The organism is Paenibacillus sp. AGC31, from assembly GCF_057334655.1.
Genome location: NZ_JBHFJH010000029.1, coordinates 1 through 115,343 on the forward strand (window position 1 = coordinate 1; position 115,343 = coordinate 115,343).

A 115,343-nucleotide genomic window follows, 5' to 3' on the forward strand; every position below is an offset into this window, starting at 1 on the left:
AAACGGCGACATGAGTTTGACAATCGTCTCTGATTTTGTAGCATGAACAAGTTTATGGATATCTTTGTGTAGAATACGTAGATTGCTAAAATCGTCTGTCCCACCTAAATGGATTGGCAAAAGATGATGGCAATGCACGTAATCAGCAGTTAGTAAAATGCCAGATATCTCGCATTTGCCACCCTGCATACTATATCTACTCAGTCTGTTATCCAGGTATTCAATGCTACGGTTTGGTATGTTTGACTGCATTAGTTTAATTAGTTCATATCTAATATCCGTCTTTAAATCCCTATGAAGTCTCTTTCTTCCTTCTGATGTATACGGATTTAACGTCTGCTGAAAGCATAGGTTGTTAACCGTTTTTACATCTCTGAACGGAAAGAGATATACACCTGCGACCTTAAAGGTTCTATATCTGTTCCTGTAGAACTTCTTGAAGGTTGGCGGGGCATTATCAGGATATTGGTATTTACCAATAACTTTGAGACGATTGTATGTGAATGCTTTCAGATCAAAGGCAAGTCGTGAGAACTCTACACTAACATGTGTTGCACGTGAAAAGTAATTGTGTAAACCAAGTACAAAGCTATTGAAGAGAAGAGCGTTTTGAGTAATTGGTGCTTTGTGCAGATTCTTAATGCGCTCTCTTGCTTGCTTCTTGATTTCTGCTCTCTTCTTTTCATTTATACCCGTATAGGCGACTCTTCTTTTTCCTTTTTTCTCAGCCCATATTGTGAATCCCAGGAAATCAGATTTACGTTTCCTGAGGTTTACAATCTGTGATTTTTCGGGTGAGATGTCTAGTTTAAGGCGGTCTCTAAGATAGAGTCTTACAGCGTGATACCACTTCTGAGCTGATTTCCAATCCCGACAAAGAATTTTAAAATCATCGGCGTATCGCACAATATATCCTTCTTTAAGATTGGTTTTCTTGAGTGCTCTGATCCTGTGATAGTCTCCTGCATAGGCGTATTGAGTTTCGAAGTTTGTCCATTGTCCTGCAACCCACTGATCCAAGTCATTTAATACTACATTTGACAGGAGAGGAGATAAGATTCCACCTTGTGGTGTGCCTTTCAACGGTATCCCTTCATCTTCAATTTCAGCTTTAAGCATTTTGCTGATGATTCGAAGTACTCTTTTATCCCTAATACCCATATTCCATAGTTGTTTCAAAAGCAATGTGTGGTTCACATTATCGAAGAATCCTTGAATATCAACATCAACGACATAATGGAGATTGGTTGTGTTTATAAGATGTTGTACTCTCGCTAGAGCGTTGTGTGTTGATCTTACCGGTCTAAACCCGTAACTATGTTTATAGAAGTAAGCTTCCGCAATTGGTTCAATAATTTGTTTAAAACATTGCTGAATGATTCTGTCAACTATGCATGGAATGCCTAACGGTCTTTTCTTTCCATTAGGTTTTGGTATAAGGACTCGCCTAACCTTTTTGGGTTGATAATTCAAAAGCTTGTTTCTTACGTGGCTCACAATCTCTTCTTCTGTTAGTGTCTTTATATTCTCTATGGTTTTGCCATCTGTTCCTGGTGTAAGTGAGCCTTTGTTTGATTTAATTGTTCGAAAAGCTAGGAGGATGTTCTGATGTGAGTTTATTAGCCCGTATAAATTATCGAACTTTTTTCTTCCTAGTGCTTTTTCGTGTAAATCAGTAAAAGTACTCGTCATGTCGTAGTAGTCCCAGTATCGAAGAGTTTGCACTGTGGCTTCACCTCCTTACGGTGATTCCCCACGTTCCTACCTGATCGGTGCAATTCACTTTTCGGAAAAATTGTTTATTATCTAAAAAGACTTGAGGCTGTTCCTCCGTAGCCATTACAGCCACTTCATTGGTCGTGCCTCTACTCTCACAAGGATTAGTACATTTCAGCAAATTTCTGCCTTATAGTAGACGTCTAGGATGACAGTCCTGTAAATCGACGTTCCTTGCTTTCCTTGTACCTTGTGACCTAGCTATGCTTGCTAGACCTTAGGTGCCTCCTTTGAGCCTGTGGACTTGATATCGCCATTGTTCGATATAGCGTGTTTCCTAGACTACAATCGTACTCTACGCTATCCACCCTGACTTCTGTCAGTACATATGTTTCCATATGTTATGAATTTAGACCCGTACATTCGGAGGTTCGTCAGGTTTTTTACAACCATTCTCACCATAGTCCGCTTTTCAGCCATCCGGCATATCAGTTAGCATACCTTCTCAATAGAGTGGCTCCAGCTTCCCTTCTGCCGACTTCACCTGTGCTTCATACCCGACACGCTGTCCGTGTCACGCACGCAGGAGATTAACGGAATTGTTTCAGGATACATGGTTCCCTCTTTCCAATTCTCGGTCGCAAAGTTGGACTTATTTAGTTAAGTCCCCGCTTTTCCCGAATTGTTCGGTTATAGCGGAACAAGTCACACGTTGTCTTCATTGATTACCATCCCGCCGTATGGCACAAAAATCTTGGTGTTATCGCCTGTATTACTAGCAAGGAACATATCTTTCATATGTGTTGCTGGTGTTCTGTTTTTGTTTTTAATGGATACCGTGAAAAAATCACCGACTTCTAAGAGATATCTTCTATTTTCACTTAGCAAAGACTCTGTTGTATTTGGGAACAAAACTTTCATAATATCATCGGTGTAGAAATTGCTGAAATCCGTGACATATTTCCCCTCAAACGTATTCGGGTCTGCTGGATCTCGATACACTGGAATGTAAAGTTTATGTTCATGTACCATTTCGACTTCGAACAAGTTACCCGTAGTAGCAAGCTCCTCATTAAATTCTTTATACATGTTTGGTGTGACGTATCCCTTTGTTCGTACCGCATCCACAAATCGGGTGACCGTCTTGTGTGCAACAATTTGAGCCAAGTCATCTTGACGTTCCATACTTTGATACAAAGGATATATGAACAAAAGTATGATTCCTATAATCGAGGCAAGTAATTTTGATAATTGAGACCCCAACGTGCCCTCCTCCTTATGTAAAAATGATGATTGTAATTACTCCCTCTGAATTACGGACATATTTTGCTTTGTACGATTTATTCAGGTTAACCATGGATACATCTGTGTTATCAATGTCAATGGACGGAGTGAAGGTAATTCCTTCTACCAGGATATCTGCTTTAATGCTTTGAATACGTTGTACGCTCTGCAAGACTTCGGCGCCAGTGTATGTCTCTTCTTCAATCGAGCCAGTAGTAGTAAATAACCTATAGTCCATTGTCGATACTTCTTGAATGGATCCCTGATATCTCTGCTGTTGTTCTAGACCTAGAGCAGCCGATCCTAAAGCAATAGCGAAGATCATGATCCATGCTGCGTAATAAATAAATTCTTGTGTATTCTGATTCAACTTTATCGTTCCTTTCTTGAGAATTTCCCTTCTCTATGAGAGAGAAGGGAAACACTTGAGAAATTAATCAGGGCGCTTGTTGAAATTCGATACCTACAACAACAGAGTTAGCATCTCGAACGACTTTAGGTTCGAACATTCCCGATAAATTAATGTAAGCAGGGGATTTAGGATCTTCTGCTTTAGCAAAGTCATTCGTTTTTGTTGCAGTGACTGTTCCGTCACTTGTAAAAGGGTTACCGTAAAAGGAAACGTCGCCTTTACCCGTAATTACTTTTATTCCAAATTGGGGCTTTCTCGCGTACTGACGGATTGCGTTAACGACCTGGCTACCTGTTTTTGAACCACTGGTGTATTGAGTGTATTTGGAGTTACTCATTACATTAAAAATACCATTGATTTCATCACCAGCTTCTTTAGTTTTTTCTTGTGCTGTATCTGTAAAATAAACAATAATAGCTATTAGCGTTACTGTTAGAAATATTCCTGCAGCTACCTTCAGCCAATCTGGTACGTTATTCATTTTTTATTAACTCCTTTTAATTGATAGATTGTGTTTGATCAAACAGTAAATGCGATGACCCTAGTGAATTCACCAATCATTTAGAAACCGATTCCTGACATGCTCTTATACGACATATAGATCATCGGAAAAACCAGATACGCTGTAATTAAAAGACTGGTGGGCATAAATCCAATCAACTTCCCCATCACTGCTTTTTGTAGAATAATCCGAGTAATCTTTTCCTCTTTATCCTTGGCATGGTATTCTTGCTGCATATTAAGATCATTGAAAGATTCTCCAACGGACACTCTCTCGCTTGCACGGATCAACCTTCTCACAACCCGGTCAAATGATGCAAAGGGTGCATCTTCACGTAACTCTTGTAATGCTTGTTCTGCACCACTTTCAAAGTTCAGTACAGCTTTTCTTAAGGGTGTCTTGAAAATGACACTAAAGCGTTCTAGCCATTCTAAGACCGTATCCACTGACATCTGATCAAACTTCATAAGGATCGAGATTAACGTGTGGAACTGGTCCACCTCATTTTGCATCTCCATGGCACGCATTCGTCTCTTAAACTGGAGAACCCACATCGGTATGTAATAGACGATAAATGCTACCCCGAAGGCTATAAATAGTTCCCACCATTTGAAGTATTCATTCTGAATAGTGTTCATTTTGGTTAAAATTCGAGCCATGGTTTGCTCCATCATTGCCGGATCCATGTTGATGCTGGTCTGAGCTTCAATGGTCTGAACCAAACTATCTCTTGATTGATCTTTCACCTCCTTAAAATCATTCATTACTGCGTTGTCAAACGATGTTAATTGATTCGCTTGCTGTAGTTCATCACCTGTTAACGAACCCAACAGGTTTGCTTGTGCTACTGTGGGAGTCGTTAGAATTTGATGAGCTGCATTGTAGTGCAGGAATACGCATAGAATGACAACGGCAATAAAACTTGCCAAACTCACCGTCAACCGTTGTATATAAAACCACTCTTTAGTTAGTGGCGAGTTTGATTCTTTTAGAAGCATAGATAGTTTATAATGCGCCCTTGTATGCCGCTGAGGAACTAATCGATCTATAATCCATTTAGCCCACGGCCAAGAGTAAACTTTCTTTTCCCACTGTGTCTTAGGAGAAGAACCCCCGCCCTTATCCTCGTCAAGTTCTCCAACCTTACGAACGAACATATAACTGATTACAGAAGCAGCAAATATGAGAATTAATATGATGTATCCCAATCTGCTACTGTAAAACTGTTCTGTGACTGGAAAAGAAGTCTCCGCCCACTTTCGAACAGGAAAAGATAGAAGAAGTGGCGATAAGGCAATCATTGTCAGACCCTGTAGTTGGTAATTCAGCATTCTTCTTCGCAGCATGTCATCTCTAATTTGTTTAACAATCTTAGTGATCGTGCCCAAATACATTGATCCATCAGAAGTTATTTTGTCGCCGTATTCCATAATCATGTGAGATGCACCAGCAAAAATTTTGAGATAGCGGTTGGGTGCAACCGTGTAGTACTCACTTAGTTGGGCTTGAGGATCTTCTGAAGAAATCACATCATGAATCTTTTCGATTTGCAGTTTAATGGCATGTGGAGATATTTGAGCTGCGTTATACAGGGCATCATCCACTCGCTGTGTTTCTTGATACTCATGACGCGTTTCTTCCAAAAAATCTGCAAACTGATTCAATAATCGACTCTCCACTCGACTCACAAAAATAGTAATAAGCAGTCCGTTTGCCACTATGGCTACGGCTATCGCAATCATGATGGCGATAAAGCTCCAACTGACAAAGGCAACCAACGTTATACCAACAAAGATTAAGCCTAGAATCAAAAAGGTAATCCGCATGGTTTCTTTACGTATGGTGAATTCGTCATAGGTATTGATTAAAGACAGCCTTCTACGAATACTTATGAGTTGGTTCCGTAGAATAGGCATCGCTGAGAATCTGTCATACGACTTTTGATAAAAAACCATCATTTTGGCGTTTGTTCGCTTTTGAACACGACTAGCGTTAAAGATATCTACTCTTTTTTTCTGATCTTTCCTCGATTTAAAAAAGTAGTAAATCAACGGGATACTCGTAAGTGCCATAAGTGAGAGGAGAACGATTAAGCTGGTAGACATTGGTCTTGTCCTCCCCAATGTTTATTTAAAAACATATCAAATGCGATACAATCTTCCTCAAGCATTGCTTCTTTCATCTGCTTGATTCGTTCCGGAGAAATTGGATTGATAGCTACATATCCTCCATCTCTATATTCAATAACATTAGCTTCTTTCCAAATTGGTCCGTACTGTCTTCGTAAGCTTTCTTTCTTCATCTCCTCGTAATCTTCTGTACGATCGAAAAATGTTTCGTCGTACTGAACCAGATTAATCTCCGTGAAACGCTCAAGATAACGTTTCCCCGTATGATCACGAGTTGCATGTACGTCCCATTTGATTGCTTCCGCGACTTGTTGCTCCGCTAATCGTTCATCTTGAAGTATGTCCATGGATAGGAGCGCATCTCGGAACCATTTAATTAGCTGCTTAGCCGATACTGCGTGATGGGAAAATATCGTAAACAAACTGCCTGACTGCGTCATTTGAATCATCCAGGAAGCAACGGACTGACTTGCTACCTCTCCCAAAATGCTTACATCCGTATCCAATTTCTTCTTTAGATCCAATGCTTTCTGTCCTGGAACGGTTGGTATTTCTTTGAGTGCCATGGAATTTCTACCTGGGTAGAGTTGTCGCAAGTTAAGTTCGAAAATAAGTTCCAGCGTTCGCAAATTCAGAAAGGCATAAATAAATCCGATACTAGTCATCATCAATGATGTTTTACCTGCACCCGGATTCCCAGTGAATCCGGTTGTTTGCCCACCTTTCATTAAAAACTTGAGCATATCTCTTGGTAGCTCGGCATTTTTATGAGAGTCTGGAATCAAAAATTCCATAGATAGATTGGGGATATCAAATTTCCGTACCCAAAATGCCCAATTCTCAGCAAATGGTGGACGGACAACGACAACACGCGATCCATCTGCCATATCGTTCACTACATAGCCTGTTGTTTCTGTTAAGGGACCAGGACTATTATGCTTGTAGATGTTTTGTGCAACGCGCTTAGTTTCCAATTCTGATTCGAATTCCAAAAATGATAGGTGAATCGTTTTACCTTTGTGAAAAATCGATACAGAGTTATTACCGCGTTTGGTATGTCTCATCCTGCCCAACAACTCAATTTCATGCTCCACTGTCTTCATTTTTTCTGGTGCCCCGGAGACACCTCCAGATACTCCATCGATGGTCATATCCCGAATTTCATCGATTACGCCAAACCCTTTGTATAACTGATATACTCGCTGAACAACGATACTGAGTTTATCCTTGTAATCCAGGTTGCGGATCTCTTTTCGATAGATTTCTCGTATTTCATCATCTGTGATGATGTAAGATGGGGTTTTCCCATCTTCAATGACATATTTGAGTTGACCTAAATCATACTTTTCGATCATGTATGTCAGTGCTTTATAGCCGTGCTCTTTCTTGAAGTAGTGCATTAGGATGTCGAAACGGTCCTGTGAGGTTAATTTTTCTGGTTGCGTAAACGGCAGCACCAGATCGATATTGGTCTCATTAATTCCATAATCACGTTCAAGAATGTTGTCGATCTGCTGCTTCACATAAATTTTGTCGCTAATTTCTCCCGAAACCGTGTTACGCAATGATTTGCGAAATTGATTGACGATGGCTTGTCGCCTTTCAAACTCTTCACCTGACAGACCCATATCCATTAAGTTTGTGTTAATGAATTCATTAATCATGACTTTTGTGAAGTCGACCAAAACAGGAATGGAGTACTGTTCTGCTCTCGCTTGGGCCAAGTCATCATTTTTCCGAATTGGTTTTTTCCAAAGCAAGTATAGGAAAAGTGTGATAAAACCCAGGACAGTAGTGGCTATAATCAAAAAATTAATAATGCCTGATGATGCCATCTACTTATGCTCCTTTCCCAGAAATTTGTTTGATGCTTGTGTTGACTCCCGCTGCATTCAAAATATGGATCGCAAGCTTCCGTGCCTCTTCGATAAAGAATCGATTCGGATGGAACGTAGCCAGCTGCTGATTCCTCCGGAAGAACCCCTGAAGGTCTCCATCGTTGGAGTGGTCTTTGAAGCTGGTATTGTACGGCAGTGAGAACACTGGTCCTTTATAACGGAACTTATTACAGATATTTCTGATTTTAAATTTGGAGTCCTCATCATACTGACTGATGAGCAGGATAAATGGCTTCTCCTTGATTGCCTTGGGCATGCTTTCGCGTTGTAAGAAGAATCGTTCTAATACATTGATGTTTTGAGATAAACAAACCACATTCAAGTCGGATTGATTTAATGCATCCTGAATCACAGGGCTGTTACCGCCGCTGTGTAGATCGAGAAGCACCAGATCGTAATATTCAGTGGCTTTTTTATAGATCAGATTAATGACTTCACTTGCATCATCAAATTGAATGCGATCACTTTTATTTGTACCCTTGAGAATATCAAGTCGATCAGGCACTAAAATTAGTGAGTTATTCTTTACTGCATCACGGTCAATCTTGCCGGCTCGGACTGCACGTTCAAGAGCATCAAGCCCACCACTCGTCTGGAACCCCTGTGGGTTTTGAGACTGGACTGTTTTTTGAAATATACGCTGAAGCGTATTATCTGCCCATTGCGGCTGTGAGACTAATGTGCGCACTTGGTATTCCATCCCGATTAAAGCAGCAACCGCAGCCGTGCTACTTGTCACACCTAAACCATGCTGCATTCCCCAAAACGATATAATTGTCATATTTTATCTTCCCTTCTCAGCTTTCTTCCAGAGCAGTTTTATTTCTTTATCTGACTGCCCCGAGATCTGCCCCAGGACACCCTGTAGCGCCAATTTCAGATCACTTGATAGCCTTTTAATGTGCAACATTGATAGTTGCTGATTCATGTGTTTACTTTCCAGATCACGTTCGTCTGGGTAAAAAACAAAGGTCTCTTTCCAATCAATGGGGTGCTTCTCAAATAGCTCATTGATCACTTGTTCCGTATATTTTGTTGTCTCTTGAACTAACTTGAACATTGGGACGAGGTCCGATTGGCTTTTCCCTTGAAAAAAAGCATCCATAAGTTCCGCGTTTCGTTGCATGACAGCATTATCATGTGACGTGACTAAAAAGTACTGATCGGCATTTGGCCAACGTTGGAGTTCTTCCTTGTAACTAATGTCTATGAGGGCGAAGTCATAGGCTTCTTCTATTTTTAATTGCTCATATTTTTCAAGTGTCATATTTTCGATTACATCGAATCGATCATGTTGTTGGGTCCCTGTTTGTTCAGGAATTTTAGGATAAGCGTAGCGATAATCAGCATTGGATGTTACATCCACTATCACGACTCGATGATGTACGGATAGTAACTTCGCGATGTAAAAGAGAATATCTGATTTTTCAAAAGCGCCGATAAATACGACTTGCTTCATCATGGTGTCTCAGCTCCTATACTATTTTGATCATTGAAGATCATTTCGGTATCTACTTGGGGAGTTGATTCCGCTTCAGTTATCAAATCGTTTGTTGATTGTTGCTGTGTTGTTGGCTGTGCGCTTTTGGCTTGGTTTTCAGCTATCTGTTGAGTGTTCAACTTATTTTTATACTCTTGTTTTTGCTCCGGAGTCATCGAGTTCATTGCCTCTTCTAATTTCAAGCGATTTCTCCGCTCCAGTTCTGTTGTTGCTTTCTGAACAATGTTCGGGTCCGAATCGATCAAATCTAGTACTGCCTTGTTTGCCGGATATGTAGTAATGGCTTTTTCTTGAATGCCAGGTTCTACATATGACAACGCGTAAATAGTTGCATCTTGGATGTACGCATCGACAATTGCACCAGAGATATTAAGAATCTCTTTCTCATTCATGTGATACCAAACGGTCCCGTCAATCAAATCTTCTACGCGCTTCTTACTTAGGATGATGTAATCCTGTCCGGACGGGAACTTAATACGAACATCGACGTAATCACTTTTCTGAAGTTTTGAGGGAAGTTCCATCAACCTGAACTCTTGACTACGAAGGTCTCTCGAAGTGATTTCATCTTCGTAGATTACAGTGGAGGTAACGGGTGTGTTAGTGGGCAACTCCACTTTTGCAACCTTACCTCGAATTAATTCTTTAGAAAGCACCATTTCCTCTGATACAGCATTGCGTGGCATCAGACGTGTTTCCAAATCACTCTCTTGTATGGGTTCACCAGATGAAATGTTCCTAGTGACGACTTCTACCTTAATCATGTCTTCTTTAAGTACTTGCTGGGTTTGTGCAAGTTCTTGTTCTACTGATAAGCGCTTTACAGTGTACTTATTAGTCAAGTGGTTGACATACAGAAAACCAAAGATGCTGCAAAGCAGTAGTACTGAAAGTGCACCAATCCCTCCTGCTAAAAGTAATTGTTTTTGCCGAAACCGGATTTTAGACATTGTAAATCCCCTTTGACGTTAATATATAATAATATCAATATACTAATATACTAATATTCTTTCACCAATATTTCGTTATAATGAACGACTTTGTTCTTCCCGAGTGATTTAGCTTTGTACATTGCCTCATTTGCATTCTTGAGACATTCTTCAGCAGACCATTCTTCTGTCCAGTCACAAACACCTATGCTCGCAGTTACTGCATGTACAATTTGATCTGACTGGTACGTAACTTCATTTTCAACTCTTTTCCGGGTATCCTCAGCTTTTTTCAGTAACGAGCCAGAGTATGAATCTGTTAGAATAGCGACTACTTCCTCTCCACCATACCTACCTACAAACCCAATCCCATCAAATTCTTCCTTTACTATTTTTGCAACTGATTTTAAGACTTCATCACCAGCAGCGTGTCCAACGGCTTTATTTATTGATTTAAAGTCATCCAGGTCCAAGAACATTATACTGAAATCCACTTGTGCATCAATCGTTGACCGTATAACTTGTTTTATTTTTTTGTTGTTCAGAAGGCCTGTTAAAGAATCAGTAATGGCTTTGACGTATGTCCCTTCTATGATTCGTGATTGATAATCTATCGTTACCAATAAAAGAAGCATACAAAGTGCAATTCTGACTACTGTCACTACATTACTTAGCGCATCCGGGTTACCGCCGAGCCCTTGGTACAGATAGATCACACTAACTATATTTATTAAGATCAATAATATAAAGTATTTTATCTCGTTTCGTATTTCTTTATATGTTTTGACGGCGATAAAAACAGTAAACATTAACGAAGCAGCATAAGCATAAGGGGTTACACCCATTACAATTGATGCTCCTATTACTAAAAAGGTCGTCCTTGTTAATTTGCTTTCTCCACTAAATCGCCTAATCATAAAATAGAATGTATACGCGTATATCAGTTGAGAAAATACTCTGATGAAGAATAAATCCCATACATACAAAATTATCAGTACAATAATCTGAGTACTAAGAAGTATTCTCTCAAATTTCTTGTATTGATTGTTCTTCACTGGTATTCGATATAACACATACATTAAAATACACGTAAGTATCAACTCAAAAAATAAAGTATTAAGCTCTATAATCTCCTCCTCCTTATTCCATGATGTTCAGCATTTTTTTACGCAGTAAAGATAACTTATGTTGCTGATTGACCTTCAAGATATTTTCCATAACTCCATCTATTTCTGAAGTTAAATCAAATGCATCAGGAAAATAAGGTATACGATAGATTTTACGCCGATCCATTTTTTTGCTTATATCTTTAATTGAATCTTTCTCAGCTAGAGGTAGACATAATCTCCACTTACTTTGGTCTAAGTGAATCTGGCTTTGAAAGAAAGTATAAATTTTGTTTTGCTTCCACTCACTACTTCCCCCTACTACTATCTGTAAGTTTGCTCTCAAGAATTCATTAAAAGAGGAAGTTGTATCGTAGCAACCCAGATCCAGAATGATGTAAGAATAGTTCCCTGAGAGCAGAGAGATCATATCAATACAACTTTCGTTCTTATAATAATGGACTCCATTAATAAAGAAACTCACTGTATTTAACAGATCTGCATCTACACCTTCATAGGCAGCTTCTATCTCCTTGTACTCATTAGATTCATTCGCTTCCACTAATGCTACTGAAAACTTCTGCTTGGCTAAATAGTTAGCTATCATAAGTGCTGTGTGTGTGCACCCAACACCCTTCTCCACACCGGTTACTGCAATTACTGCTGTACCAATGTAACGATCTCTAACTTTAACCTTATTCCTAGACTGGTTAAATACAGCATCAAAGTTTAATCCTTCTATATCTAATGTGCTAGATTGTTTATTTCTCTTATTCAAAAACGTTTTAAACTCATTACCTTTATTGGCTAATACCTTAAGTAACTTGTCTGATGCTTTTCTCGTATTCCCCACTTCATCAATTGAGACATTACCCGGTTCGTCCATAGGCTCCTGAGATCCAGACGATTCTTCAGATTCTTCGGTTGTGGAGTCTCTTGAAGTCTCATCCACCTCACTGCGTTTAAACATTACTGAGTCAATAGTCACCTTTTCGGCAACTTCAGTTTCGGTTTGAGTATTCACTTCAGGAACCTGCCCAAGCTCTCCTTTGATTCTCATTTCTATCACACCGACATCTAACGAATTGTAAGATATACAGATTAATCCGATATCAGTTAATCTCCTCACAAAATCATCCGCATCTCTGAAATAGAGAAATACCATTTTTACATACGGATAATTTGTTTTAACATTGTGCAGAAGCTTTTCGAATGATTCAGTATTCTTAACAACGTTCTCTGTAAGTATGAGTATCTCCGATTCTACTGATTCCCATTGAGATATAAAGAAATCCAAAGAATCTATTGCTTTTACAACCCTACCGAAATCTTCTAACTCATCCTTAATCCATTCACATTCATCTGGATCAGACGATGCAATAAAAATTCTTTTCATGCTATCACCTATTTTCAGCATTATTGCAGATCATAGTAAACTTTTTCTCCATTACTGAAGAAAAAGAAACTTTTTGTTAGAACCATATCTTTGTCAAACAAATCTTCATCTGTTACAAACCAAACAGTAGATAATCCTTCTTGTTCAAATATTTTACTAACCAAGTTGGCTTTGTCAGTTGTAGATACATGAACGATCATAATACTGCTGTCTTCACTATTTTTTAAATACTGTTTATAGAACATGGCTTGATAACGAATTGTTTTGAGCCATTTTTCTTCCTCACGATGACATAATAGAATGAAGGACATTTCTTTGCCTACAGGATTAGTCAAAGTAAATTTCGCGGTAGGAACTTGTTGTTCTTCTTGTAGCTTAAGGATTGGATGAAATTCAAAATGTACTAATTTAAAGTGCTCTCTCAACTGAAGATACAACTCATTGGTAGCTATGTACTTCATTCGAAAAAGCATGGTCGTGGGTTTCGGATTTCTTGGATCACGATGTCCCAAAAAGGCACCGAATCTAAATTTCAATATATCCGCCCCACTTGCACCAATTTCGTAGAAACTTGGTCTTCCTACAGATCCTTTCGAATAACTTGACCATTCGATCTTTCTCAACAGACCATATTTCATCATTTTTCTTACACGATTACGTACTGTCTCCTCACGTTCAACATCAGGGAAGAAGGTTCTTAAAATTTGAGATAGCGTAACCCATCGATGTACGGATATAAAGTTCACAATTTCTATATCCCGGTCTGTAATCCAGCCATGCTCAATTTTCTTCAAGATGTAGTGATAGTTATGTTTTGTTAATTCACCTAATTGAGTAATATGAGCATACGGATCATCGAGTAGAGGATAAATATGAACCACTTGTTGTGGAGAATTAGTTAAAGGAGATACCAGATGTTCCAATCAAGTTCCCCCCTTAAAGTATTTCGTGTGGAAAGTGGACAATTTTTGTACGCATTCGTCTGTCTTCGGCTTTGATGTTTTTAATCATGACTGAAACGGTTTTGCCGACTAATTGCCCATGAGATGGAACGCGATTAGGGAACCAAGCGATTGATTCAACACCAGGAGCAAGTTTAACAAATATACCCACATTCTCTACTACACTTGTGATTGTCGCCCGATGAAAATCTCCAACTTTAAAGTTTTCTCTAACTCTCTCCCATGGGTCCTCCAACAATTCTTTTCTTGTTACCCTTACTTGTTTTTTTTCTCTGTCAATATGCTTAATTTTTACAGTCAATTGACTACCTAACGGGATCAGATTTTTTCCCGATACTGTCCAGTCGTATTCATAGTCTTGTATCGGTAAGACGCAACTCACCCCTTTTATCATTACATATAGACGTTCGTCTTCAAAACCAGTAACTGTAGCGGGACAAATATGATCTACATCTGCAGTCTCCCAAAATTCTTCTTGGAGTTCTTCAAGAGCTTGAACACGAGATAATAAAACAATTCCTGTTTCTTTATTGAAGACTTCTAAATTCGGATCAAGTCCTTGTTTTACAACATCCAGAACCATGTAATCAATTTTGTGATCTATAAAACCGACTAATGATCTATATTTCACTGTGTCAAATTGATCTTCATGAATCAAGCCTTTCAGGCCGTTATTCAGCTTAACGATTGCACACTGCATATTTTTTCCGAAAGGAGCATGATTTTCAATAGCATGAACCACACCTTGATGAATTTGTTTTCTTCTTAGAGATACTTCATATTCTCTCATTGGATCTGGATTTATCGAATTTCCCTCAAGTAAATTATTCATATTTGCTCTCTCCTTTTAACTTTAAGTACAAACCATATTTATTTTCTCCGGTTTTAACCAACCCAACTAAAAGTAGTTCACCATAGGTTTTGCAAGTGACCATAATTTTTTTTGTTTTAAAGCACAAATCAATTTGCTCATATTCCATACTAAAATTCCATTCAATAAAGTAATAACCGTTACTGTTAGGTTCTTTTGCATGCAGATCAGTCTCTACAGTTATCACAGATTTGGTTTTGGTATCTAATGGAAGGTTGAAATCTAATTCGTTGGTGACTTTATGTATTAGATCATTCTCCTTGGACCACTGTGTGAGCAAATCGGGCCTTTTGAACTGTATATGATTCACGATAACAATTAAAGGCACAGTCTCGTAAGAGAATAAACAATTATTGTAGAATGATTCCAAGTTCCTCGTACCACACATTGGATGGGTCAATATGAAGTCCAATTCCTCAATGAGTGTGTCATGTCCCAAACTAGTTCTCCCTTCCTAATTATTTAATTAGTTAATATGTTAGTTAATATACTGATATATTACTATATTGAATCAAAAAAAAGAAGAACTTATTTTATTCTTCTCAGTCCTTCTTTCTTTTTTATTCTATTTTTCTGTCTATACTGCTGCTTTAATTCAACAAATTCTATCTTGGAGATCTCCAAAAAGGAGTTTCCGAATCGGTCACTACGTGTGGTCAACTCGTAATAATTTCCCTCGATTTCAATTGAAGTTGAATCGTCAATGACTGCTCCAGAATTTAATTCGTTAACGACATAGGCCAATATTTCTATTCCTTCATTTTCTGTACCACTAATCTCAACCTCCGGTAGCCCAAATAATTCAGATAGTCCTTTGGTTTTATGTTTAACGATCTCTTGTGAGAATGGGTCTCTATATGTAGTTATCTTCACTTCACTCTGTTTACTCATAGTTATAATTGCATTGTTTTGTTTATCTAAGGAGAATTTCACTTCATTGTTGTTAAACATAAAGATTTTTTGAGTGTCAAACTCAAGTGAAAAAATGCTATCTAATATCATATAAAAAAGTGTTTCATAGTCTCTAATAACTTCATACATTATCAAATTCGGGTAGCCATAATGCTCCAGTCCAAACGTTCTCACAGCAATGATTTCATCAGATAGATCTGTAACAACAATTGGTTTTATGGAAGGATCAAAAAAATGGTGCATAACCTTTCCCCCTTTTATTCCTTTCTTTTAGTATAATATGGTTTCCCTAAATTTCCAAGATAATTATTATACGATTATAATTTAATCACTATTTAATAATAATCTGATTAGAATTTAAATAAATCACTTGCTGTATATGTGAATCATTAATGAGTAGTTACCATATATATCTTTATTCGTGTGAGAATTCTATTATAATGAACTTAATGTGGGAAAATAATACATAACACGAAAATCAATAAAGGAGCTTTTTTAAATGGATCTTCCTATCGGAAAATATCTCGAGTATTTAAGATTGTCCTGTGGTTATTCTCTTCGAGAAGCTGCAAAGAGAACAAGTTTGAGTCATGGCTATATTCGTGATGTAGAATTAGGAGACAACAATACAATCGGAAATGCAATAATCCCTAGGCCTCAAACACTTCAAAAATTTGCAAGTGCTTATACCGCCTCATTCAATGAACTAATGCAAATTGCTGGTCATGTATCATCCATAGATAAACTAGCTACATTTGAATTTATTGAACTTAATTTTGAGAATGTTTTATATCTAGAGGTAGGAACTGACAATAGAATTATTTATCACCAAGAAAAGTCACGTGTACTCACTGAAAGACTTAGTCTTCATGATTTCATAAAATTCGAGGAACAATTAGAAAATAATGAGTTTCTGAGGGTTCAGAGTGGATTATATGCAAACCTAAAAAAAATAAAAGTTTTCGATAAAAAATCATTAAAACTATATTTTAATGAGCAGAAAGACGGACATTTTGTATCAATTAGTTGGATACGTGCTTCAAAACTCAATAAAACAATTTTAAATGCAATAAATAAAAATAATGAGAATGTAAACAAAATGAAGAGTGAGCCCCCCCCCTTCATCCGAATAATACGAAATATTTTAACTGAGTAACTGCCTTTACCTGGAGAATTCTAAACGAACTGAAATAACTAAAACCATTACAATACATGTAAAAGCAACGACAAGAGTACCCAGGATTGAATTATTGATGAAATTTGTTCTCAACATAATATCAAAAACGAATAATGTTAAAGAAGAGTATGTTAACATTTCTATATTCTTATGATATATATATTCACTCCTTAAAAAGGTGAACGTTATGCGATATCTTATAATTACAATAGTCAAAGCGAAAATAATTATTGAGGTTATACTGCCAGTTGCTCCTATATTCATGTCTGGTAAAGCCATTTGTATTACTGCGGAAAACATAAAACGTATTTGTTTTAAAAAAATGGCTACAATTAAAGCATAGACTAGTTTTATCTTAAAAATAATCACATAGACAGTGGTTATCGAAATTACAAGAAACAATTCTGCATATCCTTTCTTAAAACCTAATTCATTAATAAGAACTAAAATAAGAGTCAAAGCTATAGATCCAATAATATATTTGAATAATTTCACTTTACCTATGTCAAAAAATCTGATGCCTAATAGTAATAAAGTCGCGCATTCAAAAGCATAATTAATATAAGTGAGTAGAAATTGTATGTGCATAGTCTCCTCCTTGTTTATCTCACTAAAACATTAAAAAGTATATTTTATCCTTTTCTTCACAACTTAGTACTTTTCAATTTTAGTGATATATATGTATCCGATTAGTTATATATATATTGTTTAATTAGAATATGTGTTAATATATGAGTTATAATATTTATGAATAGAAAGGGTTGTTATTATGGCCGGCTCAGAAAACAATTATGATTTAAATTCTCCACTTCATGTTTATCTTAAAGATATGATTTCGAAACTCCCTAATGCTACTAAGCTTATAATTCAAACCCTATCAAAACAAGACTATAATAAAGAAGATCTTTCATTAAATGCTCGCGTTCGTAGAGGTGAATTGAACGCAGCCCTGGTCTGGGTTGAGTCACTAGGCTTAGTTTCTTATAGCTCAAGTGGACGTCAGAAACTTTATAGTTTAACTCCATTAGGTAAAGTTTGCTTTAGTGAGTATAACGACTTATTCTTAACCCTTAACGAAGAAAAATGGGAGTAGCGAATTGGAGTTTTACTCCGATTCACTACTCCCTTTGTTCGAACGTTTATCCTCAGCAGTTTGTCTAATTCTTTCAGCTAATCTTAAAGTTGTCTCATCTATTGAAGCTGGAGCAAATCTCATCTTAGTTTGCGGGAGTATTTGTTCTAGCTCTTTTTGCTTTTCTTCTATTTGAACTGGTTCTTCTGCAGGACTGTCCCAAAATGTATTCCTTACCACTAATGGTTTCTCATTCTCCTCTAATATATGTTCCTCCCTAACTATCTCAATATTTTCAGTCTGCTGCATAATCCCTTTTTGTGCCGCTGCCTTTTCTTTAATTTTGGCCAACTTATCATTTTTTGCATCTTGATCAGTTTCTTGCGTTACATCCACTACTTCGTTGAAATCAGGTTGACTGACATCTTTGTCCTCTTCCTCTTCAGCTAAACTTTCAGTAGTTGAAAGTTTACTAAATAATACTTTTGGTAACGGTAATAGTATCCCTATAACCGGATCCAAGCGTTCATTATTGTGAACTCCTCTAAATAATACCTCGCCAGCTTCTCCTGTTTCAGTATTAAAACCCCTCAAAGATTTAATCGTTGTTGGTTCAACGATGTATCTTTTCTCCTCTTTAATTTGGGTTTTGAAACCACTTGTGGACATTTCATCTGTCCCACTACTTTGTCCAATTACATATTTCTCACCTATCATATCTGCAACGTAGTCTGCATCTTCATTCTCTAAACCAGCCAAGATAAACTTCTGCACAGCGTTTTGCTTGACCATGGCACCTAAGCGTTTACTAACATCTGTCAGCTGTTCATTTCCCTGATGTATTACATCAACAAAAACTTCAAATTCACGAGCCATTTCCATAAAGGTACTGAATTCTTCATCCGCAAACATTTCAATTTCATCTACTCTTAGTTGATGAGCTCTAATTTCTCCTTTTATATTTCTTCTAAATGTGCTAGCTCGTAATAAGTTCAAAAATAACCGTCCTACTGTGTAAGTCAGTGTTTGAAGAGTACCATACGCTCCATTGACTAGGATGACTTCGCCACGCTCTAATGCCTCATCTAGGTTGAAGGTTGATGGCCCACAAAAAATACGTTGAATATACTTATTACTCGTAAGTTCAGTTAAGTAGTCATATAAGTTGGAATACGTTTGCTGCGCGTGTTCCTGCATTTTCTGACTACCTGCCATATTACGAGTATATTCTCTTAATAACGGTACCTGGCTTTCAAGACCTAGCCGGCTAATCTCTGATAGTACTTCGACTCTAAAATCATCATTCATAGGCTGTACAAGCCGATCTAATTCATTATATGTACAATTATTCCCATAAACGAATTTTAGAGCTTTTATACAGACACGTAGTAATTGTGTTGTTCTACTCTTAAAGTATTGAACTGCATCAGCACCTAGATATCCATGATAGGCAGATACGTTTGCTTCAATCATTGGTTCTATGTCGGACCCCTCTGGAACATACATAGGGTTCAGACAACTTGTGAATTCATATTCAGCATCTAATCTGTGGTAAGGTCTACCGATTCTATCCATGAAATTTGCTAAATTATTTATAAGTGAACCTTTAGGTTCTATGATCGTGGTCCCTATGTAATCGTTAAGCAAGTCTTGAACGATCAGGGTCGTTGCAAGTAGGGTTTTACCAGACCCGGTACCACCTACGGTCTGACCATGTTGAGCCCTATCCTTTCGAGTTAAAGTGACTAACTGACTTTGTCTCTCTTTAGTCGGCTGAGTATAAAACAATTCTAAAGTACATTCTTCAGAATAATATCGGAGATGCGATAAACATCCCTTTGCATTCAGGTCAATTCCATCAAATTCATACAGTTCTTCTTTAGTAACTTTATCTTTCCTTAGAATCATATTTAACAATGAACCTTCTTGTTTAACCGGTACTTTCCGCACTTCCACTTCTTCCACCAATGAAGTTAACTTAGTGAATATTGTCCCATTTATCTTAATTTTCAGCATAAAGTACAGCGTAAATATGGTTACGGTGATCACTGTAATGAAGGCAACTAATATTCCTATTCCACTAGGTAGAAACTTAATTAGTATATGACCTAATGCGAGAGCACTTAAGGTATTAAGAAATGTTTGAATAATTGGCTTAGCATAAGCGTTTCTGAACATTAAAGGACTTGAATATATTATGTGCCCAAGAAAACACGACAACAACAAAGGGATCGCTCTATAAAAAACTGGAGACGAACCGTACCAGAGATCCTGATACTTAGCTACAAGCCAAAAGAAACATAACAGTAACATTGCTAGAAATAGTACTGCTTGCGCGTTCCATAGTGAATTTTTATTTGCCGGATCCATCGAAAATCTACGGAATGAAATGTATATGTTTTTAAAAACAAAGCCAATCATATGGCCAATTGCAGATAAGACACCTCCGAAGACCAAACCAATATATTTCAAACTGACTCCCCCACTCACTCATATATTGATTAATATATTACTATATTACAATGGAAGTGTCATGATTATTTTGACTGGTATCATCTTTGCTAATTCAAGCACAAAAAAAGCAGTCTCCCTTTTGAGAGAACTGCTTTTCATTAGTTTGAAGAAAATAGTCGTTTAAAAAAACCTTTCTTTTGTTGACCAGCCGTAGATAACCACATTCTAATTTCGAAACTAAGTTCCGGATGATCACTGGCCACATTACGAATTTTAGCTCTGACTGTCTCTCTTTCAGATTCATTTCTAGCAGCGTCATATTCCCCAAATAGATTATTAACCTTTTGCTTGAGGTCAAGGATCTGTAATTCTTTTTCATCTTGTTTAAATCTTATAATTTTTTCCTCTGCAGCTGTTTTATATAGTCTAATTGTATAAGCATGATTAGGATACTTACTTTCTAAAGCATTGTATTCAATCCAAATAAGTTCTTTATCAGCTATTGAAGTATTAGGTGATACTATTCTTTCGTATATATTTACAGCAGCTTCTTTCGCTTCCTGGTCTTTATTAGCATCAGCCAACAAGTATTTTTCAGAAGATGACCTCACCTTTTTTTCAATGTCCTCAAAAAATTCGTTTGATTTAATCATCTCCTCGAACTGTTCAAATCTTTCTAGTTTTTTGTAGATTTGAAGTAAAAGTTCGTTATTATTGTTTTCACCTGGTTGAGTTGATGATGTTCTAGCAACAGTACCAGTAATGATCTCTTTCAGCTGTGGAAGTGTGTACTCCGACCCTTCTCCCGTAAGTCCATGGATCATTTTCATTTTAAAAACAGAAATATAGTTATGTTTGTATGTTTTACTGTTCCCTTCCCCCATTTGAGTTGGATTCACATACTCTAGCAACTCTCGTCTTTTATTTTTTATTACGTAGTTGTGTGTCTCACACAAATCTGCAACTTGATTCGAGGTGTACAAGGCTTCTCTATCCATAGAAAGAATCTTATCCGTGAACAAACGATCCAACCAACCTCTTTTTTTATAAATCTCATACAATAGTGACTTGTCATCAAAGGCTTCTATAAGCAATTCTCTCATTTCGTCTCTTTTTGCTTCTTCAATCTCTTCTTTTGTAAGTACCTCGTCGATATCCTTCACTATTACCACCCGCTTCAATCAAATTGAAACCCTATTACAATCATTATAACTGAATAAGCAATGTTTATACAGCTTTACACACTTAATTTTAATTCGAATTAATCCTGATTAATACGTGTAAATTCGAATTAACTTGTATTAATCCGGTTAAACCAATGAGAGTGTAAGCCTGTATAAAAGCTTTTATTCGTGACAAAATTATATAAATACGTGTTTAATCGTATTAGCACGGATTTATCTGAATATATCCGAATTAATACGTGTATCAAATTTGCTGAATAAAGCTGAATAACCGTCATTTATTCAGGAATTCACATAACCTGATACTTATAAAGGTAGTATTCAATTATAATCATGTTGTGATTTTGTTATAATTTAATATCAATCGAGTTATTACTTATTCACAAATGTACCATGTGAAATTCACTTTAAGATTAGCAGAATCAAATTTTGACCAGTAGATTATTGAGAAGAGGACCGTCGATTTAAGAAATCATATTGTCACCAAATGCTAGCTTGGGTACTCATTGCTTATGCTAACAAAGCAATGAGTACCCAAGCTAGCAATTAACTAGAATCAGCATGATAGACCCCAACAGACAATTCTGCGAAGCAGTACACCGATCTAATGTGAAATCACATGCTGGTTAGATGAGGAGTTTGGGCAACATCAATTAGTATACTAGAATTTTTTACTTTAAATGAGGTGAGAGAGGAGACGGCTGAACATTAATAAGTGACCTTCAATGTCTCAAAAAATGAATTAATAATGTTGCCCTATCTGACCAGTCAGAGATCTGAAGATCAAATAAATCAGATCCTCATATGGATGAGAATCTGATCACAAAATTGCGATGTCTTGTGTAGCACGTGCCTTATGCAGTTCCACCATTACGTTCACAACTTAATTAATCAATTTTTGTGATTAAATCACCTTACCTACGGGCTTATCCTCGTGAGTTATATGACTTTTCATGAGCACAGATCAATTCAATTTCCTTCTCACCATCAGGTAAATCTCTCCTATAAAGAGAGTGTGCGATGAACAAATCTCTGACCAAATAAAATTGAGTCAGACAAGGAGTTTTTGTACATCATGGTGTTTAGCAGATGTAACTGGAAACCTCTCGGTAGTTTCATCAGGGATAGGGATGGGGAACACTATCGTGAAAATTTTCTAGGTCGTCCTAAAATGCCTGGTATAAACGTAGTTCTTTGCAGCGGATACAGTATCAAACATGGACGAGCTAATATTACGAATAGAGGTGAATTGTAATGTGATTATCAGAGTTCAAAAGATGAGGAAGATGTTGGTGCTGGACAAGTTTCGTCAAATCTGAGGATTCCAACAGGTAGAAGAGATTACCAGAGTAGGGGCTTGCTACAGTCAGTCATTATCACATATCTGTTGACCAATAGTTAAGTTAATATAATTATCCTCCCAGTAGCCCGAGATCGAGAGGACAATAGACAGATTAGATTTATCAAGATGAACGGTATGAATACTCCATTTCCTCACAATAAAACTGAAGAACTAGCTGCTTGAACATTCACTTATCAGTCAGGCACTAAAATGAAATCAATAAAAAAACAGGCGACCTGGGGCTCCAGCATAATAATCTGGAGTAGATCGCCTTGAGACAGTTGTATTCATTAATTAATGCTGCCAATTATGTTTATTGATATGAGCTGATAGTACTCGCATCGAATGTTTTTTTAGCTCTTCTTCCCGGGGAATTCGCCGGCTTACTTGTTGATTGAGTATCAGTAGCGGATTTTGATTCTACAATGCTAACGTTAGAATCTGAAACAAGACTACTGTTAAGATCAGATTTATTCTCAGGCTCTCCATCGATTACACCTGGATGGAGAGGAGCAGAAAGAGGGGGGGGCTGTTCACTAGTAGTACTATTTGTCTCCTTCTTCACAATTACTTCAGTTGGTTTCTCTTGGTGTGATATTACAGCTGAAGTCGGTGCACTCATGGTTGTTGGTCTAACGTTATCTGAAGGAAGCAACGTCTTTATAGTTTCAATGTCTCGTATCCTGGGAATATAAAGTTGTAGATTCCTTATGCCATTTTCAGCGATTTCCTTTTGGATTAGATACCTCATTGAATCAGCATATACGGACTGTGCATTTATCCAATCTAGCACAAGTTGCTCTTCGTCTTCTTTTAACTTTAGCACCGCCGCTTTCCCTCTCTGTGCATCAGTTTTTCTCACGAGTAAATACCTCCTTCCAAATCAGAATATTTTATATTTAGTTATTCCTTTGTGCTAGCAGTTTGTTTTACAGCTGATTTCTTATTTTCTTCTACTTTCTTCATTGAGACATACTCAGGAGAAGATAAGAATTTCATTTTTAGAGCCTCATAAATTGGACTTCTCACAAAATAATCAAGTCCTTCACCATTCAAAGTAACAGCATATTCCGCAGGAACATAGAAAAGCTGTATTCTGGTGTTGTCGCAAATAGTCTTCAACTTATCATAAATCGTTGGTTTCATTAGAATACTGCCACCACCATACGCTACAACAATATCAATTTCATTTGCTCCAATCTTAAGAATTTGGTCATTTGTGTGGTGCACAATTTGATTTGCTTGATTATCACAGTGAGGATTAAAAGCCTGTAAAGCTTCATTTAAGAACTTATGTTTTTTATTTGAAAATTGACTCTTAAGAATTTCACTATATTGTTGACGTGTGATTGAATTAAAAGCATGCGGTGCCAGAGTAATGAGATCCGGAATCGCTGCACTAATTGCGTGCCCAATCCCACTATTGATGCCATCTCCAAAATCATTATCAACGGCATCGCCTCGTGTTAAAGGAGTATCGGTAGTACCGTCACCCATATCAAGGTGCAGTATGTTTTTCCCATCAAAGTAACTTCCATCAATATCCCCGAGTTCATACGTTGCTGCAAACTCATCAAACATACCAGGAAGATCGCTATCTACTGTTTCAACTTCGTCTGTATTATACGAAGTCGTTCTCCAGTCTCCAATTGAATTCATCTGAAGCGCAAAAACAACGGGAGTTCCCTCTTGTAGAACATGAACATAATGAAATTGTATCTTAACAGTAACGCTCTTTGTGAGCCCTAAATGTACAGTTACGAGATGAGAACCCAGCATAAATTTCTGACGTAATTTCATGCTATTTGTAGGAGAGCTTTGTTTAACCGGCAGTGCAGCTGCCATGTCAGCCTCTACTTCAATCGCATCGTTTAGGTTACCACCTTCACTGTACGCTTTTTGTATGGCTCTTGCGGCAGTAAATGCCAAAGTATTTATGTAAGGTACAAGTTGATCAGCCTTCGATCCGTTTCCTTTGACGTATAGACTGGTTACATTTTCGCCATTCGTTTTTAGTGCATGATTTCCAACGGTGTACATTCCTGTCGGAACAGCTGGTGAGATAATCGATACAACTAGATTATCAAATATGTTTTTTAGATTTTTCTGTACATCGATATCATCGTCTTTCCAAGGGAGTTGTCCAATTGAGGAAAAGACATTTGGTTGTCTTACCAACTTACCGTCAATATAAACATCTGCTTCACTATTGCCTATATCATTCCCTACAGACATTGAGTATTTCTTCGTCATATAAAACTCCTCCTTAATAACCTCATGTAGTTATCACATCACTTCATCAGTTTATATTCTTTTATAATCGGAGTCAACCTTATATACAATCTAATAGCAATCGCATTAAACTTTAATAATTATTGTATTATAATTGGATTATAATCTGTAACTGAATACTCGGATAAATCCGTAGATATCCGGATTTATCCACTGATCTGGAAACTGTATTAATTCGAATATATTCAGCTATACCTGAACCTGTCCATCCATATCAGGAGAAGAGCATACTAATTCAATTTATTATCTGCTTTATGTCACGATTACTGTAAGGGATTTTGCAATGCTTTATGTCGTACTTTAAAAATGTCGTACGTAATACTATTCAAATGTTTCTATGTCAATAAATTAGCTGAAGTAATAACTTAGTCAACATAACCCTCAAAGTATTGCTGTATCAGGAATTGATAACTTGAATAAATCGCGACTAACACCGTATAATACAATCCAATCAACCCAAACCACTCATGGCTCAGATTCAAGGTTTAGAAAGGAGAGGTAATGAACACTAGCAAGAGTAAACTAAAACCAGATAGTTCAGCCGAAAGAAAAAGGAAAAAAGACTCATCCGAATATACACTTGGAGAGACTATCGATCTTCTCACCGACAGAGATTGGGAGATGCTCACTGATTTGTACATGTGTCGATGTATGCCACAACAAACCCTGTTAAGTAACTATTTTTTAGATACACCTGAATATCATTATCCCGAATATGGCACTGCAACAGGGCAAGAAAAAAAGGAACTGGAACAAAAAAATGAAAACAGAGCTATAACTAGGCTTAGAAGGACAGTAAAACGATTCAAAGATCGTGGATTACTGGAGTACTCTACTTACGACCCTAATTCATCTGATAAACCTTCACACAGGAGAACGAAGATCTTAGGAGAAACATGGTATTATCTAAGCAGTCGTGGTCTTAAGATAGTCGAGATCAAAAAAGGGATCTTAGAGGAGAATCGTCTTTCTAAAAATGAACTTGATATGGAACGTGCAAAAAAGGACCACTTCTGGGAGTTAGGTAAGGTATATTTAGATTTACGTTACAAGTGGATGAATCAAGACCCAGACTTAAAGCAATATCATGACTGGGATTGGTATCCGTCTTTATCCGTGTATAGCGACAATGATACAATATCAATTCGACCCGATGCTGTATTGAGAATTGGACAGCAAGTGTTTTTCGTTGAACTGGATCGTTCCACCGAGCCAATTCAACGATCACCATTTCATACGGATCAGGTTTCTATTGAGAAAAAGTTAGAACGTTATCGAGACGTGATGAAACTTACATCTAACAAAATCATCCGTGACGGCATCATCGCATTTGTTGTTCCCAATGCAATCTACAACAAGCGTCTTACTAATATTGAAAATGCAGCTCAAACCGTATTCGGTATAAACAGCAGAGTTTTAACAGGAAGAAGCATCGGGGATGTCATATCTGCGTATTCAACTTTTTCAACATCTCAATAGCCTTAGTTAATCCAATCGCATTTGTCATGGAAATTGAAATATATCTGTCTGGCCTTTCCCTAATAGGGGAGAGGCCTTTTATTTTTACTTTTCATAAATCCCCTCAAAATCAATATCCTTGCGTACACATGTAAAAAGCAAAGTCCATTTGCATTTTACTTCATCACCTTAATCATCCCACCCCAATAACCTGAAGCACCAACACAATGCAGAAGCTTTTTGTATTTCTCACAATGAAATTAAGCATGAAACCCTAAGCTATTTTAGTATATTAATCAATTAGTTATTATGTTAGTATATTGATTGATTAACTAATTGGAATAGAATGGGGGTGATATTCTATTGAGCAAAAACAAGAGAATCGTATTGATCAGTATCAGCCTACTCGTCATTTTGACTGCTGCGGTGCTATTAATACGCACACCGAGTACTCACAATACACCTGTGCCGGAAGCAGTCCCGCCACCTGCGAAGGTTGAAGATTCCGCACCAACCCCACCGAAAGAATCCAATCGAGATGAATCACATGAAAAAGTGGAGAAGGTGATTGATCAAGCTACTGATGTGGTCGTGGGTACCGTTCCTGGGATAATGGATAAACTCAAGAGTACCGGAAAGTGGTTCATGGAATTTGATACGAAACATGCACTCATACTCTTGGGGGTCAGTGTATTTCTAGTCGGTGTCCTATCAACAGGGAACAGAAACAACAAGAGCAACAAAAATCGTTAATAGTTAGGAAGGTGCTACTCCATTGGGTTTTCTTAAAAAAAAGAAGTCACATGAATCTGATGATGACGATTTAAAAGATGATTCCCCTAAGGTGAAGAAGGCTAAAGATAAATCGATTAAACCTAGTTCACCTAAACGTACTTCGGGTAAAGCCTTCATTCGATTTGTATTTTGGATGTTTGTTCTATTTATCATCTTTAAAGGTGTCGTTTCATTCACACAAGGTACTAGGGTGATCGAAAAGGTTACAAACATCGGTTCTAGTGAGCCCGCGATCACAGATGGAATAAAAGGATTTGCGAGTGATTTTGCTACTGAATATTTCACATGGTCAATTAACGATGTAACTAACCGTACAGAAAGGCTCAAAAAATTCATAAGTGGGATCGATGCAGATGCTGGATTAAAACCTTATGAGGTTAAGGGTACATCCCATGTACAATCCGTTGAGGTTTATGATACAAGCCAAATTAACGATGCTTCATTTGAGATTACATTAAATGTTCGTCGTGAGGTTGACCTTGATTCCGCCTCTGAATCAGTCGCAACAAAGGATAAAAAAGGAAAGGTAATCAAGCAGACTTATATGGTGGTTCCAGTATCTTCTACCCCCAAAGGTTTTGTTATTGATAACTATCCCCGCTTTGTAGCAAATCAGCAAAAGGGAGAATCCTTACCCTCTGAGCAAGGTGACTTTATCTCAGATACTGAACAGATTGAACGAGCAAACGAATTGGCTAACAGTTTCCTTACCTCGTACTTTGAAGGAAATGTGAGTCAAATCAAGTACTTCTACGACGATATCAAAAATGCACCTTCACACCTAACTGCATCTGAATTTGAGATGAACAAGGTGGAGAATGTGTCTGTGTACCAAATGAAAAGTACAGAGACTATGCCCCCCTATATACGAATCGAAGCATCAGTGCTCGTGAAGAGCGATATCGGAGAAATTTTCACAAATCTATGGATCCTAAATGTAATAGAAAAAGATAATCGTATGTATGTCATTTCAATTGGCGATCAGAACGATCAACAAGATAAACAACCTATAGCAAGCGAAACCCTTGAAGAGGATACCTCAACTGGAACCTCCCCTTCAGATCCAAATACTTCAACTGAATAGTCGAGAGGAGCACATTTTATGCGCTTAAATAAAAAACTATTATCACGTGTTTCATTAATCATTTTTTCAAGCTTGATGTTTGCTTTGCCCGTATTTGCGAGTGATCCAGGCGTTAAAGCCAATACTTGGTTACAAACCAACCTCGGTGCTTTGATTCCAGGTCTAATTCTAGTAAGTGCCTTGTTCTTCCTAGTCACTCGGGATTGGATGAAGCTACTTAGCTTCGTAGGTATCATTCTAGTGATAGCTATGATTCTGAATTGGACAGAAATGAAGAATCTGGCGAATACACTCTGGAAAGCTATCTTCGGTTAAGCCACGATGAGTGATAAAAAAGAATCCCCGCGAATTACCGTCTCGAATTACACGAAGATATGGAATTTAGATTGGGTCATTTACGCAATTGAAGGGAAAAAACTTCCCATACCAGCAAACTTAAGGCTAGTAGGAATTTTTGTTGCATGCTTTATCTTTTGGTCGCTGTTAGGCAAGATCTTATTCTTTATACCAGGTGTGTATACGTATGCTTTTCTACCCGGAATATCTGCCTGGTTGATTGCTAAACAAAAACTCGACGGCAAGGCCCCACATAAATGGCTGCTGGGTATGATCTTCTATTGGTTACGCCCAAAGCATTTACATAGGTACCGTAAAGTTGAGCACAACAAGCGCTACGTGTATACCAGTAAAATCGCATACAGAGCATACAGAAAAAGAAGAGAGAGTGCCTAGGCACACTCTTTTCTTTACAAGGAGTGAAAAATCTTGGCAACACTTGGGGAAGTACAGAAAAAACCGAGCAAAGTTAAAATTGAATTTCCTATTGCTTACTTCGAGCAGAATCTAATATTCAATCACAATAAAGAAGTATGGGCTATCTATGAGCTCAACCCATATATATACGACCATCTTAGCGATCAGCAAAAGATTGACCGTCTTATCACACAAACTGCTTCACTCGGTATGTTAACCGATAAGTTTCATATCTTATGGCTTCCTAAAACCCATGACATACATCAGCACCATGAAAGACTTCGCCAGAAAAGAGTATCCGGCCCCCTGAAGAAGAATTCCATCGGCATTATCCATCAGATGGAAGATTACCTCAGTTCTAACTACAACTCTGTTGAAGGGGTGAACAATGCCGATTACAAAGCATTTCTGGTTGTTTATCTCCCCAAAAGTGACGCAAAAGATCTGGTAGACCAGCTTGGCTCCATGGTAACGGAGATGAAAAAATTAGTGCTTCACCCGAAAAGAGCCATCGAAAACCTTTCTGGACTGAATGAACCTGAGATCTTCGAACACGAATTTCAAAGTTATCAGGTAAAAGAGAGACAGATCTTTGATCGCCTATCTCGTAGGATGAAAGTCAAAAGAGGAACAGAACAAACAACCGAGTGGCTAATTAAGAGGAACTTCTGGTGGGGAATTGCTGATCCACCTCTACGTTCTACGGAAAATGAAAACTGGTCTCCTAAAAAGACCAAAGGCAAAAAAGCCGGTAAACCTTCATTCTTCTACGATTCTAGACAAGTACTAACTCTAACGGAAGCAGATATTGATACATCTCATCCACGACGAGTGGGGATTACACAATTACATGAAGGTACAGATAAGCAAATTTATCATGCATACTTAGCTCTCTCTGAGTTACCAGATAATCTGGACATGCCGGGAAGTGAATGGCTATATAGTGCAGCTACACTTCCATTCCCTGTCTCGATGAGCATAAAGGTCGACGTTCTGGAAGCCCGCGACGCACTCAAAAAACTGGCACGTAAACGAATGGATATAGATAACCAGGTCAAAAACATTCAAGAAGCCAACGCTAGCGTGCCCATGGACCTGCAGGAGAAACAAGAAAATGCCATGTATCTAGAGGATGAATATAAGAAACGGAAGAATCCAACATTTATCACTCATGTAACCTATGGGCTCTATCACACAAACCTGGATCTACTCAAAAGTAATGTTTCTATCCTCCAAGATCACTATAGAGACTTTGGAAACATTCATGTTGAGCTTCCCAGTGGAGATCAGTGGCTCTTATTTAATGATTTTATACCCGGATCTCCTCGGTACGTGTCGGATTACATTCAGCGGATCCCCCCAGAAATGTTAGCATCCGGTATGGTGGGTGCTACGCAAGAACTGGGAGATGGGAAAGGGCTTTACATCGGTACGACAGGTCCACTTGATCGTCCTGTCTATCTTGATCCTGCGAACGCCAGCCAAGAGAACCGCAGTCCAAGTATGTCTCTTACCGGGACACTTGGCGGTGGTAAATCGATGGCGGCAAACCTACTTGGCTATCAAAATGCAGCTGTCCTTGGGGGCAAAACACTCATTTTTGATCCTAAAGGTGAGCGTTCCAATTGGCCAGAGGATCTTCCTGAACTGGCTGGACAGATTCAAGTGGCTACATTGTCCTCTGCCAAACAAGACATGGGTAAATTAGACCCGTTTGTCATGCTAGATGATATTGAAACCGCAAAAGAAGCAGGGGTTGAGATTCTCGCTTACTTGTCATCAACCAAAACCAATAGTGTGGAGTACAGTTACATCTCCCAAGCAGTAAATAAAGTGGCCAATGGTCCGGAGCCGTATCTAGCCAAGGCCATCCCCGTACTTTATGAAATGGGGTTGACGAGACCGCCCGCAAAAGTACTAGCTGAAATTCTTGAAAGTTTTGAAACGTTATCTTTCGCTAAGTTGTTATTCGGTACTGGTGGAGAAGCAACTATCAAATTGGATTATGCAATTAATATATTGCAAATTCAGAACCTGAAGATGCCGTCCCCCGAGAAGTCTCCGGATAACTACTCATTGGACGAAAAAATGAGCGTTGCACTCATGTTTGCGATTGCCCGGTTCGCCCATAAGTTTATCTATCACAACATATCCATCTTTAAATTTGTCTTGATGGATGAAGCCTGGGCCTTGCTAGGCACACAAGCAGGTAAAGCACTCGCAGATATGATTGTTCGTACAGGTCGTTCATTGAACGGTGGTGCCGTGTTTATCACCCAGAATGCGACGGATATGGCAGGAGACTTGGCAGGTAACATCGGAATTAAGTTCGCTTTCCGCGATCAGGACAATACAAAGATCAAAAATACACTTTCGTATTTTGGCTTGGAGCATACCCAGCAGAATATCGATATGATCAAGAACTTGGAAAACGGTCAATGTCTGATGCAAGATTTGTATGGGCGTATCGGCCTTGTTTATATCGATGTGGTATTCCAACACCTATTTGATTGCTTCGATACACGGCCACCTGCAGAGTCGGATGCTGCTGTGAATGAAGAGAACGAGGAAAACGAGTTTTCGGTTCTTCAAAATTTCCAAAACTATTATGAAGAACAATATAGCAAGGAGGGGGACTCCTTGGATGATGATACAACGGATAAAGAACCAGCTTAATCAGCCAAATCAAGGTCGAAGATGGATGACACTATGTTTAGTTGTATTTATGCTTTTGGGGAGTATCCTTACCAGTCACGTAGCATATGCAGACTCTCTCGATGAGATGATTCCCAAAGATGATACGGCCAATACCAACTATAACAAATACGGTGTTTCACATTATTCTTTTCAAACCGTCGCTAAAGACCGCCACTTCTGGCAAGTAGGAGACAAAGCTCAGGACGGGATTGTTCGCGCTTTTGACCATGGTTTGTCCATGTTATTTCTAGCAAATGTGCAAATCGCTAGATTCTTCAACTTCATTGCCAGAGAAGCTTTTACTTTCAGTCTAATGGACCAGCTCATTGACGCCGTAGCAGACATTATTAAAAGTATAACTGGCATTACTGGAGGCAGCATCAATAAAGGGAGTTTTTGGGACAGTTTAGGAGGTATGCTTGCCACAATCACTGGGTGCTATATTGCGATATTGATGGTCAGAGGTCGCTTCTTGGATGGTTTCTCACAGGCATTTACGTTTGTTATGGCATTAGTTATCTCCCTCGCGTTTTTTGCTAACGCCGGCCCATTCCTGAAGTTTGCTAATAGTCTTGTAGGGGACATAGGAAATACGATTTATATCTCTCTCGCCAAGACGACTGGGCTTAAAACAGATTCTAATGAAGGCGTTACGGTCATCTCGGAGCAAGTGTGGCAGGAGCTGGTTATTCGTCCGTATACCATGTTGCAATTCGATGATAGCCAAATTGCAGAGAAGGACCCCCAAGTTCTGGACAAAGTGCTCACCACTGACTCCTTCTCGGATGAACGGGAAGACGCTCTGAAAGAAGCTGCCACAAAGTATCCAAAAGTGGAGCAAGAGCGATCTGCTTCTCAAATGATTATTGTCTTAGTTAATCTCGCATTTTCATTGTTTATACTGGGTTTTTTCTGTTTTTGGGCCATAGCAACGATTTTCATGAGATTTAAAACATTGATTCACTCTTCATTCATGTCTATCACCTTGCTTGGTGCACTCTTCCCAGGGCGTGAAGCTGGCTTTTCTGTAATACGGAGTCAGTTCATCAAGCTCATTGGTTTACTCATGATGACAACGATGACCATGATATTCTTCAATTTCTCGCTTGTGTTCGGTCATTTGGTCTATGAGGCTGTTGCAGTGAAGGGAGGTAGGGGCTGGTTCACAGGAATGATATTTGAAGCTATAGCGGTATTCCTCGTATTTAAATATCGTGATGAAATTACGAGTGTATTCAGCAAAGCAACAGGTGTTATTCCCGCAATGCCAAAACCTAAATCAACGATCGTGGATAGTGTGCAACGGAATATCACACGTTCCCTTTACAATGGCGCTACCAACAAAGTAAGTGGTTTGTTTAACCGGAGAGAACACGAGGGGGTTCCACGTAGCTTTAACCCTAGCTCGATTACGAAAGCAGACAACAACCTAAACGATGCAACATCAGCAAGTATGATGCTCCGTTATCAACGGGAAAAGCAGGCTTCTGAAGAGATTGCTACTGAATACGGCGAGCCTGCACAGTACACCCCGTTTGTTCAGAAGGTCAACGACAACTTACGCAATGGCACCACAAGTCCCTTCCGCGGTATGGACAAAGAATGGAAAGAAGAGAAGGGACGTCTTAAAGACATCAAGGATGATGGTGGCAATGTCAAACAGGCTATCTTATCCCAAGGTGTGCATGAAGGCATGAATGACCAGGAAGTGGCTGCTACGATTTATGGGAACGAAAGTGCCATTCGTCAGGCATCTACATTCATGGTCCAACGTCCTAAACGTGCTGTAGATCAGATGGAAAGAGCGAAGACATTGAATCGTAATCGGAAGCTGCAGACAGCAGTCGATGACTTTACAATGATCCAACTCTTTGATCGATACAAAGTGGATTATAAACAAGCAGTAGATACAGCAAATATGACGGATCAGCCTGTTCAACATACGGACTTCGTAAAAGAAATGGATTCGCGATTTAAAGCATCTGGCTTGAAAACGAATCAGATGATTAATGACACCATGCTCGTGCGCTCCGGACGCATTTCCATTGCATCCAAATTCGAAGGTATGGATGAATTTAAAAATTACAAAATGCAACTGCTTAAAGCTAACGAAGCGTTCAGTAAAATCAATGCACCTAAAGACGGCATTGTAGCTCCCGGACCGCAGGTACGTACAGCCGCCCCAGTTAACACAAAAGCTGTTTTATCTAAGATGCCTGCTATGCCGGATAGTCGTATAGCGAGCCAAAAGCAAACGCTGGATCAGAAGGCAGCCGTGTTACTGAATGTTAAACCGACTGTGGATACGAAAATGAGTCCTAAGTCAGTCAACTTTAATAACAAAGCATTGAAAGCTCAAATGGATGACTCCAAACAAAAACTGAAGACCGTCATGAACGCTGATGATCTCCGGTTAGAAATCAATACGGAAACCAACCAACAGGTAGCAATCAAAATGAAAGAGAAAATATCTACCGAAGTCAGCAGTGGATTGCAAGATGAACTTAAGCATCTCAAAACGATGCAGCGTTCTCGCCAGGTCGCTACAGTCAGCAATGCAGCTGAGAATCTATCGAAGAAAGTACAAAACAAGGCACGTACTGCTAGAAAGCAGACGATTAGCCAGCAGAACAACTCCGGTTCTACAAGTTAATCTAGTTATTTTGAGGACGTGATCACACTGTTACCTAGTACTGGTAATACAAGTAATACTGCGGACATGCTCAAAGAGCAATTGAAGCGAAAGGTTAAGCAGAAAGTCCAGAAAAAAGCAAAGGATTTGGTAACTAAGGGCATACTCAAGTCCCCCATCTTTTGGATTGTCAGCGTTTGTTTGATCGGTGTATTCGGCATGTTCTACCTGATCGCCGCAGCCGTATCATCTGCAGAAGAAGTAGCGGGGGAGACTCAGATCTTTGAGGGGATCCTCCCCCCAACCATTTATGTCCGTAATTTCGAACAATCCATCACCAGTGACTATGGAACGCGGAAACACCCCGTTACAGGTGAGGCTCAATCCTTTCACAAAGGTATAGATATCGGGATTCCGGAAGGTACCCCAGTCACGAATTCATTTGAAGGGGTAGTCACCAAAGTAAGTTATCCCCGGAGCACTGATCCGGCCAGCACGCAGAATGCAGGGATCTACGTTACCGTTCAAAGTACGAATCCTCAGATTGGTATGAGCAGCCGGTATTTGCATTTGAGTGAAGCACTTGTTACACCAGGACAATATGTGAGTGTGGGAGACGTTATTGGTCTATCAGGAAACACGGGTCGATCCACTGGCCCCCATCTCCATTTTGAGATGATACCTGAAGGCAAAGAAGCTATTGATCCTAAACCTTTTGTCATGTTGATGTCTAAATTGACGGAAACAGCAAGTATAGAAGCATTCGATGTGGCCAAGAAAATTAAATGGACGGGCGTGGATGCAGAATCTGGTGCCTCATTTGAATCCAATAAGATCTTATACATTAATAATGTGTTTATGGAATCTGCCGCTCCAACATTTACAGATCAAGGGACAATCTATATACGGGAACTGGTGAATGGGGGAATCAACACGGTTCAAGCCATTCTACCGGATGGCAGTGAAGTATCTGAACCTCCCCCAGAAGCCCCTCCCGTGCAGATCCCTTCGGAGATTGGCAATCTCACCAATCCGTTCTTTATTGCTTATGCTTCAGCAGCACAAGAGGAAGAACGTAGAAGTGGTGTACCTGCCAGTATTTCTCTTGCTCAGGCAGCGTTAGAGTCTGGCTACGGAAAACGGTCCATCTGTAATAATATGTTCGGGATTAAGGCAAATAAGAGTTGGAAGGGGCCAACCTGTACAGCCACCACGCATGAAGAGATTGGCGGAATTAGCGTGCAAATTCAAGCGAAGTTCCGCAGCTATAGTAGCCCATTAGCTTCCTTTGCGGACCACTCTGCATTCTTGCTGAAGAACAGCAGATATAAAAAAGCATTGAAGATGGAGAATCCATTCGCTTTTGCCAATGAGTTGCAACGTGCCGGCTATGCAACGGACAGCCAGTATGCGAATAAACTCAAGTCCATTATGCGTTCTCAGAACCTGGTCGCTCTCGATATGAACCGAGGAATTGATCCAACAACAGGACTACCCTTTGAGAATATTGGTTTTGGCGGCTTTGGAGGAGACAGTGGGGGCGTATACAATGGCTTGATTGACTCTATAACTATCACGTTTGGTTTAAGGCAATATTATGGAACCCCCGCGACTGTAGAGAACTCCAGTAGCCCGTTTAGAGATCCGGATACCGGCAAATCGATTGTCAATTTGGAAAACTATAATCGTGTGGTAAACTTAGGATATGGGGGAGATCTTAACCCTCCGAGAATCTTTATGAAGGATATTCCAAATGCCGTAACGGTTACGATCGACTCTACTGGGAAGGATGCACTCCTGGTATCCAATATAGATTATGTAAAGGGGAAATATTGATGAATGCTCAAATTGCGGAACGCTCTGATTCTTTCTTCATGATGAATTTCGAGATCACCTTTAAAGGGGTACAGGCCTGGTTAGACATAGCTGGACACCCTATGGATGATCCTAAACTATTCCGGTTGCTCTTTTCATCCAATTATCTGCAAGAACAAGCAGAAATACTCCGGATGATTGTCTACCGGTACGAAGATGTTTTCTTCCAGGCTAATCGTACAGCATTGCATGAACAAAATTCTGACATACAAGCGGATGTACATGAACCAATACATCAACTGTTGTTAAAAATGATGAATCAGAAAATCATTGCTGGAGAGGATAATGCACTTTTAGATCTGTACCTCATCCTGCAGAAGGATAAACAAAGTGAATTACCTCAATATCCTACGTTACACCGTTTCTTTTAAAGAAAATCTTAAGGCCTCAGTTAAAGGTTAGAATTACCTTTTGTAAATTGGCCCTTTCGCTTTTTATGTGAGTTGAGAGGGCATTTTTATCACTTGTAATATCTTATATAAACATGGGAAAAAGCTTATCACTAATTAGTGTCAATTATGAGTAAGTGAGGGATGAAATAAAATATGTTACTATCTAAAACCGATATTAGTAAATTGAAATTAGATCCTTATGAACAATGTCCCTGTGATTCTGGAGCAAAATTTAAATTTTGTTGCTTTAAAAAAGGGAAATTGTACCCGCCAAAGAAAATGATTGACCCAAGCTACACAGACGAAAGAGTGAACTACATAGTTAAAGAACACTGGAACCAAACTGATTTTGGGGTTTGCCTAGGATTTGATAGTAATCAATGCCAGGGAGATATAAAGAGTGCTCACTCGATACAAAATAACCGGATTTTAAATAGAATAAGTATAGATAGCCATTTGTTCAGTTTAGGTAGTAGTGTTTCAAAAGAAGGTGTGAGGGCTACTCTTGAAAAGATAAGTAAAAAGAAGGCGAGCACTTTTTTTGGCTTTTGTGACTTCCACGATACCAACTTATTCAGGCCAATAGAAGTAAAAGAGTACTTAGAGGAGCCTATACAAGATTTTTTGTTTGCGTTGAAAGGCCATACTATAGAGTATCATAAAAAAATTAGACTTCTCAATTCTATCAAAAGGATGTTTAAGGAAGTACCAAGTCAAATGTTAAACCCAGAATCCGTTTATCAATATAGGGTTGCACAACTTGATGTAAGAGATTATGAAATCGATTATAATTATTTTAAAATGAAATATACAAACAATGAATATGATTGCCTAAGAACAATATACAGAAGTTTAGATTATGAAGTTGGGTTCGCAATGAGTTCTTCTTTTACTATAGAACGAGATATAAATGGTAAAATTTTAAATGAAATATATGCTCTAGGTAATGAAAATATGCCTTCTATATTTCTTAATATCTACCCCACAGAGGGAAAAACAAATATTATTATATCCTACCAGCTTAAAAACGAAGATTTATATGGTGATTATTTTAATCAAATTCTATCATTATCAACTGAAGAATTAATGAATTACTTGAATTATTTAGTTATTCAATATACTGAAAACGTATTTTTTCATCCAGAATTTATTGAAAGTTTGAGCAAAAAACAACAAGAGTCTTTACTGAGAAGTTTTGAAAGTTCATATTATCCACTTGAAGCTATACTTCTTAGTGACGACCAGAATTACTTTGAATTTGATCTTTTCACTAAATTTGATACGTAGAGGATAAAAACATCCAGCCAAGTTGGGCTGGATGTATTTTAATTACTTATTGAAAGAGTTTTGGTTCAGCAACTAAAACGTACGCTTCTCCATCTTTTGCTTTAAATTCGATTTTAAGTTTAAGGACACCTTCGAGATTCACATCTACAGGGATAGCATGATCTCCCCCCTTTAAACCTTCAGAAGATTTTATCACATCACCATCGCCATAGAATGTAACAGTATATTCACCTGAAGTATTTTTAGATTCATCTTCTACACCTACTAGAGCAGTCAGCTTTTTGTATTTCCCATCGAGATTATATTCAACCGAAGTAATTTTCTCATCTGCCCATGAACCGTTTACTTTTGAAAGGATATTATTTCTGTATTCTGTTCCAGTAATGCTTCTATCGGACTCATTAAACCACATACGGTCTCTATAAGCATCAAACCGTGCATAATCCTTTGAACTCAAATTAATTCCGTAGCCATCACGTTTACCAACCCATATTGCTTTGTTCTTTCCATCGTATTCAACTTTTTCACCTAACCCCTCACTAACGAAGCGAAGAGGAACGTATGTAGTACCCTTATATATGAAACTAACTTCACCTGCTGCCTGTTTTTTCTCAACATTGTTAAACATAAACTTAAGATTCGCGATATCGACTGTTACTGAATTACTAGCCGCTAAGGCGGTCGTTCCAAAGATCATACCTGCTGCTACAAATCCTGCTATAAAACCTTTCGAACCTGATACTTTCTTTTTCATGATCTTATCTCTCCTAAATTCAATATTTACCATTTTTAATCATATACCATTACTTATAGTGGGACAATAGTAACATTTCGAGGAAGAATGACATGTCTTTAGAACCATGATAGTGAGTATAGTAATTTTAGAAACGATCTTGAGTATAATTTCCCAAGAAAGAAAACGAAGCAAAAGAGTAGTTTTCATGCATTTATTAATCTACTCTTACTTGGCCAATATCCCACTAGGAAATACATTACACATGGACAGCAAAACATATAAAAATTTACCTCTTGCATAAAGAACGTGTGTTCGGTTTATAATATATACAAACATACGTTCTTTAAATGTACGGGAGTGATACCAATGGCAACTAAACAACGAACAATCATGCTTATTGACATGCAATCCTTTTATGCTTCAGTTGAAAAAGCAAAGATGCCCCAATATAAAAACAAACCCCTAGCCGTAGCGGGAGACCCCGCAAGACGTTCTGGTATTATACTTGCTGCATGTCCACTGGCTAAAGCAAAAGGGGTATCTACAGCTGAACCACTGTGGCAGGCACTTCAAAAGTGCCCGGAATTGATTGTCGTGAGACCCCATATGCAGGAGTATATCGAGGTTTCAACTCAAATTATGTCCATTATTGAGGAGTTTACTGACCTGGTGGAACCCTACAGCATAGACGAGCTATTTACGGACGTGACTGGATCACTGCATCTGTTTGGTAACGACCCCATAGACCTGGCCAAACAAATTCAAGCCAAAATACTTAATGAGACCGGCGTATATGCCAGAGCAGGTATTTCGACCAACAAAGTGATGAGTAAGCTTTGTTGTGATATGATCGCTAAAAAAATTGATGGTGGAGTATTCTTTTTAAAGAAGGAAGAACTGCATAAACATATCGGGCATAAACCTATACGTGAAATGTGGGGAATTGGATCGAGGATGGAAAAACATCTTTGGAAGATGGGGATCCGGACAATAGAAGATCTTGCCACTACGCCATTATTCAAGCTAAGAAACAAATGGGGGGTTAATGGAGAAGTCATATGGCGGGTTGCCAATGGTTTAGACGAAAGTCCGGTATCGATCTCAACACATAGCGTTCAAAAGGATATTGGAAACGGAATGACTCTTCCTAGAGACTATGCAGAGGCCTGGGAGATTGACGTGGTCATTCAAGATATATGTACAGAAGTTTGCAGAAGAGCCCGCAAAAAGGGGCTGATGGGCAGCGTCGTTTCTGTCAGCTCCACTGGTGCAGATTTCGACCGGCCAACGGGGTTTCATAGACAGATTAAGTTACCTGACCCCACCAACATAACCGTGGATGTGTGTAGGGTTGCTAAGAAGCTATTTCATCATCACTGGGACGGACAGCCTGTTCGTCGTGTCAGCGTATCACTCTCTAATTTATCTAATGCGGACACGTACCAATTATCTTTATTCGATGATCAAGAGCAGAAACGGGCGATTGATCGAGTCATGGATGACATCAAAGATCGATTTGGCGACATTGCCATACTACGAGCGAGCTCGATTACGGCTGCGGGTCAAGCGATAGATAGAGCATCTAAAATTGGAGGCCACTATAAATGAGCAAAAAACTGGTAGCTAACGGATTATGGGAATCCAATCGGATGATGTTGCCGCAGCATAAAGAACGAATCAATGAACACCATGCAGAAAAAGACTATAGAGATAAACCGCTCTTACACGAAGATGAACGAGAGATCATTGGACAGAACATACGGATGTCTCTTAATTATACGTTGGAAGCTACCCTCGAAGTGTTTAACAAAACCGGGAGTACATTTATACAAGGGATAGTTACGTCTGTAAGTAACACTGGAAAACGAATTAAGATCGAATTAGAACAGGGTTATGATTGGATAGATTTTGATAAGCTACTCTCCGTTCGACTTAATGATGGAGGACCTGACTTTGAAACAGACATCTGAAGAATTAGCTTTAGTAAAGAGACACGTAGAAATCCCCTTCTTAATGGATACGATCGAGGAGGATAAAAAAAGAATATCCGCTTCAACGTTAAAAATGAAGGCTGCTTATGCGGATCATCTGGACACGATTCAGAGAAGGATCACTATCGAAATGGTTGAACTGAAGAAAACGCTCAAGCAAAAAGATATTAAAATAATCAAGCAGTACAGATCTACGGAAAGTTTAACTGTAGACTATTCCACTCGCGGATATGAACATAAAATGACACTATTATGGAGCAAAGTGAAGGTGGATATCACATTGATTCTTACAGAGTACATGCATGTAGACATCACAAAGTTTTCTCAATAAGTCCCCTCTCATCTTTTGTGCTAGATAGGAGAGGACGACTTCAATTACTTGGATAAACAATCCTTTTTTCCCTTTTAAAATTGGATCCGCTGTCATGTTCTTTCGAGAGATGAGGGGAATACACATCAGTTCAGGCTCGTAACAATATGGTGATAAAGGGGATTAGACAACACTTTCTATGTATAATCTGATAAATATATCATCGTCTTCACTAACCACCCAATTAATCGCTGTTAAGTTCTAACTACTGAAGTAATAGTTTAATCATTTTGAGAATTTGATCCCAGTTTATGAGCATAATAATACTTGCGATCACAGAACATATTATCGCTGATATCCAGGGGTGTTTACTAAACCACATCTTATTTTCATTATCAATTTCTTTAGCTGCTTTTTTATTACCTTGAATACTAACATTAGCATTATCACCGATTGCATTATTGTCACCAATATTTGTGTTCTTTCCAATCTTTACTGGCAAATCATCACCCCTTTACTTTATGGACGCATTATCTCCAATTGCATTATTTTCTCCAATTTTGGTATTTTCCCCAATAGTCGTACTCTTATCTATTCCACTTACTATGTTCTGGATTTGTGGCACTTTTTCATTTAATTCTGCAAAAGGGAGTTGAGCGTTTATTGTTTTAAGCGAATACTTTAGATTTTGCAATTTTTTTCTTATAATTAGTCCCGAATTAAGGATTGGGGAATAATTAATATATATTTCCACATGAAAAGGATTAACCTTGGGTATCCCGTGAAAAAAGAGTGGCTCTATAAATTCTCTGTTGTGTAATGCTTTCTCTATTGCCAATTGCTTAGGATAGCTCCAATGCTGATCAGCTGTCTTTTTCAAATCATAATAAATTTCTTCCATACCTTCAAACCGGAGTATTATTGAGTTCTCGGCACTAGCATCCTCAAAAATTGGCTTAACTTTAGATAAGAAGTTGTCAAACTCAAATAGAAATTCTTCACGAACAGGAAGATCTTTCATAAAATTATCTTTAGTGTGCTCATCTAATATAGAAAACTCACTACTTATTTCACTGTATAAATCAAAAATTGGTGTACTAGGTACTCCAAAGTGAGTAGTATACATGTTCGCGTATTTCCCCTGTACTAACATTCCATGTGACTTATCTAATGTGTTGTACAATTTCTCTAACTCATTAATGTATTCTAATGTTTTTTTATTAAACGGTTCAATTTCTTCTAATAATGCATCAATTTTTGATATGTACTCTACATTTTTATCTATCTGTCCGTCTCTTAATTTTTCGTGCATAGGTGAGAGTTTTTTCCCCATATAATCATCTCCTTACATTGTAGTTGTAGTGTGATTATTATTTTATGATATTATATGTTTCTTGTCACTTCAGTTCACTATATTAGACACAATTTATCATTTAAAATAGTAACAAGTTTAAATATTATAGTTTCTAAATTGGAAGTATATGAACCTATATGTTGTCCATCTTCCCTAATTAGGTTATAATCACGATATTACGAATAACTATTAATTTTCTCGGCTGATATAATTCAGCTGTAGATGGAGCAGTTGTCAATCAGACAACGTATAAGATTGCCTTGAGGTAAATTAGTGTATGGCCTATTTGGTCATGCCTATTTTAACTTTCAGGGCTTTTTTTGTGTCTAAAAACAAATGACATTAAAGGGGGCTATAGAGATGGACCACATGCAAAATTATTGGTTAGATGAAATGGAACGCATATTAAAAGGTGTTAATAAACAGGATGGGTACATCACTACAATTTCCCGCCACTATATCAATGATCGTCTGCACAATGAGAATTATCCTGATCGTGTATTCGATGAACTTGATATCGTCTGGGCTATCGCTCATGGACAAATTGTCGAAGGGTTTGATAGTGGAGATAAGGGACGTAATCCTGAGCCTGAACGCACCATTGTTGGGCCAGCTATGTCTGGTGACTGGATTGTAGCAATCGTTCTCCTGAAGACAGATAAGCGATTTATCGTAAAGACTGTTTTTCCGGTGAATGACAATCCCAGATACACGAAGTACATACCTAATAATGAATAACGGGATGTGAGGATATGCCTACAAAAGATCGCCAGCAAGCACTCATGCTGCTAGCTTATATCATCGGGATCATCCTGGTGATCGATCATTTGGTTTTTGGCTAAAATGGACGGAAATCTTTTGGTGATTTTCTAAACTCATGATAAAATAAGGTCATAGGAGGGATGCTGAATGAGCTCTCAATGTGACCGGTGTAAAAAGGAGATTATAGAAATGACGACTTCAAATCAACGGCGTTTTGACGGGGGTACTTTGATTGTTACGGATATCCCCGTACAGAAATGTGGATGCGAGGAAGAGATTCACCTCGCGGATGGCGCGTTAATGGCAGGCTATGCACGATTGCTGGCTTCACACAAGATTGTTGGCAACGTCACCGTCTCATTAATGGATTTGGAAAAGAACTTCTCTATGCAGGATTTCTTTCCAAAAAGCGCCACTTTGTAATTAGTCAATTTTTATAGGATGAAATAGGGATGCTGCTATATGCAGCATCCCTTTTTTTGTTCCTAAAAACAGGGAGGAAATAGATATGATCAAAAAAGTTTCGATTCGCCTTTGCCAAAGCTTTATTTTTGGCGGGTTAGCCATTGTTGAAGTTGCTGGCGAAGAGATCTGTATTGACTTTGATGTAGCCACAAGTGGTCCTAAATTGATTGTGGTTGTGGGTGGACGTGGAAAAGCAAATAAAGTTGAAGAGTCTGTTGCGGCTCATTTTGAAAAAGAGCTACTAGAGCTCATTTCCAAACATAACGTGCTGCAACAAATCGGCGACTATCTCATTTCCGCATAAAAAGTCAAACAGGGGAGGTTCAATAGATATGGATTCCAAGAAAAAGAAAGTATGTCTTCTCGTGAATCTGGGTGGGTTTGAAAGACGAATGAGCGAAAACCTGCAGATGGCTAAAGCACTTGGTTATACCGTTTATGCCTTAACTGGAGATGGACTTGTTGATGTTGATGTTGTTCCGCTTGTACCAGTCAACGTGATGGAGTTATCAACCGCGGAATTGTTCATTTGGTCTTCATTGATCAACGAACAGTTACAGGGCAGTGGCTTTCATCGTGAAGATATGGTTTTATTCGCTGCCGGCCGAAGCTATCGCGGAATACTCCCCGTTGGCACTACCATCGGTCAAGGCTTTCGGATTGGAGCGTGAGCCACATGAATATTCGTTACATCGCCTTCAAATGGCACGTGGATGCCAGGATTGATGCAGTTAAACCTGTAATTGAGCAGCTCACCTTCCGCCCAAAAGGACAGAATAACTGGGTTAGGAAGATTAACGAACATACGTTGGAAATTGAACATCGTGTTCGAATGAGCGATCAGGAACGGTCCTATTTTTGGATACGGTTTTCCCATCCTTCTGGCAATACAGATAAGACGGCACTAACCCGCGCGCTGTCAGAATGTTTTTTCGCAATGAATGGTCATTTCAAAACATATGTAAATTGGCTGCAAGTAGCCTTTGATAGGGATAAGATACGCTCCGTTTTAGGTTATACAGAAAAAACATCGAACATATGGACCAAAACTGTTGATAAGCAACTCGGTTTTACCGTGTATCCCATTCAGGATTACTATCTTTTTGAAGTCAAAAACCTGGATATACGGAAAACGATTAAACATCAGCAATACGCTGTATGGATCGATGAAATTACATATAACTTAACGGGGAAAGAGCAGCCAGACGATCAAATAGGATTCGAACTGGTTGGATAGTTATTTAAACAAAAGTTTCGAGGAGGATTCTGTAATGACAACCGAACTATCTGATGCACAACATGGCAACATCCTAACTTATGTAGCGGCATTGCCTGGAGATATTGGTCAAAATATCTTGTTGTGCATTGAAAAATGGGTGAACGGAGAGCAGGCTTTCGGGTACCCCCACCCGGTGCAGGTATGTAGTAATGTTCAAGCCATGCACAGCCGCCAGCCGATTCTAACAGATCAGCAGTGTCTAGATTTACAGATCTTAAAAATGCATTTAGGGCAAGCAGTCTAAACGCTCAATCTGGTGAACATATAAAAATCATTATTGGAGGGTTACAGATGAAAAATGTAGCTGATTATAAAGGAAAATTGATCGTGGCCACTTTTAATTTAACTGGTGATGTTCTTGCAAAAGGTAGGGTCATTGATACGGCTGGTTGCAACATGATTTTTGTTCTACAGGAATCCGGACATGAAGTATCTGTGACCGTTCATGAGAACACTACGATTAAAGTTATCGCTTAAATTCACAATAGACATTGAAGCAACACATGCAAGAAGCTGGAGGCAATAGATAATAACATATGTTGAGGAGGGAGTCCCTCTGCCGCAGTTTGGGGCAGTGCCCCTTCTCGGTATGGGCGCATAACGATGAACATGAATAACATTCAGATGATGAAATTACAGTATCAGGCTGCACACCGTAAAAAGTTGTTGACCTACACTGTGATCGGGAAGATTCTTTCTCGTAGTTAAGTTCTGAGTTCCTGCAAGAAGCTGGAGGCAATAGATAACATTATACGTTGAGGAGGGAGTCCCTCTGCCGCAGTTGGGGCAGAGCCCCTTCTCCGGTATGGGCGCATAACGATGAACATGAATAACATTCAGATGATGAAATTACAGTACCAGGCTGCACGCCGTAAGAAGCTGTTAACCTACACTGTCATTGGAAAGATTCTATCCAGGAGTTAGAGGACTGGATTGATTATAGATAACTGAGACTTTTAAGAGTGAACCCCTGAATTAATAAGGGGTTCTTTCTTTTTTTATGACAATGAGGAGGTAATACGTTGAAACTGAAAGCGATAGAAATGACTGGCTTTAAAAATTATGCAGAGTACGCTTCTATATCTTTTGGCAGGATTAACCGCATTGTCGGTGATCGGGATAGAGGAAAAACCGCGCTCTGTGAAGGTATCGTATGGTCAGTCTTAGGTTGTGATCTTCAAGGCCACACCAAAGGGATTAAAAAATATGTGCAAAGCTGGAACACCAAGCATACCCGAGTTCTTACCGTATGGGAGATTGAAGGGTATGACCAGCCAGTATCCATTTGTAGAGAGATAAAGGGGAAAACCGTTCATCTCTTCTTAAATGAAGTTGAAACCACTCAGAAGGACATAGACGCTATTGTGGGCCAAACCGATACATTCCTTTGTATTTTCGTTCCTGGCTATTTTGATTCTCTTACCCAGGTGCGTAAACGGAATGTACTCCTATCCCTCATGCCAAAGATTGAGTATTCAGCAGCAATGGCATGTCTCTCTATCGAGGATCAAGAGCGTCTAAAAACGATGACGGATCCTGTGGACCTTCTCAATGAACTTAATGTCGAGATGAATGAATGGAACGAATACATCGGAGATATCGAAACCAGAATCCAGAAAATACGTATTGCCAGTAATTTCAATGGTGGTGAAGATACCAATTCTGAGATTACTCGAGAACTAGAAGAAAAAACGGCAGAACTGAATGAACTTTCAGCGGTCCAAGGTCCATCTATCCCAGATTATGTTACTGAATGGGAATCCGATCTTATTCTTCTCGGGAAGCGATATAGAGAAACGCACGATGAATGGCATGCCATTTATTACGATTGGAAGCCGGAGGATGCAGAGGGGAAGAAGGAACGTGCCCTTCTGATACAAGTAAAGAAAACGGAGTGCCAAGCCCTGCTAGATGAGGGTGTGCAAATAAAAGAGAACATTTCTCGTATGTATACACAGCACGAGGAAGAGACAGAGGACTTTAAACAGCGGAAGGAGCAGGAAATGCAGTTTTTGCAATCGGATATTCAGCGTCTGCAGGTCAAACAAACAATGTTGGCCAAAACCAGTGTTGATTCCGAGAAACTGCCACATCTGCAACAGAAGTTGTTGGAAGGCCAGAAAGAGCAAAGAGAGATTTCTCTTCATATTCAGGCTGTTCAGCATTTTCTACTGCAATATGCGCAGCTGCAGGTAAGTAAAGCCAACCTGCAGATGACTTCATCTGAAATTGTGCTGGAACGGCGAACTGTGAAGGGCGTAATCCGACTGCAGCACAAATTGCTCTATCAAGGAAAAGAGTTTGGTTTAACCAGCTCAGAGCAAGCGCGGGTTTCTCTTGATCTGTCTCGTTTGGAGGAAGAAGTAAACGGCCGTTCAGTTCCCGTTTTCATTGAACACGGGGAAGCTGTACAGAATTTTGGAGAAGAACAAGGACAAATCTTTGTGACGTCCATGATCCCCCAGGCCGAGCTTTCTTATGAAATCATTGTGGCGTGAATAGGATAGGAGACAGTGCTGATCCAGCAACTGTCCCTATTTATTTTGAAGGAGGTAATATAAATGCATATGTTCATTGTAAGTGTACTGAGTAGTTTGTATTTTGTAGTTCTGTTTATTGTAGCGATCATCCTGGGTTCCCTCTTGGTGACAGCTAAAAATAAACTGACGGGGAGATATTTAAACCGGTATTATATTGTCAGTTATAAGGGGAACGGCGTATACGAGCTGCATTTCAATCCTCTTTTTGGTTTCTACTATGCCAAACCAAGCAAGTACTTTGAATTGAGACGTGCCGCGGTTAGCATTTTTGAATCCAAGTATCCGGATACCAGCCTTTTTGCGATTACGTCCACATTACAAGGTAAGTACGCTAAAGATGGTATAGAAGGTATTACAGTAGAGGAAAATGCATGGAAACGTTTCGTTGGGAGACAGATCAATTATTTTGTGATTCTGAGAAATCTGGCAAACTATCAGAAACGCCCCCGTACCTCTGAGTGGCAATGGATGCATTTGATTCGGCGGGTCAGAGAGACACCCCCACGCAAATACTGGATAACAAAGAATCCGGAAGGAACCATCCACCATGAATCCATTTAAAACGTTGGTTAAAAGAGTAACCCGTTCATTTGAAACTCTTTTTGGATTGGTCCCCTGGGTTAACGTCTACACGGTGAGCCGTGCTTATGGTGGAGCAGAAGCTGGCGGATGGTATTACCGGAAATATAAATGTGAGCAGAGTAAACAAACTTGGCGATGGGCTTCTGATGCACTTCAGTGTCAGTTACAACGGAAATTCGAAGGGTTAGCCTGGGGAATTCTTTCATCTGAAACAGATGGACAAGAGATCGTCGTTCTTATTGAACAACGTAAGGCCGGCAAAGAGTATGTATCTCGTCCGCCTTATGAGCCCCAGTATATCGTAGAGCAGCCTGATCGAGTGAAGTTGGAGGCGCTGGAGCAACAGAAAGCAGCACAGGAGATGAAGCCTGCACCCAAGGCTTATAGAAAAAAGAGACCTTCTTTCTGGTCCAACTCTTCTTCTCATAAAACCAAGCTTTTAAAACAAACCTCATCCAAACAAATGAAGCGTTGTCTCCGATGCAATGGTACCGGAAAAACTCGCTATAAACATATACAGAATGGTGTTTGTTTTATGTGCAAAGGCAGCGGGAAAGTAAGAACGTACCGAAGTAAGGCTTCATAGAAATGGAGGAGCTCTATTATGCTTATAGAAAATCACTTTCAGAAGGATTGTTACGAGATCATGCGAGCAGATTACCTTCAAACCCTTACGAAAGATGAGATCCGGCGATCGCGCATTCATTGTGAAAAGCAACTTAAACAGTTCGATAGCATGGATATGGAGAAACGAAATGAATATATCGCTCTGGAAGTAATGAATTGGTCCCGTCATACGGTAGAACCACCATTTTACATTACTCAGAAAGATTATCTTAAAGTAGATTCCTTTCAACCTGCTCAGGAAATAGGGTCAGCGTTCCTTGTCTTTAATTATGTACTGGTTGAAGATAAAACATCGCTGGTGGCATGCGGGTCCGGTAAGGGCCGATTCTGGGCTGTCTACTATGAAGATACGTTCATTGGTGTTGGAGAAACAGCAGAAATGGCTATTTGTAAGGCATCCATCGTAATTAATGATGCTGTAGTCATGAAGCTAAATACGGTTTGATGTAATATGCCTCTTTCTGCTGCAGGTACTCCATATGGAGTCTGCAACTAAAGAGGTTTTTTCATCTTGTCCGGAAGAAATACTATAAAGGGGGGGAAAGCTCCAATCGTTAAATGTCGGCTTTATTGCCGTAATTATCACTGGAGCACATGTATGAATCCGAAAGATACATTCTATAACCGGAAAGCCAGAGAAAAGGAACGTTCATTTTTCTCTAACAGAGGGAGAGGCGGTTCTGTTGTCTACACTATCAAGACAGGACGGATCAATACGATTCAAAAAGTGACTGAGAGATATGTCTATATCCGATCAGAGAATGGACGCGCCGACAATCGTATCCCTCGGGATAGCATCCGTCGAGCACTGGCTCTATTATTTTATAGACGTGTGACTACTCTCAAGGCTCTTAATAAGATTAACGCTTATTCAAGTGCAATGGCAGCCATCATCAAAGCTATAATGGTCGACATATGCAAAGTGGTGAAGACGAAGTCCGGTGCCGTTCGATTAACACTCCGCGGGTTGCGATATATTTTTAGTGGATTAAGTAAATCGAGAAGGGATATAGAAATTGTGAAAGAGTTTGGGGGGCGCTTTATTCTGCTCAATTATTTCACGATCCGGAATGATCCAACAAACCAATGGAAGCAGACCATTATAGAGTTAGGGTTTGACTATAAATGCGTCATTATAGACCCTGGGGAGAAGACATTATATGATGCTGCCAAAAAAGGGCTGCCCGTTAAGCCGATCGACATTGATGATTATGCTGCATTTGTCAGGCAGCATAGTGATATCATATACCAATACCTAACACTTGATATTATCGGTGATTCAGCCGCCACCCAACGTAACACGAATTATTTGGCTCTGAAGGTCGGCCGTAAGCCGGTACCGGTATATCATATCCAAAGCGATATGGCAGCTCTGCAAGAGTTAGTTGATGAAGAACATGAACTTATTGCAATTGGTGGCAGTGCCCTGAGATCCGTGAGCACACAGCGGAGAGAAAGAGCGTTTGAAGAGATATTCAGAAAGTATGGAGACTCTGTTAATTTCCATGCATTAGGCCTTGGATCGTTGAACTTGCTGCTGAAGTATAGTTGGTTCTCTGCTGATGCCAGTTCCTGGCTTAATGCTCGTATATTCGGGAAGTTACAAACGTTGACTGGACAATCTATCGTGCCCCCTTACATGTCAAGCGAGGCAGCACTCGGGTTTAATGTAAACCTGCTCGTCTCTCTGGAGGAGAGGTACTATGATCTTCAAACAACGATAGACATGTTTGTATAAAACGAAGAACCTCCTTGCGGGGGTTCTTCGTTTTATAACAGCCCTAAGGTATAATTAAATAGAGGTGATATTATGAAGATAGATGAATTTGAGTTCTATTCCAAGCACTACCGTACAGAATACTTTGTCTTTAATTTTGTTTCCGACATGATTCTCGGGGATAAAAATAATCGAGTCTGTCGGTTTTGTGGATTGAGCTCTCCAGAAGTGAAATTTGAAAAAAAGGCTCATGCCATCCCTGAATCAATAGGCAACAAGCATGTGCTAACTTATTACGAGTGTGATATGTGTAACGAATTCTTTGGTAACACCTTAGAGAACAATCTCGGAAACTACAGTGCACCATTGAGAACACTCTCACTGATAAGAGGTAAAAAAGATAAAATTCCTGCACATAACAAAAAAGGCATCGATGTAAGAGCAAAAGATCATATAGTTCACATTAAAGTTGATCCAGATTCCTCATTTGTTGAATATGATGAGGAGGCGGGAGAAATCACCCTGACCTTAACAAGGTTGCCATACATACCCATGGAAGTTTATAAGGCATATGTAAAAATGGCCCTTTCAATGATGAACGAATCTGACTTCAAAGATTTCCCTATGACGTTAGATTGGATTAAAGAGACCGACCATATGTTGAAGCGGCCCAAAGTACACTTGTATGCCTATACTAAATTCGTGGAAGGATTACATGTATTTCCCGTACCTGAGGTTCATCTACTGTATAGACAATCAGATGCCCCATCTTTTTTACCATATGCCTGGATGATTCTTTGTACAGGAAACCAAGTGATTCAAATCATGATCCCCTATAGTGATAAAGATGAGGGTTTCAAAAACTATTTGGAACAAAAAAATACTTGGAGGTTTATTCCTCATCCAGAACTACTCAGAGAAGGTGCTTCAGACAGATTAGACTGGTCTGGAACGGAGATGATTTATAACGAGCCTATGCAGCTTACCCTTGTTTCAGTTCCAGGTCAGATAACAGTAGATGACGAGTATGATTTTAGTGAGTTGCTGCTAGAACTAGGACTTGAAGAAGACTTTAAGGAGTTCATGGCCAGTAGGGAATCTTAAACCCTAGAATCCTTATATTTTATTTATTTGGAGGAACCTCATGTTTTATTTCGGATGGATGGCCATTGGCTTTATGGCCATAGCGGGACTCGCAACGGTAATACACTGGTACAATCGTGGTTGGTATGAAAGCAATTTGTTGAACATCCGTAAAACGTCCTATGCCATTATGGCACTTATTTATTTCGGGATGATTTTAGCCGGTCACATTCTATTAAATGATTGGGTACAAGCCGTACAATTCGCCAGTATAGCTATCTTCATTGACCTGGCTATTTTAGAAACACCAAGTATTCAAAAAATCGGAAATACAGAATTCAAAAAAAATGATCAAATTATCGAAAACACAATACGTGATAATGAACGGATCATTCTCTCTAGTTTTCAGAAAACAGCTCAATTTACTGCAGTTGTTCAATACTCACAACATCATTTAACTGAGCTTACAGATGAGCAGAAGGATCAGTTGCCAGAGTGGGATTTGTACTCGTCTATGTTAAAAGAGTATCTTCGATATTACACGGATACTTTCGGCTTACAGATCTCAACTACATCGATTCAATTCGATAGCGACCCAGAAATACGCATGACTAACATAAGGAATTCTCTCTCTCAGATTGAAAGAAGCAACAGTATTCTGATCCCTGAAGAGAACAAAGAGGAAATGAGTAAAGAATTAGCAGAAGCAGCAGTTTACGTGGTAGAGGAAGGAAATACGATTTGTGTACCTTTCTTCGGATCTACCAATAGTTTCATTATCACTATCCAAGCAGCGGAATCTGGAACCATATTGAATGGGATTGATGCTAATAATATTGTTAATCTAGTCCAGATATTTGATTGGTTCATAGATGGGTAGTGTGGTATATTAAGTATACGAGGTGATATTTATGACACTTTTTAAACAGTCTAAAAAAATTGATGCAACCCCGGATAAGGTTGTTGTTCGGCGGCCTAAGACCACGATTGAGAAGAATATGGGCCTAGAAAAAATTTTGAAAGCAAACGATAACGTGCTGAATATCCTTAAAAATAGATAATTACTGTTTATGTGCTCCAAGATGCTCTATGAAATTTCATAGAGCATCTTTTTTATTTCTTCTTCTGATAGTTTAAAAGTCTACTATAATGCCAACCCTTGTTAACAAAACGATAGGGGAGCTGGCTTACGTGAGAAAAAAACCACTTATAAAACCTGCAGCTAATGATAAACCTAACACCACAGTGCCCAACTGGGGAATTAAAAAGATATTAGACCAAAATAAAAAAGTATTGGATCTGCTCAAGAAACGAAATGAGTAATAGAGGCACCGGGGAATGGGTATCGATCTAGTTTATATCTCTTGTTGGTCATTTTACAATTTATTCTATATTCAGAGTTAAATATTTGAGCCAGCAGCTTCACGACATTGCGTTGCCAACTGCGAAAGACCTACTGGCCTCTGAACATGAATAATTATTTGAAACACGAAAATACTACCCTAAGATTAAACTATAGGAGGTTTGAAATGGAAAACAGATCACTATCTGCTGTCGCAATAACAAAAATGTCCACTAAGTTGTTTTTAGCAGAGCTCGGAAATGCAGTTTCTTCTTCGCTAGAAGTTTTAGGGTTAAAGCCATATGTAGACCAGTCTCAAGATAAAGATAATATGAAAATATACCGAGTACTTGGACGCAGACCAGACAATCTCGATTGTAACAGCACTGTATTGATAGCAACGAATGTAAAGACTTTCACCGAAAGCATTGAATGTGGACGAGACAAAGTCGTTTCAGTGTTTATTCTTCAAGGAGAAAAAATCCCTTACGTAAGCCTTAAATACGGAATATCGCTTTTTGATGACTTCAGTACAATTACAACTACCTTTATCCAACAAGCTCCAAACAACCTAGTTTTAGCAAGAGATAGCGTAGTAATAACGAAAAGAATAGAAAAAAGCTTCGCATACAGATGGGCTTTTGATAATTCGTTTAGGCAAAATGGTGGGAAATTTTGGTCAGGAGCATGGATGCAAGCAAATCCAGATGGAAGCTTAGTGGGCCATTTAGAAAAGATTAAGAACGAAGGGAACGTACTACCGATTACATTTGGTTTTGAATATTGGTTTCACGATGCAGATGATGAACCGTTACATCCTCAAGATGGTGAGGATGTTCCATTATATCTTCCATGTAGAAAGACAATATCTTATGGGGTGTCATATGGTTCAAGTGACAAGACAGAACATGATGGTATATTGAAATTACTGTGGGATCGACTGGAAACAGGTTATTGTCGCCGCGCTGTTTATCTTGGATAGATGTAAGCAATAATTTAGAAGACTAAGCATAGGGTACGATTTTATTAGTAACTTAGATCTAGAGAGCACAATGTCACGTTCTTCAGGTGGGAACGATCGCGTTTCTGCCTGCAGTACATGACCATGTGCTGTTAAAAGAAATTAAAGGTACCTCATGTAATCCCCGCATCTAAGATTCCTACCAAATACCACACCCTCGATATAATCCGTCTGCTGAAAGTTGAAGCCACCATTGTCCGGAAAACAAATACTGTAGCCATTGACTACTCTATAGCGTTCTGCGACATCAATTGTTTTGCCTAGATGACCTTGTTGTTTCAATGCACATAATCCTTTCTCTCCTCAGTTGTATTGATATAATCTTGAATTATTATCCCGCGTATGATCATGACTTTGGATTCCCTCATCTCGACGTCAACCCTATATCGTTGTACAATGCAGAGATTATCATTGAAAGGAAGCCAGCATATGAGACTAAAAAGAGATTCATTAACTCCAGATGAGACCCTTTCCGCAGGAGTATCTACATTAAATTTAATCTTGGAAAAGACCTGTTTTGACTACAAGGTGGGGGACCGATTCTTTTTCAAAAATTCTCCAGATACCGTATTCACTGTGTTGGCTGAGTATGCAGATGATTTCGTGTACGAGGGGGGACAGACTGCCAAGTACGAAGAAATCTTCCCAATATTTTCAGTGGGTATGCTCATGGAATTCCTAACCGAATTACACCCGTTCGTACTGAATTCATTTGGTGCTGGGTGGATTCTCTTGTGGAACAGCGAGATAGTGATTGAAAGTAAAAAACATGAATTGAGCGTTGTTTTCTTATGGAGGGCTCTTACTGAGATTGTACTATCAGGGAAGTATGTGTGGTAAGCGAATTCAAATAATACTGGTCAGGGGGTATTCTCATAAAAGAAACCATTGAGAAGAATATGAGCCTAGAGAAAATTTTGAAAGCAAACGATAACATGATTACTGTTTATGTGCTCCAAGATGCTCTGTGAAATTTCATAGAGCATATTTTTTATATCTTCTTTTGATAGTTTTAAAATCTACTATTATGCCAACCCTTGCAAAACGATAGGGGAGATGGCTTACTATGAGGAAGAAACCACTTAAACCTTCGGTTAGTGATAAACCAAATACACAGTACCGGACTCGGGAATAAAGAAGATATTAGAACAAAACAAAAAAAGTATTGGAATTGCTCAAGAAACGAAAATGAGTAATCGAGATACCACCTTGTGGTTAAAGGTTAAATTTTGATAAATATTTGATGCTATGTTAAAGAGTCGTCCTGGAGTTCCGGGGCGACTCTTGTCTGATTTTCCTAAGAGGAATTTCTTCTGATTAGTCAATTACAACATATTAATTTGCTGGAGATGGGATATTTGCGTCAATTGATGTACGAATAACTGTGCAAATCTCCTCAGCACTCAAACTAAAGTTCAACTTAGTGCCATTATCCGTATTAATTTCCATACGATAAGGGCGGTTCGGCGTAGGACTATAATAATATTCTTGTGCTCTATCTGATCCAACCTCCAGAAATTCTTCATTATTAGTTGTGTGAGATCGAATAAAGAATTGGTATTCGACTAACACTCCTGCAAATGTTATTTCTAGTCTTACATTCGGATTCGCATATCCATTCTGTTGAAGTCTTTTTTTTATAAAGTCAGTGAGGTCCCATCTCACTTGGTTCGCCATCTTTGATGTAATGTGAACGGAGATAGGAATTTCAAGAGTGTTTCGTGATGTATCAATAACTACATTACCTTCTCCTTCACGGAGACGCTCGAGAACAATTGAATGCTCCCCCTTAATATGATCACCATTTTTGAAGCAGCCCGTTAAGCAACTGAACATCGAAGGAACATAGAAATTCTCAACTACAACTTCTGAATCACCAGGATACACTAATGATTGAAGGGTAATATATATTTCGTTACCTTTTCTTTGTAATTTTTTTAATTGAAGAGTTCCCGGAGGTGAGGGAGGATCAACTTCACATCTTGAAATCATGCTCTGCATACAATCCGACCATGCCTTATAGACCTGTTCATTTGTGTTCGAAATGACTATTCTTTTTGCGTCTTCTTCGGATATGTTTCTTATGGTGTTTTCTTCAATAGCCTTTTGAATCCTTTCGTATGTCTCTTTTGTTGTGCTACTATTCAGTCCTAGGGAGGTGTCTACTCCCTCTATAGGAATTGCTACATCTATCCCTAATCCATTACTTACATTCCTCATATACTCTTCATACGACGTGTTCTTTATCCATTTATAAAAGTTATCCTTAAAACTGTGTTTGGTTTCCATGATAAACGTATCTGCTTTGGTTTCCCGCAGGATGGCATGGCATTGTGTGTAATCGCACTCAGGCATGAAAAACTTCCTCTCGGTGTATTTTTCTTATGTTAAAGGTGATGGACTAAGCATCTCAATCGTTGATTTTATAACGTTGCAAATTTCATCTGCACCTATAAAAAACTCAAAATACTTGCCTGAGTCATTTACCAATGGTACAAAGTAGTATTTATTGGGATCGGGATGATAAATATATTGACTCCCGCCAAATTCTGCAACCTCAACATTATCAATACTACTTGGAATTTTGATATTAAATTCAACTAGTTCTCCATTTAGCCGAAGTTCTACAATTACCGGTCCGGACCAAACGCCTTTCAATTCTTTTGGTAGTATATAATCACTCTTACCAAGTCTGTCAGTAATAAAGTGAACAAGTCTTTCTCCTGCTTTTCGTGCTGTATCTAAAGTTGCATGGACTATAGGTATTTCAAGAGTATTTCGCGAAGTATCTATAATGAGAGTCCCATCCCCTTCAGTAACTCGCTGAAGAATGATGGTATGTTCTCCCTTTATACGATCTCCATTTTTCAAACAACCAGTGATACATTTCAAAGTTGTAGGGACATGGAATTTTTCAACTACAACCTCTGGGTCACCAGGATACAGTAAAGATTCAAGAGTGATATATATTTCATTACCTTTTCTTTTTATACTTTTTACATGAAGAGTTCCCGGAGGTGGGGGAGGATCAACTATACATCCTGAAATCATGCTCTGCATACAATCCGACCATGCCTTATAGACCTGTTCATTTGTGTTCGAAATGACTATTCTTTTTGCGTCTTCTTCGGATATGTTTCTTATGGTGTTTTCTTCAATAGCCTTTTGAATCCTTTCGTATGTCTCTTTTGTTGTGCTACTATTCAGTCCTAGGGAGGTGTCTACTCCCTCTATAGGAATTGCTACATCTATCCCTAATCCATTGCTTACATTCCTCATATACTCTTCATACGACGTGTTCTTTATCCATTTATAAAAGTTATCCTTAAAACTGTGTTTGGTTTCCATGATAAACGTATCTGCTTTGGTTTCCCGCAAGATAGCATGGCATTGTGAGTAATCGCACTCAGGCATAATAATCATCCCTTTCTAGACTTTTCTTTATTATTAAATGAGACATACATATATATACAAGAAAATCAGGGCGTGTTTTAAAACTCATTATAATTTGCGAGCTGCATCTGTCACGCTTGATATGGATCAAGCTTTTATTTGCCTGAAACCTCTAACTTAAATATTACGTAGAATCAACAAAGTCAGTCTAATTGATGGACCAAGTTCAATTTCCATTTCCATTAAGACCTAAGCAATACCTCTAATTCTTCATGTGAAGTCTAGGCGTCTGTTAATTGTTTAATGAACGGAGTGGATCACCATCTTGGAATGCAGCAATATGGGAGGAGATTGTAAGAGAGGGGTTAATCGTTAAGTTTCAGGAACAAGAGCAATTAGAAAGAAAATTGTCCGATTATGAGAGCTCCATTAAAAAGACCAGCAGAATTGTCTGAGACAAATTTCTATAATAAAACACTTATTTTAAGGGAGGAAATGTAGTGACTACTTTTACCAAAAAATTCGAGCTTATTGAGTTAAGTGATATTGAAGCTCTAATTACTAATAAGGTGAAAGAAGGGGGGACCATCGAATATAAATCCCAGATGGTTCGATCTGAGCAATTTTGTGCAGCAATTTCTTCTTTTGCAAATGCGTTCGGAGGAGATTTTTACTTAGGGATCGAAGAGGCGGAAGGAGATCCTACTTCTACTCCAGGTATCAAGGCGGACGATATTGATGCATATATGTTAAACCTTAATCAAATTCTACACAATGGTCTCGAGCCTAGACTTGCACGATATGATATCAAACCTTTTGAAGTATCCCCCAAACATTACGTCATTTTAATCAGGGCTTATCGTAGTTGGTCCCGCCCTCACAGAGTAAAACAAAATAATCAATTTTATTCTAGGAAGTCGAATGGAAAGTTCCCTTTAGATGTACACGAGCTACGTGAAATGTTCTTAGGAACAACGGAATTTTCCAAGAGGTACGAACTCTTCAAAGAGGAAAGACTTTTAACCACATTTAATTCATATAGAGATGTTCCATTCTTCATTGCTCACTTACTTCCCTTATCTTGTTTCGAAAATCAGTATACCCTGGACGTAAATCTAATTAGCAAAGTAAACCTGACCCCGATTGCTTCAGCAGGTGGAAACCCTCGAATCAATATACATGGCCTGTATTCCGAATCAAATAGGGGTGAAGCAAGGATGCAAATCTTCAGAAATGGAGTTATTGAAATGTCGACTGTACGCATGACAGACAATTTAACGATTGCTGCGTATGCTTTTGAAAGACAGCTCATTCAAGCTCTACATCGACAGATTATTAACTATGACGTTATGGAGATCAGCGAACCATTCTACCTTATCTGCTCATTCTATGGTGTACAAGATCTTGTTTTTATCTCTAGTCCAGATTCCTTTATGGATACATGGCCTTTGAGTGAAGATAAGATTACTCTACCGGAAGTTCTAATTGATCCAAAAAACTTCTCAACTAGAAGTCCCGAGGAAATCGGGCTTGCCCTCAAGCCTGTATTTGATGGACTATGGAATGCATTTGGGATGGCCGAGGCCCAGTTAAGATTTAAAGGCTAACCGTATCATAGATAACTTTCATATAATCTTGATCTGATCATTCGAAAAACTTTTCAAAATGCTTTCTGTTTGGTAAAATAAAATTATTACGATTATTTTATTAGTTTTCTTTGCTGCCCCAAACTGAGCATGCAATGAGTGAGTCGCTTAACAGCTAAAAGATACTGATTTCAAAAAAATGGAGACAGATAGGTATACGGGACCCGTATGCCTTTTTTTGTGTCCATTTTTTTGTGTCCAAAAAAGGAGACGATATAGACATGAGAAGGATTGCTTTGATTACCGAATCCTCGGCTCGCCCGGATACGGCTATGCCTGCCCACATTTTCTACCAAGGGAAGATGAGTCGGTGGATCAATACGGTGATTCAGTACATGGAGATAAGAAGCTTTCCAACAGAAGATATATTCTTCTTAAGCTTCTATAAAAATCGAATCATCCCTTACCAAGAGGTGATCGAACCCTATCCTAAGCAAAAAAATCACCCAAGGGCTAGTGATGCCAATGTGTTCGCAAAGGAAATCTTAGCGCATGTCCACTCCATGGTAGAAGGTGTGTTCGTAGAGATTCACGCAGGTAGAACATTGGCAGATCCTCTGAGACAGTTGTTAGATGAGAATAATATTCCTTATCGACTGTATGCAGATGGCGTTCCTTTAGGAACAAAGCCTACTTACTATGAAATGCTAATAAGTGATGAGCTGGAGCAAAGGCGATTTAAAGAAGTTCAACGAGAAAAGTGGACTATCTCTTCTTTAATCAGTGAATTGTCCCCATCGGAAGCCAGCAAAATTATCAACACATACGGCAGTTCAGCTCAGTTGTATGGTGTTGAGCCCAATGTGGAGGAATTGAAGAAGCTTCTCGGAGGACTCCGGCAAAAAAAGAAAGATGAAGATAAAGCTTATCGAGATTTTGAGTATGCAATGAAAGAGGAAGATCCCAAAGGGGAACTTCAGCATTTTCTTCAGTATCAAGAGACGCTATCTGATCTTCATAAAAACAAACAGTTCGAATTATATAAAAATAAGTATGGAAAGAGCATTGCTAAGTTCACATGTTACTTGATCAAGAAGGGCTATGTCCGATTAATTGAGAACAAAATTAGCGAAGCCTTGTTTCGTACCCAAATCGCACTCATAAAATAAAGGTGGACTATATGAATAATAGGATTATGAAAATACCCCATCCTCTCTACTAACAGGTGTGATGAAGGAATGGACGATGTAGTTCATTTAGAGGTTCATTGTAGCCCCCTTCAGGCGAGCTCCCCATAGAGGGATAAGTAGCACTTACGCGGCCTTCGAGAAAGCGTAAGAGGACAAATAGAGTCCTGCCTATTTCCGGATCGATAACACATGATACGGAAACGGGAGAGATGGAAATGACAAAATCTTATGTTGATGTAAATAGAATTGATAGTGTAATTCGATGGTTTGGAGGTAAACACTTTTTATCGCGTGATTTGATTCCTTTAATTCCGGAACATCATTGCTGGGCTGATGTATTTGGTGGGGGTGCCCATATGACTGTTGGGAAAAAAAGAAGCACGGTCGAAGTCTTTAACGATACGGATGAAGAATTGATTAATTTCCTTATGGTACTCCGTACTCATAAAGCAGAACTAATTGAAAACCTTAGCTCACTCCCAACAAGTCGCAGCTTATTTGAACGATGGCAGTATGAGCAGCTACCTGCAGACTCATTCGAGCGAGCAGTCCGGTGGTTTTACTTACTCCGGCAATGCATCATTCCCGCTAATGGTATTAAGAGCGGCTGGCGATCTGGAAAGATCAAAAACACAGCAAATGATTATCAAAACGCGGTAAGTAAGTTGCATGAGTTTGAGAAAAGATTCAGCAGAGTCATGATCGAGTGCCTGGACTATAAGGAAATCATCAAACGGTATGACTCTGAAAGAACTTTTTTCTTCATCGATCCGCCGTACAAAAACCGGGAGCACTATTATAAGGGAGCATTTAATGAGCATATTCAGCTTGCAGATATGTTAAACAACATTAAGGGAAAGGCCATGGTGACTTATTATGGTGATCCGCTAATATTGGACCTGTATAAGGACTGGCATTGTCTAACCTTTAATTCAAAAGTGGGGACGGTAGCAAAAGCTGAGTTAGGACAAACACGACGGAATGAAACCGAGTATGTCTTCATGAACTATTTACCGGAGCAGAATACTCAAATCCCACTTTTTTAAAATAGAAATAGAAGTCACAACAGGAGGAACACTATGCCAAGATGTATTTACTGTAGAGAAGAGATGGAAACAATGGAGTATTTAGAAACGGAAAGTGGATTTACTTCTGCAGAGGTGTGTGTAAACGAGAACTGTGTCATACACAACATCGTGAATCTTTATTTTAAAGAGTGGAAGTTAACTAAAGAAGAAATTGAAGCTAGATTAAATAAAATGGATGTTTCCTGGAACTGGATGGGCAAATTCTTTGTTCTTGTCGATCCAATAAATCACTACAAAGTACGAGCCAAACTCGTTACATTAAATCTGGAAAACGGGGCCATGTTGCTTGATTCCACAATCGATTACGTTAATATCCCTGTGTTATAGCAGCTTATGATTCTATGAGTCACTGGAGTTAATAAAATGAGTTTAGGGAGAGACTTTGATGGAAAATATCCTTGAAGTACAAGAATTAGAAAAGGCGATCTCATTAGCATTTGGTGGAAAAACCAGTTTTGATGTTGAAGATTGTCATGCTAGATATTTCAATAATATTGATGTAGATGGCGTCGAGTATGAATATAAGAGCATACATGATGGTTCTACAGAGACAGGTATCCAAGGAGAAATTTGGTATCGTCCAGCTGAGTCTGAAGACTGGTACGACACTGGCTGCGATGAAAAGTATTTGGGAGAACAAATTAGAAAACAGATGAGACAGGTTAATAAAGCAGTATAAGTTAAAGTTTACGCCTGTCAGCCAAAAGCATATAAGAAATTTATTTACTCGCGCGTGCCGGTATTCAATCGGTACGTGTTTTTTTCATGAGAATAATCTTATGAAGCATACGTCTGTAAAAGGAAAGGACTCTACAAGGAACTCAATAGGCTTCTCGTGTTCAAAAGATGTTAAATCTGATAAACTAATGCTATTACGATTTAATGAATAATTTTCATTGAAGCACAGTCGTTGCAGTCAATGAGGCAGACGCTTAAAAAGCAATAAATATAGAGTCTAAAACAATGGAGACAAATAGGTATACGGGACCCGTATGCCTTTTTTTGTGTCCATTTTTTGTCTTGAAGAGGGGATGTCATCATGACTAAAGAAAAGCAACTTGACCTATTCCAAACCGATTTTACGGAACATAGGAAATACCTGGATGGTGTATTTAGATCCAAAGAGGAGCTAATTAAACAATTCCAGGAAGAGGGAAGAGATAAGATATTTCATGTTTTATCTTTTGGAGCCGGTACTCAGTCAACATATTTACTTGAACAGCACTTTAGAGGGTTGATTCATTACGACTTTATCATATTCGCTGATACGGGGGCTGAGCCGGAATTTATTCACCAGCAGGTAGCCTGGTGGCGTCAAAGGCAACAGGATGTTGGAAACACAACCCCCTTCATTACAACGCAACATAATACAATGGAGCGTGGGTTGGAGGAAATGTTGATGCGTTACATTTATACGGACTATCAACGTTTTCAGCTTCCTGTATACTGCAATCGGTTAGATCCGGAGACAGGAGAGATGATTCGGGGTGGTTTGATGCCGAGACAGTGTACAGTCGATTTTAAGATTGTACCTGTTAAACAAAGAGCCAGGCAGCTTGTATTACAGTTGTACGGTCTAGGCCCAAGGCAGCAAATGCCAGACCACGTGGGATTTATCATCGACATTGGATTTAGTATTGATGAAATCCGCCGAATTAAAACGTATCAGTCTCCTCAATACGATTACATGCGATTAGCTTACCCGCTAGTTGAGGAAAACGTAACGACAGATGATAGCATAAGGTTCCTGATTGATAATGACTTCCCTACACGGAGATCTCGCTGCTATCTATGCCCATTCAATTGCTCAGCAGACAGAGAAATCGGAATGGATTGGGACGAGATCATTCGAGAAGAGCCATTATCCTTTCTAAAGGCCTGTTGGTTTGATGAGCAGCTGCGCGAAGTTCAGGCGACTGGATCAAAAATTATGAGGAGTATTCCCTTCCTTCATTATAGCCGCCGGCCTTTACGAGACGTGTTCCCTGTATATGAGATGCTACGGAGTACCTATAAAAAGGATTTTGTCATGTGGCTTGATGAGTGGAAAGGCTATATTAGCGAGAAATGGGGCAGAACTAGTCCCGCTTATAAGAAAAGTGCTGGTTGAAGTCAGTAAATAACCGATAGAGATTCTGGGGCACAGTTTGGTTGTTAACATAATTAACGAATAGGAAGGAGGGAATCCCCATGAGGTTGAGGGGATTCCCCCTCACCTATGGGGAAACTCAAATATGAACAATCGCAAATTGACTTTAAAAAAGGTCTACACGGTAAGTAAAAAGAATAATGCTCCACGCTTGTGGCTTCAACACATGGTATGTGAAGCTGCAGGTCTGATACCTGGATCAGAACTATTTGTTCAAGTCGATGAAATGAATAAGCAAATTACGATCCGGAATAGTCCATTCGATGAAACACAAGATGTGTATGAGGTCAGCGTTTCGTCTAGAATGAACCGTACTAGCGGCAAACCACGTCCACTTGTAGACACATCCGGATCGAAATTTTCGTCTATCCTTTGCATTCAGGATAAAATTGAAATAAGTGTATATCGCAATGGCCAGCATGCAGAAATTGTTGTGAGACCACTCCGATTCCGCTTATTCGATACTGAAACATTTGAGTCATCAGACGAACGCATTCGCCTTCTAACGGTTTGTTCGGGATCTGGGATAGGAGCTTCCATGTTTGTAGATAGCCAATACTACACGGCCGTACAGGAAGTTGAAATCGAAGAAGATTGCGCGGAGGTTATCAAAGAGAACTTTCCTTATTCCTACCTATCAATGGTGATCTAAGAGATTGCAACACGGTGGCTAAGGCTGATGTAGCTTTCATCTCCTTGGATTGTTCCGAACACAGTAGTATAGGAGACGGCGGACAAGGTTATTTCGATAACATTGTCCTAGGAACATATAAAATATTGAAAGCCGCGGATCCACGTGTTATTTTTTCTGAGAACGTCCCGGCATTCTATCAATCTACTGTGTTTCATAATCTTCAGGAACTTTTGACTCCTGATTATCCATATATGATTGGGCCTATCACGATTGATAGTTATAACTTTGGTTCTATAGCGCATCGGAAGCGTTCCTATACACTCTTTGTTAAGGATAAAGAGGACTTTGATCTATTCCGTGAACCAAAAGCTCCAGTATTCCGAAGACACAAATTAAAAGAGTACCTGGATACTGCAAAAGATCATGAATGGAAATCGGTCAAAACTTGGTGGGATAGTTTTCTAGGAAAGAAAGCGAAGAATAACTCGTGGGCAGATCGCAATACGGATAAAACCTTCGTCAAACCAGAAGAGTGTACTGAACTACAATGCATACCCGCAAGATATCGAAGTCATAGTGCCAGTAACTCCTATGTTCTAAACGAACAGGGCGACCAATGGCGTTTCTTGACTATCAATGAATTACGGCGTATTTTCCAGATTCCAGCATGGTTTAAATTCCCTGAGCACACTCCAATGTCTCGTATATACGAGATGATTGGACAAAGTGTTTGTGGCCGTGTAATCCGTGCCTTTGCCAACGAAATTAGTTCGTTGTTCTTCCGCAGATTTGCGGGGGTGATGCATAAGAACAATGACAATATAGGCGTGATAAGGGACCAACACGGCCAGATAGGATTTGCGTTTTAACCGTAAGTGACGAGGTGAAATTTTGAGCAAAATGGAGTTTGATGTGTCATTATTTTTGAGTTTCTTTATTCCAGGCATACTTGTGACTGCAATTATGATTTCAATTTACTATCTGATCGGAAGAAGGAATCCTAATACCGACCGGTTATGGACCTATCCTATGATCACATTTGGAATTGTAGCCATTGTTTATGCACCCATTGCCGCAATAACCCGACTTTAAAAAATAAAAAAAACAACCATCTTAATTAAGATGGTTGTTTTTTGAGGTGACATTTATCGCAAATTCATGAAGGAAGACTATAAATCAACGTGATTTGCTCAAGAATTCATGGCAAGAGAAAACCCACCTCATAAGGTCGGACGCCTGACGGTGGGTTTCGCTTAAATAGCATTATTTAGTTCATGTTCGCTTTGGCAATCCACAGCCTTTTGGGTCCTCAGAGTCTTGACCGTTGGCAGCAATGAAGACTCTTTCTCGTATATGGCCGAACCCGATCTCCATATACATAGGTCGGAAGCCTGACGGTGGGTTTCGCTTGAATAGCATTATTCAGTTCATGCACGCCGTCGCAGTCCACAGCCTTTTGGGTCCTAAGAGTCGTTACCGTTGACGCGGTAAGGCTCTTTTTCATATGGCGGAACCCAATCTCCATAAACATAGGTTGGCGCCTGATGGTGAGTTATTTATAACTAAATGATAACAAATTTTAAGGGTATATTCAACTACCAGATTGCATGGATTATAGCGTGCAGGAGCAATTTTAGGCTTTTGGTTCTTATTGATACTTACCTTCACTTCTGTTCAATTTTGTAAGAAACGTATCAGTTTAAATACAGGTCTAAATTTAAATAGCTTCGTTATAAATAGAAGCCAAAAAACGATAAGAATGTTATAATAAAATAGAACAAATGTTCCTATTTTGGTTGTAAAATATTTCTTTGTTTTCCCTACATATGTAGAAAGTTTATTTCGAAAGGAGTGGTTTTCGAGTTGGAAAATCAGCAAACAGTATACGAGCGATATAGGAAAGAGATTTATCGAATTGGTTGGAGAGTACAGTATAGAGCAAAAAAAATTAAATATCGTGAGTTACCAATTTTTGAAGATGAGGCAATAAAGGGGGATTTTACGTCCTTCTCTGAAAACAAAATTATGGCAGAACAACTCATTAGCTCTCTACCAGATATAGGGAAGAATGTACTAAGTAAGATTTATTTAGAGGGTTACACAGAATCTGAAGTTGCTCTTAAACTAAACATTAGTCAGCAGGCGGTGAATAAATGGAAGAGAAAAATGTTGAACCTATTATCTCAGAAAATCAGTTCATAGAATTGTTGACTGCTGCAAAAAACAACGAGCCAGCAGCGATTTTGGAATTATTGAACTTATTTAATCCTGACATACAAAAATTAAGTCGATATATTTATCTACCACCAGAAGATGCTGCTTCAGAAATTATTACTGAATTCCTTGAGTTTATTAAAAATGAAAGGTAGCTAATTTTGATTAGGAGAGGAGGGAATATCTTGTGGAAACAATTTCTCTTGAGAATTTAGGTGCTTTGATCGGGACGGTTGGATTTCCAAGTTTAATTGCTATTATTCTACTAAGAAGTGTCCTGGGTAATTTCAAACAAAGATTAGACGATTTAGATAAGAGATTAATACAACTTAATAAGTCAATTTTACTGGTAGTTAAAACCTTAAATAAACTAACTAAAACTGATCTATCGGTGGTGAAAGAATTTGAGACAAATTCTTCGGATACACAAAAAAAATGAATATTTAATAAAAAGAAGAAGATCATAAACGAGAGTTTCCGTTTATGATCTTCTTCTTAGTTACGACGAAATTTAATTTGTTGTAAAACCATTAAAGAGCCAGCCATCATTATCCGCACGAACAAAGTCGAAATTCAACTCAATGTTACCTTCAGAACCTTTAGTGGTGATGACTTTAGCTAACGCTAGCATAAAGTGATCTTTATCTTTTTGGTTGTATCCTCTAAATTCAAGTTCTTCCAAACTTATTTCGTTAAGAAAAGCAACTTCTGAGGTAGATCCTGCGTTCTTTAAAAGAATGGAATTGTTTTGTTGTGATACTTCAACGTCTGTGGAAGATACGGATTCAATATACGCGTAGTCCTTAGTTTCCATAGCAGAAATTATTTTAAAAGTCAGATTGAGTGTCTCCCTTAAACTATTGACGAGATCTGCCTCATCCGTCGCGCCTTTGCTATTTTCTAATTGTTCTTTAAGTGAAGTGTTCTCGTTCTGAAGCTCCTCAATTTTCGAAGCATCTGTATTTCCTGGTTCCTGGGCATTCGAGGAGTTTGCTGAATCTTCTCCATTACTGCAAGCTGATAATACCACGACTAAAAATAACATAAAAAGAATTTTTTTCATTATATACCTCCTTTTTCTAAAAATATAATAACACACTTAAACAAAAAAGGGATTAAGAACTTGTAAGTTCTTAGTCCCTTTTTTGTTTTTAATTAATTGGAGGGAGAGTCATCGCAAAGCTGTTAATGCCGTTAGCAATTGCTCGGGCGCATGTTTGTTTATTGGCTACCAACGTATTTCGGTCCGATGCGGTATCAATAAACAGCATTTCAGGCAGAATGGCCCACGCGCGGGTGTTCTTAGGATCAATGACGTGAATGTTCGTCCCGCCACGTTGGCTCGGCGCTTTCTTCACCCCACGATTGGTCTTGCCCAGTGCGGCAACCAGTGCATTGTTAACAGCGTTTGCCAATGAAGTGGTATAGCTACTTGCATTATCGTGGATCCATGTTTCGATACCGGTGCCCCCACCGGCATTAATATGGAGACTCACATAAATGTCGGCCCCGAAATTGTTGGATGCTACGGAGCGATCCGGGTTTTCTGGATAGGTATCAGTGGAGCGACTCATCTGGACCGTAGCGCCCAATTTCTCCAGTTCAGTCTTCAAGAATTTACCGATATCCAAGACGATTGCTGCCTCTGTGTACCCGCCACCTACAGCCCCGGGGTCTTTACCCCCATGTCCGGGGTCAACGAAAACCTTGTAACCATTAAGTGCCATAAAAGAATGCATCCTCTCTGTTAATCATTTATTTGAAGTGGTTTATTTCCTCTTCACTATGTAGGAAAAGTAAAGGGGTGTTATACAACCCTAATTTGAAATATTAGACAAACTACTACAAAAAAGATCAAGAACTGTTACGTTCTTGATCTTTTCTCGGCATATGAATTAAATCGGAGGGAGAGTCATGGCAAAGCTGTTAATGCCGTTAGCGATCGCTCGGGCACACGTTTGTTTATTGGCGACCAACGTATTGCGGTCTGATGCGGTATCGATAAACAGCATTTCAGGCAGAATGGCCCACGCTTTAGTATTTTTAGGATCAATGACGTGAATATTCGTCCCGCCACGTTGGCTTGGCGCTTTCTTCACCCCACGATTGGTCTTGCCCAATGCAGCAACCAATGCGTTGTTAACAGCATTAGCCAATGAAGTGGTATAGCTGCTTGCATTGTCGTGGATCCATGTTTCAATACCGGTACCCCCACCCGCATTAATGTGGAGACTCACATAAATGTCGGCCCCAAAATTATTGGACGCTATAGAGCGATCCGGGTTTTCAGGGTAGGTATCAGTAGAGCGACTCATTTGGACCGTAGCGCCCAGTTTCTCCAGTTCGGTCTTCAAAAATTTACCGATATCGAGTACGATTGCTGCCTCCGTGTACCCGCCGCCTACAGCCCCGGGGTCTTTACCGCCATGCCCGGGGTCAACGAAAACCTTGTAACCATTAAGTGCCATAAATAATACATCCTTTCTGTGAATCTTTTATTTGAAGTGGATTATTTCCTCTTCACTATGTAGGAAAAGTAGGGGACTTTTATACAACCTTGAGTCGAAAATTACTTAAACAAAAAACCAAAAAAAGATTAAGAACGGTTAAGTTCTTAATCTTTTTTTGGTTTACGAATTAAATCGGAGGGAGAGTCATGGCAAAGCTGTTGATCCCGTTAGCAATTGCTCGGGCACATGCTTGTTTATTGGCAACCAACGTATTGCGGTCTGATGCGGTATCGATAAATAGCATTTCAGGAAGAATGGCCCACGCTTTAGTATTTTTAGGATCAATGACGTGAATATTCGTCCCGCCACGTTGGCTTGGCGCTTTCTTCACCCCACGATTGGTCTTGCCCAATGCAGCAACCAATGCGTTGTTAACAGCATTAGCCAATGAAGTGGTATAGCTGCTTGCATTGTCGTGGATCCATGTTTCAATACCGGTACCCCCACCCGCATTAATGTGGAGACTCACATAAATGTCGGCCCCAAAATTATTGGACGCTATAGAGCGATCCGGGTTTTCAGGGTAGGTATCAGTAGAGCGACTCATTTGGACCGTAGCGCCCAGTTTCTCCAATTCGGTCTTCAGGAATTTACCGATATCGAGTACGATTGCTGCCTCCGTGTACCCGCCGCCTACAGCCCCGGGGTCTTTACCGCCATGCCCGGGGTCAACGAAAACCTTGTAACCATTAAGTGCCATAAATAATACATCCTCTCTGTGAATCTTTTATTTGAAGTGGTTATTTCCTCTTCACTATGTAGGAAAAGTAAAGGAGCGTTATACAACCCTGAATTAAAAATTTAGGTTAAAAGTTTGTTGTTATCAATTAAGTTCCAAATAGCTCAGCTAAAAAAGAACATTTTCACTATAATTTTTGAATTCATGCATTGTGATAGATATCATATGCAAATAAGTAATTATATGGTAATGTAAACATGTAGTAAGAATCAATTTTTACATACTAATTTAAGGAGGAGATCTTTAATGATGAAAAAAAGTTGGTTTTCTATTCTGATGGTATTGGTTTTAATGGGGGCATTTTCAAGTCAGGTGTTTGCTGCGAATGACCAAACAGGGACTGTTGTTACAGATGGTACGAAAGAGAGTCGTCCAATTATGGGACAACATCAATACGGGGAACTGGAAGCTGTTCACTATAGCGGGAACTATAGGGTGACTGTAACACTACAAGAAAATAAATCAGGCAGTTGGGTAAGTATGCATACAATAGTTGCAACTCCTTCAAACCCTAAAGTTAAAACACACTATTATCTAGAGGGTGGTAAAGAGTATAGACTAGTAGTTGAGACTATGAGTAGTGGTTGGGGTCACCTTTATAATTATATACCTTAATTAACTTTAGTTCTGGCAGTCGACAATTTCTCGACTGCCTTTTTAAGTTCTTTTACGAAACTACGTTTTATGCCTACATCCTAATTAACGTTAGCTATAATTGAATCATTATTCAATGACTGCCAAATAATCACCTAAAGTTTCTTTCTATAAATTTACAACTGACTTATCCTAATGTATACTAAATCTATTAAAAGCTTCATTAATTTTCTTTGTCACATTAAATGAGACAAAGAGGGAGTATGCTAAGTTATTAGCCTATAAATTAAGGACTTGTATTAGGAGACTTAACACGGAACACACGTGTATTTAAGTCTCCTTTTTTGCGTCCAAAAACAGGAGGATTGTCTTTGCAACATGCAATCACAATCAAAAGAAATTAGGTTTCCTTTGTAACCTAGGTAGGAACCACATGCAATCCCAGCCGGCTGGCGGAGAAAAAACCTCCCGCCTACCGCGGGAGAGTATGGAGGTAATAAATATGAATCAAATTTCACTTTTCGACTATTTCCCAAATCAAAATGCAATCTTATCTGCAAATGCTCTAGTACCTGCGGAAACAAAGGGCTGGGCTCATAGGAATTCGAAGAATTCCTATGTTTATGATGTCGGGGAAGAATTACTTGGTGCAAAAAAACACTTGAGTCAACAATCCAGAGTAGATTGGTCCAAAATTGAAGAGAACCCTTCGGTGGCATACCAAATGGTCTGCAAGAATGAATTACTAAAGGATTTTGATCTGAGAAGTCTCCAGGCTGAAGGATTTACTTCGGAAGCTGCCTTCGCGATTAAATTGATATGGGCACGAGTGTGCCAGAATCCGGAGGATACACCACAAAAGCGGGCAGACTATATTCAGGGCATAGGAGCACTACAGTCCATCTTGTCCGGAGCCAAGGATGAGGATCGCATGAATAAAGCTTTCCAGATGCTTAAAGAAGCTTTGTATCAGGCTCGACTTTCAACCTATTCCCATAGAATTGATGAGCAACCTGAATTGGTTCGTTCACAATTTTGGCTCGCATTGGGAGATCGATTTCAATCACTGTTCTATAGTACTCGGCGCGGCCATCCTGGCTTGTATAACTTGATTCAGAAAGCATTTTATTCTGAACAGGGTAAGGACTGGAATTGGCTGAACACAAGTAGAGTGAAAAAGACAACCATTAAAGAGAATAAAGAAAAGTGGGAACGGCTCGTTCCTGAAGAGGTAGTCCGAAAATCCAATGAAGCATCTGGAGTTAATAAACCGGATGATCTAATCGATATCTTTGGTGTTAGAGGGGTTCAGTTTGGTAATTGGGTTCAGGATGTCGCTGGGAGGTATCATGTTTTAAGTTGTGGCCACGCCCTAAACGATCTGGTGGGCCTGTTAGACATTCCAAACAAGGCAGCATCTTTCTATGGCTTGTTAGGATTAGCCTTCGGTGCAAGAGGATCTGGGTCAGCCTCAGCTCATTACGAGCCTGGCAGCAATATCATGAACATTACTAAACTCAGAGGTGGGGGATCCCTTTGCCATGAGTGGGCACATGCATTGGACTTCAACTTATATTCGTTCTCTCATCAATTCTCCAATGGCAAACCTCTCTCACTGACTGGACATAAGCCGGGTAACTATTTACCCCGTAATGTGGGTATCGCCTTTACTGAACTAATGAAAATTATAAAAGAGGGAGATGGTGTGAAACGCGTGATCGTTCCGGATCCGCTACCATCTGAGGAGTACCAATATCGGGCTCGTGTTATTGAACTACTCGAAATGAATAATAATGACATCGATGCTGCAATGCTGGTTCTTAAAAACGGTAATTTTAATGTTAAACCGCGAATGTGGAATGATATCGGGTTACTCTACTGTAACATGCTACAGCGTAAAGGATTAGAAGTTCCGGCTTCATTCCGTGTTCCCACGGATGAAAGTAACTTCCTACTTGATGCCAGATCTCGCGGACCATACTGGAAAAGAGACCATGAACTATTTGCAAGAGCATTCGAGTCATGGATTGAAGATGAGCTTCATACAGCGCAGCTGGACAATTCATATTTAGTCACCGGCACCAAATTCGGTGGGCCCTATCCATTACATGAAGAACGTGAAGACATTAACGATGCTTTCCGCAATTGGTGGCAGACATTAAACGATTCAGGCATTTTTCATGATGACCAAATTTGGAATAGATAAATGCTGAGACTGGGAAAACCACTATCACATATTCTATCTGGAGGTTATACAATGGATAAACCAACCGATATCTGCGAGGAAATAGAGATTAAGCGATTAGAAATGCATGAAGCTGGAACACTTCATGGGTTAATGTCGCCAGAGGTGCTAAGAGTATCTCAGGAGTTAGATTTGCTTCTTAATGACTTTAATAAAAGATTAAACAGAGAATGCGGCTAATCAGCCGCGTTCTTTTTTTATGATGAAAACTATTCTTCAGTTCTAATTCTTTTTAAAGCTTATTTCTAAGGATTAAAGATTGTTATTATTTATTCTCAATATTTGAGAGGGGGTCCATCAATATCTGAGATAGGATATCTCGAATTCTGAGATACCTTCTCTCAAATTTTAAAGGGGGTACTATCAAATATTGAGAAGCTAAACCGATTATATAATTTTGAGAAGCTGCTTCTCAAATTCTGAGAAGCAAGAATACCGCTATACTCTCGCTTCTCAAATTCTGAGATACGCCGCTTCTCAATTTTTGAGATGCAGACTTTCAACCTTCGAGAAACAGCTTCTCAAAAATATATAGGTAGCCTCTCAATTTTCGAGAAGCGTAATATGAAATGGAAACTCACCTTATTATGAATAAATATAGGTGGTCACATTCGTACAGTTTCCAAACATCGAGAACCTCCTTTCAAGGCTTGCACCTATTGTCTTATACTAAGAGTAATAGGAGATGATAATGTGATGACAACACCCTTTATTTTTGATATGACCAGCAAAGATTCATTAATGGAATCCATGTGCAGATATTTTGGACTCTCTGAGGAGCAGATTGAGGATTTTATCATTATGAACGATGATGTTTCGCTGGATTCTTTTTGTGAAGCAAATGAAATTATGGAAGATTCACTGATAAGACCTGATCTATACTTAGCTTCCTATCATAGTACGACCAATATGGATGGCTGCGCCTCCATACAGATGCTTGGGCTACTAAATTTAAGAGAAACGATAAGGCAAGACACGCCACTTGCAAAATACTTAATTGAACACGACGTTATTTTTGACCTGGATAACAAAACCGTAAGAAGAGAAGGCAACGTGTATGACCTAAGAAAAAACTATAGTGGGATAGGAGATACATCAAACGAAGTCAGAGACTTTGTCGCGTTTAAACTTTACGAAGATCATCAAATCAATGGATTCCTATGTACAGAGGATGTGCTTGACTATGGCGGGGATGTGCATCTGCGGCCTGAGTTTATAATGAATGTGGCTAAGTTATTTAAAGATCAAAGGCTTGAATCGGATTGGGTGAGGGATCCAAATCGGCAAGCATATGTGCTGAAATTTATCGCCCCGATATCGGACTACAGTCCAATTACATTTGCAATACATCGAGAATTTCTGGCAGAGACATCTTCTGAAGAGATCGAAGAAATGAAACTTCATGGCTTACTGACGACAGCCCTCCGCGCACTATCGAGTTGCATAGCATGGGGGATGGGGCCAGAGGATACTATTTCTTTTTTAAATGAAGATGCTTCTGTGCCGCCACAAAATATCATCCAGATCTATACGGCCGATTCGTATGCCGCGTTTAACAAAACGGCTTGGTGAAAAAAGGGTGCTTTCGATAATCAAAACATGAGCAAAAAAAAAACTGTCATTTCGACAGGTTGAATAATCATCAAATGTGCAGCACCAAAAACATGGAGCGCGCCATTTCTGTTAAAGAAGTCCAGGAGGATGTCCTGCCGGCTCCAAACCTATTCTGGGCGGTTGTTCCCTGAGAGGTCACTGCACAATTATATATACGCCTATTAAGGGCTAATTCCTTCTAATACGGTACCACTTACCACAAATACTTTATAGTAGTCTTTCTAAGCTCCACATTAGACTCAGAGGTTAACTGGGTACTACGGTACTTTAGCATGTTGCTCAAAAGTGGTAAAAGCCTATTTATTGAACTAACGTTCCCAGTTAGTTGAACCAAACCTCACTTTATTTTCATCGGACAAAAGCATATTCAGATAAGATTGGGGGAATCATTTCAACTATAAATAAGAAAAGTTGGGTGAACATACATGCTGATTACGGAGCTTGAAGCGACTTTGAAAGCGGGGATGAGTGGCGAAGAATTTACCTTGCCGGATGTTTCTCATCTCAACAATGAACTCAAAGCGTTAATACAGACCTTCATTTCAGATAAGTTGATGCTGAACGACGCTTCTATACAAATGCAGAATGAAAGCAGCATTATAATTCGGGGACAGAGTAAAGTAAATATTCTAGGGCTAACCAAACCTTTGGTGGCACTAGAATTTTTTCTCGTCGCAGATAAGCCGGAATGTACGATTGGGGTTAAGCTGCCTGATGGGTGGGAGCCAGCAAGCGTGGCTACCTGGTTACGAAATACGCTTTCCATCTTTCAATCTTCATATAAAATGCATAACTCGGGTCTTGTTTTCGCCTCGGTCGATAACTTACCCTTTCCACCAAATCTTTTTACGGTTCATCCAGACTTCGCAACCAAAGGGATTTCCTTTTTTTCCACATTGGATATTGAAGGTCAACCCATTACCCTATTGCAAAGTATCTTCGGCACACTTAATCCTCTTGATTTAAGTACGCCTTTTACATCTGAAGTATTTTCAGGACCTATTGAGGTTAAAGTACCGAGTGACCCTCCCGCCATGGGATCTCTTAAACTTTTGAATCCTCGAATCATCATCAAGACGGATTCACTTCAGCTTCGGACGACACTCAAACTAGACATTCAAAACGACTCTTTATTCTTGGATGGTGGGGGAGCAGTTTTACCGAACGGAACTTTTGAATTCACATGTGCTTTAACTGGGGTTAAAAAACAAGGTCAAGAGATGGCAGAAACAACTGGATGGACTGATCCCTTTGGATTCTCCGGCATTACTATACAAAAGTTTGGCGTAGGTATAGCTTTAGGCACAACGGGAACTGAAATTAGCTTATCTGGTGAGATTGCCATAGGAGAAGAAGGTTCTGCTGATCAGATCATCATGGAGGCAGGGGTCAAGTTTATTAATGGCCAAGTCCCATCGGCACTACTTGCTTCCCTTCGGGCGTCGTCATCCTCTCAAGATGGAATTCCGCTTTCCCGTCTTGTTGAATATTTCACAAAGATCCCATTGAGGGACTTTGTTCTGCTTAAAGAAGTTAAGATTAAAGATTTAACGATGTATGTTGTCGCTGACCCTGATGGTTTTGAACCCCCATCAGACCCTGGTAAGATCTATCGTGGATTAGCCATGAATGCTGAGGTGTCATTATTCGGATTAGCATGCAGAGCGTTGATTGAATTTCAGCAAAATAGCGGGGTTAAAGCAGAAGGCGAGCTGGGTATCACTGATTTAGGCGGGGTACTGAAAATTACCGACGAAACGGGTACGAAAGGTCCTTTCTTCATCATCGACTCAACTCAAACTAGTGAGTGGACTGAGGAGTTCGGATATATCCATCTCTCTGCAAAGATGTCACTTTTTGGCATAACGCAAAGTGTGGCCATTAAAGCGGCGCAGAATACCTTCGAGTGTTTGCTAGCGTACAGTGTAAGGGGACTTTCTAAATTTCAGCTCCGTTGTCGGTTGTCGGGGATGGATAACTTTGAAGGCCAGGCCGCGTTAATATATGAATTCCCGGACCAAAGTATTGAACTGAAGGTACAAGATATAACCATTGCTACATTTACATTAGGTACAAAAGTTACTGGGAAGATGTTTATATCACTCAATAAGGAGACATTTCTTCTACAGGTCTCTGCAACACTGCAACTACCTGGCCTTCCAGAACTAAACGTGAATCAAACTTTTAACGAAGCTATTCCCAACTTAGAAGAAATTCCAGATGCGATCTTAAAGTCCATTATGAGTCAGGTCGAAGACAACTACAACGCAACCCTAACAGATCCACTTGCTCTGGCGAAGCTGCTCGATTTAGACGGTTTGAAACCAGCAAAAATAGCCGCGAAGCTAAAAGAGCTTAAATTTCCTGCTTCTAAAATTGCGAAAGGGTTGCATTCACTTGGATTAAAACCTCAAGGAAAGTTGGTGAGCTTATTAAAAGCAGTCTTTCCAGACGATGTAGGCGAAGTGGCCGAGGCATTAACCGAAGTATGGGATGATATTACAGCCAAAAACATGGCTAAACTTCTTCACTATGCTGAATACTCTATCTCGGAGATCGGCAAAGGCATTCAGGATACCCTCAAGACAAGCATTCCTGACTTAGGAAAAGCATTTTTAGCGCTATCTGACGAGATGGGTGTAATCGAGGCTGGGATCAGAAGTGTCTTTAACACCGTTACAAACGAAGAAATGGCCGAGTGTTTTAATGAGATCGGTTTTAAACCGGTGGATATCGCTTCCCATGCAAAAATCGACTGGAAGTGGGATACGAATAAGGTGGCCGACGTCTTTGAAAATTTAAAACTAGAGCGTGATGAAATTATTCAAGTAATGACCGAAGCTGGTTTTCCTCTACCTGAAATCGAGAAAATCAAGGTGAATTGGCCGCCGAAACTGGGCGGAACGGCCGGAGAGATTTTCGGGCGATTTCCGCACTTATGAGGTTGACCTGATAGATTTTTCACGCTAAAAAGGCAAAACAATTTTCTCGAGTACGCAGAATCCCGGCTTCTACTCCGTGAAGAAGCCGGGATTCTGCGTAGCCTTTAGCCGAAACACTGGATAAACTTCTTTATCATGTCTTTTTGTTTACCTACCTTAAAGGTGAACATATTCTAATCGTTTTGGACCGTGTACGATTTAAACGATAATTTTTAGATTTGTTTTTTGTATACGGCTTTTTGTAATGCGTTGCTACTTAACTGTCAGTTAGTTCAATAAAAAGAACGCTCCCGCGCCTTCGCTTGGGCTACGTCCTCCTCATTATATTCCATTTCCAATCACCTATTAAAGAACGTACGCGGGTAGCATGTAGTGCTTAAACAGGGGACTTATCTTAACTTAAGCACTAAGAAAATACTTTATTTTTATTGGACAAATGAACATAAAAATAAAAAATAACCGAGTTTCTCAACTCCATTGAGGACTGCGGTTATTTTGAAATCATTATTTAATGAAATTTACAATTAAGTTATTGATACAAATAATCATACTTAAAATCCTCAATACTTGGATCAGACTGTAGCAACGCCTCACGTATCAAAATATCCATTCGGGTACTTAACCATTCTGAAGCGAATTGAGTAGGTGAATAGACAGTCACAATGCGATCACGTTTAATACAGAATGAATCTTTTAGCCAGGTATCAAAAGACGGCTTCGTCATTTTAATTTGTAAAATGTTGAGAGCCTCAATCCATAAGTTTCTGTCCTGGTCCGATCGTTCAATTTCGAGTGACTTAACTTTGGTTTGAGTTTCCTTCTCCAATTTTTGACCTGTTTTTTGTTTTCTAACTACCGTACCTTTCTGGATTACGTTGTCATATACTTCCGTAAAATCAACTGATGGGTCCAGATGAATGACATCATCCATGTCCTCCACGATCCGCTGCATGTACTTATCGTGATCTAACCTTAATTCTGTGGGCAGCTGCTCATACAATTCAACTGGTAGAAAAGGGACCTTCTTACGCACCTTATAAAGTGGGCTTTCCTCCAGATTGTTTTTGTCAGCATTTTGGACATTGAAGACGACAACAAATCCATACTTCTCTAAAATTCCAAGTATTCTTTTCACTGTATTGCGGCTTTTATTCATTTTTTGTGATATGAGCTTGAGGTCGGGCCAACAGTAGTCTTTATCACCGTAGCAGAAACGCTTAAGATGGCCATACAAAGCAACCCCTTCAGCGCTAAAAAAGTGCCCCCAGTAATCCCATATGTAGTTACTTATAATCGTCATGTGACCATCGACATGCGGTATGGGTTGCCCATGCTTATCTAAGCTGAACCGTCTTATTTCTTCTTCAGGTATATAGATTTTTTCGATTTCTTTTTTGGTATAAGCCTGTTCTTCTTCGTTTACGACCCGGATCTTCGATTCCTCCGCACCCGTGGGTCTATAACGATAGTACAGTAACTTATGAGGGGAACCCTTCAGGTTTTTTTCATACATAAAAACTCTCCTTTAATTGACACCCAATTAGGCAACATTGAAGAAGAGTAGGGACTTCACTTTTAAAAAACTCTGTGATAAGATGGTTTCACAAATGTTTGTAAGTAGAGTCCCTAATCTTCTAGCAATTCATGTCGTACGCTTGGCGGCCGAAGACACGATTTGCTCTCGCGATAGGGGCTTTTTTCTTTTACGGTAGTTATTTAATATAGTAATTAATTAGTAATGAGAGATAAAAAAAACACACAATTTTGAATTTGTGTGCGACTAAACAGAGGTCCGTTTCTTCGATACGAAGAGACTTCACCCATTGCTTTGCACGCACTTCGACTATAGCATATTAATATATTAGGGTAAAGATAATTTTGGCAGTTTCTATCAAACTATGTCGTTGTCATAATTTATGACGTGTGATAAACTTAAATCAACTTAATAACGCACGCAAAGGGGCAATGATACGGCATATAAGCTGTTTATCATTGCCCCTTTCATTTCTTAACTTTACCCACCAAATGACAAATGGTATAATCACTTTAATACGAAAACGAATTGATTTTCTTCGCATCTAAAGATGGTGAAGAGTGAGATATGCTATTAAGCATCGATTTAAGATAAAGTAACAGTTGCTATAAAGGACGCCCACTATACGTGCGTCCTTTTTTTGCTATCTGTTTACGCCAGGAAGGCACATTCACTTAATGAATGTGCCTTTTTTTGCATAAGACGTTTGCAGCTGCAGATCTGGAAGAAGATTGACTGCTGGTGTACAGATGACTTTTCTTGGCGGGAAAATCGAATTCACAACACTAAATCTGTACTGAATATCCAGTAGTTCAATTAAACGTCAACAATAAGGGAGGAAATATGCTCATGAAGCTACGTAGATTAAGAAATCAGCCAGGATGGTATGAGATCATGTCCCGTTGTCCGATTTGTGGTCACAAAGGATGGTGTGCAATTGATAGTGATCAGTCCGTTGTCAATTGCATGAGAATTGCATCAGACGATTACTTCGATTCCACCATGGGCAGGCAGTATAAACATTATCTTGATCCGGATAAGAGGCCTACGACTAAAGTGGAAATCATGCAGGTAGACTCTGTTGACAAAAAATCTAATCGTCACCTGAATCGTGTCTATCGAGTAATGACCCAAGAACTTCCGTTATCCGTTTTCCACGAAAATCATTTACGTGATGTTCGAAAAATGGAGGAACCGGTTATTAGAACCAGGGAATACCGGACAATGCCTGTTGGTGATCGATACAAGGTTGCCAAAAAAATCATTCATCGGTTAAGTGATGAATCTGATTTGTTGGGCGTACCAGGTTTCTTTGTAAATGAGGGACAATATGGTCCGTACTGGACGATGGCCGGATATTCTGGCCTGATGGTGCCATTTCGGTCCATCTACAATGAAATCACAGGTTGGCAGATCCGTGTAGACAATCCTCCACTGGAGATAGACATGAAGGGGGCAATCAAAGGAGTCATTAAGAAGGAAATAGAAAAAAATGAGCTGGGTAAACGTCGTGCACAATGCGAAATAGAAGTTCAAGGGAAAACAATGATTGTTCAACTGACAGAGAAAGACAAGAAAGTGTGTACTTCTAAAAGCGGTCAGTTCGTTTTCAGCATTGAACTTAAACAAACCCAAAGATACTGGTGGTGGAGCAGTGGATCCAAAACAAACGGTTCTTCAATCGGTGGGCCCATTCCTTATCACTTCGCTTTACCGGCACCTTGCATGCCCTATTGGCAGCTTGGCGAGAGTCCGGAAGAATTAATCGATTGTTCCGAGGTATGGGTTACCGAAGGTGCCTTAAAGGCAGATAAAGCCGCAGATGGTTTATTAAAGCCATTTTTCGGTCTGCCTGGTGTTGGATCATATCCCCTTATTTTAGAGCCGCTTAAACAATTAGGCTGTAAGCATGTTGTACTTGCTTTTGATGCAGATGCGGTGTCCACTCCAGAGGTGCAACAGGCCTTGGAATTATGCGCTGCTTTCTTCGCAGAAAATACAGATATGAAGCTTAGCTTGGCTCTGTGGGATATGTCACAAGGTAAAGGAATCGACGATTTATTGGACCTAGGCTTCACCCCCCAGGTTTCACTCATGGTAGAGTAAGTAAAATAAATTTAGGGAGAGTGTTACATATGTTGAACAGAGTGGTATTGATTGGTCGGTTAACTCGTGACCCTGATTTACGTTATACTCCGAGCGGAACTGCCGTAACTCAGTTTACTTTGGCAGTGGATAGACCTTTTACAAGTCAAGGGGGCGAAAAGGAAGCAGATTTTATCCCGATCGTCACTTGGCGTCAATTAGCAGAAACGTGTGCCAATTATTTGCGTAAAGGCCGCTTAGCAGCAGTTGAAGGTCGAATTCAGGTTCGTAATTATGAGAATAACGAGGGAAAACGCGTCTATGTCACAGAAGTTATTGCTGACAATGTTCGTTTTTTAGAATCGGCCAACCGGGATAACCGAGGTGGTAATAGTCAAAACAGACCTGAAGAACCGTCCGGTGGAGGGAGAAGCCAGTCTAACTATAATTCTCGTTCCAGTAATCAGGATCCATTCTCTGAAGATGGAAAGCCGATTGACATCTCAGATGATGACTTGCCTTTCTGAGGTAGGAGCACATAAAAATGTTGTTGCCAATTTCATGTGGGATTTCATGGTTTGATTTCTAAATCATCAATCCTTTTAAGCCCCTGCCGCGGGGAAGTTTCTGAATCCCGCGGCGAAAGGGGTTCACATGGAGGAATATATATGGAACTGACAGTGGGAGTTACTATTTATATCTTGCATCTTGTAGACGGGGGAATTGTAAGAAGAACATGTGCTAGATATGAACTCTCTGAGTTACTACCTTTAGTTGAACAAGAGTGCTTTAATTTCCTAATGGATAATGGTTTCACTGCAAGCGACACAGTTTTATCATTGGACGACGGATATGCCGAAATTATTCGCGTTAATATGTATCCTTCCAATGATGAAGAAAAAATTTGGACCTATCATTTTGACGGTACCGAAAGGTTAGATGAGTCATTGAAACAGGTCAAATATCCGGTCGAAGCAGCTAATCCAACAATCCTTACGGAAGAAAAGATGCGTACGCTTATCAATGTATCTCTAGGTAGAAGTGTACCACTGATGGGGGATATCATTGTCGATATGATGAGAGGAATGTTCTCTCCTCAATCTAATGACAGTGATTCTGAGAACTGATATGACAGATAAAACAGGGAATTTGATGCAAAAATTAGGTTTAATTGAAAAGAACTATGAACTTGGGGCAGTGAGTACACTTGAGTGTGACTGTTGCAATGGCATCTCATATCAGCAAGGTAAAATCACGGTATGCTCTTTTTACCCAATTGGAGATCCGTACACTAATTTATGTGTACATGAGGTAGAAGGAAAGCTGCAGTTAACCATTCGATCATATCATTTGGGACTAAGTATTTCTTTTCCTGCTATGGACAAGGAAGAGCTGCTGGATTGCTGGTTTTTGGATTGCATATGGTTGCCAGACATTGCAAAGAACTTGTTTAACACAGCAATTTTACGTCTCATTCCAAGTTTCATCACACGAAATGAATTAGATCTGCACCGTAATTCCATGAGAGTGAGGCAGCCGAGCATACCGGCATGCCTTCTTTAGAAATTATCTAAGGAGAGTGTTTCATTATGTTAATAGATAAAAACTTTAAGTTTTTTGCACAAGGGGCTTATACCCATGAAGATGAGGATGTATTGGATGCTGCATTTCGTGAGTTATTAAAAGCACTGGGTGGTAACGTTACAACACGTACCGAAAATACGATTGTCCTTCGTTACCCGCAGGTTGCAGCTGAAGAAATCGCACTTCCTATCGTTAAGAAATATGGATTGAATAAAGCATAGCAAATTAACTGAAAAACAGTACCCCTTTTTTTGAAGGGTACTGTTTTTTTGTATGCCTATCAGGTGGTCATTGTGGAAAGTTTGATATTGGAAGTGATTCTATTTCTTGTTACAATCATGGGGATTGTATACATACTGATGATGCTGGGGGAATTCACTTGATAGATAATTTTGAGAACTTTAAGACTACATGGGACAATGAAGCTATGGTGGTACTGGATACCAATGTATTGCTACGATTATATCATCTTAATCCAGAGGCAACAAAAGAGTCCCTTGAAATTTTAAGATCAATGAGGAAGCGAATTTGGTTACCACATCAAGTAGTAAGAGAGTTTCATGAGAATCATCAAAAGGAACATAAGAAAAATTTTAATAAATATACGACGTTCATAAACTCAATCAGACAATCTATTAGTAAGAATAAAAATTCATTAGAAGGAGAGTTCCTTAAACATCAGGAGTACAAGTATCCCTTACTTGAAGAACTGAGAGGGCAGATTAATCAGAGTATGTCTGACATACATGCATCTCTAAAGAATTACGAGAATTCCATAGAGTATGACATAGAAGCGAATAAACAGATGCTCCATGTAGACGATGTAAAGAATTTTGTTACTGGAATTATGAAGGATGGAGCAACCGGTGATTCTTACACTCTCTCAGAAATGATTTCTCTATTTCAGGAAGGAGAGGTCAGATATAAGCATCTAATTCCTCCTGGATATAAAGATATAAAGAAAGACGAGGAAGATGGAACCAAACAAAGAAAATTTGGAGATTTGATCTTATGGAAACAGACTCTTGATCAGGCATCAAAAGAGGGTAAGGATTTGATATTTGTAACAAACGATACTAAAGAAGACTGGTGGGAAATCGATGAAAAAAACAAGCCCATTCAAGCAAGATATGAACTTTCTAAGGAATTTAAAGAGATAGTCGGTAAGAGTTTAATTATGGTAAGAGGAGTTAACTTTATCAGTTATGTTTCAGACCTAAATCATATTAAGACAAGGTTGGCATTATTAGATTTGGCTTCTATAGATCTGTGCCATGAAATTTTCACCAAAGAAAATTGGCAGCATGCGCTGATTAAAAGTGAAGGATTTCAAGGCTACTTTCATTTTAATAGTGAATTACAATCATATTTAAAAACAGGATATTTAGCTTTCGGGGATGTAATTGAAGTCCTCTCAGAAATCCCTGAATTTGCAGTTGAAGGAGTGGGAGAACGAGAGAAATTTTATATATACGGTACATTTTCAACAACAGTCTCGGTATCTCTTTTAGTGATAGAGTCTGAACTAGACAAAACTATAATTGGAGAGTGTGACATTACTGGGACTTTTTCACTCGAATTTGATTTAGAAGGTACAGATCTTCTTGATACAACTTATGTCAAGAATTCGGTTACCTTTGCTTTTGGAGGTTTCGAAATTACTGAATTCATTGAAATCCTGGATGAGCTTGATCATCAATAAAGTTAAGTGGTAAGTTTTCATACCAAAAGGTATAACAGATCTTTGTATATCGATCCGCTTATACCTTTTGGTTGAAAGTTACACAACAATGCTGTATTATCAGCTTATTACGATTGAATTATTTATTTTCACTGCTGTTCAATACAGCTAGTGAGGGAGCCGTTCAAAGAGAACACATAAAAATTGGCATCGTTTAGCCATGGAGAATTAAAGGAACATACCACAGGTATGTCTTTTTTTATTTCCATGGCTTTTTTGCGTGCCCACATCAGGAGGAATTTCAATGGTTAAGCTATTAGACCTGCAAGAACAAGAGATTTCGGAGAACGTAGTTGTCAATGATCTGCAATTTGAAATTGAGCATGAACAGATTCTTGACGTACTTACTGTATGTGCAAAAATCGTCCCTAAGTCAGGGTCAATTCCTATTTTGCAAAATCTGAAATTTGACATTAAAGGCGAGACGTTATTTATTACGGCGATGGACACGGAGCAATCTTTACTTCAGATGATACCCATTACCAACACAGGTGGTTCTACCGGTAGTTTTCTGTTTCCGGCTAGAGAAGGTATTGATTTGCTGAAACGATTGCCACATGGGAATTTAACCTTTGTGAAAGAAGGATGGACCATTCATATATCGTATGGGAAGAGGGGAAAAGCGAATCTGAAGATCTTATCTTCCGAGGAGTATCCGAATTTACCTCAGCCTGTCACAGATGAATTTCTACAAATCCCGTCTCAAGTTCTTAGAAAGGCAGCTAACGCTGCAAGGTTTGCTTTAGGTGATGATAAGACACCGGCATTAACAGGAGTTCATTTATATAATCATGAGGGGAAGCTAGGTTTCGTGGCCACTGATCGGCATCGGGTCTTTCGATATGTCACCGATGTAGACATTTTAGACCCAGATCAATTCGTATCAGCCCTTATACCAGCAATTGCTTTTAAGCAAATTGTAGATTCCTTTCATGGTGAACAGGTCGATCTCAGTATCACTAAGCATTATTTGATCCTGAGAGAAAAGAATTCGATATATTTTGGGAGACAACTCGATCTCACCTTCCCACTAGATTCACTAAACGTGATCTTCAGGGGTGAGAATAAAGGCATGCAGCTATCCATTAATCAGAGTGAATTAAATGATACTCTGAATCGAGCACTGTCTTTGGATGCAACGAACAACCGGGTGACGTTAGAAGTCGATGAGTATGGTGTATTTGTGGTTCATACGGAATCTGAAAACAGTGAGGTCTGTGATCCCTTTGAAGACGTCGCTGTAGGAGAAGATTTTCCTGTAATGAAATTCAACGGAAGATACCTGAAAGATGCAATCACGATTTGTGACAAGGGCATTCAAAATATTCATCTTCGGGTGAGTGGGAGTAGTCTACCTGGATTTGTTTCCTTTGAAGGAGATCCTTCTATCATGGTCGTCATCAATCCGGTTAGATAAGAGTGAATTAAAACAATGAGGAGCTGGCTGAGCTTGTGCCGGCTTCTTTATTTTTGAGGAGGATAATATGAGCAATCACAATCTAAAGGGTATGTTCGATCGAATCCAGAGAAATAAGGTCCGAATGGGGAATTACGAAACAACCGAAAAGGACATGCATTGTCTACGCAGTCTGCTTCAGTATCCCAATGAAGCTTTTTCAGTAGCCGATTTTTGTGCAGGCAGCGGGAAAGCTCTAGAGACTCTCAGCGACGATTCTCAGGCTGTTACCTTTGGGATTGAACCCAACGAGAACAAATATATGGAGTTACGTCAGAGAGCGAATTTCGCTTTATTTGGGGGATATGAGGAGTGCCGTATCAGTAGGGATACCTTTAGGTTGATGTATCTTAATCCACCTTACGATTCTGATAGTGAGACTGCAAGTTCGAAATTGGAGAGGAAAGAGAAACGATTTCTCCGGCAGCTCCTTCAGTATGTTTCGGCAGACGGGATTTTGATTTATAACATTCCCCGCGGCCGTATGACGAAAGATGTGGTCACGATGCTTGTGGCCAATCTGGATGATATTCGAATTTATCAGTCACATGATGATACATATCACCAGGTATATACGATTGGTCGAAAACGTGCGGAGAAGATGATAAATCGTAATGAAGTCCAATGTATCTTGGATCTTCTACATGAGGACAATGAACTGGAACGAATTCCTTTTTTAGAGCAACCGCTTTACAAAGTGAAAGCAGGTAATTTTACTTTAAAGCTATTTCGCTCGAGTCACATGGATGTGGAGCAGATCGTGAAGGTTTCTTTGGCATCGTCATTAACGAAGAAAACAATGGACTGGACGACTCCCAAGAAACCATCAGAGAAGCTGCAGCCACTCTTACCAGATAAAGAGATGCATCGGGTCATGAGGATGGCTTCAGGTAAACTGAACGGGAAAGTCGGTTCAGGTGAGCTCCTGCATGTACTAAAGGGGATTGTGAAGAAGGCTATAATCCAATCCGTTGAAGAAACTGCCACTGAGCAAATCATTACGGACAAAGAGGTATATAAAATTACGTTTAAAACGGTAGATCGCTACGGCACCATTCGTACAATCGAAGGTTAATTCAGGAGGTCATATAAATGAAATTTATGGAGTTTCGACATAAGGATATCTATGTAAAAGTACACACATCACTCATTGTAACTCGTGAAGTCTTTGAAAAAGAGAAGAAACTTCGGGATGAACTAGTGTATGCCAATGTCATTGATATTGATTCCAGGGTACAGGCTGTATTTGCCCAGTTTCATTCCGCAAGAAAAGCAAGTGACGTGTACTTTATGTTGATGCATGCACCAGGAATCGGAGAAAAGAATTATGATAAATCATCGTTTTCTGTCCGCCCTGCAGGAAAGTATAAACATCAGTCACAGCGTGAAGATGAGACCTTAGTATCCGGGGTTGTTGTTAGTGAAAACGCCCTACAGCGACAACAAGATGGATATATCATCTTTGCATGGGACGGGAATATAGAAGAGAAATTGTTTTGGGCGATGGATAGCTACTATGAGACTCCACTGCTGAGAGAATGGACAGCGTATCTCATGGACATGTTGATCGAGGACAAACGTTTTGTTCCACTCACGGTGTATGATTTTGATGGGAATTATTCCGAATTGGTAGTGTACGATCTAATCGCTAACGAGGATGTATTAGATGAATATGTTACCCGCGGATTACAGAACGGAAAGATCACATTGACGGAGATTGAACAGGAGGCCATATAATGCAAACAGAAAATCAGATTGCAGTCCTAGAAGATCGTCCACTTGAGACCTTAGGTGACATTCAGAGTATAAGTGACTATTTGCACATGTTTGGTCCTGATTTGATCAAGCGCCTAAATAGTGAGTATATCCCTGTTCATCATCCTGGTACAGATAGTCCCTTAGAGGTCCTCGAAGAGATTAAACGGCCTTTATTTAATGCTCAAGCCCATGTGGTCACAGCTTTAATTAAAGGGTTCCAGAAGCACAAAAGGCTCTTTTTAATAGGAGGCATGGGTACCGGCAAAACTGCTATATCCATTTCTACTTTTTTTTCACTTATACGCGAGATGTTGAAGGGGACAGGTAGAGTCATTTACATGGTTCCAAATCATCTGCTAAAGAAAACGAAGCGAGAAATCTCTATTTTATTGGATAAGGACTTGTATGAAGCTCGTTATCTAAAGAGTTATCAGGATGTGATTCAACTGCGGGACAGCGGGATCATGAATTCGCCCCCAACCAAAATGGAAGTTTATATCATTGCCAGAGATACGTGCAAACTCGGTTACATGTATGAACCTGTAGCGAAGTGGGTTGACCGTACATATGAGAAACATGTTGGTCATGGAGAGCAAAAGGAATCTTTCATGAAGACCAGTTTCAAAGGATGGGTTTGTCCTGATTGTGGCGGGCAATTGATGAAAAAGGAAGAGGGGGATGCCGTCCCTCTGGAGTACGATGATTTTTATAATAAACATGGTAAACCTGCACGTCGGAAGTATAATCTCTCATGTTCAAATCAGCTTAGATTATACAAGAATGCAGATCCAGATAAAGATGAGTACCGCGAGTGTGGTGCACGTCTGTGGTCGGCAAAGAATAAAAACAAAATGAACATTGCTGGAGAACGCGTTAAAGTGTCTGGGGCAGCACCCCGAAAGGTTTCGCCTGCAGATCTGTTCAAGCGCTATTTCAAACGTAAATTTGATTTAACAATCGGAGATGAGTGCCACGAACTCACTGGTGGGAGTGCTCAAGCCCATGCATTTCATGTGCTTATGGGTTGTGCCAAAAATACAGTCGCTATGACCGGTACTCTGATGAATGGTTACGCGAGTAACTTGTTCGAACTGATCTTCCGAATGTATCCTAATCGGATGAAGCATATGGGCTTTATGTGGGGTGACGTCGGTAAGTGGATTGATCTTTATGGTGTTAGGGAAAAAACGACGAAGATCAAGAAAAATGTAGAGTTGAATAGTTCAAGTAATGGCTCATCGGTGAAGGTGAGCACGAAAGAACTGCCTGCAGCAGCTCCTCAGCTCTATACAGATATCTTAAGTGATGTATCATGCTTTATTCAGATGTCTGATATGTTTGAGGTTCTGCCTACACTTGATCAGGGGCCTATGTTTGTGGACATGGAAGGTGAAAGACGTTTTGTAAATAACGTCACTAAGATTCATAAAAGACCAGGTAGCAGACGACGTCTAAAAAAAGGGATGCGGCTAGTGGCTCCGTCCTGGTATCTTCAGAATAACCTAGATATAATCTCGAACAAACTGAGAAGCGCGGTTGAGAAGGAACTGGCGGTGGGACAATCAGTTTTGTTAGGGAGTTTGGTGAATACATTACTGTCTTATCCCGATGTTCCTTTTAACTTCAAAGGTGTTTATCATCCGGACACAGGTGAAGAGATCGTTTCACCAATGTATCGTTTAAGTGACCGGGTAATCTATCCAAAAGAGCAGCAATTGCTTAAATTTGTAAAGTCACGGATTAGAGCGGGCCGTAAGGTAGGTATCTATGCAACGTATACCGGAAAATTGGGTACTCTACAGCGATTACAGTTGCTGCTGGAGGAGCAAAACATTAAGACAGCAGTTCTTGAGTCTAATGTTGAGGGTCCGGAGCGAGAAGAATGGATTGCACAAAAGGAAAGGGAAGGGATACAAGTCTTGTTGACGAACCCGATACTTGTGAGTACGGGGCTGGATCTACTTGGCTTCCCTTCACTGTTTTTCTATCAGACTGGTCATCGTTTGACGATTGTTCGTCAAGCAAGTGGAAGACATTGGCGCATTGGTCAGAAAAACGCTTGTGAGACTGTCTACAGTGGGTACAAAGGGTCTATGCAGGAACTTGCCATTAATCTAATGGCAACTAAAATGAACGCAGCCTTAGCCCTTGAAGGACAGTTTAGTGAGGATGGTTTATCCGCATTGACGGATAGTTCTGGTGGTGGTAGTTTGGCTAATGAGTTGGCTAAACGTTTCATTGGAAATAAAATAGATGGTGTAGAGAGTGCAGAATCTATTTGGGGAAAGATGACCATAGATGCAACTCAATTTGCGACTCAAATTGAGTCGCCCACTGTCGGTGAAGTTGTTGAAGCAGCAACTGAAGAAAGTATTATCTGCGAATTGTTTCCTGTCAGCAATTGCTATCACGGAAAAACGCTTGAGGATGCTATATTGAGCTGGGCTAATGACCATATTCCAAATGATCTTGTTCCTCGTTTCACGAAACAAATTGAATTTGTTTCACAGCATGTTTTACGTGGAGTAGAGGGGCTGTCGTACTCAAGAGCGTCACTCGTTGGTGATATGGAACTGGTATGGGATCCATCTGCCATAAGAGGGGATGATACAGCATTCCGTAGATGGGCGTTTAATCTGACGAATATGCCTGTACAGGTGAGAGCCGGTACAGATGAATGGACTCCGTCAGTTGTTATCGAAGGAAAGAAAGGGAAGACGAAAAGAAAGAAAATCTATAACGTATCTGAAGGTCAAATCGCTTTTATTTTGTAAGCATTAGTGGTTGCTCAGATCCCCTCCCATTTTCTAATAGGGTGGGGGATTTTTTATTTCAATTCATTAATTAGAGCTGTTTACAAATTGTTATATGAAGTATTGTTTGTAGAAAGTATAATATATTTGTTCGTATTTTATTTTGAAGGAGAGATTCTAAATGCTAGGGAGAAATGATATTTGTTTATGTTCAAGTGGAAAGAAGTATAAGAAGTGCCACGGCAATGATGAGGTATATAACAAAGAAATTTTAAATATTCCATTTGAACATCCTCAGAAAAAAGTAATTTGTGATACATATGTAGCAATAAATGAGGATTTTAGACGTAACCCTAATCCTGGATCTTGCCATATCACATCGAGCGTGATGTATGTACTACTGCAAGAGCAAAACGTTGAATGTGAAGTATGTATTGGAGAAGTTGAGGTGCCTGGCTTAGGTTATTTTGATCATTCTTGGATTGAGATAGATGGGGCACCTTTTGATATTGCTATTCAATTGACGTTGGATGAGAAGCGACATTCACGAGTGTATGCTGGACATGATTTAAATGAATGTTCAATTGATCCATCTATGGTGAATTATCGATTTAGTAAAGATGGTTTAGATAATAGAGTTGCTGGAGAAATCTATAGAACACCATTAACAAACTATCTCGATAATGCACCGGATCAGCGGGGGTGGGAAACAATTGAAAGAATTGCATCGAAATTGGGAATTGATATTAGTCGTAATGTTTTAAGAGAAAAATATAAACACACTGGACGTAAATTGATAGAGGTATAGATTTAAAGTAGAAGACGAACAATCCTAGTGGTTGTTCGTCTTCTACTTTTTCGATGTACAAAGCAATTAGATTTTTTATCATATATTAATTAGTTAATTAATATATTGTTTGGAGAAAATGAAAAACCGTTATATGATAAAAATATAACTTGAATCAGGGGGAACGAGAATTATGAGTACAAAACAGAAAATTTATCCAACTTGCAATCTATGCGACAAATTAAATGCAGATATGACCCACTGTGCAATATATGGACCGGTATCATTAGCAGAAACAAACAACACAGCCATCGGAGCTGCTTGTACTAAATCTGGTGATTATGTGCGTTTATTGCATGCTGTACCTAATGATTTTAATTATGGCTTCACATCTGATGGTAAGACTATAGATGAAGCTGCTGACGAGGAGTTGTTGGTCTATGATGCCGGCAAAGAACTTGATGGTTTTAAGTTGAAGCACGGACTTACTCTTCAAGAATGGGCAGAACAAGCATTTTCAGAGAGAAAAAGAGATTAGGGGATGTCTAATATGTTTATCCGTTCAAAAGGTGTTCTTGCTTTGGGATTATTATTTTTTCTAAGTGCAGGTTGCTCCTCAACTGATTCATTTGATCGAGTAAGTACGATGTTTACTTCTTCTTTTTCAGATCCAGAGCAATCGGTGAGTATTCAGTCCTCTAACATTGAATATGCTTTTACTCAGAAAGATCAGCATCCGGAAAAACTTCTTATCCAGGTGATTGATGATGCACAAGATACTTTAGATATCTCAATCTATAGTTTGACTGAAAGAAACATTACGAATTCAATAATTAATGCTCATCAACGTGGGGTAAAAGTTCGAGTTATTACAGATCGCTCTCAATCAGAAGGTGAAGCACAAGCTAAAAGAATACATCAGCTTTTAGATGAAGGTATAGAGGTAAAGGAAAATACACATAGTGGTTTGATGCATCATAAAACAACGATCGCGGATCGTTCGGTTGCTACTACGGGTTCGTTTAACTATTCAGCAGCTGCCACAAAATATAATGATGAGGTCCTGGTTGTGATTCATGATAATGCTATTGCTGAATATTGGTCAGACGTTTTTCAAGAGATGTGGTTGGATCAAGAAAGGTATGCTGCAATATCTTTGTAGCTATGGTTCCAAAATTAATTCATGAAGGAGATAGGTATGAATATTACTTCTATTAATCAGTTAGTCTCACATGGGTGGACGTTAGAAGTGTGGAGAGCTCGTTATGGGGGAGACGTGTGGGCGATGATTGGCCCTGCAGATTATGTTGATCAATTACGTGATATTACAGGTGGTGGAGATATTGAAGCAGTTGAGCTTGAATGGTATTTAGATAATAAAGGATCGTGGATTCCAGCAGGACAAGCTAAAAATGTTGGTGAAGCGCTTAATAAACTTGAAAATAAGATAGAGTTACTTGTTGATAATAATGATTGGAAAGATGCTGTTCATTCTGTATACCTTCGAATTATTGAGGTGAGTGATGGATCGTATGGTTTAAAAACAGCTACAAATGACCTGAATGAGAAAATTTTTTATCGGCCACAAGGCATCTAATGTTGATTAGAAAGTGCGTGGAAATGATTCTAAGCCTATGTGTTGAAGCATAAACTACTGAAGGATGTAGCTGTATTTCATGAGGTAAGAGTGATATTTGTATGAAAGGCCACACGAAAAGGGTGACTTAGGACTTTATCGGAATCTATTCTTCTTTAGATATATATTTTTATTATTTTAGTTTTTATTTTTAATGTTTTGCTTGTTTAAGAGATTGATAGAGTAAGGCCACGACTGGCTTGAAGGACCCTTAATGCCACATGTAAGGGAGTAAAGGGCCACAGATATAGGAGTTAAAGGCCACACATACAATTCCTAAGAAGCCACACCAAAGGGAGTCAAAGGCCACACGTAAGGGATAAGCAAGGCCACATTAACGGGAGTAGGGTATTAAAAGATTAGCAAATGTTGGGGATAAAGCAACTCTATACTCCTCTTTGTGTGGCACTTTAAGTTAAAAAAATCGCCTCATAAGGTAATTTATTCAGCTTTGATACACACTTCACTCCTTTTGGTGTGGCAGTTTGTTTCTAAAAAGATGATAACGGCAAGGTAGTTTCCTTAGCATAAGAGATAAAGCAAGATGTGTGGATATTTTCTAATATAACTCCTTTATATGTGGCCTTAGGAGAAATGTAGTGCAAAAGGCCACATACAAAGGAGTATCATTGCGAGTTATCCACAATTTTAACGAAAATAACTCCCTTTTTTGTGGCCTTTGTTCAAAATCGGTGTTGTTCGGGTCTTTTCTTCAAGGAAAAACTCCTTTTTGTGTGGCATTTGAGGTATTATCCCCTCTTTTATGAGTACAGAAAGGCCACAAGAAAAGGAGTGGCTAATACACTGATACTACCATACAATCTAATTATCAAAGATATAGTGAGGATAATAACATGGGTGAGGATAACCAGTTAGAATTTGAATTTGAACTTGATACGATCTCAGACCACTACATTGTCTCCGAGTCCAATGCATTGATTGAGGCACGGACAAATTTAACTTTACATGAAGAACGATTGATATATATTTTAGCCTCACGGATTCATCCGGAAGATACGAGTTTCAAGACACATCATTTCCGAGTGAAGGATATTGCTGAGAAGCTGGGCTTAACTGAGAAAAACTTCTATAAACGGGTTCGGGAGATCATCGATAGTCTCCAGGACAAGAAAGTAGTAATAGAGGAACGAAGTATGAATTCCACCTTATCGGCACACTGGCTTGCTGCTGCACGATATTATCATGGTAAGGGTATGATTGAGCTGGAGTTTTCTGAGATGCTGCGGCCTTATTTACTGCAACTCCATCAGAACTTCACTAAATTCAAGTTATGGAATGTACTCTATTTGAAGAGTTTCTACTCCTCTAAATTGTACAAGCTACTTAAACAGTACCTGCCTCTGCAAAAGCGTAAATTCACCATGGAACAGTTGCGGGACAAACTTGAACTGGAAGAAGGGAAGTATGTAAAGTATAGCCATCTCAAAAACCGGATACTTCTTTCATCTCAGGTGGAACTCGAAGCCAAAACAGATATACGATTTACTTTTGAAGAGATTAAGAGTGGTGCAAAGGTGATAGGAATCATATTCCATATCTTCCCTAACCATAAAGGAGAACGGGCTAGCCTTAATGATGATGAATACATTGATAAGGAAGATACGCTTGAGCTTCTAGCCAGGTTTGAAATTAAAAAGAAACTCGCTAAAGAATTGCTTTCTAAACATGGCGAAGAACACATACGGGCAAACATCAAATATGTGTACGAAAAAAAGCGTAACATGGAAGTGAGTAATATATCTGGATACATCATTAGGGCTATTGAAGAAAATTATGCTGATGCCCTAAGAGTGTTTGATCCGGAAGATGATGATGACATACAAACCTCCATCCGAATGTTAAATGACCGCATTGGAAGATATATTGTTTTCCACGATCAGTGTATCAAAGAAGGAATGGAAACGGAGCAAGATGGAATTCGCGGAATGCTTACGAAGATAATGCAAGAGATAAACAAGGCTTCAGAGCAACGGTTACTTCATAATAAGAGACCTCTGGTAATCGAAGACTTTTACCACCACCGGGCTAAAGAGGCTTTTACATTTTTAGCTGTTCAAAATAATTCCCAGTTACAATTGGAATTGAGTTGATTAAATAAATGATGGAGATCCTAGTGGTTTCCATCATTTTTACTACTAAGACGTATTTAAGTTATATATTTTATCACATGCTAAATGTATATGTATTTTTCATGATAGAACACTTCGTCAGTCAAAGCATTTATATATCTGTTCAATTGTCAAAATATAGAATTTGGTATTTAATATAGAGAGTAAATTAATTTAAAATAGTGAGGACGATAGAGAATGAGCAAAATTTTTATAAGTCATGCTTCAGCAGATTGGAAATTCGTTAATACGTTGATGGATTTATTTCAGAATCAATTCAACCTCACTCGTGAAAATTTTTTTAACACCTCGGATGAGGAGCTTAAGATAGGTGGGAATTGGGTCGAGCAAATTCGGGAAGGGATGCAAGGAGCAGATTTGATCATGCCTATTTTCACACCAAGTTACTTTCAAAGTAAATTCTGTATTTGTGAGCTTGGTGCTGCTTGGGTCAATCAAGCTAACCTCGTACCATTAATTGTACCACCCCTCACTTATAGGGCTTTAGATGAAACCCCATACAGATCAGTTATTCAAACGATATCCTTGGGTAATCGGGAGGGGCTCACAAAGCTATGGGATGCTTTTACAGAAAGAGGAATTGGTCAAAATACAAATATGACTCGGTTCTTAAAGCGTGCGGAAGACTTCCAGACTGACACTCTTGAACCATTTATTGAAGAAATGAGTACTAGAGAGATTGTTACCGTATCATTGGTAAGAGAATTAAGAAAACAAAAGCAGTCAGCGGAAGAAGCATACGAACAAGTGGAAGATGAGTTGACTGAGCTGCGTGCTGAGAATAAGCGTCTTCGTGAAATGAAAGATGCTAATGAAGTAAAAGTCATGGATGATGAGAAGATGGATGAATGGGATACCTTCTCGGAAGCTGTTGAGAAGGTTATAGAGTCTATGAAATCACTAAATAAAACAGTTTGTAGCACACTTTATTATACGTATAACAATAAACCTTTTACTGGAGATCAATACACTAACGGTATTCTTTCGAATTTAGAAGGGCAAGGACTGACCAAATGGGATGATGGATGGTATGTGGATGAAGAGCACCCATCAATCCGCGATGCTGAGACTATTTTAAATAACTTGGCTAAAGTGATTAGTAATTGGCATGATACTATTCAGGATCGATTCCATCGAGAGAATCCAGGTATACGTTTTGGTCTTCAATTTTCAACTTGCTGGGAGGAACTTTTTGGAGTTAGTGTAATCCCTTCAGAAGTATGATTCAAGAAGTCTTTGGAAGCCGCATATCTGCGGCTTTTTTGCTATCCATAGAATGAAACTCACAATTGAGCACTAATTCCAATATATTAATTAATATATTGGAATTAGTGCTTTTTCGTTATATTATTAAATAATCTGATCTATTTGCATAAGGGAGGCAGGTAATTGATCGAGATTACTACCATAGTATGGCTGTTTACACTGCTAGTATTCTATTTGGTAGTGAAATATGGAATTATTTCATTTCTAAAGGTCAAAAAGAGCGCAAGATCATAGGTAGAGGTGACAAGTCCGACCATTTAAGCAAGCAAGGGAACATCGAACCATGTACCATTTTACTATTATTGTAAGTAAAATGGTTCATCTAATAGAATTATGAAATAAGATGAGTGATGTGATCAACGAGAAAAGAGGAACGAGATGAGCTTGGATATTCGGTTAACCGTTGAAGATGGAAAGAATGAGGGTGATAAGGATACCAGGCATAATCTAAATCGAATGTGGAAAGAAGCCGGAGTATATGAGGTTCTTTGTGAATCGGATGGAAAAATCTCGATAGAGGTGTTTCCAACACTTAAACTCGGATTAAAAAAGTTGCTTGCTGAATCTCAGCGACACAGGAAGTTCAATCTCTTAAGTACAGCGAGCACTTACCGGATCGCTGTACTATGGCTTTCGGTCCTTATAGAAGAATTTCATAGGTATCCGGACGGGGTCATTACAATAGACCAGTAAGTAGTTTTCTATTTTTCCATGAGGAGCAGCAGGAGAGAGGCACACTTGCGTGTTTTAATCTTACGTGTTTACACGCATCATTTTTTTCTAATGTGTCTCTTCGGCTACATGACAGCGAGGTTCCTGTTACGACATCTGAATCATTATATGTTTACGTACGTTCGTTGCTGCACCTTGGGACGTTCATTTCAGATTCACTCCACTAGTACCTTGTCTCTTCATACGGGGACCATTTGCGCGGATTTAGTTTCCCTTAAGGTAGATAATCTGTATCATGAACAAAGTTACATTATTTTCCAGATCGGTTTTCCCTTTGTGACCCGGTTTTCGCGATCCAGCCGCGCCCCCATTCTATCGAAAATTGTTACTTTGTTCGTATATAGAATCAGAATTCCTGATCTGATATAGATACGTACTTAGCAAAAGAATAGATACGGATACAGTAACTAATTTTGCTGTTCTGTTTCTGAGTTCGAACCTAGATACAGAGAACAGTTGGGTTTAAAGGGAGAGGGGAGATACGAATATAGAGGGGAATGATGCAAAGGCGGAATCAACTTACGTGTTAACACGTAAGTTGTAATCACGTAAGTTTGTGGTATACTTGAGTTACCCAATTCTTCAAACAACTTTATAAGGGGTGTACATATTGAAAATTGAACCGGTTTCAAACCTTGCACGTCTTGCCCAGTGGAACTTTGAGTCAGCATCTGTAGCGTTAATCGTAGAACATATTGAAGAACATAAGAATATCCTCCTTACCGGGCCAGTAGGCAGCGGAAAGACCTCCCTGCTGAAGGATTTGATATCACTTACTGATCCGGAGCTTCATTTTGGTTACCTTTATCGAAATGGGACTAATGCAACAATTAATGAGAGACACATCCACCCTTGGGATGCTCATCGGGTTGCCGGAGCAATTAATGTAGATTTCGATCAAGCAGCGAGTGATGAATTAAAAATAGGTAGCATCCAAGCTCCAGACTTTTTTGTAGTAGATGATGTAGGTGCAGAATTCGACTTGATCACGGAGATGCTTACTTCTATGCGTTGCACAGGTACCCTAGCAACAAATCATGTGATCTACAGAGATACCTTCGGTCCAAGCTTTTTTAGAAGACAAAAGTACTATGATATGGTCATTAAATTGGAGAAGTATCACCAGGGTGGTGCAGTGTATACTGCCAAGCATCCCCAGTTACGTTAATGCTCATAACTCAAACCGGAAGGAGACCTGAATGTGTCTCTCAAACTCAGAACATATCTTGAATTTTTAGAACGGAATCCAGGTAAGGCTGAACTCACTGAGTACATGAGTGGTCTGACAGATTCGAACCAAATTGAATTTAAGAACCTGGTCTTGTTTAGCTACTACGGCATGGAACAACTGGCCAAGACAGAAAAACTTCATAAGATCATTGACTTTTACATCACAACCTCTACCATCGTTGCAACCATTGGATCTTTAGTTTGTACTGCAGTTCTAAATAATTTGTTTTTTGAATTTGGTTCAGCTGGTTTCATAGCGATTTTTGCTTTGCTCAATCTAGTTAGCTTAATGTTTGTTTTGCACTACCAAAAAAAGCCCATTTATGTGGCTCAGAACACGATCTGGCAGATTACCATCAAACAGTATTTACACTGGCTAGCACGAGATTCTGAAGACTTTACTACCATTCTTAAAGAATTCACTGACCAGTTTCCTGAAAAGAAATCAGATAAGTTCATGAAGTTGATCTTCAAAAAACTCGTTCAATAAAACAAAGGAGGCAAACCTGCATGCGCAAAGATACAACCAAAATTGATAAACAGTCATCCTTAGGGCATGTGGTCAAAGTACAGCAAGTTATCGACTTTTTAGTTCTGGCCGAGTTACAATCCGGACGGCGATTCGGTAAAGAACTCGATCAAGTCATTACCAAAACATTGAAGGGAGTGGGAGTAAACGACTCCTACCTCACCCAAAGGCTTAAGAAGCTTGCTGAAAAAGGCCATGCTCATAGTTATTGGGAAAGCGAGAACCGTTATTACCGCTATTACGAAATCACGGAGTCTGGTATTGAATATTTTAAACAGCTTCAGCGAGATCTTCCAGACCGGGTCTCATTAGCATTACGCGTTTATAAGGCGTTTGAGTCCACATTGAAAAAGTATGAGTGAAGGGACGAATACCATTGGAAAGAGATTACAAAGAAATAGTAGCCGAGCTGAAACGTACTTTTGCCAATGGTACAGTTCAGTTTCGCAGTGATAACAATAGACCATATATACCGAACCAGGTGTACACCGATCGGGTGGAGTCAGCAACTGAAAGCCGGTGGAACTTAGAAATCAAAGAACTTGAAATAAATGTTCCTTTTCGCTATGTAAAATCTATTGTGCGTGTGGAAATTGACATACACTACAGAGACGGATATGGCTTTGCCGTCATTCCAGGCGATCCTTCTGCAGATCCAAAAAATATCACTACTGCTGTAGACCAGGCTGTGAACGAAGCCTATCTTACCGCCTTAGATACTTATCAAATGGGTTGGCGCGATCTGGCTCCATACAAAAAGAACGATTGGGCTGGTAATCCTGCTCTGCAGCACTTATTGGAACATATGAATCCTAGCAATCAAACCACAGTCGTACTTTCAAAAGAAGCATTTAATCGTACATGCTTAGTATGTAATAAAGTGCTCACTGCAGATGAATGGGAACTACTGAGTCAGGTCCCTAACTTAAACCGCGAGAAAATGACCTATTGCTTTGAACATATACCAGACCACCTGAAGCGTAAGATTAATAAGGATACTTTGAGAAAATTTGAAGCATAAACAGCAACAATTCCAGTGGAAAGGATTACTTTCCGCTTCTAATTTGTTAATATATTAGTATATTAATATATATGATAGGATGATGAAAAATGGACGATTTCATTCAACGCGCATTTGGGGCAGATGGGCATCTGTCTAAAATGATAAATGGTTATACGCCCAGGGCTCCGCAAATCATGATCTCTACGAAAGTAGGACATGCACTTGAGAAAAGTGAACATTTGCTTTGTGAAGCAGGAACGGGAACCGGTAAATCATTGGGTTATTTAACACCCGCTGCACGCTGGGCCATTCAAAACAAAAAAACAGTCATCGTTTGTACCCACACAATTCCCCTCATGACACAAATCGTTAATGTTGAACTCCCCCGAGTAGCAAGCATCTTAGAAATGGAAGACATGAAACTCAAGTATCAATTGGTAAAAGGTAAGGATCACTACCTCTGTCATACAAAGGTAGAAAAGCTGTGGCAAGAAAAACTTTTAAGTGCGGATGAGGATGCAAAAGTCATCCAAAAAATACATTCCCGTATGAGCGGCGATGGAATTGGAGAACGTACCGAGCTTGGGTTTGATGTCGAGGACAAACTTTGGCGGCAAATTAGTGCATCCAGGTGTCCTGCCACCTCCAAACCAGACAATTGCATGCTTGAAGTACTCAAAGGACAGATGCAAAAAGCCCATATCATCGTAACCAATTTCGCATATTTCTTTAATGATTTGAAAATGAGAAAGAAAACCGGCGGAAATGGCTCTTTACCGCCCTATGATGCAGTCATTTTTGATGAAGCTCATGAAATTGAGGATGTATGCTGCAAAGTTTTCGAGAAAGAAGTCAGTGTAGAACACTTCGAAAACTTATTTGAAAACCTATATAAACGCAACTCAGTAAATTCACTCGGATTGGATCAACAGATGGAACTGAATGAGCTGCGGCAAACTTTTCAAAGACAGATTGATGATGTGTACCAAGTAGTACTCGATCACATGAAGAACGAGGATGGTAAACAGATCGCATTTAAACTGTTGAACCAGGGCATTGAGGTATCGGAAGTCGTTAGCACACTCGGTGCTTTTATCGAGAAGGTTAAATCTTATCGCTTAAAAGGCGTTTCAGACGTATTAGAGCGCATGTTTGAATCGAACGATGACTTAGACTTCATTAGCTCAAATGAAAGGAAATCATGGGCATACTGGGCCACGATTGAGAGCAGAGGCCAGCTTATACTCCATGCAGCTCCGCTCTATCCAAAAGCTGTCTTGTCTAAAGGTTTATTCGATAAAGTGACTGTTGTTCTTGCCAGTGCCACGATGTCTACGATCACATCCAATGGTAAAACATTCGCATTCTACGCTGGTCGTGTTGGGGCTAAAGGTTATGACTACAGTAGCATTATCGTTGACAGCCCTTTCGACTATAAGAATAAAACGATGATTATCTGTCCGGACGACGCACCAGATGCGAACAGCTCTAACTACAACACGTACCTCGGTGAAAAGTTAGAAGAGATCCTGATGTATACCGGTGGCCGCATGCTAGTTTTGTTCACAAGCTTTGAAACCATGAACCAAGTCGCGAAATCCATAGAAAGTTTCTGTGTCGAGAGTGGGTTGAATCTGTTGATTCAGTATCCTGGTTGCGATCGAGAGTTCATTATTAAGCAGCTGAAGACGGAACCTCGGACAGTGGTGCTAGGATGTTCTAGCTTTTGGACAGGCGTAGACGTACCAGGAGATGCTTTGACGACCGTTGTCATTGTAAAGCTACCTTTTCCTATGCCCAATGAACCTTTAATCCAAGCACAGCTTGCTGTGATAGAAAAGGCAGAGCGTAGCAGTTTCTTCGATTATATGTTTCCCAAGATGATGGTCAAACTGCAACAAGGATTCGGACGTTTGAATCGATCCATGCAGTGCCAAGGGGCTGTCATCATCCTGGATAATCGTATGTACACCAAAAGGTACGGAAAGATGATAATTAAGACTTTGCCAACATGCAAGTATTCGCGTAACGTGTCCGATTTGGTACATATTCTACCTTGTTAAGGGGGCAACTCAAATGATGGGACGATCCCATTTTGTCATTAGCACAGGATTAACAATGTCCGCGCTAGCTATCTTCAATCAGCCTATTACTATTCCGGCAATACTCATAACGGGGATAAGTGCTCTATTACCGGATATTGACGAACCCAACTCTTTAATAGTCTCAAGAACACTACCAAAGGGGCTCATACGTCTTCTGCAGCTCTTACTCATTGCAACCGGTGCAGTCGTCTTCTTTTCCGGTGTCATGCCTTGGCCGTGGAATATAGGAATAGCGATCGCAGTTGGACTGTTCTCCTTTCTCCCCCTCCGCACACTCCGGAACATGTGCATGGTGGGGATCGGTACAAGTTTGATCGTAGTTGGCCAAGGTATTGCCCCTTGGAATTACATTATTGGTGCTTTACTTGTGGTTTGTGTCTTTCTTCCACACCGGGGACTCACCCACACCATCTACGGACTTGGTATCTGGGCAGCCATCTTATATTTTGCTTCACATGAAGTAAGCAGTGCTATATGGATTGGGGGCAGCTTATCCTATGCTCTACATCTGTTAGCAGATTCCCTCACGAACCGGGGGATACGCCCACTTCCACCATTTAAGTACCGTTTAAAGTTTAACCTCATGAGTACCGGTTCACGCTGGGGAGGGGTTGTGGAAGGAGCATGTATCGGTCTTACAGTAATCATTCTAGTTATTACATTCTACACCGGGAGATTCCAAATTTATTGGTAAAGGACTCACCCCAAATATCTCCTGTTTTGCAGCCGGAGGCGTTGTGCGCAAACCCTATGAAGAAGCATCAAAACCCTGTATAGCATCTTCTTACTCGGATTACTTCGGGCAGTTGCACCATTATCAAAATTTATGAGGTGAAAAAAATGTGGTTTTGGAAAAAGAAACGCAGAAAAGCTATGTCAGAAAAGGCACCTATTATCGAAGCACTCAATACTCCTCAGGTTTATAGTAAGCCTCCCCCTCCCCGTATAATTGTCACAGATTGTTCGTGTAGTGACAAACAGCAGGTGTGGACTTTTGATCAGTCATTAGGCTGTTGGTACGTGGAACGGGAATGTGAACGGTGCGAGTATTACTGGGAAGGGCCGGTGTACCTCTACGATGATCCTAATAAACTGGGAAACACGTTGGAATAGGGGCTCATGAATTAGACCGGATGCAGAATTGACTCTAGATCCGGCAAACAGCAAAGACCATGGGGAAGCAACTGTAACTTACAATGAGTCATTAATTTATAAAGGAGTGACGCTCGTATGGGACAACAAGTATATCTATCGACTAAAGAAGCAAGTTGGATAATCAGTTTATTAGACTATCATGACGCACCTGTCAGTAATGATGACAAGTTAGTTTTAACGAAAATTCGAGAGAAAGCAAATTCAGTAGCAGTGAAAGCCAATAGAGTCAGACGTGGCCCAAGAGACTATAACGGGCTTTCCGGATTTCTCGCACCAGATGGTGTATTTCATGAGTGTGCTTATCAGGAGCATAAAGACCTGGCAGTGAGACTTGTGGAGCAATACAAAGTAGAGCTTTTTGAAGGTGACACTAACAAGGTACCAAATTTCATAAAGTTTGGATGCCTACCATGGGTGGACAAACAGGGGAATTCTGGATGTCATGTGCTCGGTCAGAATAAACCAACAAATGAACAAGTGACATGGCTACTTATTAAACTGGATCGAATGACAGACGTACAGCAGCGACTCATTCTTGGAGAATTGCATCACTGGGACATTGATGTATCTGACAGGTTAACCGCAAACAAATTGTAATTTAGTACGACTTAATTACAACAATAAAAATTCCAGGAAGAGGGTTTTGAAGATGAGTGTGAATTTAGATAACCAGAGTTATAAAGTATTCGACTTAATCGATGATGGGCAGATACTCTGGACGGCAGGCGATCAATTACTATTTAACTATCCAGGGCGATCTGAAGACACGAGTACTGCAATTACAATCTGTCCAGGTAGCGGTATTGAGAATATGCTAGTTCGTCCAAATAGCGGATTAGAGAAAATACTCCTAACCTTGGAACAAGTCATTGTTAAGAATAAAAAATTAACTGAGGATGCATCAAACTCCCAAGTTTCAATTCATGGACATACGGATCTGACCAATGCAGAAATGGATAGGGACAAAGCTATTCAAGAACTGAGAGATTATAAATCTAAACGTGGTGAAAATCTATGCGAAATGCTTGACGCACAAGCAGAAGCTAATCGACTCAGATTGGAACTTGAAGAAGCAAAGAAAGCTCTTTTACGAAAATCAACGATAGAGCTGGAACGGACGCTTCTGGAGATCTGGTTAGCGGCAGGTATTGAGGAAATCTACAAATACAAAAATATTATAAAGGCCTACCGGCGAGAAGGACTTACAAGATTTGACCTTATTAATGACCTTACATATCGGTTATTCCCTGAAGTTGAAGATACCGCTAATCATCACGATGCTGCTGCAGAAGACTTCAAGGTGAGGGTAGATGAACTCTTGGCCGCGAGAGAATTAATTCCTTCAATGAAAACACAGTCACTATAACAGGAAGGTGTGGTGGAGAATGAAAGAGACTGAACTGTTCTTGCCAGTGAAATCCTGGCTTGAATATGGAGGTAATTCTGTTTTCTCAGAGGTTCAGCCTAAGAGGGGAACACTCCGCAGGGCCGACTTGCTTGGGCTACATGGCCCAGTTGATACGGTAGTTGAACTTAAAACATCACTTTCTCTCGTCTTACTGGACCAGTGTGTAGGTTGGAGGGAGCACGCCAACCTTGTTTACGCTGCTGTCCCTGCTCCGGTAAGATACGTGCACGGTCAGCTCATAAGTAACTTTGTGCCAGAGCTTGCGCTTGAGATTATGAAAATGTATGGGATAGGTCTTTTATATGTGTCAGAGGAAAAGGTACACAACGTCATTAGAGCAAAGCTAAACCGCAAAATAAAGCCAATTCTACGCGAAGCTCTAACGGAGTATCACTTGACCCACTCACCGGATGCAGGAAGCAACAAAGGCGGTCACGTTACCGCATATCGCACTACCATACTCAGGGTCAGGGAATTTCTTGAACGGATGCATGACCGCTATGATCATGAACGTGCTAACTTAAGATGCCAGGATGGATGGGTGTCACTGCCGGATCTACTGGAGAGGTGCAGTACGCATTATTCATCGCCAAAAAACAGTCTTGCTGCTGCGCTATCAAATTATGAATCGGAATGGTGCGAATGTATGTTAATCAGCGGGAAGAGGCACTACAGACTTAAGCCAGATTTGTTGTCAAAACGATCGAAGAGTTAATTGGACCTACGCATCACAGCCCAAACTTTCAAGGTTTAGGAGAGGAAGAATTACCATGAATATAAACACCATGCCGGATAAACAGCTAAACGCAGCGCTTGCCGATTTGACTTCATTTGAAGGTATGGATGAATATGATGAACCCTGCTACACCTATAAATGCTCCGCTTCACTGAAAATTCAAAGTAAGGCCCTTCAAGTAAACGCTGAGAGTTATGTAACAAATTTATCCAACCTGATGGAGGCGAACATATTCTACAGTGTGGAAGGTCATATGGCGCCGGAAGGTATCGCTTGGTTGTTAGACGCTACTCCTTTACAGCGGGCAACGGCTGCTTATATGACACTACTGGAGGCATCACACCCTCAAGATTGGGAGAACGAATTTAAGCCAGTAGAGTTGACTAAGAATACATTTGATTTATGGATGGTGTGGGACAACCAGGAAGGCCTAATGTGTGTGGCGGAATACAACAAGGCTTCTGAAGAGTATGAGGGGAAAGTTGAGGCAGTGAAGAACGAGTTTTCTTCTCATGGATCTGAAGGAGAGGGACGCATCGTACTTGCCAGAATTGAAAAGCAATCTTTTGTGAGTACCGAGAACGAGCCGGAGAATTCGCACCATGTGATTGTTTGGAACGAGTATGAGCGGAAAAATTCACCAGATGTTGAGGTAAGTCAGCAGCACATGAAGATTGAAGAGAGAACTATGTTCAAATTCCCACGTCAATCAGATCAAGATGGTCGATGGGTTATCAATTTTAAGTATTTTGATGGATTAGTGAAGGAACTGCATGAAAAAACTGAGCAAATTTTGCTGAAGGTCAAATCGATGACTGCAGGCGGTGAATTGGATGTAGGTGGAGAAAACAATTGTACAACAGCAGGAAAGGACATAACTAAAATTATGCCCTGGATATGCATTAATTGTAACAATAAGTGGGTAGACAGCCTCCTCATCTGCTGGGAAAACTGTCCGGAGTGTGGCGGTGAATCTCAACATGAATCGGTTAGAGAGTTACGAAAAGATGATGAATGGTACACAGAGGACTGATTAGCTGCTATCTTATCAGTATCTGAACACCATTGCCCTACAATATTTAAATACTATGGAGCCCGTCATTCGTTTGACAGGCTCATCAAGGAGAATAATAAATGAATGATTTAAATTCAGACAAGCCATTTGGTAGCTACGCAGCTCATCAACCAAACTATGAAGATTTCCAGCAACTCGGTAAGCAGGATGACTATATTTTTCAATCGTTAGTGCATCTCGGAAATGCTTCTCATCAAGTATCATGGGGAATAACAGTCCTGGAATATACGGATGTACCTGTGGAACTGCAAGAAGAAATACGTCAGCTTCAGCGGGCTATTAGAAACGTACAAGAACAACTCAGAGCACGTAAAGATCCAGGGGATGGCCAAAAACCAGTAAATACGAATTCAGAAATAATCCTCAATGCTCGGCCCTTTATTGTAGTACCTGAGAAATAATTAAATCTTCATCGGTGGTAATTAACATTTGCATACAGGCATGTATGGTGCAGCTACCAGGTATGACTATGAAGGTCAAACTTAATTGTTTTATATATCAAAGGAGAGTTCGCATGGAATACGCAGTAATTGATCGCGATGGCAGCAAGCACTTGGTGCATGTTTCCGAAATTGAATACCTTCAACGTTCCAATAGTTTGATTGAGATCGCTCCTCACAAAAAGGACGAGTTTCACATCGTTTTCGGTGTATATAAACCCCAGTCTGGAATTGCTATCTCCAGTGAATTAGTTAGTATTCAATCCATTTTCCAACAAACTATCGGAGAGAGATTGGTTTATCTTCAGGGTCCATACTGTATTCAACTACAATTGGTGGACATTCAAGTTTATACTGCTTTTCAAAGCGGCGTTCCTTTTGCAGCTTTAGTTGAAGGAGAGATTGAGCTAAATAGAAACACCCTTTCCTCGGTTAAGCACGACGATAATATATCTCTCCAAGATAATATCTTGAATAGAGAAGGTATTTTCTCACTTGAACGAATGGTAATAGGACGAAATTTCACTCTTGAAGATTGGAAAGCAGTGGCGGCACTAAATGAACCCTCTCAACGTTCGGATCAGTCAGAACGAGATGAGAGACGTATAGATACCAGAGAAAATAGATTACAAGAGGTGTTGCAGAAGAAGAAACTTAACTCACACACCCTATATGCATATATATTGACACACACCTACGGCATTGATGACACCATATGCATAATGAATTCATCTATTGAACCACAGGTCATGGAAATTTTAATTGCTTACATTCAGTTGCAAGCTTCTGACATTGACCCGCATTATGGAATGTCGGAAGACGAGGTTATGGACATAGTTCTCATGTTGTATGACAACCCCGTAGAGATTACTGAATATGATCCAGATATATGTGAAATCGATATTTTTATCAATTGGGAAACATGGTGTGGATATGATAAAGATATTATGAATATGGAACTCTTCAGCCATGCTGGACTCCCGTCTGTGCTACGTAACGTTCTGTCGAATGCATAATAAGTCCATGGAGGAAATATAAACCGTGAAAGATACTTAAACAGATTAGGGGATAGTTGGATGGACAAAGAAGGACTTTGGTTAGTTTACGACAATGAAATGGGTTTAATTTGTATTGGAGATTACGATTTATGTAATGCTGAATACAAAAGGTATGTAATTGAAGCAAAAGACTTTGTCGGAGCATTGGATCAGGGGATATTTATTGATACCACGGTCGAGGGGATTCACCTGGCAAGGGTGGAGAAGAAGTCACATATAGTTGAATTGGACAAGTGGGTTTATGAATGGAAAGAAGAAAATTATGATTCTACTCCCAAATTAGATAATAATAAGCTGCAGCAGGTCACTTGATCTAAAAAATCTTTCGTATGGTTTCATTAGTGAGTTTACCTGCTAGCCCAGAGCCTCTCCAGAGGAGACTGAATTAATCAGTCTCTTTTTTGTTGACTTATAATACGAACGCTATTACATTGAAAGTTAATTACGTGATAATCAAGGAGGGCTTCCAGTTTGGACAAAATTGGTGATCGAGTTCGCATGCTCCGCAGCAGCCAAAAGCTAAGCATGGACGGTTTAGCTAAGTTATGCGTATACCCATTCGAGAGCAGGGTAGCAATGTCATAACAGAATATAAAAGCACCACGAGCGCCTCAATCTCCAATATAGAGAAAGATCGACATAGACCTTCCCTTGATATGGCTATCGCTTTATGTGAGCATTTCAATGTTACTCTGGATTGGCTTATTTTAGGTAAGGGCGAGTCCACTATGCACACTCCCCCTGAACCAGAAGTCACTATTGATTTAATAGAATTAAAGGCACTTATACGTTCAACTGTGATTACTGAAGTACATAAACAGCTACAGGAACGTAGAGATACCATAAAGGAGCTATATTAATGTGTGGTCACGGTTGGGGTAGCTAGTTAATCTAGGTGTATTTGTTTTTAGAAGATAGCAACATCTGGAGTCGCTTAAGTTTAGCGGCTTTTTTATTCTAGTAGCGAAGGTCCACAACGGCCTAGGAAACTCAAGTTATGAATTATGTTATGACAGCAACCATATGACGTAATCCCTTGAAAACAGGGATACAGAGCAAACAGTCTCAAGATCAGACCATGTATTCCTAATCTTTTATTCTTTCAACGAATCCAGATGTTGACTCAAACAGTATAGAACCATTTTTGGCACATCTCAATTTTTAAAAATTCTATAATGAATCTATATTATAGAAGAGGAGAAGTTATTATGATCAAATTAGTTTTATTTAAGTTATGCAATGATACTATTAGATTTGCTGTTAAAGCAAAGTATGTCTGGGCTTTATGGATCACATTATGTTTATGTAGCTTTATTGTTCTTCTGCGATTTAATGTTAATGCTGCTGCTGATTTAGTGATACTTTCATTCTTATTATTCGTTGTAAGCGTAGCCGATCGACTTGTCTATAAGAAAATCACCACCTATGTGATAATGAACCGATTTATGAAAACTCTTCACATGAATCTCCCAGAAGGTACAGTAGATCGTCACGAACTTAAATCAATTGTTTTAGAACTTATAGAAGCACTCGAAAAGGGATCTCGAAAAACAAAAAAAACGTACCGCATGAAGACTCACCAACGAATCTTAGATCAGCTATTAGATGATAAGTTTCAAGAGACAGTCTCAGTAAATTTTGAACAGACCGGAACCGGAATAATTTATGAAAAAGTTGTGATGGTATCATATTCAAGAATATGGAAAAAGAAATACAAGAAAATAAGGACTCTCTTCTTATTAGCTCCGGAAAATAAATTCGAGGTGCAGTTGCAATTCAAAAATAGTATGTTGGTTGATTAAACTCATGTTTCTCTTATAATGCAACCGGCTGGCCAAACCATAGGCCAGCTGGTTATGTCGAATTTGGAAGCACAATTTATCCACATAAGAGTTAATTCTCATCAAGCAGACTCCCAATAATTATCTTGGAAGTCTGCTTTTTTGAGACGTAACCCTTACTAAATGGATTATTAAAGGAACTTTAGCCGAATGGCACGTCAGACGCACGTACTTCAATGCTTCCACTTACTGTACCATATATACCTGTGAGGTGATTTGATGAACAAGATATTAGCGATCTCGGTTTTGGGGATGGGTTCAACTGGTGCTGTTTTAATCATCTCAGTTGCTCTGTTGTTTAACTCTCCAATAGGCAATGTGTTGAAGATGGTTACCGCTGCTTCAGCAGCATCGTTTATTGTATTTGCTGTCTCGGCTTTGGTATTTCGTCGGCGATTAGATGCTGAAAAAAGAGAGTAATATATTTTACTTCCTCACTTTAGGACGAATGATTCCCAGTAGCAATCCTAACAAATGTTTCTACTCAAGAAGAAAAGCATCTCCTCCAACATGCATTCTGCCCTACAAACACCCATGCCAGAAAATAGAATCTTCTGTTTGTGATTCAAACTGCACGTGCCTATTTGGAATATACCCGACCACACCTTCGAAAAGAATTCGATCAACGATTAAACCGGCTAACGTAATTTGATCAACCAAAAATATTCCCGGAATAGATTATGACATATGACTGTACATAATTCTCATTCATCCCAACAATCTCATATAGATAGACTTATACTCCGCATGCTAAGGTTAGGGCGGAGGTTTTTGCTTATGCTAAATAAACCATTAAAACCAATGTTATTACAGCCATTAGTACCTGGTGAGATTAAAAAAGATTGGAAGTCCAGCATTAAGTGGGACGGATTTAGAATATTAATTCATTACGATAATGGTAGTGTACGTGCATATACAAGACATGGAACTGAAGTAACTGAACGCTTTCCGGAACTTCAGGAAATAAAGTTATCCGTTAAAACGGCCATCCTGGATGGAGAATGCATCGCTTTTGATGTTACTCAGCCTACAGATCAGCCACCGAAGATTTGGTGGGACGATGCAATGACCCGTTTTCACACGAAAAAGTCTACCGCCGTCAAATCAATCTGTAAAACATTAAAAGCTCACTTTCCGATATGGGACGTTTTGTGGGTTGATGGCCAGTCGGTAACGACGATGACATTTGATAAGAGGCGTGAACTTCTTCAGACGGTGTTAAACCCATCTGAGACAATATCCATAACACCTTTATATGATGATGGCCTCCAGCTCTTCTTAGGAGTAAAACAACAGGGGTTAGAGGGCATAGTTCAATACAACAGTGATGCACCATATTATTTAAATGCAAGACCAAAAGATGTAATCACAAAAATAAAGGCATATCAATTTGTAACTTGCCAGGTCTCAGCAACTCGAAAAGGAGCATTTGGCTGGGGGCTACAATTGAATGGCAAACACGTAGGGATACTTGAATTCCCACCACACAAAGACATACTGTCTAAGTTTCATTCTCAAGCCAAGAGGCTTGTAAGAAATGAGAATAAGGACTGGATTTATCTTGAGCCAGTTGTAAGCTGCCAAGTTCGATTTCAGTGCTTTACCAAAGATGGTAAACTAAGATCACCAATAATAGAGAAACTAGTTGATTTGACTATAGCATAATGAGGTGCGGAGTCTGGGAGAATAACAATTCCATACCTGGACCTATAACGAATTTTATAGTGAGGTGTATTCGTATGTGCGGCAGATTTACAATTATTGATCCTATTGATAGCATAATGGAACGATACCTGGCTTCATACACTAAAGGTTTTGACTATCGTCCAAATTATAACGCTGCCCCTATGCAGTTTATCCCGTCAATCATTGCAACCAGTAATGGTAATCGCTTAGGTTCACTCCGATGGGGCTTGGTACCTTCATGGGCTAAAGATGACAAAATCGGATCTAAGATGATAAATGCACGTGCTGAGACGCTAAACGAGAAACCTGCATTTAGGCGGCTGGTCAGTACCAAGAGGTGCGTTATTCCCTGTTCGGGTTTTTATGAGTGGAAGAAGGATGACTCCGGAAAGCAACCAATGCGAATCTTAATGAGAGATGGCTCTATATTCTCCCTTGCCGGTCTGTATGACACTTGGTTGGATCCGGACGGAAAGAAATTATCAACGTGCACCATTATCACTACGGAACCCAACAGCCTAATGGCCGAAATCCACAATCGAATGCCGGCCATAATTAGGCCACAGGATGAATCCGAGTGGTTAAATAGAGAAACGGACAATAATAGTGTTACAAGCCTTCTCAGACCCTTCTCAGCGTCAGAGATGCGGGCATACAAAGTCAATTCTTCAGTTGGTAATGTGAGAAACAATAATATAGATCTGATACAGGAAGTTTCTTAGGCAAATTTTTTATCAGATAATGAAGACTCAATACTTGAGTATTGAGCAGTAAAGTAGTACATCGATCTACTACGTACATCATTCTAAGAAGTTGACCGGGAATGAGGAACCTTACCACCATGGAACTTTCAAGTGAACTGGCATTAGCATTAAACCAAGAAGGTTACGAAACGATCAATGACGAGCTGCTTATTGTTTGCGATAATGGGCGGCTGGTTTACGATAATAATTATTGGCGTGCAGAAACGAGCATTGTGCTGGGGGTTCTTGGATAGGCAGTAGAAGAATATGAGGCAGCAGGTGGAGACGGATACAACGACCCGCTAGAAACGGAGGATTCATTGGATGTCTCTTTCGGCCAGGATATAGAATATCGCAAGGAAAGTGATCCTTCAATTGCTTATGACCCTAACAAAGAAGATCCAGAAGCGCGCTGGGATAAAATTCTGTGTGACCGCTTGAGTGATCGGACATAATAATGGTTGCTTACTACAAGAGTAGAGGGACAAAAATATTTTCCCATTGATGTCGCTAATTTAGCGGCTTTTTTTATTTTATCGGTACAAGTTTGAATCCCGAGCCAACAAGAACTTGTGCCCATGATCTCGCAGTGTGGAGACTAAGTAAGGTCAGAAGGGCAGATCCCGCGCAAGTATCAACTTAATATTATTCCTTAAAATAGGATTTATATAATTAATAAAAAGACACTTAATAGTAAATAATATTGAAGATAAAATAATATTAGGGAGGCGGATAACATTCCTGCTACAGTAGAGAATTCAATAATATCTTTTAAAAAATCAAAAGAACGATTATTATAAAAAATCAAATCTCGTATTAAAGCTCCGGAATCAGTTCTGCTTTGCGCTTGAGCAAAATCCAAATGAGGGTAAAGTGCAGAAGCCATTAGCTGGCAAACATGATCTTCATATTTTCTATCTGCGTTATCGGTTTTACCTGATGGCAATTTTATAATTTCATTTAATTTTCTATTGGCTGATGTAATCGGTATCGATTTAAAAAGTGGATCATTTTTGCAATCTTCAAATGTTCTTTCTTTCATCTTGATAAAGTTTTGAACCACATCATAATTTTTTCGGTTGTATTCCAAAATTTCAACTCTAGAAGGTATGTTATCCTTATCTTGCCAAACCTCTTTTACGAAATAACCATCAAAGTAATCTTCATAGTTAATCCACGGAATATAGCGAAGCCATCGCTTTGGAACAAGTAGCACCGGCTTTTTAGTTTCTGGATTAATAGGTAAGTATGTAACTTCTTCAATGATCTGATATGTTTTATGATTGTACAAATCCTGGACTTTTGTCTTCTCCATTGGTATTTTATGCTTTTCACACTGTTGGATCGTGAAATCAATTAAAAACGACTTCAAAAAATTACAGGCAATGTCACTCACACGATCTTTTGAAATCTGATTAACATAAAGCTGAATTTCTTCAAAATGAGTAAATCCGCCTTCTGTGATCTGAGGAACAGAATTGAAGAGCGATAAAATTGAAGTTGCTGTTTTCCCTCCGATTCTCATTCCACTTTTATTACCCGAAGTACCTAATCCAACTTCAGTACATTCTGACGCTCGAATTAATATCTCCGTAGCTTCTTTTTCATTATTCTTCTTAATTAGATGGCCTAAATGATTGAAAGAATTCGAAATGATAGCGTGTAAAGCGTTGTCTTGCATTGATGGTGATTTCCACAGTAAAAATGGATCTAAATATAACGGAATATCTTCATCAAGAAATGGAATTGCGAAATCCACTTCTTCTTGTGTAAATGGAAGATCATGAAAATCGTTAAGTCTTGGTCTAATCAACATGTCAGTTCACCCTATTTTAATGTTCTTTTTCAATAGGAAAATCGTACCATAATTCATACTCTGTCACAATAACCATTTCGATGTAGAGCAGGTAACTAAGGTGCTTTTTATTAATGCATTATCCACTTTCAGAAGTTTTCTATACTTGATGAAGATCATGTTCGTTATGTTCAATGGTTTATAGTAAATTACGTCTTCTAAGGTTTTTACGAGGGTAGGTGGAGTAGCTCACATTTGATTTTTTTGTCAAAATAAAAACCGCTCATATTGAGCGTACATTGAACTCATAGAACTAACGATTTCCATTAGTTCAACAAAAGTATTTAATCGGTTATCAGCTAACCTGCACTTAGGTATAGAACTTACGAACCTAAATAGCCGAGGGTTTGTCTATGTACGTGATGCTAATGAACTGATGAAAACAGGTCAGAGATGCGCGGATACAAAGTCGGTTCTTCAGTTGGTAATGTGAGAAACAACTATTTTTAGATCTGATACAGGAAGTTTCTTAGGAATGGCCTTAGAAGAATATAGGTAGCAGTAGGAAATGATACAATGATCCGCTAGAAACGGTGGATTCCTGAATGCCTATAGCAGCCAAGATGAGAAAACCTTTAATTGATTATGACTCAAACGAAGAAGATTCAGTAGTGGCTGGGATAAAATTCTGCGTGACCGCTTGAAAGTGAGTGAGTGAGAGCACTGAATAATTGTTGCTTATTACATGCAGTTTCGTGTTCAGCAAGCCAGATGATTATCAATTTTTGTCGAGGGACAAGAACATGGTCCCATTGAAGTCGCTATTTTAGCGGCTTTTTTATTTTATCGGTACAAGTTCTTGTCCCGAGCCAAGGACAAGAACTTGTACCGATTGCCGTATTGGACAAGAACATGTTCCTATTTCCGATTAGACCTATATCTAATCAATACAATAATTATATGTTGGAAAGGTTAACTTTGGGAAATTTTTCATTTAGAAAATATTCCAATAATATGGTATAACTCTTCTTGCTGTAAAAAAATAGACAAGGGGATACAACATGAAAAAGAAATACAAATTTTGGAATAAGGTAATTAGCTTAATTATTGCTGGTTCCTTAATCTCTACATCATCGCTCAATAATACCACTGCTTGGGGAAGCCCCTCTGCCGAAAGATCAACGCTTCAAGAAAGCAACATTTCCGACGATTCTAACTTGTCGTCCAACAACACCCCAAAAGAGATCGTTTCGCTTCGAAGTGAGAAATCGAAGACATTCGCAAATGAGAATGGAACGTACACAACTCAAATTTCTGAAACTCCCATTCACTATCAAGATTCCTCAAATCAAGAGTGGAAGCCTATTGATAACCGTTTAAATACGACGAGTCAAACGGCTTACAATAATAATCATGAATTCAAAGTAGAAATGAACAAGAAACATTCTGTTTCTGATAATTTGGTAGAGATCAAAGAGGATAAATTCAGCATTGGTTTAAACCCCATATCGGAAACAAATACGGTAAAAACTACGCAAAGCATCTCTAGCACAAAGGCTGCAGGGATTGTTAAGAATAATGTAATGACGTATAAGGGACTTTATCCCGATACTGATTTAATCTATACCCTGGGAAACGATAGACTCAAAGAAGAGCTTAAACTCAGCAAGAAGCCGACAGGCAAGAAGTCAGTGATTTACTCATTTGCCTTAACTCTAGGTAATCTGGATTATCGCCAGGAACAGGATGGCTCCGTATCCTTGATTAACCCATCTACTGGCGATATTGAATATATCATCGATAAACCGTTGATGTATGACTCTTTTATACCCGAAGGTTATCAGCAGGTAGGGGGAGTTAATGCTTACCCTGAAGAATCTCTTTCCTACGATATTCACTATGAATTGAAAGAGAAAAAGGGACAGTTAAACATTGACGTGATCCCCAGTCTCGCATGGCTTAATGATGCGTCCCGTGTATACCCAGTCACCATCGATCCGACCATTGTTAAATTTCAACCGACATACCGCTTAGCGGATACCAATATACGTAGTGCTTTTCCCAAACAAACTGGAGCAACCGACACGACACTAGGTGTAGGTCTATATAAAGACGCTACTAGCTCTAATGTCATCCGTTCTCTCATTCAGTTTGACACATCGACGATCCCACAGGGGGCAAAGGTGTTAACGGCTGACTTGAATCTCTGGTTAGCGTCCGTTTCAAATAATACTAATG

The 115,343-nt window shown here is 39.4% G+C and carries 117 protein-coding genes (1 of these 117 running past the window's edge); 87 read left to right on the forward strand and 30 right to left on the reverse strand.

Annotated elements, in window-relative coordinates:
• The 15 genes from ltrA to ACE04G_RS16470 form a co-directional block, all read right to left on the reverse strand.
• The coding region (gene ltrA, locus ACE04G_RS16400; protein ID WP_486094552.1) for a group II intron reverse transcriptase/maturase at nucleotides 1-1,725 on the reverse strand (1,725 nt) is incomplete at its 3' end.
• Nucleotides 1,726-2,421: 696 nt separating this feature from the next.
• Nucleotides 2,422-2,979: a hypothetical protein gene (locus tag ACE04G_RS16405; protein ID WP_301882360.1), complete on the reverse strand. Its 558-nt coding sequence runs from the start codon at nucleotides 2,977-2,979 to the stop codon at nucleotides 2,422-2,424.
• 13 nt (nucleotides 2,980-2,992) lie between these two features.
• A complete protein-coding gene (locus ACE04G_RS16410; RefSeq protein WP_449005111.1) occupies nucleotides 2,993-3,370 on the reverse strand; it encodes a hypothetical protein in 378 nt (125 codons plus the stop codon).
• A gap of 67 nt (nucleotides 3,371-3,437) precedes the next feature.
• Nucleotides 3,438-3,893 carry an ABC transporter permease gene (locus tag ACE04G_RS16415; protein WP_301882358.1) on the reverse strand — a complete coding sequence of 152 codons (456 nt, stop codon included), beginning with the start codon at nucleotides 3,891-3,893 and terminating at the stop codon, nucleotides 3,438-3,440.
• Between the two features lie 80 nt (nucleotides 3,894-3,973).
• Nucleotides 3,974-6,019 carry a hypothetical protein gene (locus ACE04G_RS16420; protein WP_449005110.1) on the reverse strand — a complete coding sequence of 682 codons (2,046 nt, stop codon included), beginning with the start codon at nucleotides 6,017-6,019 and terminating at the stop codon, nucleotides 3,974-3,976.
• Nucleotides 6,004-7,878 carry a pilus assembly protein CpaF gene (locus ACE04G_RS16425; protein ID WP_449005109.1) on the reverse strand — a complete coding sequence of 625 codons (1,875 nt, stop codon included), beginning with the start codon at nucleotides 7,876-7,878 and terminating at the stop codon, nucleotides 6,004-6,006. The genes ACE04G_RS16420 and ACE04G_RS16425 overlap by 16 nt, the downstream gene beginning before the upstream one ends.
• Before the next feature lie 4 nt (nucleotides 7,879-7,882).
• Nucleotides 7,883-8,722 carry a hypothetical protein gene (locus ACE04G_RS16430; protein ID WP_301882353.1) on the reverse strand — a complete coding sequence of 280 codons (840 nt, stop codon included), beginning with the start codon at nucleotides 8,720-8,722 and terminating at the stop codon, nucleotides 7,883-7,885.
• A gap of 3 nt (nucleotides 8,723-8,725) precedes the next feature.
• On the reverse strand, nucleotides 8,726-9,403 hold the full coding sequence (locus tag ACE04G_RS16435; RefSeq protein ID WP_301882352.1) for a hypothetical protein: 678 nt from the start codon (nucleotides 9,401-9,403) through the stop codon (nucleotides 8,726-8,728).
• Nucleotides 9,400-10,392, reverse strand: a complete 993-nt coding sequence (locus ACE04G_RS16440) for an SAF domain-containing protein (RefSeq protein WP_449005108.1) — start codon at nucleotides 10,390-10,392, stop codon at nucleotides 9,400-9,402. Before ACE04G_RS16440 ends, ACE04G_RS16435 begins: the two co-directional genes overlap by 4 nt.
• Nucleotides 10,393-10,442: 50 nt before the next feature.
• A complete protein-coding gene (locus ACE04G_RS16445; RefSeq protein ID WP_449005107.1) occupies nucleotides 10,443-11,216 on the reverse strand; it encodes a GGDEF domain-containing protein in 774 nt (257 codons plus the stop codon).
• A 295-nt stretch (nucleotides 11,217-11,511) separates the two neighbouring features.
• Nucleotides 11,512-12,873 carry a hypothetical protein gene (locus tag ACE04G_RS16450; protein ID WP_449005106.1) on the reverse strand — a complete coding sequence of 454 codons (1,362 nt, stop codon included), beginning with the start codon at nucleotides 12,871-12,873 and terminating at the stop codon, nucleotides 11,512-11,514.
• Nucleotides 12,874-12,893: 20 nt separating this feature from the next.
• A complete protein-coding gene (locus tag ACE04G_RS16455; RefSeq protein WP_449005105.1) occupies nucleotides 12,894-13,796 on the reverse strand; it encodes a replication-relaxation family protein in 903 nt (300 codons plus the stop codon).
• A 13-nt stretch (nucleotides 13,797-13,809) separates the two neighbouring features.
• Nucleotides 13,810-14,667, reverse strand: a complete 858-nt coding sequence (locus ACE04G_RS16460; protein WP_301882342.1) for a 30S ribosomal protein S1 — start codon at nucleotides 14,665-14,667, stop codon at nucleotides 13,810-13,812.
• Nucleotides 14,660-15,145, reverse strand: coding sequence for a hypothetical protein (locus ACE04G_RS16465; RefSeq protein WP_449005104.1), 486 nt, complete (start codon nucleotides 15,143-15,145; stop codon nucleotides 14,660-14,662). Before ACE04G_RS16465 ends, ACE04G_RS16460 begins: the two co-directional genes overlap by 8 nt.
• A gap of 89 nt (nucleotides 15,146-15,234) precedes the next feature.
• The gene (locus ACE04G_RS16470) at nucleotides 15,235-15,861 is read right to left on the reverse strand and encodes a hypothetical protein (RefSeq protein WP_449005103.1); all 627 of its coding nucleotides are present in this window, start codon (nucleotides 15,859-15,861) and stop codon (nucleotides 15,235-15,237) included.
• Between the two features lie 256 nt (nucleotides 15,862-16,117).
• On the opposite strand from ACE04G_RS16470, the gene ACE04G_RS16475 reads away from it, so the two are divergent.
• Nucleotides 16,118-16,774 carry a LytTR family transcriptional regulator DNA-binding domain-containing protein gene (locus ACE04G_RS16475; protein ID WP_449005102.1) on the forward strand — a complete coding sequence of 219 codons (657 nt, stop codon included), beginning with the start codon at nucleotides 16,118-16,120 and terminating at the stop codon, nucleotides 16,772-16,774.
• A gap of 790 nt (nucleotides 16,775-17,564) precedes the next feature.
• Nucleotides 17,565-17,888 (forward strand): hypothetical protein, encoded by a 324-nt coding sequence (locus ACE04G_RS16480; protein WP_301882338.1) that lies wholly within the window; start codon nucleotides 17,565-17,567, stop codon nucleotides 17,886-17,888.
• 12 nt (nucleotides 17,889-17,900) lie between these two features.
• Here ACE04G_RS16480 and ACE04G_RS16485 read toward each other — a convergent pair whose 3' ends face one another.
• The 4 genes from ACE04G_RS16485 to ACE04G_RS16500 all read right to left on the reverse strand — a co-directional run bounded on the left by ACE04G_RS16485 (nucleotide 17,901) and on the right by ACE04G_RS16500 (nucleotide 25,100).
• On the reverse strand, nucleotides 17,901-20,339 hold the full coding sequence (locus ACE04G_RS16485; RefSeq protein WP_449005101.1) for a type IV secretory system conjugative DNA transfer family protein: 2,439 nt from the start codon (nucleotides 20,337-20,339) through the stop codon (nucleotides 17,901-17,903).
• A gap of 140 nt (nucleotides 20,340-20,479) precedes the next feature.
• A complete protein-coding gene (locus ACE04G_RS16490) occupies nucleotides 20,480-21,484 on the reverse strand; it encodes a hypothetical protein (RefSeq protein WP_301882334.1) in 1,005 nt (334 codons plus the stop codon).
• Nucleotides 21,485-23,160: 1,676 nt separating this feature from the next.
• Nucleotides 23,161-23,709 (reverse strand): hypothetical protein, encoded by a 549-nt coding sequence (locus tag ACE04G_RS16495; RefSeq protein WP_449005100.1) that lies wholly within the window; start codon nucleotides 23,707-23,709, stop codon nucleotides 23,161-23,163.
• A 41-nt stretch (nucleotides 23,710-23,750) separates the two neighbouring features.
• Nucleotides 23,751-25,100: a ParM/StbA family protein gene (locus tag ACE04G_RS16500; RefSeq protein ID WP_449005099.1), complete on the reverse strand. Its 1,350-nt coding sequence runs from the start codon at nucleotides 25,098-25,100 to the stop codon at nucleotides 23,751-23,753.
• Between the two features lie 540 nt (nucleotides 25,101-25,640).
• On the opposite strand from ACE04G_RS16500, the gene ACE04G_RS16505 reads away from it, so the two are divergent.
• The 10 genes from ACE04G_RS16505 to ACE04G_RS16550 all read left to right on the forward strand — a co-directional run bounded on the left by ACE04G_RS16505 (nucleotide 25,641) and on the right by ACE04G_RS16550 (nucleotide 38,112).
• On the forward strand, nucleotides 25,641-26,618 hold the full coding sequence (locus tag ACE04G_RS16505; protein ID WP_449005098.1) for a replication-relaxation family protein: 978 nt from the start codon (nucleotides 25,641-25,643) through the stop codon (nucleotides 26,616-26,618).
• A gap of 342 nt (nucleotides 26,619-26,960) precedes the next feature.
• Nucleotides 26,961-27,350: an RNA-binding protein gene (locus ACE04G_RS16510; RefSeq protein WP_449005097.1), complete on the forward strand. Its 390-nt coding sequence runs from the start codon at nucleotides 26,961-26,963 to the stop codon at nucleotides 27,348-27,350.
• A gap of 22 nt (nucleotides 27,351-27,372) precedes the next feature.
• Nucleotides 27,373-28,476 carry a conjugal transfer protein gene (locus ACE04G_RS16515; RefSeq protein ID WP_449005096.1) on the forward strand — a complete coding sequence of 368 codons (1,104 nt, stop codon included), beginning with the start codon at nucleotides 27,373-27,375 and terminating at the stop codon, nucleotides 28,474-28,476.
• Between the two features lie 18 nt (nucleotides 28,477-28,494).
• Complete coding sequence (locus ACE04G_RS16520; RefSeq protein WP_105410519.1) at nucleotides 28,495-28,791, forward strand: hypothetical protein; 297 nt, start codon at nucleotides 28,495-28,497, stop codon at nucleotides 28,789-28,791.
• A gap of 6 nt (nucleotides 28,792-28,797) precedes the next feature.
• On the forward strand, nucleotides 28,798-29,208 hold the full coding sequence (locus ACE04G_RS16525; RefSeq protein WP_301882326.1) for a TcpE family conjugal transfer membrane protein: 411 nt from the start codon (nucleotides 28,798-28,800) through the stop codon (nucleotides 29,206-29,208).
• A 33-nt stretch (nucleotides 29,209-29,241) separates the two neighbouring features.
• Nucleotides 29,242-31,905: an ATP-binding protein gene (locus ACE04G_RS16530; RefSeq protein ID WP_449005095.1), complete on the forward strand. Its 2,664-nt coding sequence runs from the start codon at nucleotides 29,242-29,244 to the stop codon at nucleotides 31,903-31,905.
• Nucleotides 31,874-34,579 carry a CD3337/EF1877 family mobilome membrane protein gene (locus ACE04G_RS16535; protein ID WP_449005094.1) on the forward strand — a complete coding sequence of 902 codons (2,706 nt, stop codon included), beginning with the start codon at nucleotides 31,874-31,876 and terminating at the stop codon, nucleotides 34,577-34,579. Before ACE04G_RS16530 ends, ACE04G_RS16535 begins: the two co-directional genes overlap by 32 nt.
• Before the next feature lie 18 nt (nucleotides 34,580-34,597).
• On the forward strand, nucleotides 34,598-36,394 hold the full coding sequence (locus tag ACE04G_RS16540; protein ID WP_486094553.1) for a glucosaminidase domain-containing protein: 1,797 nt from the start codon (nucleotides 34,598-34,600) through the stop codon (nucleotides 36,392-36,394).
• Nucleotides 36,394-36,804 carry a hypothetical protein gene (locus tag ACE04G_RS16545; protein ID WP_449005092.1) on the forward strand — a complete coding sequence of 137 codons (411 nt, stop codon included), beginning with the start codon at nucleotides 36,394-36,396 and terminating at the stop codon, nucleotides 36,802-36,804. The genes ACE04G_RS16540 and ACE04G_RS16545 overlap by 1 nt, the downstream gene beginning before the upstream one ends.
• A 174-nt stretch (nucleotides 36,805-36,978) precedes the next feature.
• Nucleotides 36,979-38,112 carry an SEC-C domain-containing protein gene (locus ACE04G_RS16550; protein ID WP_449005091.1) on the forward strand — a complete coding sequence of 378 codons (1,134 nt, stop codon included), beginning with the start codon at nucleotides 36,979-36,981 and terminating at the stop codon, nucleotides 38,110-38,112.
• Between the two features lie 46 nt (nucleotides 38,113-38,158).
• On the opposite strand, the gene ACE04G_RS16555 is transcribed toward ACE04G_RS16550, so the two are convergent.
• Entirely contained in the window at nucleotides 38,159-38,866 is a 708-nt protein-coding gene (locus ACE04G_RS16555) for an NPCBM/NEW2 domain-containing protein (RefSeq protein WP_449005090.1), read from the reverse strand.
• A gap of 348 nt (nucleotides 38,867-39,214) precedes the next feature.
• Between ACE04G_RS16555 and ACE04G_RS16560 the strand changes: the two genes are divergently transcribed.
• Genes ACE04G_RS16560 through ACE04G_RS16570 form a run of 3 tightly spaced genes read left to right on the forward strand, consistent with a single transcriptional unit; the run spans nucleotide 39,215 to nucleotide 41,170 of the window.
• Nucleotides 39,215-40,456, forward strand: coding sequence for a DNA polymerase IV (locus tag ACE04G_RS16560; protein ID WP_449005089.1), 1,242 nt, complete (start codon nucleotides 39,215-39,217; stop codon nucleotides 40,454-40,456).
• On the forward strand, nucleotides 40,453-40,818 hold the full coding sequence (locus tag ACE04G_RS16565; RefSeq protein ID WP_105410512.1) for a YolD-like family protein: 366 nt from the start codon (nucleotides 40,453-40,455) through the stop codon (nucleotides 40,816-40,818). Before ACE04G_RS16560 ends, ACE04G_RS16565 begins: the two co-directional genes overlap by 4 nt.
• Complete coding sequence (locus ACE04G_RS16570) at nucleotides 40,802-41,170, forward strand: YhjD family protein (protein WP_449005088.1); 369 nt, start codon at nucleotides 40,802-40,804, stop codon at nucleotides 41,168-41,170. The genes ACE04G_RS16565 and ACE04G_RS16570 overlap by 17 nt, the downstream gene beginning before the upstream one ends.
• A 244-nt stretch (nucleotides 41,171-41,414) precedes the next feature.
• On the opposite strand, the gene ACE04G_RS16575 is transcribed toward ACE04G_RS16570, so the two are convergent.
• Together ACE04G_RS16575 and ACE04G_RS16580 are read right to left on the reverse strand one after the other, a co-directional pair.
• Complete coding sequence (locus ACE04G_RS16575; protein WP_449005087.1) at nucleotides 41,415-41,651, reverse strand: hypothetical protein; 237 nt, start codon at nucleotides 41,649-41,651, stop codon at nucleotides 41,415-41,417.
• A gap of 12 nt (nucleotides 41,652-41,663) precedes the next feature.
• Nucleotides 41,664-42,482: a hypothetical protein gene (locus ACE04G_RS16580; protein WP_449005086.1), complete on the reverse strand. Its 819-nt coding sequence runs from the start codon at nucleotides 42,480-42,482 to the stop codon at nucleotides 41,664-41,666.
• A gap of 381 nt (nucleotides 42,483-42,863) precedes the next feature.
• Between ACE04G_RS16580 and ACE04G_RS16585 the strand changes: the two genes are divergently transcribed.
• From ACE04G_RS16585 to ACE04G_RS16670, 18 genes are all read left to right on the forward strand, one after another.
• Entirely contained in the window at nucleotides 42,864-43,241 is a 378-nt protein-coding gene (locus ACE04G_RS16585; protein ID WP_449005085.1) for a DUF4258 domain-containing protein, read from the forward strand.
• Between the two features lie 213 nt (nucleotides 43,242-43,454).
• A complete protein-coding gene (locus ACE04G_RS16590) occupies nucleotides 43,455-43,688 on the forward strand; it encodes a hypothetical protein (protein ID WP_258166600.1) in 234 nt (77 codons plus the stop codon).
• A gap of 85 nt (nucleotides 43,689-43,773) precedes the next feature.
• Complete coding sequence (locus ACE04G_RS16595; RefSeq protein ID WP_258166599.1) at nucleotides 43,774-44,034, forward strand: hypothetical protein; 261 nt, start codon at nucleotides 43,774-43,776, stop codon at nucleotides 44,032-44,034.
• 28 nt (nucleotides 44,035-44,062) lie between these two features.
• Nucleotides 44,063-44,401, forward strand: a complete 339-nt coding sequence (locus tag ACE04G_RS16600) for a hypothetical protein (RefSeq protein WP_449005084.1) — start codon at nucleotides 44,063-44,065, stop codon at nucleotides 44,399-44,401.
• Between the two features lie 5 nt (nucleotides 44,402-44,406).
• The gene (locus ACE04G_RS16605; protein ID WP_105410507.1) at nucleotides 44,407-44,967 is read left to right on the forward strand and encodes a hypothetical protein; all 561 of its coding nucleotides are present in this window, start codon (nucleotides 44,407-44,409) and stop codon (nucleotides 44,965-44,967) included.
• Between the two features lie 34 nt (nucleotides 44,968-45,001).
• Nucleotides 45,002-45,253, forward strand: a complete 252-nt coding sequence (locus ACE04G_RS16610; protein ID WP_449005083.1) for a hypothetical protein — start codon at nucleotides 45,002-45,004, stop codon at nucleotides 45,251-45,253.
• A gap of 47 nt (nucleotides 45,254-45,300) precedes the next feature.
• On the forward strand, nucleotides 45,301-45,486 hold the full coding sequence (locus tag ACE04G_RS16615; protein ID WP_301882306.1) for a hypothetical protein: 186 nt from the start codon (nucleotides 45,301-45,303) through the stop codon (nucleotides 45,484-45,486).
• Nucleotides 45,487-46,031: 545 nt separating this feature from the next.
• Nucleotides 46,032-47,507, forward strand: coding sequence for a hypothetical protein (locus ACE04G_RS16620; RefSeq protein ID WP_449005082.1), 1,476 nt, complete (start codon nucleotides 46,032-46,034; stop codon nucleotides 47,505-47,507).
• Between the two features lie 63 nt (nucleotides 47,508-47,570).
• On the forward strand, nucleotides 47,571-48,110 hold the full coding sequence (locus ACE04G_RS16625) for a hypothetical protein (protein ID WP_449005081.1): 540 nt from the start codon (nucleotides 47,571-47,573) through the stop codon (nucleotides 48,108-48,110).
• The gene (locus tag ACE04G_RS16630) at nucleotides 48,097-48,717 is read left to right on the forward strand and encodes a hypothetical protein (RefSeq protein WP_449005080.1); all 621 of its coding nucleotides are present in this window, start codon (nucleotides 48,097-48,099) and stop codon (nucleotides 48,715-48,717) included. Before ACE04G_RS16625 ends, ACE04G_RS16630 begins: the two co-directional genes overlap by 14 nt.
• Before the next feature lie 18 nt (nucleotides 48,718-48,735).
• Entirely contained in the window at nucleotides 48,736-49,203 is a 468-nt protein-coding gene (locus ACE04G_RS16635; protein ID WP_449005079.1) for a BC1872 family protein, read from the forward strand.
• A gap of 153 nt (nucleotides 49,204-49,356) precedes the next feature.
• Entirely contained in the window at nucleotides 49,357-50,496 is a 1,140-nt protein-coding gene (locus tag ACE04G_RS16640) for a hypothetical protein (RefSeq protein WP_449005078.1), read from the forward strand.
• 72 nt (nucleotides 50,497-50,568) lie between these two features.
• The gene (locus tag ACE04G_RS16645) at nucleotides 50,569-51,579 is read left to right on the forward strand and encodes an HNH endonuclease (protein ID WP_449005077.1); all 1,011 of its coding nucleotides are present in this window, start codon (nucleotides 50,569-50,571) and stop codon (nucleotides 51,577-51,579) included.
• 40 nt (nucleotides 51,580-51,619) lie between these two features.
• Nucleotides 51,620-52,438: a type II toxin-antitoxin system SpoIISA family toxin gene (locus ACE04G_RS16650; RefSeq protein WP_449005076.1), complete on the forward strand. Its 819-nt coding sequence runs from the start codon at nucleotides 51,620-51,622 to the stop codon at nucleotides 52,436-52,438.
• Nucleotides 52,439-52,469: 31 nt separating this feature from the next.
• Nucleotides 52,470-52,619 (forward strand): hypothetical protein, encoded by a 150-nt coding sequence (locus ACE04G_RS16655; protein ID WP_449005075.1) that lies wholly within the window; start codon nucleotides 52,470-52,472, stop codon nucleotides 52,617-52,619.
• A gap of 130 nt (nucleotides 52,620-52,749) precedes the next feature.
• Complete coding sequence (locus tag ACE04G_RS16660; RefSeq protein ID WP_449005074.1) at nucleotides 52,750-52,881, forward strand: hypothetical protein; 132 nt, start codon at nucleotides 52,750-52,752, stop codon at nucleotides 52,879-52,881.
• 206 nt (nucleotides 52,882-53,087) lie between these two features.
• Nucleotides 53,088-53,882: a hypothetical protein gene (locus tag ACE04G_RS16665; protein ID WP_449005073.1), complete on the forward strand. Its 795-nt coding sequence runs from the start codon at nucleotides 53,088-53,090 to the stop codon at nucleotides 53,880-53,882.
• Between the two features lie 468 nt (nucleotides 53,883-54,350).
• Entirely contained in the window at nucleotides 54,351-54,761 is a 411-nt protein-coding gene (locus ACE04G_RS16670) for a hypothetical protein (protein ID WP_449005072.1), read from the forward strand.
• Between the two features lie 495 nt (nucleotides 54,762-55,256).
• On the opposite strand, the gene ACE04G_RS16675 is transcribed toward ACE04G_RS16670, so the two are convergent.
• Together ACE04G_RS16675 and ACE04G_RS16680 are read right to left on the reverse strand one after the other, a co-directional pair.
• Nucleotides 55,257-56,276 (reverse strand): hypothetical protein, encoded by a 1,020-nt coding sequence (locus ACE04G_RS16675; RefSeq protein WP_449005071.1) that lies wholly within the window; start codon nucleotides 56,274-56,276, stop codon nucleotides 55,257-55,259.
• Nucleotides 56,277-56,303: 27 nt separating this feature from the next.
• The gene (locus ACE04G_RS16680; RefSeq protein WP_449005070.1) at nucleotides 56,304-57,269 is read right to left on the reverse strand and encodes a hypothetical protein; all 966 of its coding nucleotides are present in this window, start codon (nucleotides 57,267-57,269) and stop codon (nucleotides 56,304-56,306) included.
• Nucleotides 57,270-57,814: 545 nt separating this feature from the next.
• Between ACE04G_RS16680 and ACE04G_RS16685 the strand changes: the two genes are divergently transcribed.
• The 11 genes from ACE04G_RS16685 to ACE04G_RS16735 all read left to right on the forward strand — a co-directional run bounded on the left by ACE04G_RS16685 (nucleotide 57,815) and on the right by ACE04G_RS16735 (nucleotide 66,614).
• Nucleotides 57,815-58,921: an AlbA family DNA-binding domain-containing protein gene (locus ACE04G_RS16685; protein WP_449005069.1), complete on the forward strand. Its 1,107-nt coding sequence runs from the start codon at nucleotides 57,815-57,817 to the stop codon at nucleotides 58,919-58,921.
• A 260-nt stretch (nucleotides 58,922-59,181) separates the two neighbouring features.
• Nucleotides 59,182-60,069, forward strand: coding sequence for a DUF6884 domain-containing protein (locus ACE04G_RS16690; RefSeq protein WP_449005068.1), 888 nt, complete (start codon nucleotides 59,182-59,184; stop codon nucleotides 60,067-60,069).
• A 236-nt stretch (nucleotides 60,070-60,305) separates the two neighbouring features.
• Complete coding sequence (locus tag ACE04G_RS16695; RefSeq protein WP_449005067.1) at nucleotides 60,306-61,136, forward strand: DNA adenine methylase; 831 nt, start codon at nucleotides 60,306-60,308, stop codon at nucleotides 61,134-61,136.
• A gap of 33 nt (nucleotides 61,137-61,169) precedes the next feature.
• Nucleotides 61,170-61,505 carry a hypothetical protein gene (locus ACE04G_RS16700; RefSeq protein ID WP_449005066.1) on the forward strand — a complete coding sequence of 112 codons (336 nt, stop codon included), beginning with the start codon at nucleotides 61,170-61,172 and terminating at the stop codon, nucleotides 61,503-61,505.
• 58 nt (nucleotides 61,506-61,563) lie between these two features.
• Nucleotides 61,564-61,857 carry a hypothetical protein gene (locus ACE04G_RS16705; protein WP_449005065.1) on the forward strand — a complete coding sequence of 98 codons (294 nt, stop codon included), beginning with the start codon at nucleotides 61,564-61,566 and terminating at the stop codon, nucleotides 61,855-61,857.
• Between the two features lie 360 nt (nucleotides 61,858-62,217).
• Nucleotides 62,218-63,288 carry a hypothetical protein gene (locus tag ACE04G_RS16710; RefSeq protein ID WP_449005064.1) on the forward strand — a complete coding sequence of 357 codons (1,071 nt, stop codon included), beginning with the start codon at nucleotides 62,218-62,220 and terminating at the stop codon, nucleotides 63,286-63,288.
• A 124-nt stretch (nucleotides 63,289-63,412) separates the two neighbouring features.
• The gene (locus ACE04G_RS16715) at nucleotides 63,413-63,979 is read left to right on the forward strand and encodes a hypothetical protein (RefSeq protein ID WP_449005063.1); all 567 of its coding nucleotides are present in this window, start codon (nucleotides 63,413-63,415) and stop codon (nucleotides 63,977-63,979) included.
• Nucleotides 63,980-63,993: 14 nt separating this feature from the next.
• The gene (locus ACE04G_RS16720; protein ID WP_449005062.1) at nucleotides 63,994-64,830 is read left to right on the forward strand and encodes a DNA cytosine methyltransferase; all 837 of its coding nucleotides are present in this window, start codon (nucleotides 63,994-63,996) and stop codon (nucleotides 64,828-64,830) included.
• Nucleotides 64,831-65,824: 994 nt separating this feature from the next.
• Nucleotides 65,825-66,163, forward strand: coding sequence for a sigma factor-like helix-turn-helix DNA-binding protein (locus ACE04G_RS16725; protein ID WP_024633943.1), 339 nt, complete (start codon nucleotides 65,825-65,827; stop codon nucleotides 66,161-66,163).
• Nucleotides 66,115-66,330: a helix-turn-helix domain-containing protein gene (locus tag ACE04G_RS16730; protein ID WP_133387277.1), complete on the forward strand. Its 216-nt coding sequence runs from the start codon at nucleotides 66,115-66,117 to the stop codon at nucleotides 66,328-66,330. Before ACE04G_RS16725 ends, ACE04G_RS16730 begins: the two co-directional genes overlap by 49 nt.
• A gap of 32 nt (nucleotides 66,331-66,362) precedes the next feature.
• Nucleotides 66,363-66,614: a hypothetical protein gene (locus ACE04G_RS16735; RefSeq protein ID WP_449005061.1), complete on the forward strand. Its 252-nt coding sequence runs from the start codon at nucleotides 66,363-66,365 to the stop codon at nucleotides 66,612-66,614.
• Nucleotides 66,615-66,686: 72 nt separating this feature from the next.
• Here ACE04G_RS16735 and ACE04G_RS16740 read toward each other — a convergent pair whose 3' ends face one another.
• From ACE04G_RS16740 to ACE04G_RS16755, 4 genes are all read right to left on the reverse strand, one after another.
• The gene (locus tag ACE04G_RS16740) at nucleotides 66,687-67,238 is read right to left on the reverse strand and encodes a membrane lipoprotein lipid attachment site-containing protein (RefSeq protein WP_449005060.1); all 552 of its coding nucleotides are present in this window, start codon (nucleotides 67,236-67,238) and stop codon (nucleotides 66,687-66,689) included.
• A gap of 88 nt (nucleotides 67,239-67,326) precedes the next feature.
• Complete coding sequence (locus ACE04G_RS16745) at nucleotides 67,327-67,902, reverse strand: N-acetylmuramoyl-L-alanine amidase family protein (RefSeq protein ID WP_449005059.1); 576 nt, start codon at nucleotides 67,900-67,902, stop codon at nucleotides 67,327-67,329.
• A gap of 168 nt (nucleotides 67,903-68,070) precedes the next feature.
• Nucleotides 68,071-68,643, reverse strand: a complete 573-nt coding sequence (locus ACE04G_RS16750; protein WP_449005058.1) for an N-acetylmuramoyl-L-alanine amidase — start codon at nucleotides 68,641-68,643, stop codon at nucleotides 68,071-68,073.
• A 169-nt stretch (nucleotides 68,644-68,812) separates the two neighbouring features.
• Nucleotides 68,813-69,385, reverse strand: a complete 573-nt coding sequence (locus ACE04G_RS16755; RefSeq protein WP_486094554.1) for an N-acetylmuramoyl-L-alanine amidase — start codon at nucleotides 69,383-69,385, stop codon at nucleotides 68,813-68,815.
• 285 nt (nucleotides 69,386-69,670) lie between these two features.
• On the opposite strand from ACE04G_RS16755, the gene ACE04G_RS16760 reads away from it, so the two are divergent.
• The 5 genes from ACE04G_RS16760 to ACE04G_RS16780 all read left to right on the forward strand — a co-directional run bounded on the left by ACE04G_RS16760 (nucleotide 69,671) and on the right by ACE04G_RS16780 (nucleotide 76,819).
• Nucleotides 69,671-70,039 (forward strand): hypothetical protein, encoded by a 369-nt coding sequence (locus tag ACE04G_RS16760; RefSeq protein WP_449005057.1) that lies wholly within the window; start codon nucleotides 69,671-69,673, stop codon nucleotides 70,037-70,039.
• Nucleotides 70,040-70,520: 481 nt separating this feature from the next.
• Entirely contained in the window at nucleotides 70,521-72,224 is a 1,704-nt protein-coding gene (locus ACE04G_RS16765; RefSeq protein WP_449005056.1) for an LPD1 domain-containing protein, read from the forward strand.
• Nucleotides 72,225-72,275: 51 nt separating this feature from the next.
• Nucleotides 72,276-72,443: an aspartyl-phosphate phosphatase Spo0E family protein gene (locus tag ACE04G_RS16770; RefSeq protein WP_105410481.1), complete on the forward strand. Its 168-nt coding sequence runs from the start codon at nucleotides 72,276-72,278 to the stop codon at nucleotides 72,441-72,443.
• Nucleotides 72,444-72,956: 513 nt separating this feature from the next.
• Nucleotides 72,957-73,835, forward strand: coding sequence for a hypothetical protein (locus ACE04G_RS16775; protein ID WP_443146672.1), 879 nt, complete (start codon nucleotides 72,957-72,959; stop codon nucleotides 73,833-73,835).
• Nucleotides 73,836-74,302: 467 nt separating this feature from the next.
• Nucleotides 74,303-76,819: a hypothetical protein gene (locus ACE04G_RS16780; RefSeq protein WP_449005055.1), complete on the forward strand. Its 2,517-nt coding sequence runs from the start codon at nucleotides 74,303-74,305 to the stop codon at nucleotides 76,817-76,819.
• Between the two features lie 529 nt (nucleotides 76,820-77,348).
• Here the strand turns inward: ACE04G_RS16780 and ACE04G_RS16785 are convergent.
• Nucleotides 77,349-78,332, reverse strand: coding sequence for a helix-turn-helix domain-containing protein (locus ACE04G_RS16785; protein ID WP_443146669.1), 984 nt, complete (start codon nucleotides 78,330-78,332; stop codon nucleotides 77,349-77,351).
• A gap of 870 nt (nucleotides 78,333-79,202) precedes the next feature.
• Between ACE04G_RS16785 and ACE04G_RS16790 the strand changes: the two genes are divergently transcribed.
• The 37 genes from ACE04G_RS16790 (at nucleotide 79,203) to ACE04G_RS16970 (ending at nucleotide 111,765) form a co-directional block, all read left to right on the forward strand.
• Nucleotides 79,203-80,459 (forward strand): toprim domain-containing protein, encoded by a 1,257-nt coding sequence (locus tag ACE04G_RS16790; RefSeq protein ID WP_449005054.1) that lies wholly within the window; start codon nucleotides 79,203-79,205, stop codon nucleotides 80,457-80,459.
• 29 nt (nucleotides 80,460-80,488) lie between these two features.
• Complete coding sequence (ssb, locus tag ACE04G_RS16795) at nucleotides 80,489-80,965, forward strand: single-stranded DNA-binding protein (RefSeq protein ID WP_449005053.1); 477 nt, start codon at nucleotides 80,489-80,491, stop codon at nucleotides 80,963-80,965.
• A 141-nt stretch (nucleotides 80,966-81,106) separates the two neighbouring features.
• On the forward strand, nucleotides 81,107-81,565 hold the full coding sequence (locus ACE04G_RS16800; protein ID WP_449005052.1) for a hypothetical protein: 459 nt from the start codon (nucleotides 81,107-81,109) through the stop codon (nucleotides 81,563-81,565).
• 1 nt (nucleotide 81,566) lies between these two features.
• Nucleotides 81,567-82,001 carry a hypothetical protein gene (locus ACE04G_RS16805; protein WP_449005051.1) on the forward strand — a complete coding sequence of 145 codons (435 nt, stop codon included), beginning with the start codon at nucleotides 81,567-81,569 and terminating at the stop codon, nucleotides 81,999-82,001.
• 26 nt (nucleotides 82,002-82,027) lie between these two features.
• Nucleotides 82,028-82,243 carry a hypothetical protein gene (locus ACE04G_RS16810; RefSeq protein WP_449005050.1) on the forward strand — a complete coding sequence of 72 codons (216 nt, stop codon included), beginning with the start codon at nucleotides 82,028-82,030 and terminating at the stop codon, nucleotides 82,241-82,243.
• Between the two features lie 158 nt (nucleotides 82,244-82,401).
• A complete protein-coding gene (locus tag ACE04G_RS16815) occupies nucleotides 82,402-83,724 on the forward strand; it encodes a PIN-like domain-containing protein (RefSeq protein WP_449005049.1) in 1,323 nt (440 codons plus the stop codon).
• Nucleotides 83,725-84,007: 283 nt separating this feature from the next.
• Nucleotides 84,008-85,180 (forward strand): DNA polymerase III subunit beta, encoded by a 1,173-nt coding sequence (dnaN, locus tag ACE04G_RS16820; protein ID WP_443146663.1) that lies wholly within the window; start codon nucleotides 84,008-84,010, stop codon nucleotides 85,178-85,180.
• A gap of 67 nt (nucleotides 85,181-85,247) precedes the next feature.
• Complete coding sequence (locus ACE04G_RS16825) at nucleotides 85,248-86,294, forward strand: DUF6094 domain-containing protein (RefSeq protein WP_449005048.1); 1,047 nt, start codon at nucleotides 85,248-85,250, stop codon at nucleotides 86,292-86,294.
• Between the two features lie 17 nt (nucleotides 86,295-86,311).
• Nucleotides 86,312-86,956, forward strand: a complete 645-nt coding sequence (locus ACE04G_RS16830; RefSeq protein WP_443146661.1) for a hypothetical protein — start codon at nucleotides 86,312-86,314, stop codon at nucleotides 86,954-86,956.
• Nucleotides 86,956-89,751 (forward strand): DEAD/DEAH box helicase, encoded by a 2,796-nt coding sequence (locus tag ACE04G_RS16835; RefSeq protein ID WP_449005047.1) that lies wholly within the window; start codon nucleotides 86,956-86,958, stop codon nucleotides 89,749-89,751. The genes ACE04G_RS16830 and ACE04G_RS16835 overlap by 1 nt, the downstream gene beginning before the upstream one ends.
• A 160-nt stretch (nucleotides 89,752-89,911) precedes the next feature.
• The gene (locus ACE04G_RS16840; protein WP_449005046.1) at nucleotides 89,912-90,538 is read left to right on the forward strand and encodes a YecA family protein; all 627 of its coding nucleotides are present in this window, start codon (nucleotides 89,912-89,914) and stop codon (nucleotides 90,536-90,538) included.
• 172 nt (nucleotides 90,539-90,710) lie between these two features.
• Nucleotides 90,711-91,055 carry a pepsin/retropepsin-like aspartic protease family protein gene (locus ACE04G_RS16845; protein WP_105410463.1) on the forward strand — a complete coding sequence of 115 codons (345 nt, stop codon included), beginning with the start codon at nucleotides 90,711-90,713 and terminating at the stop codon, nucleotides 91,053-91,055.
• A gap of 12 nt (nucleotides 91,056-91,067) precedes the next feature.
• Complete coding sequence (locus tag ACE04G_RS16850; protein WP_449005045.1) at nucleotides 91,068-91,679, forward strand: phospholipase D-like domain-containing protein; 612 nt, start codon at nucleotides 91,068-91,070, stop codon at nucleotides 91,677-91,679.
• Nucleotides 91,680-91,715: 36 nt separating this feature from the next.
• Entirely contained in the window at nucleotides 91,716-92,114 is a 399-nt protein-coding gene (locus tag ACE04G_RS16855; RefSeq protein WP_449005044.1) for a hypothetical protein, read from the forward strand.
• A gap of 893 nt (nucleotides 92,115-93,007) precedes the next feature.
• Nucleotides 93,008-94,264, forward strand: a complete 1,257-nt coding sequence (locus ACE04G_RS16860; RefSeq protein WP_449005043.1) for a replication initiation protein — start codon at nucleotides 93,008-93,010, stop codon at nucleotides 94,262-94,264.
• A gap of 216 nt (nucleotides 94,265-94,480) precedes the next feature.
• Nucleotides 94,481-95,527, forward strand: coding sequence for a TIR domain-containing protein (locus ACE04G_RS16865; protein WP_449005042.1), 1,047 nt, complete (start codon nucleotides 94,481-94,483; stop codon nucleotides 95,525-95,527).
• 420 nt (nucleotides 95,528-95,947) lie between these two features.
• The gene (locus ACE04G_RS16870; RefSeq protein WP_449005041.1) at nucleotides 95,948-96,262 is read left to right on the forward strand and encodes a hypothetical protein; all 315 of its coding nucleotides are present in this window, start codon (nucleotides 95,948-95,950) and stop codon (nucleotides 96,260-96,262) included.
• Nucleotides 96,263-96,911: 649 nt separating this feature from the next.
• Nucleotides 96,912-97,469, forward strand: coding sequence for a hypothetical protein (locus ACE04G_RS16875; protein ID WP_449005040.1), 558 nt, complete (start codon nucleotides 96,912-96,914; stop codon nucleotides 97,467-97,469).
• Between the two features lie 33 nt (nucleotides 97,470-97,502).
• Entirely contained in the window at nucleotides 97,503-98,021 is a 519-nt protein-coding gene (locus ACE04G_RS16880; RefSeq protein WP_449005039.1) for a hypothetical protein, read from the forward strand.
• 20 nt (nucleotides 98,022-98,041) lie between these two features.
• A complete protein-coding gene (locus ACE04G_RS16885; RefSeq protein ID WP_024634259.1) occupies nucleotides 98,042-98,422 on the forward strand; it encodes a PadR family transcriptional regulator in 381 nt (126 codons plus the stop codon).
• A 14-nt stretch (nucleotides 98,423-98,436) separates the two neighbouring features.
• On the forward strand, nucleotides 98,437-99,081 hold the full coding sequence (locus tag ACE04G_RS16890) for a hypothetical protein (protein ID WP_449005038.1): 645 nt from the start codon (nucleotides 98,437-98,439) through the stop codon (nucleotides 99,079-99,081).
• A gap of 89 nt (nucleotides 99,082-99,170) precedes the next feature.
• Entirely contained in the window at nucleotides 99,171-101,126 is a 1,956-nt protein-coding gene (locus tag ACE04G_RS16895) for an ATP-dependent DNA helicase (RefSeq protein ID WP_449005037.1), read from the forward strand.
• Between the two features lie 13 nt (nucleotides 101,127-101,139).
• On the forward strand, nucleotides 101,140-101,862 hold the full coding sequence (locus ACE04G_RS16900) for a metal-dependent hydrolase (protein WP_449005036.1): 723 nt from the start codon (nucleotides 101,140-101,142) through the stop codon (nucleotides 101,860-101,862).
• Nucleotides 101,863-102,398: 536 nt separating this feature from the next.
• Nucleotides 102,399-102,920, forward strand: coding sequence for a hypothetical protein (locus tag ACE04G_RS16905; RefSeq protein WP_449005035.1), 522 nt, complete (start codon nucleotides 102,399-102,401; stop codon nucleotides 102,918-102,920).
• Between the two features lie 52 nt (nucleotides 102,921-102,972).
• Nucleotides 102,973-103,689 (forward strand): hypothetical protein, encoded by a 717-nt coding sequence (locus ACE04G_RS16910; protein ID WP_449005034.1) that lies wholly within the window; start codon nucleotides 102,973-102,975, stop codon nucleotides 103,687-103,689.
• Nucleotides 103,690-103,708: 19 nt separating this feature from the next.
• Entirely contained in the window at nucleotides 103,709-104,446 is a 738-nt protein-coding gene (locus tag ACE04G_RS16915) for a hypothetical protein (RefSeq protein WP_449005033.1), read from the forward strand.
• Between the two features lie 55 nt (nucleotides 104,447-104,501).
• The gene (locus ACE04G_RS16920) at nucleotides 104,502-105,500 is read left to right on the forward strand and encodes a hypothetical protein (RefSeq protein ID WP_449005032.1); all 999 of its coding nucleotides are present in this window, start codon (nucleotides 104,502-104,504) and stop codon (nucleotides 105,498-105,500) included.
• A 101-nt stretch (nucleotides 105,501-105,601) separates the two neighbouring features.
• A complete protein-coding gene (locus ACE04G_RS16925; RefSeq protein WP_449005031.1) occupies nucleotides 105,602-105,943 on the forward strand; it encodes a hypothetical protein in 342 nt (113 codons plus the stop codon).
• Nucleotides 105,944-106,056: 113 nt separating this feature from the next.
• Nucleotides 106,057-106,998: a hypothetical protein gene (locus ACE04G_RS16930; protein ID WP_449005030.1), complete on the forward strand. Its 942-nt coding sequence runs from the start codon at nucleotides 106,057-106,059 to the stop codon at nucleotides 106,996-106,998.
• A 60-nt stretch (nucleotides 106,999-107,058) separates the two neighbouring features.
• Complete coding sequence (locus ACE04G_RS16935; protein ID WP_449005029.1) at nucleotides 107,059-107,352, forward strand: hypothetical protein; 294 nt, start codon at nucleotides 107,059-107,061, stop codon at nucleotides 107,350-107,352.
• Nucleotides 107,353-107,585: 233 nt separating this feature from the next.
• Nucleotides 107,586-107,900 (forward strand): helix-turn-helix domain-containing protein, encoded by a 315-nt coding sequence (locus tag ACE04G_RS16940; protein ID WP_449005028.1) that lies wholly within the window; start codon nucleotides 107,586-107,588, stop codon nucleotides 107,898-107,900.
• A 348-nt stretch (nucleotides 107,901-108,248) separates the two neighbouring features.
• The gene (locus ACE04G_RS16945; protein WP_449005027.1) at nucleotides 108,249-108,842 is read left to right on the forward strand and encodes a hypothetical protein; all 594 of its coding nucleotides are present in this window, start codon (nucleotides 108,249-108,251) and stop codon (nucleotides 108,840-108,842) included.
• 258 nt (nucleotides 108,843-109,100) lie between these two features.
• Nucleotides 109,101-109,301, forward strand: coding sequence for a hypothetical protein (locus tag ACE04G_RS16950; protein ID WP_449005026.1), 201 nt, complete (start codon nucleotides 109,101-109,103; stop codon nucleotides 109,299-109,301).
• Between the two features lie 357 nt (nucleotides 109,302-109,658).
• Nucleotides 109,659-110,546 carry an ATP-dependent DNA ligase gene (locus ACE04G_RS16955; RefSeq protein ID WP_449005025.1) on the forward strand — a complete coding sequence of 296 codons (888 nt, stop codon included), beginning with the start codon at nucleotides 109,659-109,661 and terminating at the stop codon, nucleotides 110,544-110,546.
• Nucleotides 110,547-110,620: 74 nt separating this feature from the next.
• Nucleotides 110,621-111,289 carry an SOS response-associated peptidase gene (locus ACE04G_RS16960; RefSeq protein ID WP_486094555.1) on the forward strand — a complete coding sequence of 223 codons (669 nt, stop codon included), beginning with the start codon at nucleotides 110,621-110,623 and terminating at the stop codon, nucleotides 111,287-111,289.
• Nucleotides 111,290-111,408: 119 nt separating this feature from the next.
• Entirely contained in the window at nucleotides 111,409-111,564 is a 156-nt protein-coding gene (locus tag ACE04G_RS16965; protein ID WP_449005023.1) for a hypothetical protein, read from the forward strand.
• A 66-nt stretch (nucleotides 111,565-111,630) separates the two neighbouring features.
• Nucleotides 111,631-111,765 (forward strand): hypothetical protein, encoded by a 135-nt coding sequence (locus ACE04G_RS16970; RefSeq protein ID WP_449005022.1) that lies wholly within the window; start codon nucleotides 111,631-111,633, stop codon nucleotides 111,763-111,765.
• Between the two features lie 209 nt (nucleotides 111,766-111,974).
• Here the strand turns inward: ACE04G_RS16970 and ACE04G_RS16975 are convergent, their stop codons facing one another.
• Complete coding sequence (locus ACE04G_RS16975) at nucleotides 111,975-113,126, reverse strand: hypothetical protein (RefSeq protein ID WP_486094556.1); 1,152 nt, start codon at nucleotides 113,124-113,126, stop codon at nucleotides 111,975-111,977.
• A gap of 1,040 nt (nucleotides 113,127-114,166) precedes the next feature.
• On the opposite strand from ACE04G_RS16975, the gene ACE04G_RS16980 reads away from it, so the two are divergent.
• A protein-coding gene (locus tag ACE04G_RS16980) for a polymorphic toxin type 8 domain-containing protein (protein ID WP_449005018.1) crosses the window boundary here: on the forward strand, nucleotides 114,167-115,343 show its start. 3,734 nt of this gene lie beyond the right edge of the window; only the first 1,177 of its 4,911 coding nucleotides appear in the window; its start codon is at nucleotides 114,167-114,169; its stop codon lies beyond the right edge, outside the window.

Excerpts from the sequence above, each read along its gene's own strand:
- ACE04G_RS16790 (WP_449005054.1), top strand. The coding sequence starts at position 79,203 with ATGAAGCTACGTAGATTAAGAAATCAGCCAGGATGGTATGAGATCATG.
- ACE04G_RS16650 (WP_449005076.1), top strand. The coding sequence starts at position 51,620 with ATGTTTTATTTCGGATGGATGGCCATTGGCTTTATGGCCATAGCGGGA.
- ACE04G_RS16700 (WP_449005066.1), top strand. The coding sequence starts at position 61,170 with ATGCCAAGATGTATTTACTGTAGAGAAGAGATGGAAACAATGGAGTAT.
- ACE04G_RS16440 (WP_449005108.1), bottom strand. The coding sequence starts at position 10,392 with ATGTCTAAAATCCGGTTTCGGCAAAAACAATTACTTTTAGCAGGAGGG.
- ACE04G_RS16975 (WP_486094556.1), bottom strand. The coding sequence starts at position 113,126 with ATGTTGATTAGACCAAGACTTAACGATTTTCATGATCTTCCATTTACA.
- ACE04G_RS16825 (WP_449005048.1), top strand. The coding sequence starts at position 85,248 with ATGAGCAATCACAATCTAAAGGGTATGTTCGATCGAATCCAGAGAAAT.
- ACE04G_RS16850 (WP_449005045.1), top strand. The coding sequence starts at position 91,068 with ATGTTTATCCGTTCAAAAGGTGTTCTTGCTTTGGGATTATTATTTTTT.
- ACE04G_RS16920 (WP_449005032.1), top strand. The coding sequence starts at position 104,502 with ATGAATATAAACACCATGCCGGATAAACAGCTAAACGCAGCGCTTGCC.
- ACE04G_RS16865 (WP_449005042.1), top strand. The coding sequence starts at position 94,481 with ATGAGCAAAATTTTTATAAGTCATGCTTCAGCAGATTGGAAATTCGTT.
- ACE04G_RS16665 (WP_449005073.1), top strand. The coding sequence starts at position 53,088 with ATGGAAAACAGATCACTATCTGCTGTCGCAATAACAAAAATGTCCACT.
- ACE04G_RS16695 (WP_449005067.1), top strand. The coding sequence starts at position 60,306 with ATGACAAAATCTTATGTTGATGTAAATAGAATTGATAGTGTAATTCGA.
- ACE04G_RS16445 (WP_449005107.1), bottom strand. The coding sequence starts at position 11,216 with ATGGGTGTAACCCCTTATGCTTATGCTGCTTCGTTAATGTTTACTGTT.
- ACE04G_RS16710 (WP_449005064.1), top strand. The coding sequence starts at position 62,218 with ATGACTAAAGAAAAGCAACTTGACCTATTCCAAACCGATTTTACGGAA.
- ACE04G_RS16435 (WP_301882352.1), bottom strand. The coding sequence starts at position 9,403 with ATGATGAAGCAAGTCGTATTTATCGGCGCTTTTGAAAAATCAGATATT.
- ACE04G_RS16745 (WP_449005059.1), bottom strand. The coding sequence starts at position 67,902 with ATGGCACTTAATGGTTACAAGGTTTTCGTTGACCCCGGACATGGGGGT.
- ACE04G_RS16870 (WP_449005041.1), top strand. The coding sequence starts at position 95,948 with ATGAGCTTGGATATTCGGTTAACCGTTGAAGATGGAAAGAATGAGGGT.
- ACE04G_RS16945 (WP_449005027.1), top strand. The coding sequence starts at position 108,249 with ATGATCAAATTAGTTTTATTTAAGTTATGCAATGATACTATTAGATTT.
- ACE04G_RS16760 (WP_449005057.1), top strand. The coding sequence starts at position 69,671 with ATGATGAAAAAAAGTTGGTTTTCTATTCTGATGGTATTGGTTTTAATG.
- ACE04G_RS16785 (WP_443146669.1), bottom strand. The coding sequence starts at position 78,332 with ATGTATGAAAAAAACCTGAAGGGTTCCCCTCATAAGTTACTGTACTAT.
- ACE04G_RS16925 (WP_449005031.1), top strand. The coding sequence starts at position 105,602 with ATGAATGATTTAAATTCAGACAAGCCATTTGGTAGCTACGCAGCTCAT.
- ACE04G_RS16450 (WP_449005106.1), bottom strand. The coding sequence starts at position 12,873 with ATGAAAAGAATTTTTATTGCATCGTCTGATCCAGATGAATGTGAATGG.
- ACE04G_RS16605 (WP_105410507.1), top strand. The coding sequence starts at position 44,407 with ATGAATATTCGTTACATCGCCTTCAAATGGCACGTGGATGCCAGGATT.
- ACE04G_RS16860 (WP_449005043.1), top strand. The coding sequence starts at position 93,008 with ATGGGTGAGGATAACCAGTTAGAATTTGAATTTGAACTTGATACGATC.
- ACE04G_RS16585 (WP_449005085.1), top strand. The coding sequence starts at position 42,864 with ATGGACCACATGCAAAATTATTGGTTAGATGAAATGGAACGCATATTA.
- ACE04G_RS16930 (WP_449005030.1), top strand. The coding sequence starts at position 106,057 with ATGGAATACGCAGTAATTGATCGCGATGGCAGCAAGCACTTGGTGCAT.
- ACE04G_RS16750 (WP_449005058.1), bottom strand. The coding sequence starts at position 68,643 with ATGGCACTTAATGGTTACAAGGTTTTCGTTGACCCCGGGCATGGCGGT.
- ACE04G_RS16845 (WP_105410463.1), top strand. The coding sequence starts at position 90,711 with ATGAGTACAAAACAGAAAATTTATCCAACTTGCAATCTATGCGACAAA.
- ACE04G_RS16525 (WP_301882326.1), top strand. The coding sequence starts at position 28,798 with ATGAGTGATAAAAAAGAATCCCCGCGAATTACCGTCTCGAATTACACG.
- ACE04G_RS16910 (WP_449005034.1), top strand. The coding sequence starts at position 102,973 with ATGAGTGTGAATTTAGATAACCAGAGTTATAAAGTATTCGACTTAATC.
- ACE04G_RS16595 (WP_258166599.1), top strand. The coding sequence starts at position 43,774 with ATGATCAAAAAAGTTTCGATTCGCCTTTGCCAAAGCTTTATTTTTGGC.
- ACE04G_RS16935 (WP_449005029.1), top strand. The coding sequence starts at position 107,059 with ATGGACAAAGAAGGACTTTGGTTAGTTTACGACAATGAAATGGGTTTA.
- ACE04G_RS16545 (WP_449005092.1), top strand. The coding sequence starts at position 36,394 with ATGAATGCTCAAATTGCGGAACGCTCTGATTCTTTCTTCATGATGAAT.
- ACE04G_RS16645 (WP_449005077.1), top strand. The coding sequence starts at position 50,569 with ATGAAGATAGATGAATTTGAGTTCTATTCCAAGCACTACCGTACAGAA.
- ACE04G_RS16520 (WP_105410519.1), top strand. The coding sequence starts at position 28,495 with ATGCGCTTAAATAAAAAACTATTATCACGTGTTTCATTAATCATTTTT.
- ACE04G_RS16740 (WP_449005060.1), bottom strand. The coding sequence starts at position 67,238 with ATGAAAAAAATTCTTTTTATGTTATTTTTAGTCGTGGTATTATCAGCT.
- ACE04G_RS16730 (WP_133387277.1), top strand. The coding sequence starts at position 66,115 with ATGGAAGAGAAAAATGTTGAACCTATTATCTCAGAAAATCAGTTCATA.
- ACE04G_RS16905 (WP_449005035.1), top strand. The coding sequence starts at position 102,399 with ATGGGACAACAAGTATATCTATCGACTAAAGAAGCAAGTTGGATAATC.
- ACE04G_RS16505 (WP_449005098.1), top strand. The coding sequence starts at position 25,641 with ATGAACACTAGCAAGAGTAAACTAAAACCAGATAGTTCAGCCGAAAGA.
- ACE04G_RS16430 (WP_301882353.1), bottom strand. The coding sequence starts at position 8,722 with ATGACAATTATATCGTTTTGGGGAATGCAGCATGGTTTAGGTGTGACA.
- ACE04G_RS16615 (WP_301882306.1), top strand. The coding sequence starts at position 45,301 with ATGAAAAATGTAGCTGATTATAAAGGAAAATTGATCGTGGCCACTTTT.
- ACE04G_RS16560 (WP_449005089.1), top strand. The coding sequence starts at position 39,215 with ATGGCAACTAAACAACGAACAATCATGCTTATTGACATGCAATCCTTT.
- ACE04G_RS16625 (WP_449005081.1), top strand. The coding sequence starts at position 47,571 with ATGCATATGTTCATTGTAAGTGTACTGAGTAGTTTGTATTTTGTAGTT.
- ACE04G_RS16580 (WP_449005086.1), bottom strand. The coding sequence starts at position 42,482 with ATGGGGAAAAAACTCTCACCTATGCACGAAAAATTAAGAGACGGACAG.
- ACE04G_RS16675 (WP_449005071.1), bottom strand. The coding sequence starts at position 56,276 with ATGCCTGAGTGCGATTACACACAATGCCATGCCATCCTGCGGGAAACC.
- ACE04G_RS16755 (WP_486094554.1), bottom strand. The coding sequence starts at position 69,385 with ATGGCACTTAATGGTTACAAGGTTTTCGTTGACCCCGGGCATGGCGGT.
- ACE04G_RS16420 (WP_449005110.1), bottom strand. The coding sequence starts at position 6,019 with ATGTCTACCAGCTTAATCGTTCTCCTCTCACTTATGGCACTTACGAGT.
- ACE04G_RS16470 (WP_449005103.1), bottom strand. The coding sequence starts at position 15,861 with ATGCACCATTTTTTTGATCCTTCCATAAAACCAATTGTTGTTACAGAT.
- ACE04G_RS16840 (WP_449005046.1), top strand. The coding sequence starts at position 89,912 with ATGCTAGGGAGAAATGATATTTGTTTATGTTCAAGTGGAAAGAAGTAT.
- ACE04G_RS16500 (WP_449005099.1), bottom strand. The coding sequence starts at position 25,100 with ATGACGAAGAAATACTCAATGTCTGTAGGGAATGATATAGGCAATAGT.
- ACE04G_RS16590 (WP_258166600.1), top strand. The coding sequence starts at position 43,455 with ATGACGACTTCAAATCAACGGCGTTTTGACGGGGGTACTTTGATTGTT.
- ACE04G_RS16770 (WP_105410481.1), top strand. The coding sequence starts at position 72,276 with ATGGATAAACCAACCGATATCTGCGAGGAAATAGAGATTAAGCGATTA.
- ACE04G_RS16885 (WP_024634259.1), top strand. The coding sequence starts at position 98,042 with ATGCGCAAAGATACAACCAAAATTGATAAACAGTCATCCTTAGGGCAT.
- ACE04G_RS16915 (WP_449005033.1), top strand. The coding sequence starts at position 103,709 with ATGAAAGAGACTGAACTGTTCTTGCCAGTGAAATCCTGGCTTGAATAT.
- ACE04G_RS16805 (WP_449005051.1), top strand. The coding sequence starts at position 81,567 with ATGACAGATAAAACAGGGAATTTGATGCAAAAATTAGGTTTAATTGAA.
- ACE04G_RS16555 (WP_449005090.1), bottom strand. The coding sequence starts at position 38,866 with ATGAAAAAGAAAGTATCAGGTTCGAAAGGTTTTATAGCAGGATTTGTA.
- ACE04G_RS16655 (WP_449005075.1), top strand. The coding sequence starts at position 52,470 with ATGACACTTTTTAAACAGTCTAAAAAAATTGATGCAACCCCGGATAAG.
- ACE04G_RS16550 (WP_449005091.1), top strand. The coding sequence starts at position 36,979 with ATGTTACTATCTAAAACCGATATTAGTAAATTGAAATTAGATCCTTAT.
- ACE04G_RS16690 (WP_449005068.1), top strand. The coding sequence starts at position 59,182 with ATGAGAAGGATTGCTTTGATTACCGAATCCTCGGCTCGCCCGGATACG.
- ACE04G_RS16480 (WP_301882338.1), top strand. The coding sequence starts at position 17,565 with ATGGCCGGCTCAGAAAACAATTATGATTTAAATTCTCCACTTCATGTT.
- ssb (WP_449005053.1), top strand. The coding sequence starts at position 80,489 with ATGTTGAACAGAGTGGTATTGATTGGTCGGTTAACTCGTGACCCTGAT.
- ACE04G_RS16670 (WP_449005072.1), top strand. The coding sequence starts at position 54,351 with ATGAGACTAAAAAGAGATTCATTAACTCCAGATGAGACCCTTTCCGCA.
- ACE04G_RS16900 (WP_449005036.1), top strand. The coding sequence starts at position 101,140 with ATGATGGGACGATCCCATTTTGTCATTAGCACAGGATTAACAATGTCC.
- ACE04G_RS16810 (WP_449005050.1), top strand. The coding sequence starts at position 82,028 with ATGTTAATAGATAAAAACTTTAAGTTTTTTGCACAAGGGGCTTATACC.
- ACE04G_RS16965 (WP_449005023.1), top strand. The coding sequence starts at position 111,409 with ATGGAACTTTCAAGTGAACTGGCATTAGCATTAAACCAAGAAGGTTAC.
- ACE04G_RS16600 (WP_449005084.1), top strand. The coding sequence starts at position 44,063 with ATGGATTCCAAGAAAAAGAAAGTATGTCTTCTCGTGAATCTGGGTGGG.
- ACE04G_RS16765 (WP_449005056.1), top strand. The coding sequence starts at position 70,521 with ATGAATCAAATTTCACTTTTCGACTATTTCCCAAATCAAAATGCAATC.
- ACE04G_RS16895 (WP_449005037.1), top strand. The coding sequence starts at position 99,171 with ATGGACGATTTCATTCAACGCGCATTTGGGGCAGATGGGCATCTGTCT.
- ACE04G_RS16415 (WP_301882358.1), bottom strand. The coding sequence starts at position 3,893 with ATGAATAACGTACCAGATTGGCTGAAGGTAGCTGCAGGAATATTTCTA.
- ACE04G_RS16705 (WP_449005065.1), top strand. The coding sequence starts at position 61,564 with ATGGAAAATATCCTTGAAGTACAAGAATTAGAAAAGGCGATCTCATTA.
- ACE04G_RS16475 (WP_449005102.1), top strand. The coding sequence starts at position 16,118 with ATGGATCTTCCTATCGGAAAATATCTCGAGTATTTAAGATTGTCCTGT.
- ACE04G_RS16635 (WP_449005079.1), top strand. The coding sequence starts at position 48,736 with ATGCTTATAGAAAATCACTTTCAGAAGGATTGTTACGAGATCATGCGA.
- ACE04G_RS16565 (WP_105410512.1), top strand. The coding sequence starts at position 40,453 with ATGAGCAAAAAACTGGTAGCTAACGGATTATGGGAATCCAATCGGATG.
- ACE04G_RS16780 (WP_449005055.1), top strand. The coding sequence starts at position 74,303 with ATGCTGATTACGGAGCTTGAAGCGACTTTGAAAGCGGGGATGAGTGGC.
- ACE04G_RS16425 (WP_449005109.1), bottom strand. The coding sequence starts at position 7,878 with ATGGCATCATCAGGCATTATTAATTTTTTGATTATAGCCACTACTGTC.
- ACE04G_RS16715 (WP_449005063.1), top strand. The coding sequence starts at position 63,413 with ATGAACAATCGCAAATTGACTTTAAAAAAGGTCTACACGGTAAGTAAA.
- dnaN (WP_443146663.1), top strand. The coding sequence starts at position 84,008 with ATGGTTAAGCTATTAGACCTGCAAGAACAAGAGATTTCGGAGAACGTA.
- ACE04G_RS16955 (WP_449005025.1), top strand. The coding sequence starts at position 109,659 with ATGCTAAATAAACCATTAAAACCAATGTTATTACAGCCATTAGTACCT.
- ACE04G_RS16960 (WP_486094555.1), top strand. The coding sequence starts at position 110,621 with ATGTGCGGCAGATTTACAATTATTGATCCTATTGATAGCATAATGGAA.
- ACE04G_RS16940 (WP_449005028.1), top strand. The coding sequence starts at position 107,586 with ATGCGTATACCCATTCGAGAGCAGGGTAGCAATGTCATAACAGAATAT.
- ACE04G_RS16835 (WP_449005047.1), top strand. The coding sequence starts at position 86,956 with ATGCAAACAGAAAATCAGATTGCAGTCCTAGAAGATCGTCCACTTGAG.
- ACE04G_RS16460 (WP_301882342.1), bottom strand. The coding sequence starts at position 14,667 with ATGAATAATTTACTTGAGGGAAATTCGATAAATCCAGATCCAATGAGA.
- ACE04G_RS16800 (WP_449005052.1), top strand. The coding sequence starts at position 81,107 with ATGGAACTGACAGTGGGAGTTACTATTTATATCTTGCATCTTGTAGAC.
- ACE04G_RS16855 (WP_449005044.1), top strand. The coding sequence starts at position 91,716 with ATGAATATTACTTCTATTAATCAGTTAGTCTCACATGGGTGGACGTTA.
- ACE04G_RS16950 (WP_449005026.1), top strand. The coding sequence starts at position 109,101 with ATGAACAAGATATTAGCGATCTCGGTTTTGGGGATGGGTTCAACTGGT.
- ACE04G_RS16535 (WP_449005094.1), top strand. The coding sequence starts at position 31,874 with ATGATGATACAACGGATAAAGAACCAGCTTAATCAGCCAAATCAAGGT.
- ACE04G_RS16830 (WP_443146661.1), top strand. The coding sequence starts at position 86,312 with ATGAAATTTATGGAGTTTCGACATAAGGATATCTATGTAAAAGTACAC.
- ACE04G_RS16640 (WP_449005078.1), top strand. The coding sequence starts at position 49,357 with ATGAATCCGAAAGATACATTCTATAACCGGAAAGCCAGAGAAAAGGAA.
- ACE04G_RS16680 (WP_449005070.1), bottom strand. The coding sequence starts at position 57,269 with ATGGAAACCAAACACAGTTTTAAGGATAACTTTTATAAATGGATAAAG.
- ACE04G_RS16610 (WP_449005083.1), top strand. The coding sequence starts at position 45,002 with ATGACAACCGAACTATCTGATGCACAACATGGCAACATCCTAACTTAT.
- ACE04G_RS16630 (WP_449005080.1), top strand. The coding sequence starts at position 48,097 with ATGAATCCATTTAAAACGTTGGTTAAAAGAGTAACCCGTTCATTTGAA.